Source organism: Pseudobdellovibrionaceae bacterium (assembly GCA_023954155.1).
Lineage (GTDB): Bacteria > Bdellovibrionota > Bdellovibrionia > Bdellovibrionales > UBA1609 > JAMLIO01.
Map to the genome: position 1 here is coordinate 115,343 of JAMLIO010000002.1, position 114,094 is coordinate 229,436.

At 40.9% G+C, this 114,094-nt stretch carries 115 protein-coding genes and 2 tRNA genes (1 of these 117 only partly in view); 65 read left to right on the forward strand and 52 right to left on the reverse strand.

The features are described from left to right. The first annotated feature begins 56 nt into the window (after nt 1-56). A complete protein-coding gene (locus M9899_03320) occupies nt 57-1,475 on the forward strand; it encodes a sodium:alanine symporter family protein (protein ID MCO5113186.1) in 1,419 nt (472 codons plus the stop codon). 134 nt (nt 1,476-1,609) lie between these two features. Here the strand turns inward: M9899_03320 and lysS are convergent, their stop codons facing one another. Together lysS and M9899_03330 are read right to left on the reverse strand one after the other, a co-directional pair. Beyond that, nucleotides 1,610-3,088, reverse strand: coding sequence for a lysine--tRNA ligase (gene lysS / locus M9899_03325; protein MCO5113187.1), 1,479 nt, complete (start codon nt 3,086-3,088; stop codon nt 1,610-1,612). A 155-nt stretch (nt 3,089-3,243) separates the two neighbouring features. Further along, complete coding sequence (locus tag M9899_03330) at nt 3,244-4,167, reverse strand: class I fructose-bisphosphate aldolase (GenBank protein MCO5113188.1); 924 nt, start codon at nt 4,165-4,167, stop codon at nt 3,244-3,246. A gap of 42 nt (nt 4,168-4,209) precedes the next feature. On the opposite strand from M9899_03330, the gene M9899_03335 reads away from it, so the two are divergent. Continuing rightward, nucleotides 4,210-5,451: an MFS transporter gene (locus M9899_03335; protein MCO5113189.1), complete on the forward strand. Its 1,242-nt coding sequence runs from the start codon at nt 4,210-4,212 to the stop codon at nt 5,449-5,451. Here M9899_03335 and M9899_03340 read toward each other — a convergent pair. Next, nucleotides 5,441-6,856, reverse strand: a complete 1,416-nt coding sequence (locus M9899_03340) for a hypothetical protein (protein ID MCO5113190.1) — start codon at nt 6,854-6,856, stop codon at nt 5,441-5,443. The two genes, M9899_03335 and M9899_03340, sit on opposite strands and share 11 nt — an antisense overlap. A gap of 152 nt (nt 6,857-7,008) precedes the next feature. Here M9899_03340 and M9899_03345 point away from each other — a divergent pair, with 152 nt between their 5' ends. From M9899_03345 to M9899_03390, 10 genes are all read left to right on the forward strand, one after another. Then, complete coding sequence (locus M9899_03345) at nt 7,009-7,500, forward strand: CarD family transcriptional regulator (protein ID MCO5113191.1); 492 nt, start codon at nt 7,009-7,011, stop codon at nt 7,498-7,500. Further along, nucleotides 7,466-8,977: a glutamate--tRNA ligase gene (gene gltX / locus M9899_03350; protein MCO5113192.1), complete on the forward strand. Its 1,512-nt coding sequence runs from the start codon at nt 7,466-7,468 to the stop codon at nt 8,975-8,977. The genes M9899_03345 and gltX overlap by 35 nt, the downstream gene beginning before the upstream one ends. Before the next feature lie 43 nt (nt 8,978-9,020). Then, entirely contained in the window at nt 9,021-11,045 is a 2,025-nt protein-coding gene (uvrB, locus tag M9899_03355; GenBank protein ID MCO5113193.1) for an excinuclease ABC subunit UvrB, read from the forward strand. Nucleotides 11,046-11,058: 13 nt separating this feature from the next. Beyond that, on the forward strand, nt 11,059-12,921 hold the full coding sequence (uvrC, locus tag M9899_03360; GenBank protein ID MCO5113194.1) for an excinuclease ABC subunit UvrC: 1,863 nt from the start codon (nt 11,059-11,061) through the stop codon (nt 12,919-12,921). Between the two features lie 53 nt (nt 12,922-12,974). After that, entirely contained in the window at nt 12,975-13,412 is a 438-nt protein-coding gene (locus M9899_03365) for a hypothetical protein (protein ID MCO5113195.1), read from the forward strand. Nucleotides 13,413-13,503: 91 nt separating this feature from the next. Next, the gene (locus tag M9899_03370; GenBank protein ID MCO5113196.1) at nt 13,504-13,845 is read left to right on the forward strand and encodes a hypothetical protein; all 342 of its coding nucleotides are present in this window, start codon (nt 13,504-13,506) and stop codon (nt 13,843-13,845) included. 16 nt (nt 13,846-13,861) lie between these two features. Then, the gene (locus M9899_03375) at nt 13,862-14,179 is read left to right on the forward strand and encodes a hypothetical protein (GenBank protein ID MCO5113197.1); all 318 of its coding nucleotides are present in this window, start codon (nt 13,862-13,864) and stop codon (nt 14,177-14,179) included. 289 nt (nt 14,180-14,468) lie between these two features. Continuing rightward, a complete protein-coding gene (locus M9899_03380; GenBank protein ID MCO5113198.1) occupies nt 14,469-15,041 on the forward strand; it encodes a hypothetical protein in 573 nt (190 codons plus the stop codon). 27 nt (nt 15,042-15,068) lie between these two features. Further along, complete coding sequence (locus M9899_03385; protein ID MCO5113199.1) at nt 15,069-15,977, forward strand: hypothetical protein; 909 nt, start codon at nt 15,069-15,071, stop codon at nt 15,975-15,977. Between the two features lie 55 nt (nt 15,978-16,032). Then, nucleotides 16,033-16,557: a hypothetical protein gene (locus tag M9899_03390; GenBank protein ID MCO5113200.1), complete on the forward strand. Its 525-nt coding sequence runs from the start codon at nt 16,033-16,035 to the stop codon at nt 16,555-16,557. A gap of 155 nt (nt 16,558-16,712) precedes the next feature. Here M9899_03390 and M9899_03395 read toward each other — a convergent pair whose 3' ends face one another. Continuing rightward, nucleotides 16,713-18,185: a hypothetical protein gene (locus M9899_03395; GenBank protein ID MCO5113201.1), complete on the reverse strand. Its 1,473-nt coding sequence runs from the start codon at nt 18,183-18,185 to the stop codon at nt 16,713-16,715. Nucleotides 18,186-18,735: 550 nt separating this feature from the next. Here M9899_03395 and M9899_03400 point away from each other — a divergent pair. Both M9899_03400 and M9899_03405 read left to right on the forward strand, forming a co-directional pair. Further along, entirely contained in the window at nt 18,736-19,548 is an 813-nt protein-coding gene (locus M9899_03400) for a hypothetical protein (GenBank protein ID MCO5113202.1), read from the forward strand. Nucleotides 19,549-19,675: 127 nt separating this feature from the next. Next, the gene (locus M9899_03405; protein MCO5113203.1) at nt 19,676-20,566 is read left to right on the forward strand and encodes a tyrosine-type recombinase/integrase; all 891 of its coding nucleotides are present in this window, start codon (nt 19,676-19,678) and stop codon (nt 20,564-20,566) included. A gap of 27 nt (nt 20,567-20,593) precedes the next feature. On the opposite strand, the gene M9899_03410 is transcribed toward M9899_03405, so the two are convergent. Further along, entirely contained in the window at nt 20,594-20,863 is a 270-nt protein-coding gene (locus M9899_03410; protein MCO5113204.1) for a helix-turn-helix domain-containing protein, read from the reverse strand. A 224-nt stretch (nt 20,864-21,087) separates the two neighbouring features. Between M9899_03410 and M9899_03415 the strand changes: the two genes are divergently transcribed. Together M9899_03415 and M9899_03420 are read left to right on the forward strand one after the other, a co-directional pair. Continuing rightward, complete coding sequence (locus M9899_03415; GenBank protein MCO5113205.1) at nt 21,088-22,527, forward strand: ATP-binding protein; 1,440 nt, start codon at nt 21,088-21,090, stop codon at nt 22,525-22,527. A 69-nt stretch (nt 22,528-22,596) separates the two neighbouring features. Beyond that, nucleotides 22,597-22,670: transfer RNA gene (locus M9899_03420), tRNA-Cys, on the forward strand. A gap of 151 nt (nt 22,671-22,821) precedes the next feature. Here M9899_03420 and M9899_03425 read toward each other — a convergent pair. The 5 genes from M9899_03425 to M9899_03445 form a co-directional block, all read right to left on the reverse strand. Continuing rightward, a complete protein-coding gene (locus tag M9899_03425) occupies nt 22,822-25,974 on the reverse strand; it encodes a CusA/CzcA family heavy metal efflux RND transporter (GenBank protein MCO5113206.1) in 3,153 nt (1,050 codons plus the stop codon). A 14-nt stretch (nt 25,975-25,988) separates the two neighbouring features. Continuing rightward, nucleotides 25,989-26,579: a hypothetical protein gene (locus M9899_03430; GenBank protein ID MCO5113207.1), complete on the reverse strand. Its 591-nt coding sequence runs from the start codon at nt 26,577-26,579 to the stop codon at nt 25,989-25,991. After that, a complete protein-coding gene (locus M9899_03435; protein MCO5113208.1) occupies nt 26,576-27,865 on the reverse strand; it encodes a TolC family protein in 1,290 nt (429 codons plus the stop codon). Before M9899_03435 ends, M9899_03430 begins: the two co-directional genes overlap by 4 nt. 83 nt (nt 27,866-27,948) lie before the next feature. Then, complete coding sequence (locus M9899_03440; protein MCO5113209.1) at nt 27,949-28,290, reverse strand: hypothetical protein; 342 nt, start codon at nt 28,288-28,290, stop codon at nt 27,949-27,951. Between the two features lie 113 nt (nt 28,291-28,403). After that, nucleotides 28,404-28,892 (reverse strand): NYN domain-containing protein, encoded by a 489-nt coding sequence (locus tag M9899_03445; protein MCO5113210.1) that lies wholly within the window; start codon nt 28,890-28,892, stop codon nt 28,404-28,406. Nucleotides 28,893-29,132: 240 nt separating this feature from the next. Between M9899_03445 and M9899_03450 the strand changes: the two genes are divergently transcribed. The 5 genes from M9899_03450 to M9899_03470 all read left to right on the forward strand — a co-directional run bounded on the left by M9899_03450 (nt 29,133) and on the right by M9899_03470 (nt 32,779). After that, entirely contained in the window at nt 29,133-29,438 is a 306-nt protein-coding gene (locus tag M9899_03450) for an RNA-binding protein (protein ID MCO5113211.1), read from the forward strand. Nucleotides 29,439-29,582: 144 nt separating this feature from the next. Continuing rightward, complete coding sequence (locus M9899_03455; GenBank protein ID MCO5113212.1) at nt 29,583-29,753, forward strand: hypothetical protein; 171 nt, start codon at nt 29,583-29,585, stop codon at nt 29,751-29,753. A 151-nt stretch (nt 29,754-29,904) separates the two neighbouring features. Beyond that, nucleotides 29,905-31,335, forward strand: a complete 1,431-nt coding sequence (gene nirK / locus M9899_03460) for a copper-containing nitrite reductase (protein MCO5113213.1) — start codon at nt 29,905-29,907, stop codon at nt 31,333-31,335. Between the two features lie 107 nt (nt 31,336-31,442). Then, complete coding sequence (locus M9899_03465) at nt 31,443-32,114, forward strand: formylglycine-generating enzyme family protein (protein MCO5113214.1); 672 nt, start codon at nt 31,443-31,445, stop codon at nt 32,112-32,114. Beyond that, a complete protein-coding gene (locus M9899_03470; protein MCO5113215.1) occupies nt 32,111-32,779 on the forward strand; it encodes an SCO family protein in 669 nt (222 codons plus the stop codon). The genes M9899_03465 and M9899_03470 overlap by 4 nt, the downstream gene beginning before the upstream one ends. A gap of 128 nt (nt 32,780-32,907) precedes the next feature. Here M9899_03470 and M9899_03475 read toward each other — a convergent pair whose 3' ends face one another. Continuing rightward, the gene (locus tag M9899_03475; protein MCO5113216.1) at nt 32,908-33,615 is read right to left on the reverse strand and encodes a Crp/Fnr family transcriptional regulator; all 708 of its coding nucleotides are present in this window, start codon (nt 33,613-33,615) and stop codon (nt 32,908-32,910) included. 178 nt (nt 33,616-33,793) lie between these two features. On the opposite strand from M9899_03475, the gene M9899_03480 reads away from it, so the two are divergent. Continuing rightward, nucleotides 33,794-34,891: an alginate export family protein gene (locus M9899_03480; GenBank protein MCO5113217.1), complete on the forward strand. Its 1,098-nt coding sequence runs from the start codon at nt 33,794-33,796 to the stop codon at nt 34,889-34,891. A 132-nt stretch (nt 34,892-35,023) separates the two neighbouring features. Here the strand turns inward: M9899_03480 and M9899_03485 are convergent, their stop codons facing one another. Next, nucleotides 35,024-36,121: a hypothetical protein gene (locus M9899_03485; protein ID MCO5113218.1), complete on the reverse strand. Its 1,098-nt coding sequence runs from the start codon at nt 36,119-36,121 to the stop codon at nt 35,024-35,026. 475 nt (nt 36,122-36,596) lie between these two features. Between M9899_03485 and M9899_03490 the strand changes: the two genes are divergently transcribed. Beyond that, entirely contained in the window at nt 36,597-37,148 is a 552-nt protein-coding gene (locus M9899_03490; protein MCO5113219.1) for a hypothetical protein, read from the forward strand. Between the two features lie 25 nt (nt 37,149-37,173). On the opposite strand, the gene M9899_03495 is transcribed toward M9899_03490, so the two are convergent. Next, on the reverse strand, nt 37,174-37,677 hold the full coding sequence (locus tag M9899_03495; GenBank protein ID MCO5113220.1) for a hypothetical protein: 504 nt from the start codon (nt 37,675-37,677) through the stop codon (nt 37,174-37,176). A gap of 12 nt (nt 37,678-37,689) precedes the next feature. After that, complete coding sequence (locus M9899_03500; protein MCO5113221.1) at nt 37,690-38,361, reverse strand: hypothetical protein; 672 nt, start codon at nt 38,359-38,361, stop codon at nt 37,690-37,692. A 437-nt stretch (nt 38,362-38,798) separates the two neighbouring features. Between M9899_03500 and M9899_03505 the strand changes: the two genes are divergently transcribed. Together M9899_03505 and M9899_03510 are read left to right on the forward strand one after the other, a co-directional pair. Then, nucleotides 38,799-39,743 (forward strand): hypothetical protein, encoded by a 945-nt coding sequence (locus tag M9899_03505; GenBank protein MCO5113222.1) that lies wholly within the window; start codon nt 38,799-38,801, stop codon nt 39,741-39,743. A 132-nt stretch (nt 39,744-39,875) separates the two neighbouring features. Next, nucleotides 39,876-40,577: an amidohydrolase family protein gene (locus M9899_03510; protein MCO5113223.1), complete on the forward strand. Its 702-nt coding sequence runs from the start codon at nt 39,876-39,878 to the stop codon at nt 40,575-40,577. A gap of 22 nt (nt 40,578-40,599) precedes the next feature. Here the strand turns inward: M9899_03510 and M9899_03515 are convergent, their stop codons facing one another. Then, complete coding sequence (locus tag M9899_03515) at nt 40,600-41,439, reverse strand: type 1 glutamine amidotransferase domain-containing protein (GenBank protein ID MCO5113224.1); 840 nt, start codon at nt 41,437-41,439, stop codon at nt 40,600-40,602. A gap of 231 nt (nt 41,440-41,670) precedes the next feature. On the opposite strand from M9899_03515, the gene M9899_03520 reads away from it, so the two are divergent. After that, nucleotides 41,671-42,015 carry a hypothetical protein gene (locus tag M9899_03520; protein MCO5113225.1) on the forward strand — a complete coding sequence of 115 codons (345 nt, stop codon included), beginning with the start codon at nt 41,671-41,673 and terminating at the stop codon, nt 42,013-42,015. 215 nt (nt 42,016-42,230) lie between these two features. Here M9899_03520 and M9899_03525 read toward each other — a convergent pair whose 3' ends face one another. Further along, nucleotides 42,231-42,680, reverse strand: coding sequence for a ferritin-like domain-containing protein (locus tag M9899_03525; protein ID MCO5113226.1), 450 nt, complete (start codon nt 42,678-42,680; stop codon nt 42,231-42,233). A gap of 382 nt (nt 42,681-43,062) precedes the next feature. Between M9899_03525 and M9899_03530 the strand changes: the two genes are divergently transcribed. After that, complete coding sequence (locus M9899_03530) at nt 43,063-44,157, forward strand: phospholipase A (GenBank protein ID MCO5113227.1); 1,095 nt, start codon at nt 43,063-43,065, stop codon at nt 44,155-44,157. A 135-nt stretch (nt 44,158-44,292) separates the two neighbouring features. Here the strand turns inward: M9899_03530 and M9899_03535 are convergent, their stop codons facing one another. From M9899_03535 to M9899_03545, 3 genes are read right to left on the reverse strand one after another with little or no spacing between them, the layout of a single operon-like run. Further along, the gene (locus tag M9899_03535) at nt 44,293-45,219 is read right to left on the reverse strand and encodes a hypothetical protein (protein MCO5113228.1); all 927 of its coding nucleotides are present in this window, start codon (nt 45,217-45,219) and stop codon (nt 44,293-44,295) included. Continuing rightward, nucleotides 45,207-45,869: a hypothetical protein gene (locus M9899_03540; protein ID MCO5113229.1), complete on the reverse strand. Its 663-nt coding sequence runs from the start codon at nt 45,867-45,869 to the stop codon at nt 45,207-45,209. Before M9899_03540 ends, M9899_03535 begins: the two co-directional genes overlap by 13 nt. Then, nucleotides 45,845-47,794 (reverse strand): hypothetical protein, encoded by a 1,950-nt coding sequence (locus M9899_03545; protein ID MCO5113230.1) that lies wholly within the window; start codon nt 47,792-47,794, stop codon nt 45,845-45,847. Before M9899_03545 ends, M9899_03540 begins: the two co-directional genes overlap by 25 nt. 159 nt (nt 47,795-47,953) lie before the next feature. Between M9899_03545 and M9899_03550 the strand changes: the two genes are divergently transcribed. Genes M9899_03550 through M9899_03565 form a run of 4 tightly spaced genes read left to right on the forward strand, consistent with a single transcriptional unit; the run spans nt 47,954 to nt 51,647 of the window. Further along, nucleotides 47,954-49,195, forward strand: a complete 1,242-nt coding sequence (locus M9899_03550; protein ID MCO5113231.1) for an ankyrin repeat domain-containing protein — start codon at nt 47,954-47,956, stop codon at nt 49,193-49,195. Beyond that, complete coding sequence (locus M9899_03555) at nt 49,185-49,847, forward strand: hypothetical protein (GenBank protein MCO5113232.1); 663 nt, start codon at nt 49,185-49,187, stop codon at nt 49,845-49,847. The genes M9899_03550 and M9899_03555 overlap by 11 nt, the downstream gene beginning before the upstream one ends. Nucleotides 49,848-49,863: 16 nt before the next feature. After that, nucleotides 49,864-50,868, forward strand: coding sequence for a hypothetical protein (locus M9899_03560; GenBank protein MCO5113233.1), 1,005 nt, complete (start codon nt 49,864-49,866; stop codon nt 50,866-50,868). Continuing rightward, on the forward strand, nt 50,856-51,647 hold the full coding sequence (locus tag M9899_03565) for a hypothetical protein (protein MCO5113234.1): 792 nt from the start codon (nt 50,856-50,858) through the stop codon (nt 51,645-51,647). The genes M9899_03560 and M9899_03565 overlap by 13 nt, the downstream gene beginning before the upstream one ends. Here the strand turns inward: M9899_03565 and M9899_03570 are convergent. From M9899_03570 to M9899_03585, 4 genes are all read right to left on the reverse strand, one after another. Next, the gene (locus M9899_03570) at nt 51,636-52,040 is read right to left on the reverse strand and encodes a biopolymer transporter ExbD (GenBank protein MCO5113235.1); all 405 of its coding nucleotides are present in this window, start codon (nt 52,038-52,040) and stop codon (nt 51,636-51,638) included. The two genes, M9899_03565 and M9899_03570, sit on opposite strands and share 12 nt — an antisense overlap. Nucleotides 52,041-52,055: 15 nt before the next feature. Further along, entirely contained in the window at nt 52,056-52,664 is a 609-nt protein-coding gene (locus M9899_03575) for a MotA/TolQ/ExbB proton channel family protein (protein MCO5113236.1), read from the reverse strand. 44 nt (nt 52,665-52,708) lie between these two features. Further along, on the reverse strand, nt 52,709-52,870 hold the full coding sequence (gene rpmG, locus M9899_03580; protein ID MCO5113237.1) for a 50S ribosomal protein L33: 162 nt from the start codon (nt 52,868-52,870) through the stop codon (nt 52,709-52,711). A 241-nt stretch (nt 52,871-53,111) separates the two neighbouring features. After that, on the reverse strand, nt 53,112-53,843 hold the full coding sequence (locus M9899_03585) for a pyridoxine 5'-phosphate synthase (protein ID MCO5113238.1): 732 nt from the start codon (nt 53,841-53,843) through the stop codon (nt 53,112-53,114). A 126-nt stretch (nt 53,844-53,969) separates the two neighbouring features. Here M9899_03585 and M9899_03590 point away from each other — a divergent pair, with 126 nt between their 5' ends. Next, nucleotides 53,970-54,713 (forward strand): response regulator transcription factor, encoded by a 744-nt coding sequence (locus tag M9899_03590; GenBank protein ID MCO5113239.1) that lies wholly within the window; start codon nt 53,970-53,972, stop codon nt 54,711-54,713. After that, nucleotides 54,703-56,127: an ATP-binding protein gene (locus M9899_03595; protein ID MCO5113240.1), complete on the forward strand. Its 1,425-nt coding sequence runs from the start codon at nt 54,703-54,705 to the stop codon at nt 56,125-56,127. Before M9899_03590 ends, M9899_03595 begins: the two co-directional genes overlap by 11 nt. Here the strand turns inward: M9899_03595 and M9899_03600 are convergent. Beyond that, entirely contained in the window at nt 56,104-57,090 is a 987-nt protein-coding gene (locus M9899_03600) for a DHH family phosphoesterase (protein MCO5113241.1), read from the reverse strand. The genes M9899_03595 and M9899_03600 overlap by 24 nt on opposite strands. A 45-nt stretch (nt 57,091-57,135) precedes the next feature. Beyond that, nucleotides 57,136-58,473: a magnesium transporter gene (mgtE, locus tag M9899_03605; GenBank protein MCO5113242.1), complete on the reverse strand. Its 1,338-nt coding sequence runs from the start codon at nt 58,471-58,473 to the stop codon at nt 57,136-57,138. A 103-nt stretch (nt 58,474-58,576) separates the two neighbouring features. Here mgtE and greA point away from each other — a divergent pair, with 103 nt between their 5' ends. After that, nucleotides 58,577-59,056 carry a transcription elongation factor GreA gene (greA, locus tag M9899_03610; protein ID MCO5113243.1) on the forward strand — a complete coding sequence of 160 codons (480 nt, stop codon included), beginning with the start codon at nt 58,577-58,579 and terminating at the stop codon, nt 59,054-59,056. 21 nt (nt 59,057-59,077) lie between these two features. Further along, on the forward strand, nt 59,078-61,120 hold the full coding sequence (locus tag M9899_03615; protein ID MCO5113244.1) for a hypothetical protein: 2,043 nt from the start codon (nt 59,078-59,080) through the stop codon (nt 61,118-61,120). A 26-nt stretch (nt 61,121-61,146) separates the two neighbouring features. Here M9899_03615 and sohB read toward each other — a convergent pair whose 3' ends face one another. Beyond that, a complete protein-coding gene (gene sohB, locus M9899_03620; protein MCO5113245.1) occupies nt 61,147-62,163 on the reverse strand; it encodes a protease SohB in 1,017 nt (338 codons plus the stop codon). Between the two features lie 86 nt (nt 62,164-62,249). Between sohB and M9899_03625 the strand changes: the two genes are divergently transcribed. Continuing rightward, a complete protein-coding gene (locus M9899_03625; protein ID MCO5113246.1) occupies nt 62,250-62,765 on the forward strand; it encodes a hypothetical protein in 516 nt (171 codons plus the stop codon). Here M9899_03625 and M9899_03630 read toward each other — a convergent pair. Beyond that, nucleotides 62,716-63,441: a hypothetical protein gene (locus M9899_03630; GenBank protein MCO5113247.1), complete on the reverse strand. Its 726-nt coding sequence runs from the start codon at nt 63,439-63,441 to the stop codon at nt 62,716-62,718. The genes M9899_03625 and M9899_03630 overlap by 50 nt on opposite strands. 29 nt (nt 63,442-63,470) lie before the next feature. Here M9899_03630 and M9899_03635 point away from each other — a divergent pair, with 29 nt between their 5' ends. The 3 genes from M9899_03635 (at nt 63,471) to M9899_03645 (ending at nt 67,589) form a co-directional block, all read left to right on the forward strand. Beyond that, a complete protein-coding gene (locus tag M9899_03635; protein ID MCO5113248.1) occupies nt 63,471-64,688 on the forward strand; it encodes an MFS transporter in 1,218 nt (405 codons plus the stop codon). Between the two features lie 90 nt (nt 64,689-64,778). After that, nucleotides 64,779-66,080: an insulinase family protein gene (locus M9899_03640; GenBank protein MCO5113249.1), complete on the forward strand. Its 1,302-nt coding sequence runs from the start codon at nt 64,779-64,781 to the stop codon at nt 66,078-66,080. A 30-nt stretch (nt 66,081-66,110) separates the two neighbouring features. Continuing rightward, nucleotides 66,111-67,589 carry an insulinase family protein gene (locus M9899_03645; GenBank protein MCO5113250.1) on the forward strand — a complete coding sequence of 493 codons (1,479 nt, stop codon included), beginning with the start codon at nt 66,111-66,113 and terminating at the stop codon, nt 67,587-67,589. 94 nt (nt 67,590-67,683) lie between these two features. Here the strand turns inward: M9899_03645 and M9899_03650 are convergent, their stop codons facing one another. Both M9899_03650 and M9899_03655 read right to left on the reverse strand, forming a co-directional pair. Continuing rightward, nucleotides 67,684-68,442 carry a hypothetical protein gene (locus M9899_03650; GenBank protein ID MCO5113251.1) on the reverse strand — a complete coding sequence of 253 codons (759 nt, stop codon included), beginning with the start codon at nt 68,440-68,442 and terminating at the stop codon, nt 67,684-67,686. A 67-nt stretch (nt 68,443-68,509) separates the two neighbouring features. Then, a complete protein-coding gene (locus M9899_03655) occupies nt 68,510-70,309 on the reverse strand; it encodes a S8 family serine peptidase (GenBank protein ID MCO5113252.1) in 1,800 nt (599 codons plus the stop codon). Between the two features lie 175 nt (nt 70,310-70,484). On the opposite strand from M9899_03655, the gene M9899_03660 reads away from it, so the two are divergent. Next, the gene (locus tag M9899_03660; GenBank protein MCO5113253.1) at nt 70,485-71,387 is read left to right on the forward strand and encodes a LysR family transcriptional regulator; all 903 of its coding nucleotides are present in this window, start codon (nt 70,485-70,487) and stop codon (nt 71,385-71,387) included. Between the two features lie 176 nt (nt 71,388-71,563). Here M9899_03660 and M9899_03665 read toward each other — a convergent pair whose 3' ends face one another. From M9899_03665 to nrdR, 4 genes are read right to left on the reverse strand one after another with little or no spacing between them, the layout of a single operon-like run. After that, the gene (locus M9899_03665; protein MCO5113254.1) at nt 71,564-72,406 is read right to left on the reverse strand and encodes a kinase/pyrophosphorylase; all 843 of its coding nucleotides are present in this window, start codon (nt 72,404-72,406) and stop codon (nt 71,564-71,566) included. Beyond that, complete coding sequence (locus tag M9899_03670) at nt 72,403-72,882, reverse strand: hypothetical protein (GenBank protein MCO5113255.1); 480 nt, start codon at nt 72,880-72,882, stop codon at nt 72,403-72,405. Before M9899_03670 ends, M9899_03665 begins: the two co-directional genes overlap by 4 nt. After that, entirely contained in the window at nt 72,866-73,270 is a 405-nt protein-coding gene (gene nusB / locus M9899_03675) for a transcription antitermination factor NusB (protein ID MCO5113256.1), read from the reverse strand. Before nusB ends, M9899_03670 begins: the two co-directional genes overlap by 17 nt. Continuing rightward, complete coding sequence (gene nrdR / locus M9899_03680) at nt 73,270-73,725, reverse strand: transcriptional regulator NrdR (protein ID MCO5113257.1); 456 nt, start codon at nt 73,723-73,725, stop codon at nt 73,270-73,272. Before nrdR ends, nusB begins: the two co-directional genes overlap by 1 nt. A 121-nt stretch (nt 73,726-73,846) precedes the next feature. Here nrdR and M9899_03685 point away from each other — a divergent pair, with 121 nt between their 5' ends. From M9899_03685 to M9899_03705, 5 genes are all read left to right on the forward strand, one after another. Then, the gene (locus M9899_03685) at nt 73,847-74,548 is read left to right on the forward strand and encodes a hypothetical protein (GenBank protein MCO5113258.1); all 702 of its coding nucleotides are present in this window, start codon (nt 73,847-73,849) and stop codon (nt 74,546-74,548) included. Nucleotides 74,549-74,607: 59 nt separating this feature from the next. Next, the gene (locus tag M9899_03690) at nt 74,608-76,059 is read left to right on the forward strand and encodes an RsmB/NOP family class I SAM-dependent RNA methyltransferase (protein MCO5113259.1); all 1,452 of its coding nucleotides are present in this window, start codon (nt 74,608-74,610) and stop codon (nt 76,057-76,059) included. Between the two features lie 192 nt (nt 76,060-76,251). Beyond that, nucleotides 76,252-77,571 (forward strand): dihydroorotase, encoded by a 1,320-nt coding sequence (locus tag M9899_03695; protein MCO5113260.1) that lies wholly within the window; start codon nt 76,252-76,254, stop codon nt 77,569-77,571. 41 nt (nt 77,572-77,612) lie between these two features. Then, nucleotides 77,613-78,248, forward strand: coding sequence for a hypothetical protein (locus tag M9899_03700; GenBank protein ID MCO5113261.1), 636 nt, complete (start codon nt 77,613-77,615; stop codon nt 78,246-78,248). After that, nucleotides 78,245-79,102 carry a hypothetical protein gene (locus tag M9899_03705; protein ID MCO5113262.1) on the forward strand — a complete coding sequence of 286 codons (858 nt, stop codon included), beginning with the start codon at nt 78,245-78,247 and terminating at the stop codon, nt 79,100-79,102. Before M9899_03700 ends, M9899_03705 begins: the two co-directional genes overlap by 4 nt. Before the next feature lie 138 nt (nt 79,103-79,240). Here the strand turns inward: M9899_03705 and M9899_03710 are convergent, their stop codons facing one another. The 4 genes from M9899_03710 to M9899_03725 form a co-directional block, all read right to left on the reverse strand. Continuing rightward, entirely contained in the window at nt 79,241-79,726 is a 486-nt protein-coding gene (locus M9899_03710) for a hypothetical protein (protein ID MCO5113263.1), read from the reverse strand. Next, entirely contained in the window at nt 79,710-80,873 is a 1,164-nt protein-coding gene (locus M9899_03715; protein ID MCO5113264.1) for a hypothetical protein, read from the reverse strand. Before M9899_03715 ends, M9899_03710 begins: the two co-directional genes overlap by 17 nt. Before the next feature lie 155 nt (nt 80,874-81,028). Continuing rightward, on the reverse strand, nt 81,029-81,814 hold the full coding sequence (locus tag M9899_03720; GenBank protein ID MCO5113265.1) for a hypothetical protein: 786 nt from the start codon (nt 81,812-81,814) through the stop codon (nt 81,029-81,031). A 172-nt stretch (nt 81,815-81,986) separates the two neighbouring features. Then, the gene (locus tag M9899_03725) at nt 81,987-82,817 is read right to left on the reverse strand and encodes a YihY/virulence factor BrkB family protein (GenBank protein ID MCO5113266.1); all 831 of its coding nucleotides are present in this window, start codon (nt 82,815-82,817) and stop codon (nt 81,987-81,989) included. 95 nt (nt 82,818-82,912) lie between these two features. On the opposite strand from M9899_03725, the gene M9899_03730 reads away from it, so the two are divergent. Both M9899_03730 and M9899_03735 read left to right on the forward strand, forming a co-directional pair. Then, nucleotides 82,913-83,920 (forward strand): hypothetical protein, encoded by a 1,008-nt coding sequence (locus M9899_03730; GenBank protein ID MCO5113267.1) that lies wholly within the window; start codon nt 82,913-82,915, stop codon nt 83,918-83,920. A gap of 147 nt (nt 83,921-84,067) precedes the next feature. Next, nucleotides 84,068-84,709, forward strand: a complete 642-nt coding sequence (locus M9899_03735; GenBank protein ID MCO5113268.1) for a phosphatase PAP2 family protein — start codon at nt 84,068-84,070, stop codon at nt 84,707-84,709. Here M9899_03735 and M9899_03740 read toward each other — a convergent pair. The 3 genes from M9899_03740 to M9899_03750 form a co-directional block, all read right to left on the reverse strand. Beyond that, nucleotides 84,706-85,101 carry an Rrf2 family transcriptional regulator gene (locus M9899_03740; GenBank protein MCO5113269.1) on the reverse strand — a complete coding sequence of 132 codons (396 nt, stop codon included), beginning with the start codon at nt 85,099-85,101 and terminating at the stop codon, nt 84,706-84,708. The genes M9899_03735 and M9899_03740 overlap by 4 nt on opposite strands. A gap of 75 nt (nt 85,102-85,176) precedes the next feature. After that, the gene (locus tag M9899_03745; GenBank protein MCO5113270.1) at nt 85,177-86,304 is read right to left on the reverse strand and encodes an NnrS family protein; all 1,128 of its coding nucleotides are present in this window, start codon (nt 86,302-86,304) and stop codon (nt 85,177-85,179) included. Next, nucleotides 86,301-88,457 carry a cation transporter gene (locus M9899_03750; GenBank protein MCO5113271.1) on the reverse strand — a complete coding sequence of 719 codons (2,157 nt, stop codon included), beginning with the start codon at nt 88,455-88,457 and terminating at the stop codon, nt 86,301-86,303. Before M9899_03750 ends, M9899_03745 begins: the two co-directional genes overlap by 4 nt. A gap of 138 nt (nt 88,458-88,595) precedes the next feature. Here M9899_03750 and M9899_03755 point away from each other — a divergent pair, with 138 nt between their 5' ends. From M9899_03755 to M9899_03770, 4 genes are all read left to right on the forward strand, one after another. Continuing rightward, a complete protein-coding gene (locus M9899_03755; protein ID MCO5113272.1) occupies nt 88,596-90,134 on the forward strand; it encodes a cbb3-type cytochrome c oxidase subunit I in 1,539 nt (512 codons plus the stop codon). Then, entirely contained in the window at nt 90,131-90,718 is a 588-nt protein-coding gene (locus M9899_03760; GenBank protein MCO5113273.1) for a cbb3-type cytochrome c oxidase subunit II, read from the forward strand. Before M9899_03755 ends, M9899_03760 begins: the two co-directional genes overlap by 4 nt. 6 nt (nt 90,719-90,724) lie before the next feature. Beyond that, complete coding sequence (locus M9899_03765; GenBank protein MCO5113274.1) at nt 90,725-91,378, forward strand: cytochrome c; 654 nt, start codon at nt 90,725-90,727, stop codon at nt 91,376-91,378. 79 nt (nt 91,379-91,457) lie between these two features. Further along, entirely contained in the window at nt 91,458-92,054 is a 597-nt protein-coding gene (locus M9899_03770; protein MCO5113275.1) for a uracil-DNA glycosylase family protein, read from the forward strand. A gap of 7 nt (nt 92,055-92,061) precedes the next feature. Here the strand turns inward: M9899_03770 and M9899_03775 are convergent, their stop codons facing one another. Next, on the reverse strand, nt 92,062-92,229 hold the full coding sequence (locus tag M9899_03775; protein ID MCO5113276.1) for a hypothetical protein: 168 nt from the start codon (nt 92,227-92,229) through the stop codon (nt 92,062-92,064). 7 nt (nt 92,230-92,236) lie between these two features. Beyond that, complete coding sequence (locus tag M9899_03780; GenBank protein ID MCO5113277.1) at nt 92,237-92,893, reverse strand: hypothetical protein; 657 nt, start codon at nt 92,891-92,893, stop codon at nt 92,237-92,239. Between the two features lie 345 nt (nt 92,894-93,238). Here M9899_03780 and M9899_03785 point away from each other — a divergent pair. After that, a tRNA-Met gene (locus M9899_03785) sits at nt 93,239-93,315 on the forward strand. A gap of 316 nt (nt 93,316-93,631) precedes the next feature. Here the strand turns inward: M9899_03785 and M9899_03790 are convergent. The 6 genes from M9899_03790 to M9899_03815 form a co-directional block, all read right to left on the reverse strand. Next, complete coding sequence (locus M9899_03790) at nt 93,632-94,249, reverse strand: M23 family metallopeptidase (GenBank protein MCO5113278.1); 618 nt, start codon at nt 94,247-94,249, stop codon at nt 93,632-93,634. 25 nt (nt 94,250-94,274) lie between these two features. Further along, the gene (locus tag M9899_03795) at nt 94,275-94,478 is read right to left on the reverse strand and encodes a hypothetical protein (protein MCO5113279.1); all 204 of its coding nucleotides are present in this window, start codon (nt 94,476-94,478) and stop codon (nt 94,275-94,277) included. 71 nt (nt 94,479-94,549) lie between these two features. Next, entirely contained in the window at nt 94,550-95,017 is a 468-nt protein-coding gene (locus M9899_03800; protein ID MCO5113280.1) for a porin family protein, read from the reverse strand. Between the two features lie 168 nt (nt 95,018-95,185). Next, nucleotides 95,186-95,677 (reverse strand): hypothetical protein, encoded by a 492-nt coding sequence (locus M9899_03805; protein ID MCO5113281.1) that lies wholly within the window; start codon nt 95,675-95,677, stop codon nt 95,186-95,188. Between the two features lie 877 nt (nt 95,678-96,554). Then, entirely contained in the window at nt 96,555-97,208 is a 654-nt protein-coding gene (locus tag M9899_03810) for a hypothetical protein (protein MCO5113282.1), read from the reverse strand. A 20-nt stretch (nt 97,209-97,228) separates the two neighbouring features. Continuing rightward, nucleotides 97,229-97,618: a hypothetical protein gene (locus M9899_03815; protein ID MCO5113283.1), complete on the reverse strand. Its 390-nt coding sequence runs from the start codon at nt 97,616-97,618 to the stop codon at nt 97,229-97,231. Between the two features lie 567 nt (nt 97,619-98,185). Between M9899_03815 and M9899_03820 the strand changes: the two genes are divergently transcribed. Then, nucleotides 98,186-98,485, forward strand: a complete 300-nt coding sequence (locus M9899_03820; GenBank protein MCO5113284.1) for a helix-turn-helix domain-containing protein — start codon at nt 98,186-98,188, stop codon at nt 98,483-98,485. Between the two features lie 31 nt (nt 98,486-98,516). Further along, complete coding sequence (locus tag M9899_03825) at nt 98,517-99,425, forward strand: reverse transcriptase family protein (GenBank protein ID MCO5113285.1); 909 nt, start codon at nt 98,517-98,519, stop codon at nt 99,423-99,425. Nucleotides 99,426-99,473: 48 nt separating this feature from the next. On the opposite strand, the gene M9899_03830 is transcribed toward M9899_03825, so the two are convergent. The 3 genes from M9899_03830 to M9899_03840 form a co-directional block, all read right to left on the reverse strand. Then, nucleotides 99,474-100,070, reverse strand: a complete 597-nt coding sequence (locus tag M9899_03830; protein ID MCO5113286.1) for a DUF4145 domain-containing protein — start codon at nt 100,068-100,070, stop codon at nt 99,474-99,476. Nucleotides 100,071-100,501: 431 nt separating this feature from the next. Further along, nucleotides 100,502-101,077 (reverse strand): ATP-binding protein, encoded by a 576-nt coding sequence (locus tag M9899_03835; protein ID MCO5113287.1) that lies wholly within the window; start codon nt 101,075-101,077, stop codon nt 100,502-100,504. Nucleotides 101,078-101,282: 205 nt separating this feature from the next. Continuing rightward, a complete protein-coding gene (locus M9899_03840) occupies nt 101,283-101,954 on the reverse strand; it encodes a PilZ domain-containing protein (GenBank protein MCO5113288.1) in 672 nt (223 codons plus the stop codon). A 193-nt stretch (nt 101,955-102,147) separates the two neighbouring features. On the opposite strand from M9899_03840, the gene M9899_03845 reads away from it, so the two are divergent. The 4 genes from M9899_03845 (at nt 102,148) to M9899_03860 (ending at nt 106,264) form a co-directional block, all read left to right on the forward strand. After that, the gene (locus M9899_03845; protein MCO5113289.1) at nt 102,148-103,941 is read left to right on the forward strand and encodes a hypothetical protein; all 1,794 of its coding nucleotides are present in this window, start codon (nt 102,148-102,150) and stop codon (nt 103,939-103,941) included. A gap of 191 nt (nt 103,942-104,132) precedes the next feature. Continuing rightward, the gene (locus M9899_03850; GenBank protein MCO5113290.1) at nt 104,133-104,945 is read left to right on the forward strand and encodes a hypothetical protein; all 813 of its coding nucleotides are present in this window, start codon (nt 104,133-104,135) and stop codon (nt 104,943-104,945) included. A 110-nt stretch (nt 104,946-105,055) separates the two neighbouring features. Next, nucleotides 105,056-105,802, forward strand: a complete 747-nt coding sequence (locus tag M9899_03855) for a ParA family protein (GenBank protein ID MCO5113291.1) — start codon at nt 105,056-105,058, stop codon at nt 105,800-105,802. Between the two features lie 9 nt (nt 105,803-105,811). Then, nucleotides 105,812-106,264 (forward strand): hypothetical protein, encoded by a 453-nt coding sequence (locus M9899_03860; GenBank protein MCO5113292.1) that lies wholly within the window; start codon nt 105,812-105,814, stop codon nt 106,262-106,264. A gap of 333 nt (nt 106,265-106,597) precedes the next feature. Here the strand turns inward: M9899_03860 and M9899_03865 are convergent, their stop codons facing one another. Continuing rightward, nucleotides 106,598-107,764, reverse strand: coding sequence for an outer membrane protein transport protein (locus M9899_03865; GenBank protein ID MCO5113293.1), 1,167 nt, complete (start codon nt 107,762-107,764; stop codon nt 106,598-106,600). Between the two features lie 459 nt (nt 107,765-108,223). On the opposite strand from M9899_03865, the gene M9899_03870 reads away from it, so the two are divergent. The 7 genes from M9899_03870 to M9899_03900 form a co-directional block, all read left to right on the forward strand. Continuing rightward, nucleotides 108,224-108,838 carry a hypothetical protein gene (locus tag M9899_03870; GenBank protein MCO5113294.1) on the forward strand — a complete coding sequence of 205 codons (615 nt, stop codon included), beginning with the start codon at nt 108,224-108,226 and terminating at the stop codon, nt 108,836-108,838. 351 nt (nt 108,839-109,189) lie between these two features. Next, entirely contained in the window at nt 109,190-109,600 is a 411-nt protein-coding gene (locus M9899_03875) for a hypothetical protein (protein ID MCO5113295.1), read from the forward strand. A gap of 134 nt (nt 109,601-109,734) precedes the next feature. Further along, complete coding sequence (locus M9899_03880; GenBank protein ID MCO5113296.1) at nt 109,735-110,130, forward strand: hypothetical protein; 396 nt, start codon at nt 109,735-109,737, stop codon at nt 110,128-110,130. Between the two features lie 26 nt (nt 110,131-110,156). Beyond that, nucleotides 110,157-111,434, forward strand: a complete 1,278-nt coding sequence (locus M9899_03885; GenBank protein ID MCO5113297.1) for a S41 family peptidase — start codon at nt 110,157-110,159, stop codon at nt 111,432-111,434. Between the two features lie 48 nt (nt 111,435-111,482). Continuing rightward, nucleotides 111,483-112,073, forward strand: coding sequence for a hypothetical protein (locus M9899_03890; protein ID MCO5113298.1), 591 nt, complete (start codon nt 111,483-111,485; stop codon nt 112,071-112,073). A gap of 93 nt (nt 112,074-112,166) precedes the next feature. Then, entirely contained in the window at nt 112,167-113,939 is a 1,773-nt protein-coding gene (locus M9899_03895; GenBank protein ID MCO5113299.1) for an RDD family protein, read from the forward strand. Then, nucleotides 113,940-114,094, forward strand: the 5' end (the start) of a protein-coding gene (locus tag M9899_03900; GenBank protein ID MCO5113300.1) for a rhomboid family intramembrane serine protease. Its footprint extends 844 nt past the window's final position; the window shows 155 of its 999 coding nt (coding positions 1-155); its start codon is at nt 113,940-113,942; its stop codon lies off the right edge, out of view.

Below are 114,094 nucleotides of genomic sequence, written 5' to 3' on the forward strand. Positions count from 1 at the left end.
TGGAGTATGCTGCGCCCTTAAAAGACTAAAATTTTAAAACAAAAGGGGAAGGCTGCATGTCGGATTCAGAGCAGGCCGTAGGGGCTCTAGATGTTTTTGTTACCAATCTTAATGCAACAATAGAATGGTTGGTGGGGTATGTTTGGAGCACGCCCACGATTTTAACTCTTCTTGGAGTTGGAGCGTTGTATACTATTGGTCTTGGCTTCATTCAGATTCGTGGTGCCAAACATGCTATCAAAATTTTAAGAGGAAAATACTCTACACCTGAAGCGGAAGGACAGATTTCCCACTTTGAAGCTCTCACTACAGCGCTGTCATCCACTGTGGGCTTAGGCAATATTGCGGGGGTGGCAGTGGCCATTTCTTATGGTGGGCCAGGAGCTACGTTTTGGATGCTTTTAGCTGGAATGCTAGGGATGGCCACCAAATATGCTGAGGCCACCTTAGCACTTAAATACAGAATTATTGATGAAACAGGTGTCGCGCGTGGCGGTCCCATGTATTACATCACTAATGGTTTGGGACCAAAGTGGAAACCTATGGCTATCTTTTTTGCTGTGGCCACGGCCATTGGAACATTTGGTGGTCCTAATATGTTTCAAAGTAACCAAGTGGCGTCGATTCTTAACGAAAGTTTTTCCATCAATATTCATCTTACAGGAATCGTCCTAGCGGTCATGACAGGTGCTGTGATCTTAGGGGGTATCCAACGTATTGGTAAAGTCACATCTAAACTTGTTCCATTTATGGTTGTGATCTACTTGGGTGGAGCCTTTTTAGTGATTCTTTTAAATCTTAAGGAAATCCCTGGGGTACTGATGATGGTGCTTGACCATGCTTTTAATGGTACGGCTGCGGTAGGGGCCTTCCAAGGGGTTGTGGTTAAAGAGGTGATCATTGCTGGGATGAGAAGAGCAGTGTTTTCTAATGAAGCGGGAATGGGAACTTCGGCTATGGCCCACTCTGCGGCTGCAACTAAAGAACCTATTCGTGAAGGAACGGTGGCTTTGTTAGAGCCCTTTGTAGATACGATGATCTGTTTTTGTTCGACCGCTATGGTGATCTTGATCTCTGGAGTATGGAAAGATGGCGGCAATGGAGTGGTTCTTACGGCCAAAGCCTTTGATGCCGCAGTTCCTATTCCTGGATTTGGTCAATACTTGGTTCCGCTTGTTGTTTTGTTATTTGGTTATTCCACACTTTTAAGTTGGTCTTATTATGGTGAGGTGGCTTTAAATTACCTCATAGGTAATAAAAGTATATTTTACTACCGCGTTTTATTTTGTATCTGCATTTACATCGGAGCCATCTGGAGTTTGGATCCCATCATTGCCTTTTCAGACTTGTTATTTGGTCTGATGGTGATTCCAAATTTGATTGCCTTATTGCTTCTGTTTAAAGATGTGAAAAAAGACACCATCTCCTACTACGATCGCCTAGCGGCGGGCGAGTTTGAGAAGGTGAAATCTTAAGTCAAAGTGCAAGAACTGTAAATAAACTCTAAGATTTGAGTGCATAGAAGAAAAACTCTGGTTTTACAAATTAAAATCTTGCAAAACGGGCTCTATAAGAGCCCCGTATAAATCTGTAAGGTAATAGTTCGATTTTATCCTCTAGGTTTCATCGTAGGGAAAAACAGAATATCGCGGATAGAATGTTGGTTGGTTAAAAGCATCACGATACGCTCAATACCAATCCCTACACCACCAGTGGGGGGCATGCCCACATCAATGGCATTTAAGAAGTCTTCATCCATAGGCTGAGCCTCTTCGTCCACTACACGTTGAGCCTCTTGCTCTTTTAAGCGGGCTCTTTGATCTTCGGGATCGTTAAGCTCTGTATACGAATTCCCAATTTCCATCCCTGCGCAAATAGGTTCAAATCTTTCCACCAACCCAGGTTTTGAGCGGTGGGATTTAGTCAATGGAGATATCTCAACAGGGAAATCCGTAATAAATGTAGGCTGAACAATTTTAGGTTCCACGGTGTGGTCAAAAAGTTCCATGATCAGATGTCCTTTAGAAGGAACATCTTTAGCGTCAAACTTAGGATCATACTTTTTGATCTCAGCAATAATGTCTTCTGCAGGAGCGCTTTCTACATCAAAGTCGCCATATTTTTTAATGGCATCATAAACGCTAATTCTTTCCCACGGAGGAGTAAAATCTAACTCTTTATCTTGATATACGACTTTTGTGCTGCCTGTGACTTCTTTAGCCACAAAAGCAATGACCTCTTCAAATTGCTTCATTTGATCAATGTAATCTGTGTAAGCTTCGTAATATTCAAGCATGGTGAACTCAGGGTTATGGGATCTATCAATGCCTTCGTTTCTAAAGTTCTTACCAATCTCATAGACCTTTTCAAATCCACCCACGATGAGTCGTTTTAAATACAGCTCTGGGCTGATCTTTAAGAACAGCTTCATGTCTAAAGCTCTATGGTGAGTAGAGAAAGGATAAGCTGCGGCCCCTCCGTAGATGGGCTGCAATACGGGGGTCTCTACTTCTAAAAATCCTTTGTTATCCAGATAAGTTCTAAAGGCGCGGATGATCTTTGAGCGGGCCTCAAACACGTTGCGCGTTTCGGGACTCATAATTAAATCTAAGTATCTTTGTCTGTATTTGATCTCTACATCGGCTACACCATGATATTTTTCTGGTAGTGGTTCTAAGGTTTTACATAAAATTTGTAGGTCTTTAACGTGTAAAGACATTTCGCCTTTACGGGTTTTAAACATATAGCCTTCCACACCAATGATGTCGCCAATGTCCATCAGTTTAAAACTCTTTTGAGCAGTCTCACTTAGCTCAGAAACTTGCACATAGGATTGAAAACTTCCTGTTTGATCTTGCAGGTTAAAAAAAGCGGCTTTTCCCATTGGACGTTTGGTCATCAAGCGCCCTGCAAGCTTGGCCGTGAGTTCTTCTTTTACATCGCCTGGCTCAAACTCCGCATCCTTACTTTTAAGGTCCGCAGCATTATGAGTCTTTTTGTAGTTATGCGGAAAGGGATCAATCCCTAAACTGCGAAGTTCCTGAAGTTTTCTTGTTTTTTCGAGACGAAGTGGATTTTCTTTGCTCACTTTTTCTTCCTTATGTTGGGTTCTTGTGATGACTCCAGCGAGCCATATTTTTAATTTAGTTACCTTTTCTTTTTTCTGATCACAATAAAAAGGGGTCAAAACACGGTTCTGACCCCAGTTCAAAAATTGAAAAATATAATGCTTGGACTTAGGGTCTAATTTTTACCAGCATAAGTATCCATAATCTTATGCAGAAGTTCAATAGCTTCAGCCTTAGGACGTTGGAAAGCGTTACGCCCCATAATGCTCCCAAAACCACCACCTTGGGCGATTTCAGAAATCTCTTTCATCACTTCGTCTGTCCCCTTAGCGTCTCCACCACTAAAGATCACAATGCGTTTGCCGTTAAAAGAGGACTTAATGACGAGCTTAATACGGTCAGCAAGAGAGGAGATCTTAATTCCGTCACGCTCAATAGCGGTCTTATTTTCTTTTTGTTCAATATAAGCTGAAGGCGGTTTAACTTTGATGATGTGGGCTCCAAGTTGGGCCGCAATGTGTGCCGAGTAAGAGATCACATCAATGGCAGTTTCGCCCTCTTTAGACAGCTGCTCCCCGCGAGCATAAGACCAGATCACAACGACAAGGCCTGCATCACGAGCCATACGAGAGGCCTCAGCGATCACTTCATACATTTCATGGCGGTTTGCACTTCCTGGGTAAATGGTAAAACCAATGCCCACACAACCCAGTTGCAAAGCCTCTTGAATGTAAGAGGTCACGGCAGAAATAGGTCCACCTTTGTCGGTGTATAAAACGTCTGAATTGTTGATCTTTAAGATCAAAGGGATTTCGCCTGCAAAACGTGCGGCCCCCGCTTTTAAGAATCCGTAAGGAGCGGCATAGGCATTACAGCCTGATTCAATAGCAAGCTCAAAGTGGAAAAAAGGATCATAACCATCGGGGTTTTTTGAGAAAGAACGGATGGGTCCATGTTCAAAACCTTGGTCCACGGGAAGGATCACCATCTTTCCTGTACCTGCTAGGCGACCATGGTTCATGATGCGAGCTAAATTTGTAAGCACTCCAGCGTTTTCGGTTTCATACCAACTTAAAATTTCTCGAACTCTTGGTGTCATCGGATCTCCCTTTGTTTTTACTCTCATGATACATTCTTGAATGTGAGTCAATTTTTAATCAGCAGACTAAAACCCTTTTGGTACAGAAACTTCAGGCTGTTTTACTTTGCCCACATTTTATCCCTTATTGGTCGCTGGTCTCATGATTTAGCTAGAGCTTGGATCATTTATGAACTGACGGCAAGTGCTGGGGCAATGGGCAATGTACTCTTAGCGGGAGCCATTCCTGTGCTGCTGTTTATGTTTTATGGCGGAGCCCTAGTTGATCGTGCTGATGTCAGAAAAGTCATGATGATCACCCAAAGTATCATGTGTGGTTTAGCCATCATCTTTGCGTTTTGGGTGGAGTTTGGACAGATTCAGCTCTGGCACTTTATTATTTACGCGATCATTGAAGGCACTGTAGCGGCTTTTGATGGCCCTACCTTTCAGGCTCTTGTGGTGAGACTGGTTCCCAGGGAGGATTACCAGCAGGCCCTGGCCCTAAATTCCACAATCTTTCATACGGGACGTGTGCTTGGCCCTTTTATTGCGGGCTCTTTGATGATGATTTATGGCCCAAGTCTGATCTTCTTCTTAGATGCGTGCACTTATATGGTTTTAGTTTTTACTCTATGGCAATTGGACTGGAGCCCCACGGCTAAAAAAGTATCCGAGGTGGCCAAAAGCTCTACCGAGCAGATCAAAGAGGGGCTGGTTTATTTTTTCAAAAGCCCTGTGCTTTTGTATCCCATCCTGCAACTGATCTTAGCCATCTGTTTTATATTCCCACTTTTACTTACGGTTTTGCGCACCTATATCCCGATTAAGTTTGGTCTTGATGCGGGAACCTATGGATGGGTGTTTAGCTTTCCAGCTTTAGGTTCGCTTTTTGGGGCTTTAACTTTTGCGATCTGGAAACCCAAAAATCCATTGACCTCCTTGTGGGTGGGGATCCCTGCTATGGTGTTCTTTTTATTTCTCATTCCAAGGGCTAACACCCCTTTTGAGGCGAGTATGCTGATGGCAGGACAGGGATTTGCCTCTTATCTAGTGATGGCCGCACTGACTGTGTATCTGCATCTTGAAGTTTTAGATGAATACAGGGGGCGACTGAGTGCCCTTATTGGGATACTGTTTATGAGCATTGCTCCTCTTATGAGCTTTCCTATTGGGCATTTGTCGGATGTGCTGGGATATGAATTCACGATCGAGAGCTGTGCGATTTTATTTTTTATTGGCTCTCTGACCCTTAGGATTTTTCATAAAACATCACCAAGGGTCGAAAAGGACACTATTCACTGATCACAAAATTAAATTTACCAGAGATGCTGCCTTTGTCGGTTTGCAGTTCAGAAGTTTGAATTTCAAAATTACTTTTGCGAACCACTTGAAACCACTCTTTGCAGGCTTGTAACTGGGACACGTCAGACTGGTCTTTAGTTTTTAAAGTCAGAATCACAATGTCGTTATTACTGCTGATCTGGGCAATAGGGCGACAGACTACGGGTGTGTCAGTACCTAGAATAGCGACATCAAGTTCTTTAATGGGGCTTGAATGTTTTTTGTTGTGCAGTGGACTTCGGCTATCAATCTTGGCTGTGATCTTTAATATCGGAAATCGCTGTTCGTTTTGGGGATTTGGAATTTCTGTATACATAGCACCTGTAGAGGTAAAGTAAATCAAATTGAAAGATTCGGGTCGGGTCTCTTCAGACACATCTGACACTTCTTCGGGGCTTTTAGGTGTCGCATCGCTCGGAGCTGTGGTGTTGGGTGTTTCTGCTTTTGCTGTTTCAGGTGTATCCACTTTAGCCGTTTCAGCGGGAGTGGTGACAGAACTGTCTGCGGGTTGAGACGGTCTTGGGTCTTCTGTTACGGTGCCTGCTGGACGAGTGACTTCCTCTTTAGTGGTTCCTAAGTCCGCAGGACGAGGACGTGGGATGGGCACTCGATCTAGTGGAACATCGGCCACAGCATCGGAAACGATAGTCTCAGGTTGATCTTTTTTCGGTGTTGTAATGGGAACACTGGCCGCCTCACTAGGTCTTTTCACAGGGGGGCGATCTTTACCACCCGTTTCAGGTCTTTGCTGATCAGGACGCACTAAAGTCGATCCTGTTTGCCCTCCGTAGTTGGGGTGATTAGGACCATAGATATTAGAGTCATTCAAAGTAGGATCGTAGGCGAGCACTCCATCTAGGTACACTTTGCCGTTTCGAATTTCTAATTTTTCTCCAGGCTTTCTGCACACTCCATGTTCGCAAATCAGTCCGTCATCAAGCTCAGTTTCTGCTGTTTCATAGGCCACGCGCATCGGCTCGTCATGCAGATCAGGTCTTTCTAAAACCACAGGGCCGTTAGGGGTAAGAATATAAGGCTCGTTATTGGCGTTATAAAAAACTCCAGGACTGGGCGAGTAGGGTTGGTTTCCAGTTTGCAAAAGGTCACCTCTATGACAATTTTTGTCTTCAAATTGCCGTAAAATTTGAGGGGCCGCGCAAGGGTGAAGTTGGGCTTGGTAGCTTAACGCCTGACACATTTCTGCCAAGGTGCTAAAGCGTCCTTTGAACACCGAAGGAGTGCAGTTGCTAACGGTAAAATTATAGCGGTAACTATTAGATTTTGAAGAGGATTTTGCGGAGTCAGAACCACAGGCACTTAAGGCTAACAGGCCGCTTAATCCAAGCGATAAAATTTTATATCTCACGCCACACTCCTTTTATTTTGGTGTGCTTTTTAGGAAGCTTTCAATGCAGCCTATTCAGCAAGGAGCAGGCCAACTTCAGCTGTTATTGTATTTTTTTCACATTGATAATATGTGTCAAAAATGCTAATTTAACCCACTGTCAAGGAGGCGACATGATCTCATTTAAGGTTGGCGACAATGCTGTTTACCCAGGACACGGAGTGGGCGAGGTAACGGCTATTGAAGAAAAAGAGATTTTTGGCACCAAACAGAAGTTCTATTCAGTGAAAATTAAAGAAAGTGGAATGAAAGTGATGGTTCCCGAGAAGAACATTTCTTCTGTGGGTTTAAGACCTGTAATCTCTCGCGAGCAAGCTGATGAAGTCATGGGCATTTTAAGACAGAGATCTACAAAAGTAGACAATCAAACTTGGAACCGTCGTTACCGCGAATACATGGAAAAGATCAAAACGGGTTCTGTTTATGAAATTGCTGAAGTTTTAAGAGACCTTTTTACTTTAAAAGTAGAAAAAGACCTAAGTTTTGGTGAAAAGAACCTTTTAGACACCGCTCGTGGTCTACTTTGGAAAGAATTATGTTTGGCCGTTGATGAAGAAGCTTTGAAATCTGATGAAGTCACTGCTATCTTCGGTCATGATGAGTAAGACAAATAATACCAATACCCCAAATTCCGTACGCGTTCGCTTTGCTCCCAGTCCTACAGGCTATTTGCATGTAGGTGGAGCCAGAACTGCGCTTTATAACTATCTTTTTGCTAAAAAAAACCAAGGCACTTATATCCTTCGGGTGGAAGACACTGATGAAGAGAGAAGCTCTGATGAGTATCTTAAATCCATGCTTGCTGACCTTCAGTGGTTGGGGCTGCCATGGGATGAGGGGCCAGATTTAGACTTACAAGATCACGGTGATTTTGGTCCTTATAAGCAAAGTCAAAGAAAAGACATTTACAACGAATGTACCAATAAACTTCTTGAAAGTGGAAAAGCCTATTACTGCTTTCTGACCGATGAAGAGCTTGAAGCTCAAAGAGAAGTGGCCATTCAAAAAGGTGTGCCCTTTAGACCTGAGTCTCCCTATAGGGACTGGAGTCTGGATCAGGCCAAAGAAAAACTAAAAGCACAACCCGCATCTGTGCGTTTTAAAAACGACTACACACAAGATTTTAAATTTCAGGATCTGGTACGTGGCGAGGTGACCTTTCCCTCTGACATGATTGGCGACTTTGTTTTGGTGCGATCCAGTGGAATGCCCGTGTATAACTTTGTGTGCACTGTGGACGATGCCTTGATGAAGGTGTCCCATGTCTTTCGCGCCGAAGAGCACTTAAGTAATACTTTAAAGCAGATGATGATTTATGATGTATTTAACTGGCCTTTGCCCAAGTTTGGACACTTGTCCATCATGCTTGGTGGTGATCGTCAAAAATTAAGTAAGCGTCACGGGGCGACCAGTGTCACTCAGTTTAAAGAGCAGGGGTATTTGCCTGAGGCTTTAGTGAACTTTATTGCCCTTGTGGGGTGGAGTTCTCCGAGTGGTAAAGAGATCATGTCTATTGACGAAATGATTTCAGAATTTACAGCAGATCGCTTTAACCCTGCAGCGGCTGTATTTGATAACGACAAATTAAAATGGATGAATGCCCAATACCTTAGAAATTTACCCGCACTTGAGTTGTGGAAACGCCTTGAGCCTTTCTTTGATCAAGAGGGTTTAAAGTTCACAGGGGATGACACTTGGAAGACCAAAGTCATTGAGGCTTTCAAATCGGCTATGGAAACCTTAGCTGATGGGGCGACGGTGTTAAAGCCTTTAAGCGAAACTCCTTTGGTGATCGAAGATCAAGCCAAAGAAGTTTTGACGTGGGAAAAGACCAAAGGCGTGATTGGAATTTTAGAATCAGAGGTGAAGGCCAGTGCCGAAACGTATTTAAGCAATGAAGTCTTAGATAAAGTGATGGAGCGCTGTAAGGCGGAATTAGATGCCAAGGGCAAATTTTTATTTATGCCTCTTAGGGTCGCTCTGATTGGTAAAGCTCATGGTACTGAGATCAAGGACTTATTCCCACTTCTCAGAAAAGAAGTGCTTTTAAGTCGCATTTCAGAAGTCCTTAAAGCTCTTTAACAAACAGTTTCCTCGCTCATCCTCCCTATGGTAAGCTGTAGGGATGAAAAAGAAGGCCCAGTTCAAGCTGCACTCTAAGTTTACGCCTGCGGGGGACCAGCCCCAAGCGATCCAGCAGATCACTGAAAATTTTAATAATCATCTCAATCATCAAACTCTTCTAGGTGTGACAGGGTCAGGTAAGACCTACACCATGGCCAATATCATTCAAAATTTAAACGTCCCTACTTTGATCCTAGCACCAAATAAAACGTTAGCGGCGCAACTGTATGTGGAGTTCAAAGAGTTTTTTCCTGAAAATGCCGTGGAGTACTTTGTCAGCTACTATGACTATTATCAACCTGAAGCTTATCTCCCTGCTACAGACACCTTTATTGAAAAAGACTCTTCGATCAATGAACAGATTGATCGCATGCGACACTCTGCCACGCGTTCTTTGTTTGAACGCCGAGATGTGGTGATTGTCAGCAGTGTATCTTGCATTTACGGTTTGGGTTCGCCTGAGCAGTATGGAAATCTGATGATTGACCTTAAGGCCAACTCTAAACTTAAGCGCGACACTCTTTTACGTTCTTTGGTGGGCATTCAGTATGTGCGCAGTGATGTGGATTTTCATCGAGGAACCTTTCGGGTGCGAGGGGACATTGTGGAGATTCACCCCACCTACGAAGAAGACCTTGTTATTCGTGTCGAATTTTTTGGGGATTATATTGAAAGAATCTCTTGGTTAGACCCAGTGAGAGGCACGGTGGTCAGAGACGTGGAAGAGGTGTCTATTTTTCCAGGCAGCCATCACGTCACTTCCCAGGAAAATATCAAGGCTGCTATTGGGGGCATTCAAGACGAACTTCGTGATCGCATTCAACACTTCAAGACCAATATGCAGTATCTTGAAGCGGAAAGAATTGAGAAAAGAACCTATCATGACATTGAGATTTTAGAAGAGATGGGATTTTGCCCTGGAATTGAAAACTACTCCAGGTTTTTAACGGGACGTCCTCCAGGAATGGCCCCTCCCACTCTGCTTGAATATTTCCCCGCTGACTTTTTAACCATCATAGATGAGAGCCATGTCACGGTTCCTCAAATTGGGGGAATGTATAGAGGCGATCGTGCCAGAAAGATGACCCTAGTAGAGCATGGTTTTAGGTTGCCTTCAGCTTTAGACAATAGACCCCTTAATTTTGATGAGTTTGAAAAGTTCACGCGTAAAACTTTATATGTCTCTGCAACTCCTAAAGAATTTGAAATTGAAAGAAGTCAGGGACTTATTGTAGAGCAGATCATTCGCCCTACAGGTCTTTTAGACCCAGAGGTGTTTGTAAAACCTGCAAAACATCAGCTGGACGATCTGTTAGTAGAGATACAAATGCGTACAAAACAAAAAGAACGAGTGTTAGTGACAACACTTACGAAAAAAAGCGCAGAAGATTTAACGGACTTTTTAACTAAAAAGAACATGAAGGTTAAATATTTACATAGTGATGTACACACCATAGAACGCACAGAAATCATCAGAGATTTACGTTTAGGGGTTTTTGATGTGTTAGTGGGGATTAACCTCTTAAGAGAGGGATTGGATATACCTGAGGTGAGCTTAGTCGCTATACTTGATGCCGATAAAGAAGGTTTTTTAAGATCAGAACGTTCTTTGATCCAAACTATTGGTCGTGCCGCAAGAAATGCTCAAGGTAAAGTGATACTTTACGCCGATGGAGTCACAGATTCTATGGCACGTGCGATGAAAGAGACCTCAAGGCGGCGTCAAATTCAAGAAGAGTATAATAAAGGACATGGCATTACACCTCAGACCGTATTTAAAAAGGTCAATGCAGGCATGTTAGAACTTTATGATCCAAGACTTAAAGATGATGAGGGCTTGCGTGAAGTTTCACAAAAAGCCAAAGAGTACGAAAAATCCCCAAGTCTTATTTCTAAAGATATTTTAGCTTTAAAAAATAAGATGAAATCCCTATCACAAGATCTAGAGTTTGAAGAGGCAGCTAAAGTAAGAGATGAGATCAAAAGATTGCAGATTCTTGAGTTAGAAATTCGTGGTGAGGAGTAAGCGGGGTGGTATCATGAGTGATACTTCTTCTTTAGAAGAGTTAAAAGCCTTTGCGGCCACGCTTCCCCAAGACCCAGGGGTTTATCTGATGAAGAACCTAGCGGGGGTTGTGATTTATGTAGGGAAAGCAAAGAATTTAAAGAATCGTGTCCGTTCTTATTTTCAAAACTCTAAAGATCAGTCTATCAAAGTCAAACATCTAGTCAGCCACATTGTCAAAGTGGACTTTATTGTCACACAAACTGAAGTGGAGGCGTTTTTGCTTGAAGCCTCTTTGATTAAAAAATATCGGCCCAGATACAATATTCGTTTAAAAGATGACAAAGCTTATCCTTATATTAAATGCACCATCCAAGAAGAGTTCCCTCGCCTGTATCTGGTCAGACATGTTAAGCAAGACGGAGCTTATTATTACGGACCCTATGCCAGTTCTTTTGCTGTCAAAAAGACCATGCAGTTTTTAAATCAAACTTTTAAGATTCGAGATTGCAGTAATGGATTCATGCAAACACGCAAACGCCCTTGTTTGACTTACGATATGGGACGTTGTGAAGCGCCCTGTGTGGGATATGTGACTTCAGAGACTTATAAACAGAGCATTGTTAAAGCCATTGAGTTTTTAGAAGGCGATAATCAAAAGATTCTTCAAAACTTAAATTCCGAGATGCTCAAATATGCCGAAGAAGAAAGTTTTGAAGTGGCGGCTAAAATCCGAGACCAGATCAAATCCATTGACGCTATTTTAGAAAAACAAGTTGTAGTGACTGAGGACGGGATAGACACTGATCTTGTGGCGTACTTTAGTAATGAGCACGGTGCCTTAGTTGAAATTGTATCCGTTCGTAAGGGGAGAGTGATAGGAAGTCGCCCTTACTTTTTTAATAAAAATAATTTGGGTGCAGACTATGAAGACCAACGCCATTGGTTGATTTCGTTTTTAAACCACTATTACGATGATAACTTTATTCCTGATCGGGTCCTTTTGCCGATGTCTGTGGGGCTTGAGTTAGAAAAGTTACTTGTCGATGTTTTAAAAAGTAGAACACATAAAAATATTAGCATTAGTGCTACTGCTGTAAAACAGGAAAAGTCCTTAAAGGAATTAGCCGAAAAGAATGCCAAGTTGCATTTTGCTCAGTTTGCAGAAAAGGCGGCCAAAAAAGATGAGGGTTTAAAACTCATTCAAGAGAAATTAAAGCTCCCAGAACTTCCGCGAAGAATTGAATGCTATGACATTTCTAACTTCCAGGGTGGCAGCAGTGTGGCAAGCCAAGTGGTATTTTACGATGGAGTTCCAAGTAAGGAAGATTACCGCAAGTACAAAATTAAAACCGTTCAAGGACCGAATGATTTTGAAAGCATGAAAGAGGTGCTTAAGCGTAGATTTTCACACAGCGAATATGCTGATCCGCAAATGATTTTGGTGGATGGTGGTAAGGGGCAGCTTAAACTTGCAATAGAAGCTCTGAAAGAAGTAGGTAGAGATGATATTCCTGTGCGAAGTTTAGCTAAAGCCCGCACGGAATCAGACTTTGAAAGTAAAGAAGTCAAAGGTACTGAAGAGAGATTTTTTATACCCAATAGACAAAACCCAGTTATTTTTAGAAGCAACACAGAGGCTTTTCGTATCTTAGTGCAAATGCGTGATGAAGCACATAGGTTTGCTATAGAATTTCATCGCAAGTTGCGAGATCAAGAAAGTCTATCCAGTGTACTGGACCAAATTACGGGTCTTGGTCCTAAAAAGCGAGCCTTATTAGATAAATATTTTCCTGATATGACTCAGCTTATGGCGGCAAGTCTTTCCCAACTTGAAAGAGTTCCTGGGATTCCTAAAGCCTTGGCGAAAAGAATCTATGAAGCTTTACATCCGTAAAAATTATAAAACTTGAGTTGCCATGCTCATAGTAAAGTGTCTTAATGAAGTATATGAAAAAGATATTTATAGGTTTTATAACGCTATTGCTATTGCCTGGATGTGCGGCTCTTTATCATGTACAGATTTCTGACATTGAAACTACAGATCGTGGGCGCATCATTGACATTAAACTCAGTGAAACAGGAGTGGACATTAAAGGGGCTGGTCACACAGCCACTGCTGTGGCAAGAAACAAGCATATCAAACGTGGGAATCAAGATGCGGCAAATGCTACTGCAGCTATAGATATGCTGCTAGCTTTGATCAACTTTGGACCAAGTACAGGATTTCCCGTCTTTACGGATCGCTATGCAGATCAAGTTTTAGATGAAATTGTAGGGCGTTGTCCTAGTGGCAAGATCACAGGACTGACATCTATACGTGAAGCCAGAGATTATACTTATATCTCTGGAGAGATTGTAAACATAAGAGGTTACTGCATAGACTGATGTTTGAAGTGCAGAGAGCTAGAGTCATTGTGATAAAGACACGTGACATTGAGTGAGTGAAAAGGGATTTAATTTTTAAATAGAGGGCTCCATGAGAGGTTTAAATACAATGAATACAGGAATTTTAGGTTTCAAAAAAGTAGTGATGATTTTAAGTCTGATTGCGTTTTCAGGCTGTGCCTCGTTAAGAAGCGTGTCTATGACCAGCTTTCCAGAAAACCGAAGCAAACCCGTAGAGGCTAAGGTGAGCAAATTTGTTTTTCTTGCGCTGAACTTTAATAACGACTTTGTTTCTGATCTTGTTCCTCAATTGCAACAACAGTGTCCTAAAGGTAAAGTGACAGGGATCACTTCTAAATATGAAACGCGTTGGTATCTAATTGGATACTCCATGATTGTAACCAGCCAAGGGTTTTGTTTAAAAAAATCTTAATTGAAGTAGGTAGGAAATGAAAAGAACAGCAGCGGTTTTATTTTTAGTATCAGGACTACTTGGATTAAGTGGGTGCTCCCACAGTGTACATCAAAGTCATATGGGGGACTTTCTGCCTGGTAAGCAAAAGGGGGCGCGATATTTTACTGTAGAGGCGCAAAAAAAGGTGATCCTAGGATTTAACTTCAACACGGATTACGTAGAAGAGGCCAGACAAAAACTTTTAGCGGCCTGCTCAAAACAGATCACAGGGGTCAACACTCAACATATTACAAGCCACAGTTTTGCCTCTTACACAGAAAAGATCCGCATTAAAGCACTGTGCTTAGATTAAAGTCTTAAAAAATTTGCATTCAAAGTCTACGCCTAGGCAATAATCAATCAATTTGGCCACAAAAAATTCTCGTCTTCAAAAAATAGTATTCAAAGTCTATGCTTTGGTTCAAAGCCTAAAAACCGTTTTGTGGTTTTTAGGCCAAGTAAATACTCAAAAATCTCCTTATATATCAAATAGTTATAAAATATCCTAAAACCTCGAAACCTTTTGGGTTTTACATGGTTATGTCATTGTAACGGCGATAGCAGTTTAATAACAAAAAAATACGCCAATATAAGGAGCAAACATGAACACCTCATTTCGTAAGCAGTTTAAAAAAATAACAGCCTATATTTTAGTAGTAGGCGGCACTTTTTTAAGTGCGCAAGCCTCGCATGCTTTAACAGAAAAATTAGAAGTCAATTTGTTTACATGCCCCATTTCTAGTTCTCAACGTCATGAGCAAGTCGTCATTAAGGATGTCACTGTCAATGAAAGTAACGGCACTTATCATTATTTTGTCTTTGATGTGGAGGCAGGCAACAGAAATGGTGCTGTCAATGGTGAAGGTCAGCATTTAAAATACATTCAAACTCTTCTCACCACACAAAATGCGGAAAGAGACACCTTTTACCGTTCTTACGGTGACAACTTTTATTTTGAAATGGATTTTAGAGGCCATAACAGGGACTCACGAGTAAAGCTGTTTTTAGACAAAACCCATAACGGAAAATATATTTTATCTTTAAATGGAAGTGGTCCCTTATTTTATGAATTCCAAAGCGACTACCAAGACGTACTGTTAGAATCTGAATTTTATACCGCTCACTCGCGTGTGGAATGTTTTATTCACCCTAATATTGACCAATACATCAGGTAATACACCCGTAAATAAAGGAGAAAGAGTATGAAAACCTCATATATGCAATGGATCTTGATATCTGGACTGTTGGTTTTTGCAAACGTGGCCTGTGTGACCACAACTCCCATCGGTGATGTCGTTGTGGACGGGTCAGTCAGTGTAGAGCCGCAAGTGGTGTATCGCAGCAGTTCGCGGGTGACCATTGGTATTGGTCCAAGTTATACCCTTGATGATGCTTTTTATTTAGCAAATGACCATTGCCGAGGTTACGGTTATTACGCCGTGCCTTCTTCATCAAGATGGGATTACACTTACGATAGTTACAGAAACTTAGTGTATTACTGCCGTCGTCGCCCCGTGGTCATTACACATCCTGTAGTTGTGCATCCTTCACGTCCTCGTTATCATCACCCAGCACCCCAACCTCCTGTGCCTCATGATAATGGATGGTGGTCAAGAAACCGTCCTTCGCCGCCACCAGTAGTGGGAACACCTCCGCCAGCTCATAGACCCATCCCAGCTCCTCCAGCGCGTCGCTATGAACGGGATACACGTTCGACCACACCTCAATCCCCATGGTCTTACAACCCTCGTAAAAATGAAAAACGTAGTACTATTCCCACGCCTCCTCCTGTTGTGACGACGCCCACACCTCCGCCTGCGCCTCCTGCAACACGCTATGAGCGAGACACGCGTTCAACCACCACGCCATCTCCATGGTCTTACAATTCAAGAAAGAATGACGAGCCCACTCGTAACACTTATACTCCGCCATCTACCAGCTCAAGTTCTTCTAGTAGTGGTGGATTCTGGGGTAAAAACTCTCCATCATCGAAGTCGTCTTCTTCAAGTTCGGACTCTTCGTATTCATCAGGTAGAGGGGCGTCAAGCTCAAGCCCATCTTCGAGTGCGTCGTCAAGTTCACCAGGTTGGTGGGGCAAAAACAAAAAGTAATGGCCAGCAAGTTAAAGATTTGCTAAAAAGGGACTTGGAAGAGGTCCCTTTTTTTATGAGTGACAAACAAGTGCAAAACTCATTTTTACCCCGATTTATTGTGTCTGAGTTTAAAGACAGATCGGAGGTTGCAAATAAGGCAGCAACAGATAAAGCGGCCACGGATGAAGGGACCCAAGTTCTTCTTACCTCTGAGATGCTTCACTCTTTTAAAGATAATTTAATGTCAGCACCTCAAGTTGAATTGGGTGTGATCTGCTTTGAGAACGTTTCTGAAGAACCAGCTCTTGCAGAGATGCTAGATAAGTTAGTGATGGCAGTCAAACAGAACGATTATCAGATGTACCAATTTCCCAAAGAAGTTCAAAATAAAATCTCAGTAGACATGTTAGAGACCGCACTGTCTGAAGTAGAGTCTTTGCCACATAATAAAATTTTAATCTTTGATTCCAAATCACAGAAAACCCAAAATAAAGACCTTGGAAACTGTAAACTGATCACCACTTATGGACTGACAGATCTAAGCCAAAGTGTGCAGTATAAAAAAGACCTTTGGACCTTTTTGCAAAAGCATTTTTAAAAAAATCTTTCTTACACACAAGCATAGTCATTGTCTCATCTGCAATAGGACTTGGAACTTTACTATATTCTGATTGGCGACTTTGGGCCAACGAATGAACGAGAAGTAAGCAAGCCTAAGCGAGTTTGTTTGAAAGGCTTATGGGATCGTCTGTATTATTGTGCTCGACAGCTTTCCACACACTTTTCACCTGTGAGTGCCACTTTAAAAGTACTCATACACTCAGAAGTCTTTTTGTGTCTGACGACTGACACCTCTGAGACATTAGGCTCAGAAATGCTTTTGAAGCGAGATTCACACAGAAACTTGGCATACTTTTCCATTCCTGTTTTCATAGTGGGACTGGTGGGAAGGTAATAACTGGCTGTCATCATGTTTATCCCAATGGCATTATTTGTAGGACTGCTTTGAGCCAATTCAAAATCAAAATTGGCGGAAGTGATTTTGCTGCACTCACTTAAAGATTTGGCTTTGCGGATTCCTAGAGGGTCTTGCCCCGTTTTTGTAACTATAAAGATATGTCCTGAAGAGGCGACGACGTCACCGACAGCTAGATCTTCAGTTTTAGCTACAGCGATTTTTCTAAAGCAGGTTGTTCCACCACTACTAGGATTTTTAAATCTTGCCGAATTGTAACTAAGAACATCACGGGCTTTAAGATTTACACTAGGGTTGAGTTTTAAGCCTGCTGTAGCTAGTGCTGTGAAAATAAATCCCGAACAGTCAGTACCTAGAGCCGCAGATCCAGTCCCATGATTTTTAAAGAAGTTAAGTTCAGCATTGGCAGCCGCCGCCGAATAAGGTTTCCCGCCGTAATCATAAATCAGAGGGGAGTTGTAAGTAGAAAAGCAACTGGAGTCAGGTGTTCTTTGACTTAAATAGGGGTGAGTTCTTTGTACAGAGCTTAAACTAGAAATCACACGCACATTTCCGCCCCCAGAAGAGTGGCGTCCTGTAACTTTGATTCCCTCTAAAGAGCTTTTTGAATTTTGAATTGTGGGTACATTTAAAGCCTCACAATTTTGGTAAGCGGTGGCAAAGGTCTTATAGGTGCCAAAGATTTCTGGAGGATATTTATTTTGCAGTTGTTCAAATAAGGACCCTGCAATGGGCTCTTCGTCTGGTGTGCTGTCGTCTTGATCATTGGGAGTATCGTTACTGCAATTTTGTTGTAAGTTTTTTGATAACACTTGCAGTTCATTTAAGTGACTGCGAAAGGTGTCCTGAATGCTCTTTGTGGTTTTTGTCATTTGATCGCGAGTTTCAATGTGTGATAAAAGTTTTTTGATCTCTTCAATGTTTTCAGCGCCCAGTTTTTTTGGGAATTCAACAACAAGAGCTGTGTAAAACTCTTCAAATTTTACGATGATCTTTTGAATGTCTTCCTTGTGCTCTTCGTAGTTGTCTAGGGTGGTAAAGTCTTTTTGAAGTTGCTTCATCACCGCACTGACTTCGGGAAGCTTTTGATTTTCTTCTAAAGAGAGGTGAAGGATGTCAAACATCTGGGATTCAAACTGCTCACAACTCATTTGGTTGGCTGCAATGCTGCTGAGTTGTTGAGTGTGCATGTCGTTCTGACAGGCTGCCAAAAAAAGTAAAAAAGTAGAATATCCGATGAGCTTTTTCATATATATCCCATCGTGTAAGCCCGACTAACGCCTGAGCTTAAAAAATCTGTAATGCCCACAGTCTGGACTATAGTTGAGGGTATAAAGGACTATAGGTTTGAATCTCAAGGTTTTTTGACCAACTCCTAAACAAATCACAACAGCAGTTTAGACTCATATTACGTCTCAAACTGATACAACTGTCGTCATCATGTTTTTCACAATACATACTCTCCTCTGTACTTCCATCCTTCCTCTTTCTTTTGGAGACGGCGCGGGGTTGGCCGTTTGGTTTTATATGTTCGAAATGCGAGTTCGGCTTGGCGTAGTTTTGCGAACGCAAAGCTATGCCAAACGTTATGTCTGAGCATTTTGAACATATAAAACCAAACGGCCAACCCCGCGCCTGTTGGTCTTTTTAAGGAGTGTCTACAAATTGGACGGTTTTTTGAGGCTGTCTAAAAAAATATGATAGATTTACATCTGTAAATTCAAGGGTTTAAGACTTTGTGCTTTTGGTATGCTCTTCGCATAGATAAAGACAAATAAATTGTAACTCGATGGGGGAGTTATGCTTAAATCGATCAAATTTTATCTGAGCCTAGTGATGCTACTAAGTGTGGCCTATGTCTCTGTAGGTTGCGGTGGCTTTTCAGCAAGCAATTCTGAGAGCCCACTGGGATCGTATTTACCAGGAGATCTTGATCTGCCACCTACAGGTGAAGACCCAGATGATATGGAGTATGAGGGTGATGGTGTATATCTGACCAACTTACACCCTGACATTTCAAGTTTATATGCCAAAGCCTACTTTCATGCTGACATTGGTGAACTTGCAGGAAGCCCTGGAACAAGTTCGGCTCGTCAAGGTGGAAGTGTGGTCTTAACTTTTGAAGACAGTTCTGGAAATACATCCAAACGTTATTTTTCAACAGGTGGAAGCACGCTTTCAAGTATGGAAAAGAACTATTGGACTAAGAAGACTAACGGAGACGTCATGTGGAGAGGAATCTTCCAAGGTCAACGTGGTGCTTTTGTGGTGATCATTGATGGTGTATTTATGTATGGTGACGGAGCGGGACCTTTAGATACTATGTCGGGTTCGGTTTGGTTTAGACCATGGCAAGTTTTAGAAAATAGAGTTTTACCAACACATGAGTGTGTGCTCAATGCGTATGGTTTATGGGATTGTAAAAACCAAACAGCACCGATTCGTCAATGTTGGTACATCTCAAAAGGCCCTTATGATTGCCGCTTTAACATTTCTGGTGATGCTTCAACAGTCACTCGTGGGTCAGGTAATGAAAAGAACGACACCAACTGGGTGAAGTTAGGTCGATTCTCAAACCTTAATAAATCCAAAGTCTTTCACGAGACCTACTAAGATATTTAAAAAACTAGAAACATAAAGTTTCTTAAGAGCTGTCATGGATGAACCGAGACAGCTCATTTTTTTTGGAGTCTTTAATGAAGGGCCAGATATGTAGTTTCTATTTGCATCCTTAAAATTCATGTTACATAATATTTCTATGCTTGCATTTTGGTCTGAATTTTTTGAAGAGTTGGAGTTTGTAAGAGGGCGATCGAAAAATACGATTCAATCTTACCGTAGGGATTTAGAACTTTACGAGTCTTTTTTAAAAAAGCATAAAGACATTCATTACTTTTATGCTTTTATGAAGGGTCAAGGCCTCAGTGATAGATCACAAGCTAGAGTGATCAGCAGTTTAAGAACCTATTTTAAGTTTTGTGAGTCTAAGGGTAAGGACTCCCCAGAACTTCGTTCCTTAAAGTTACCTAAAGTCAAAAAGACCATACCCAAAACTATCACGCCAGCACAGTTTGAGATGCTCTTTCAAGCGGCTGCCGTCCCACAAGAGACACTTAAGACTGAACGTAATCAATTGGTCTTACTTTTACTTTTTGGCCTAGGCTGTAGGGTGACAGAGTTAATTCAGATCGAACTTAATGATGTGGATTTACAAGAAGGTTATGTCAAAATTTTAGGTAAGGGAAATAAGGAGCGGCTTGTCCCTTTAACAGAGAGTTTACTTACCAAAGTGAAAGTCTATCTTGAGGAAGCAAGACCAAGTTTGGTTAAAAACAAAACCGTGAAGACTCTTTTGGTGAATGAAAGAGGGAAGGCCTTATCTCGCATAGACATTTGGAGATGGTTGGCGGCATGGTCTCAACGTGCAGGCTTTAAAGAAGTGATACATCCCCATCAATTGCGCCATGCCTGTGCTACAACCCTGTTGGAGCAAGGAGCAGACCTTAGAAGTATTCAAATTTTGTTGGGACACACTTCTATCCAGACCACTCAAGTGTACACTCAGGTCACTACCAGGAAGCTAAATAAAGAAGTGGATGCTAAGCATCCACTTTCTCACTATAAAGACTAGCGTTAGGTTCTCTTTTTATTGCGCTTACTATGCGCGAATAGATTTACGGATTTCTGCTTCTGATTGATCTAACAAAATAGTCAACAGCTTAGCTTTTGGAATCTTAGTAAGCTTAATGATTTTGCCTACATGATCCATTCTTGGGCTGCACAGACCGCGCTCCCAGTTGCTGATGAGTTGCTTGTTTACTCCAAGTGCATTCGCAAGTTCGCTTTGGCTTAAGCCTGCTTTGATGCGATGGTCTTGGAAGAAGCGTCCGATTTTTCTTGAGTATGGTAATGCTATTTTTGTTTTCATACGTATCAAGGTAACGTCGTAAAAAATAAATGTCACGTAAATTTGTATAAAAAATCTTACTTGAGAATGAAATCACAAAATATGAAGAAATTTAGATAAAATGTTGTCAAAGATAAAACAATTAGAGACGCGCTTTATTTACTGAGATCAAAAATCGGACCGTTCTCCGCGAGAGGATAGATTTACGATAACATAATAAGCATAAAGTTTGCTTTCCAGTGTTCATGAAAATTTTTGCGTTAAATACTTCTGCATACGGTGACTCTTGGGTCGAAATTGAAATCAATCTCATTCCTGGTCTTCCGCGTTTTTCCATTATAGGACTGCCTGACACGGCTTTGAAGGAGGGTGTACTGCGAATCAAGTCGGCTCTTTTGGCGCATGGTTTTGAGTGGCCAAAAAATAAAGAAGTGATCATCAATCTTAAACCTATCAATAGTAAAAAGTGGAATCAGAATATTGAACTCGCAATTTTAATTTGTTTTTTGCATGTGACACAGCAAATTAAACTCAAGTCCAGCTTTAATGATGATGATTCTCTATTAGTGTTGGGCGATCTGAATTTAATGGGACAAACCACTTTGTCTAAAGATATTTGTGCACGCACGTTCACAAATTGGAAAGGTAAAATTCTAACTGGTTGCGTTCTGGAACCAGTGTTGTTCGATCACTATGTGATTGAACATATCGGGCAATTAAAAAATGCAGCTTTGTCTTTTCATAAAAAAGCATCCTTGCAAGAGATCATCAGACGCCCTCCATCCGATCGTTTTTTATGGACGCAAGAAGAAGCTAGGCTCATCAGTCTTTTGGCTTTGGGATCTTTTTCGGCTTTGCTTGCAGGAGTAAAAGGTGCTGGCAAAACAACTCTTGTTAAGGAAGTGTGGCGACTTTTACCTGCGCCGAACGAACATGAGTTTGAAGAGATCGGGATGCAGTCCAAGCAGTGCCCTGAGTGGCGCCCTTTGGTTTTTCCTCATCACACCATGCCTAGGGTGTCGTTGATTGGCGGAGGTGTTCCTCTCAAGATGGGTGAAGTGGGGCGCGCGCATGGGGGCATTATGGTGTTAGATGAATTTCTGGAGTTTAAAAAAGAAAGCATAGAGGTTTTACGTGAGGCCATGCAATCAGAAGAGGTGGAAGTTTCTAGGTTAGGGCAGACCCATAAATTTAAGACAAGGTTTCAAGCTTTGGCGACAACTAATCTTTGTCCTTGTGGGAAGTGGTCAGGACAAGAAGGGCATTTTGTAAATTGCTCTAGAAGCCTTATGACTTGTAAGTCCTATATCAATCGGATGATTGGCCCCGTGATGGATCGGTTTCATATTTTATGGTTAAAGCCGTATCGGATTAAAGGAGATGCTCAAACAATATGCAGCGATGATATTTTAAGAGGGCTCGAAGAGGCTAGAGCGTGGAGGGCTAAGAGACCTTGGGGAGATCGGGCGTGCAATAAACTTTTGGTTTCTGAGGTTCAGGGTATGTTGACCAAAAGGTGGTTAAAAGACGTTTACGTTTTTGAGGGCCAATCGGAGCGACGCCAACAGGCGTTTTGGCAGGTGGCCAGAGCTTTAGCCGATTTGGATATGGTGGAGCGTATCGGGGAAAAGCACATACGTGAGGCTTACAAATGGACCTGTTTGGACTTTGGAACCTTGCTGTAATTTACCTTGATACAAGGCGGGGGACCTGATAGTTTCATGAGACCATTCGGTGCAAAAAAAGTTCCTAAGGGTGGCGTAGCCAAGTGGTTAGGCAGCGGCCTGCAAAGCCGTCTACGCCGGTTCGAGTCCGGCCGCCACCTCCAAAAATTCCTCGTTAAAATAAATAATCGGTACAATACCAATAGGACGATCCCAGAGTTCATCTGGGGGTCTTCGATGAAGGAGAGATAAAAATTGACCATCCTTCAGTGGATTCTATGGGGAAATAAATGTTTGGCTTTAGAATTATGTCTTTCATACATTGATCTTCTTATCATTAGGCTGATACTTTAAGATCAGCCTTTCGAGCGTTAAATACAACGTAGGGAGAATCAGAAGTGTTAAAATCATCGAGGACAATATCCCTCCAATGATCACGGTGGCCAGTGGTTTTTGTACTTCAGCTCCCATTCCTGTGGCCAGCATCATGGGCAGAAACCCAAACACATCCACAAGAGAGGTCATCAGTACTGGTCTTAAACGAAGGCTTGCTCCAGTAAGGACTAACTGCTGACCTTTAATTCCTCGTGTTCTAAGTTCATTAAAATAATTTACAAGCACAACACCATTAAGGATAGCAATTCCTGACAGAGCCATAAAACCCACTCCTGCAGAAACGCTGAAGGGGATCCCTGCAATCATAAGGGCCAGCACTCCCCCTATTAAGGCAAAAGGAACGCATAAAAATATCAAAACAGTTTCAACGATATTTTTGAATGCCGCATACACCATAAGTAAAACTAAAAGCAGTGTAATGGGTCCTAGTATGGAAAGTCGAACTTTCGCTTCGGTTAAGTTTTTAAAGTTTCCGCCCCATTCCATGTAATAACCTGCTGGGAGTTCTAATTGAGTATGGATTTGATTTTTGGCATCAGCCACAAAAGATTCAGTGTCTCGTCCTCGTGGATTGATCAGAACAGCTATGCGTCTTTTGGTTTGTTCACGGCTAAAGGAGCTATAGGTCTCTATAAACTCAATATGGGCAAGATCTTGTAGTGGGACGGTGGTAGCACCTGCAATTCCAACGGGTAAATGTTTGATCTGTTCAATACTGTTTCTGACCTCATCAGAGGTTCTTATCACAATAGGGAATCTTCTAAGACCCTCATAAAAAGTTCCCACCTCTTGGCCACCAAGAGCAAAGTGAATGGTCTCTAAGACTTTTTGCGATGAGACACCCATAAGTTTTAATTTTTCTTGGTCGGGTTTTATATCTAAAATAGAAACCATACCTTTGGCTTCTAATTCCACATCACCTGCTCCAGGTACATCGTGAATGATGGACATGGCCTGTTCTGCAAGTTCGGTGATAGTAGCTTGATCTTCTCCAAAAATTTTAAGAGACACATCGGCGCGCGTTCCTTCCATCAGCTCATTAAATCGCAATTGAATAGGTTGACTGGCTAAAATGCGTTGCCCAGGTGTGGTCTCTTCAAGTCTTTGAATAATGGCGCTGACGAGTTCATCTTTAGTTCTTCGCTTGCCATTGATTTTTGGCCATTCTTTTCGAGGCTTAAGCATGAGAAACGTATCAGAAATATTGGGTCCCATGGGGTCGGTGGCTATCTCTGCCGAGCCTATACGTGAAAATACGTCTTTGATTTCTGTAAACTCTGTGATGATGTTTTGCGAAACTTCTTCGAGAGACACAGAGTGTGAGAGTCCCACGCTTACGGGTCTTATAAATTGTAAAGCAATAGACCCTTCGTTAAGCTGAGGCAAAAATTCTCCACCTAAACGTGTAAATAAAATTCCTCCAATCAAAACAGCGCCGACTCCTAGAGACAATATAACTTTTCTGGTGTTTAATCCCCAGTGAAGTAGTGGGATATAAAGGCTGTGTAGTGTTCTCATGATCCATGGTTCTTGATCTTTTACATTTCCTTTTAAGATCAAGCTTGCCAACGCTGGTACAAAAGTAAAAGACAGAATTAAAGCACCTAAGATTGCAAAGATAAATGTCGCGGCCATGGGAATAAACATTTTGCCCTCAATACCAACAAAAGCAAAAACAGGAAGGAAGGCGACAATGACCACAAGCTCACCAAACCCCGCAGAGGTTCGGATTTCAACAGCAGCTTCATGAATGGTGCTTTGTAGTTCGGCATTAGTGAGTGTGCGTTTGAGCCTCTGTGTTTTGTCATGAACATGTCTGACACAGTTATCAAGCACAATAACAGCGCCATCTACAATGATGCCAAAATCTAAAGCACCTAGGCTGACTAAATTTCCAGAAATATTAAACTTCCGCATAAGGATAAAAGTAATAAGCAAAGATATAGGTATAACTATAGCAGTGATCAGGGCGGCTCGTAGATTTCCAATCAACAAGAAGAGCACTAAGATCACTAGAATGGCTCCATAAAGTAAATTGTGTTCTACAGTACTTAGAGTAGCATTTACCAGTTCAGATCTATCATAAACAGTTTTAATAATATAATCTTTGGGAAGCGAAGAGCGAATCTCTTCTATGGCTGCATCAATCTTTAAAGATACGGCCCTTGAGTTTTCACCTAAGAGCATAAGCACGGTACCCAGAACCACCTCTTCGCCGTTATGGAGTGCTGCGCCTAATCTCAGTTCATGTCCCATTTCCACTGTGGCGATATCTGCAATAGTGATGGGCTTTGCATTTTCGAGCATCTTAATAGGAACGTTTCTTATGTCTTCCAAGTTTTGAAATAATCCAGAGCCTTGCACCAAGAACTGATCGGCAGTCTGTTCGACATATCCGCCACCTGCATTTTTATTCACTGAACGAATGGCTTGATCAATATCGCTAAAATGAATTCCGAAGTCCGCCATTTTGCTGGGATGGGGTTGAATCAAATACTGTCTTTCGTGCCCGCCAATAGTGTTGACTTCGGCTACTCCTTGGACAGCTAAAAGTCTTGGTTTGATATACCAATCTTGTAAAGTGCGAATTTCAGAAAGTTGTTTCTGTCGACCTTCTCCCGTAATGGGTTCTTTGGCTTCAATGACGTAGTGATAGACTTCTCCAAGACCAGAGGTGACAGGTCCAAGTTGAGGTGTCACTCCTTCAGGGAGATCTTTGGTTACACCCTGTAGCCGTTCTGTGACTAGCTGCCGAGCATGGTAGATGTCCGTGTTATCCTCAAAAGAAACAGTGACCTGAGACACCCCGAAACGTGTGATAGATCTGATTTGGTCAACACCTGGGATTCCATTTAAAACAAGCTCAATCGGTATGGTTACCGCCCTTTCTATCTCTTCAGGGCTGAGAGCTTGTACTGGAGTGTTGATTTGGACTTGTACATTTGTAATATCAGGAACTGCATCAATGGGTAGATTTAAAAAAGCCATCCCACCTGCTATGGAAATAAGAGTTGTGGCTAAGATCACCAGCCATCTGTAGTGAATAGAATATTTTATTAAATTTGAGATCATAAATATGTTCCTCGTTAATGGGCGTGAGAGTCTGTCGTATTGCTGTTTAAGTCGGCATCCGTCATACGTAAGAAGGAGGCACCAGACATGGCCACTTCATCGTTAGGTTGCAAGTCTGTGGTATGAATAGAAACATGAGTGTCATTGATGTGTTGTGTGTTTACCCAAACCAAAGAGATCCAATCGTCATGCTTTCGGTACACTCCTACACGATGTTTGATATAAACTAGAGCCTGTTTAGAAATCACCCAAGGTCCTTTTTGATTTAAACGGGTAAAGTTCACCTTCATGTTTTGCATAGCTTTAGAAGAAAGTTTAAAACCGAGGTGCTCATCAAAATCTTCAACAGCTTTACCGCGCCCGAATCTATCAGAGGAAGAAGTCTCTTTATCCTGATCCTCGTGGTCATGTTGATGCTCGTGCTCGTGCCCCTGATCCTGATCCTGATCCTGTGCATTTATGTTACTGTGTTTGTGGGGGGATGTAGTTTTTGCTGTATCTTGGCTGGCATGAGTCGTCTTAAGGGCATGGGACTCATCGTGGGCCCAAGTTTGGGTTTGTATGAATACGCTAAGAAATAAAGTGAATTTTAAAATGTATATCATAAGGTCTCCAAAAATATACGACCGTCGTAGTGATAGATGAGCCAAAGGGCTTCAAGTGCTTTCAATTCGCGTTGGTTACGACTTTGTGTCAACTCTGCTCTTTGGCGATGAAATTCAATAAGTAATGGACCAGATACAAGTCCTCTTTGTGCAAGGGACTCGTTCTTTTTAAAGTCTTTTTCGACGGTAGACATATCAGGAACATCCTTAAGTATGGAAACGGCTCTTCTATAAACTTTAAGTTGTTCTGTGCGCTCATGGCTTTCAACACTTTGAAGTAAACTCATATCTTTTTCGTTTTTGCTTATACCTGCTTGAGCAAAAGTTCGTGCTGGTGCATTTTGATTTAATAAGGGTAAATCCATCATCACCTTTAATCCCCAAAGAGACTGTGTTCCTCCATTAGTATTGGACTGTGCGTTCCACATGGGACCAACTTTTAAGCGCGGCCAAGTGTCTGATTGGGCTTGAGCCCATAAGGCGTTAAATTCGGCTTCTTCCGCGAGTGTTTTTAATTGGGCTGGTGACAGCCGTTTTTGAGAAGGTGTTTCAGAAATAGTGGGCCAAGTTAAAGGAGGTCGTGGTAGCACCTCTTTAAGCTCATCTAAAGAATGCCCTGTAGACACGTGGAAGTAATGTTCTAAAGCGCGTTCTTCGTCAAAAAGAATGGCGCTTTTTATTTTGGCATCCATAAGTGCCATGCGATATACCGACTGTGTGACCTGCTGTTCGGGGCTCAGTTGGGGTAAGGATTTTTGTTGTTGAATCAGTGTCTCTAAAGTTTTGATTGTAGTTTTAAAAATTCGCCTTTCTTGTTCAAGTTGTCTTAATCTATGTAGATGAAGTACAGTTTGGCGAATCACATCAGCCTGCAATTCTTTAAGATCAGAGTCCATAACTGCATTTTTAGCTTTTGCAGCTTGAACCCTTGCTTTTCTTTTTCCACCCCACTCAATAGATTGCACAATAGCAATCATAGAGTCTGAAGTGTTTTTAGCCCCTTTAGTGAATTCTACTTCCAACTCTGGATTGGGAAGCTGTCGGGCTGTATCAACGGAGAAGGCTTGGTATTCCAGTTCATGTTTTTTTCTTAACACATCGGGGTGATTTTCTTTCGCGCATTCCACGACTTCTTGCGTTTTTTTAGGTAGGGCACATTCAAAATGCAGACCATGTTCGTGGTGAATCTCTACTGCATAAACCCAGTGAGAGCGGAAAACAAAAAAACCAGAAATCCAAAATGAAATTTTTAAAACTTTATAGCCAAAATAAAGTGCGTTCCTCATAGTCATTCCTTAAGAGAGCAACGTAAAAACCTAACGTTACGTTATTAAATGTAAGTTCAATATAATTTTAGGAATTTAGAGTTTTAGACTTTGGGAGGACGTTTGAGTCTCTTGGGATGAGGCGTATTCAAAGAAAAAAAATAGGGGATGGGTTCTTTGGTATGGATATGGTCACGGTTTAAGACATTGTTGATCAAAGGCAAAGAAAAAGTATGTGCAAAGTGACAGTGCAGACAGGAGTCTGTATGGGGAGACTGCTGGGTATTCGGAGTGCTTTCTGAAGAGCAACAGTCTGTGTCTGCCTCAGGAGCTTGTTCCCACGTAAGTATGGAAGTTTGGGTTATACCAGTCGGGCTGACCTCTTCGGCAATACAAGGGTCAAAACTAAAGTTGATAAAAAGTAGGGCCAACAAAAATAATTTCATATAGACTCGGGTAAAATAAGCAGCCCTCATTCTAGAAGATCAAACAGTAGGATGTAAGAGAATTGTCGTGATTGACGCAACTGGCTTAAAACCTATCATTGAGGTCGAACATCTCAAGGGCGCTTCTTGTTCATATACACAAAGCAGTCGTCTTTAGTGATGGGGTGAAAGTAGTCGCATTCATCAATCAAAATTTGCGCTGTAGTTTCTTTCACTGCACAGATTTCAACTCTTACACCCTCAGCCTTAAGATGCCTTACTGTTTCAATATAATCCGAGTCTCCAGACATGATGACAATGGTGTCTACTTTGCTGGCGAGCTGTGTGGCTTTGATAGACAGAGGGATATCTGCGGATTTATGACAAGGTCTTACAGAACCATAAAAGTTTTCATGGAGTCGTTCGGCTAATTTTGATGAAATGTTTTTCCCTTCGCGAAAGTAGATCAAACGATTGAGCCCTCGATCTTCAATCAAGCGAGGAATAAGAGTGTCAAAGTTTAGCATAGCTGATTTCTTTTTATAAATTTCGTGGAGACTGCGTTCGATGTTGTTACCATCAACCAAAATAGCCACGTTTTGTGAAATTTTAATTTTATCCATATTTTTAACACTCATCTATGAGGGCAAATAAAGCAAGGGTTTAGTCAAACCTCGAAGTAAAACCTTCAGCCCATATCGAAGGTGAGGGACTTGATCATATTTTAAGCTTTTTATGTAAATAGCAGTATCTTTCGTGGGATAAGTGTGGTTATTTGCAGGTCTAACTATTGTCATTTTCGTAATTCATTAGATGTCCTACTGTCTTCTGTAAATGGCCCCAATAACCTACAGGAGGCACAAATGGGTAAAAAAATATATATCGGTAACCTTTCTTATAGCGTAGATAATCAAGCTTTGGCGGAGCTATTTGCTCAGTTCGGAGATGTGGAGTCTTCGCATATTGTTATGGACCGTGATTCTGGTCGCAGTAAGGGTTTTGGCTTTGTAGAAATGTCTACAGATGACGAAGCTTCAACAGCTATTGAAAAGTTAAATAACTATGACTTTTCTGGTCGTAACCTGAATGTGAGCGAAGCTAAACCCATGGCTCCACGTGAAAATCGTGGCGGTGGTCGAGGTAACTTCGGCAGTCGTTCGCGCTACTAGATAGCAACATCTGGTTTAAGTTTTAAAAAACTTAAAAATATAAAATTTAAAGAGCCTGATCGAAAGCGGTCGGGCTTTTTTTATTTTGATTTGAGTCTGAATTTGACACGTTCATTGAGATGATGTGCTTTGTTGCGGGAGGTGATGGGCCAAGACCATGTGGAGAAGTGTATTGCGGCTCAAGGTGTGAGATGGCGATCTGTGATGAACTTTGTTGCGGCTCAAGATGTGAGACTGCTGCAATATGTGATGAGTTTTGTTGCGGGTGCTGATGATGAGACAGAGTTTTGTGGTGAACTTTGTTGCAGTCGATGAGAGTGAGATGGTGACTTTTTGTGACTTAATTTATTCACGGCCGCATATAATAAGTGACCTATGGTGTGTATGATTTAAATCATATTATTGGGTATTTATATAAGGTAAAGTGTAGGGGAACAAATGAATTGATCATCCATAGGAGGTAGTAGTGGTACGGTATTTAGTTGTAATGGCGTCTATTGTGTTTATATCGGGGTGTTTTGGAAGCAAAAAGTTTGACCCCGCAAAATCTGTCATCAAAGGCGAGGAAGAAGCCGTCTTGACGTCTCCTCCTAACGTACCACCACCTATTACCAGAAAGCACAACACCAAACTGGTTGTGAAACTGGATGTGATTGAACAAAAAATGAATATCTCTGAGGGTGTGGAATACACCTTCTGGACTTTTGGCGGAACTGTTCCTGGAAGCTTCATTCGTGTTAAAGAAGGGGACTTGATCGAATTTCACTTAAGAAACCACCCGACTTCAAAAATGCCTCACAACATTGACTTGCATGCTGTGACTGGGCCTGGAGGGGGCGCGAGTGCGTCTTTCACTCTACCTGGTCAGGAGACGGTCTTTTCTTTCAAAGCCATTAACCAAGGGCTTTATGTGTATCACTGTGCGACTGCTCCAGTGGGAATGCACATTGCAAACGGAATGTATGGTTTGATCTTGGTGGAACCTAAGGACGGTCTACCCAAAGTGGATCGTGAATACTATGTGATGCAAGGGGATTTTTACACCAAGGGTAAGTACGGAACTCAAGGGTATCAGCCGTTTGATATGGAAAAAGCTGTGGATGAACATCCTACTTACGTTGTTTTTAACGGAGCCACTAACGCTTTAACTGGAGATAATGCTTTAAAGGCCAACGTAGGTGAAACTGTCAGATTGTTTGTGGGTAACGGTGGTCCTAACCTGATCTCTTCTTTCCACGTGATTGGGGAAATCTTTGATAACGTCCACAGAGAAGGTGGAACCTTGGTGGATCACAATATTCAGACTACTATGGTCCCTGCAGGTGGAGCTTCAATCGTAGATTTCAAAGTGGATGTACCAGGAAGCTTAGTACTGGTGGATCACTCGATCTTTAGAGCTTTTAACAAAGGAGCTTTAGGTTTAATTAAAGTTGAAGGTGATGAGAACAAAGACATTTTCACAGGTCAAACTGAAGTGAAAGTCTATATGCCTGAAGGTGGAGCAATCCAAAAGATCAACGAAAAAGAACAAGTGACAAAGGCCGTGACACTTGCTGATCAAATGAATTTAGGAAAGAACGTCTACACACAAAACTGTGCGGCCTGTCACCAAGCAGATGGTTCAGGAATCAAAGGTGCCTTTCCTCCACTGGCTAAATCAGATTGGTTAAACCAAGATGTGAAGCGTTCTATCAGTGCAGTTAAAAATGGTTTGAGTGGTGAAATCAGAGTGAATGGGGATGTGTACAACGGTGTGATGCCCTCCCTTGGATTATCCAGTGAGGACATTGCTAACGTCTTAACTTATGTTTACAACTCATGGGGTAATAATAAGAAAGTGGTGAGTCCTAAAGATGTGGACGCTGTTCCTTCTAAACCTATGAGTTTGGATCACTAATGCTAAGAGCCTGTGTCCTAGGATTGATACTTTTATCATATATACCGTCTTATGGAAAAAAACCTGAGACGGTACGAATCCCTGGGGGAGAATTGCGGGCGGTCTGGATGGCTCCGATGGCTACAGGTAAAGACAAAGCCAAGGTTGCCGTTCCTACTTTTGCAGTTTCAAGTTTTGAAATGATGACTCGTCCTGTGACTCGGCAAGAGTATCAGAACTTTATAAACAAAAATAAGGAATGGTCCAAAGGGCAAGTGTCTCAACTTTTTGCTGATGAAATGTATATGAACGGCTGGTCCACTAAAGATTCACCTAAAATGCCAGCCACCTTTGTATCGTGGTTTGCGGCTAAGGCTTTTTGTGAATCTTTGTCTATGCGCCTGCCTACGGTCAATGAGTGGGAGTATGTAGCCGCAGCATCCGAAACATCTAAGGATGCCAATAGAGACTCTGCTTTTTTGGCTAGAATCTTAGAGTGGTATGGTGAGCCTCGCACTCATAAAATTAAAAATGCAGGCAGTATTTATAAAAACATTTATGGTGTCTGGGACATGCACGGGCTGATCTGGGAATGGGTGGATGACTTCAACTCTAGTTTTGTAACTGGTGAAAGCCGTGAAGACAGCTCTATGGATAAAAATATGTTTTGTGGTGCGGGTGCGGTCTCTTCTGGAGATAAAGAAAACTACGCGGCCTTTATGCGCTTTGCTTTTCGTTCAGGGTTAAAAGGCAATTCCACAATTTGGAATCTGGGTTTTCGATGTGTGAGGGATATATGAAATCGATTTTATTGAGCATGTTATTTCTATTTTCAAGTATTACTTTTATAAGTGACTCCTGTTTGTTGTTTTCAAATAGTATTTTTGCAAAGGTCTCTTTGTCTTCAGGTAGTCCAGCAAATCGCTCTTTATTTTTATTTGCAAACAGGGCTTACGCCAATGTCTCTTTATTTGAGTTGAGTACGGTTTGGAAAAATCAAAATAATGAAGATGTAGTTCTAAGTGATCTTAAGGGTAGCCCTACGCTCATCACTATGATGTACACCAGTTGTGTGCACACCTGTCCTATGATTGTGTCTAAGTTAGAAGAGATCAATAAGCAGTTAAAAAAGGCCAAACTTCCTCCTGTAAAGGTCGTTATGGCGTCCTTTGATGAAAAGGCCGACACTCCAGAGGCGCTGAAGGCCTATATGAAAAAACGCAAGCTTTCCGAAAAGGATTGGACACTGTTGTCGCCCAGTTCAACCAGTACGGCCAGAGAGTTGTCAGTGCTTTTGGGGATCAGTTTTAAAAAGTTAGATGACAAAGATTTTTCCCATTCTAATATTATCACTTTATTGGATAAAGACGGTGTGGCTATTGCTAAGATTGAAAGTCTTGCGGCAGATACAAAGGTGTTTGTTGAAGCTTTAAAAAAACAAATTCAACCTAAGAAAAAGAAATAAACTTAAGTTCAATAATAAGTGGCCCAAGCCAAAGTAAACTTAAAACCTAAGAAATAAAATGATTTCTCGGGGGGGCAAGTATAGGGTCACGGAGTTTAAGAAACAGTGCGTGGAGTGTAAGCTACAGCCTATTGTTCCGCTTTCATGATCTCAATGATTTTTGCGGTGTTGGCAATAGTAATGGTCTGTTCATTCGTGGAAATATAACCTTTTTTGGACCATTCACTCATGATTCTGATGATAGACTCCACAGATGATCCCACTGAATCTGCAATCTCTTTACGAGTCAGAGGAATAGGAATCTGGATGTTGTCATGAATCGCAGTCTGCTTGTCGATAAGGTTAATAAGCAAAGATGCAATTTTAGATGAAAGAGGGGCTTTAGTTAAAGCTCTTTGGCTTTGTATGGTTGTCATTCTTTCGGTAAGTAGCCTTTGAACATGTAAAATCAAATCAATGTTTTGTGTCCAGTGCTTTAAATAGGTTTTTTGTGGAATTCGTAACGCCCGCGACGGACCGATAGCCGTGGAAGTGAGAGGATAAATAGGAGAATCTTTAGACATCATAAAAGCTGCCATAAGGTCACCAGGAGGGCAGAAGTGTAAAATGATGATCTCCCCTGAGGGTGAAGATTTACTGAGCTTATAGGCTCCGCTGAGGACAATATAAAAGTACTCGGCTTTAGTGTCCGCAGCAAACAGTGTGTCTCGGTGGCTGGAAAGAATAACGTCAGACAAAGAGCATAAATCTTCTAAAGTCTTTTGATCTATATTTTTAAATAGGGGAAAAGCCTTAAGCTCTTGAATGATGCCAGTGTTTATGGGTGTGCTTTTCATCAAGTGATCCTAACAATATCTTTAAATTTTTACAATTTTTAACGGGAAGTATGATGGGGATCATAAACTTGTATTTAGAAAATTCGTTATAATAATAGACATTATGAGAACTCTTTTCATTTCCGCTCTTCTTTTAGTTTGTCACATATCCTACGCATACGAATTTACAGTGAATCCGATGGCTCGCGTAAGGTATGAGTCTTTTAATAGCTATGATTTAGAAGGTGCGCATCGTGCCTTCATCGGTTCAAGGTTTTGGTTGCTGGGAACGGTCAAGCATGAAGGATATGCTTTTGTATTTCAACCACAGTTTGCAAGAACATGGGGACAAGAGGTTGATGGTCTGACCGCAAGCGGTGGGGTTGTCGACCCCGAAGCGCATGTCCACCAAGCATATATGCTAGCTCCTCTGTACTCTCATTTTAATATTAAACTTGGGCGCCAAGAGTTGGCCTATGGGGATGAACTGATTTTAGGAGCCGTAGGGTGGAGCAATATTGGTCGAAGTTTTGATGCCTTAAAAGTGGAGTTTGAAATTTCAAACCTTCAGTTAGATATGTTTGTCAGTAAACTTGTAGATCGAAATGCAGTGGGCCCTTCTGTGGGTGATACGGATCTTTATGGTATGTATTTTAAAATGCAAAACCCATTCGAGATTTTAAAAGAGACCGACCTCTATGTTTTTGGTTTGAATGATAAGAGCCTTTCGCCAAGACAAGATATTTTAACTGCTGGTGCGCGATTTACAGGAAAGCTGCACAGCTTTGATCACCGCTTGGAAACCATATACCAAAAGATCGCTAGCTCCAATGAAGGACAAGTTGATGCTGAGGTGGGCTTTACCCATGAGCTTTTGGGCCGCCTAGCTTTGAATTACTTTATGGCCACAGAACACTACAACCAGATGTTTCCTACGGCCCACAAATGGCTAGGGATCGGAGACATGGTAGCTAGAAGAAATATCCAAGGGTATCAAGTTAAATTTCAAAAAAATTGGAATGCAAAATTTAAAACTGAACTGACTTACCACAATATGTTTCGATACTCTACTTCAGAGACGGCCTATCGTATGAATGGAACCACTGCTTTAGGAGACACAGGTTTATCTAGCAAAAATATTGCACAAGAGTATGATCTGATCTTTAATTATGTCTACGATAAAAATCTAAGTTACCAGATTGGTGGAGCTGTGTTCGTACCAGAAAACTATTTAAAAGAAAGCGGAAAGGACAAAACCTACACCTTTGGTTATCTACAAGTGATGCTCAAGCTTTAGTAAAAGCGTGAGAGTGGGGACTTAAGGTTTGGCTCTCACGTTTCATAAATCTTATTATTGTTTTACGTCATACAGCTTCAGGCCATAGGACTTAGTTTGGTGGACTTAAGTATTTCGTTTGGATTTCAAAATTTACTTGGTGAATTTTTTAAGCTCTTTGATTCGTGCTCTTTCAAATTCAGGAACGTGCATCCCTGAGCTTCCAGAATAACCTAAGATGATCTTGTCTTCATACTTTTTAAAGCATTCACTGGCCAACTCTGTTTTAGGATGCGTTCTTACACATAAAGCATAATAATTCTCTGGAACCATAAAGATAGAGATTTCAGGGAAGTGGGCATAAATGTCGCCAAGAGCGGCATAGGCTGAGGCTCTTTCTTCATTGGTTTTTAAATCCTTTAATTTTTCGTGAAGAAGATTTTTAATTTTTAAAGAGGTGTAGAGTGATTTTTCAAAAGTCATAAAGTCGCTTTGATAAGACTGTAGCTCTGTCAAAGCCTCTTGAACACTTTTGATCTCTTGGGGCTTACTGACGTTGGATCTTAGATTTTTAAGATCATTTAACGTGCCCTTATTGGTGGCTTTATCTTGGATATTTTTTAAATCCACCAAAATTTTATCTTTGTCGTAATCCGCAAGCAGCGCAGAGTTGATGTAGTGGACTAAGGCGCGGTGGGTCTGAAAGTAATCGCTGGGAGTAGCAGATGTAAGTAAAATCGTCTTAAAGATTTCAGCAGAGGCTTGATAGTCTCGCATAGCTAGTGCTAAGTGCCCTTTTTCTGTTTCTGGAATTTTATTGTCTTTAAAAAGATCAAAAAGATGGGTGGACTTGCCTCCTTTAGAATGGCAAGCAGCACACTGACCAATAGCGTGTCGAGTATAAAAGACACTCTGTTTGGGATCAAGGGGCATCAACTTTTCTGCCATATCCAGACTGTGTTTAAACTGATCGTATTCAGCTTTAATGGCAGGGTCTTTTTTAGAGAAAAAATTGATCACAGAAAACTTTAAACCATGAGAGACATTATTAAGATCTTGGATCGCAGAACTTAAAGTGGCACGCTCCTGTTCTGTGAACGTACTTTTATTCAAATCTACAGAGTAAATTTTAGCAACAGGCCCAACGAACCCCAGCATCTTTCGTGTCCATTCTTCAGACTGGGCTAGTGCAGTCAGGGTGATCAAAAGGGCAGGTAAAACATAAATCAAGGAACGTAAAAGTGCTTTCATGTGGTGCGATCTCCTTAAAGGCATTTGCCACGCTGTTTGATGAACGGGTGGACTCTTCACAAGACGTCGAGCTTGAATGTAGCGCTTGAGATCATGTCAAGAGTCACACCTAGGCCTGTTTAAGCATGTGGGAAAACTCAACATTTGAGTATGATAAATGTCATAAAAAGAGGAGTCTCATAATTTTTGACTCTTCCAAAGAAGAAACACCAGTATGATGGTCTTGTGTCCTGAGGTTCTACGTCTCAAAATATTTGATTCTTTCAAAGAAAAAAACGCAATACAGACTTAGTTCTGCCTTGATATGTGGATAAGAATTTATGTCATAAAAAGTAAGAGGACTGGATTTTTGGATGTCAAAAAACTGTACAGAAAAGTGGGGAGAGCCCAAGATGGTCGCATGCCTGGCTGTTAAATACGTCCTTATCGTGCATAACTTTTGCAATCTTAGCTTCTGCTTATGAGGGAGTGTGAAATGCACAAAAAGATTTTGTTATGTTTAATGACATTATGTTGTTATGTCACTTCTGCCAGTGCAGGCACATATTTTGATCAAAGACAGCACAATTCGTTTTTCTTTTTTGGCAACTGGGGTGGACATGTCACAAGCGAGTGCTTCTTGTATAATGACCTTCCCCAAGACGAAGCTATAATTCCAGAGCAAACAGGGTATTGTTATTTTGATATTCAACGCGCAAAACAGCCTCGACATTTAGTGCAAGTTCGATATGAAGATTTAAAGGTGATTCATCCTAAGTTAGTGACAGAGATTGAGGCCTATGTACAGGACCTTATCGAAAATCATCCACCTAATGTTTTTCAGAAGATATTTGCATTTAAAGATCATGATTATGAACTCTTAGAAAATTTTGCAGGACGCTTTAAGTATGAGTCCTTGCCTTACCAGGTCTTACTTCGAAGAGATTTCCAAACCTACGAAAAGACCCCTCAGTTTTTTAACAAAGGGATCGTTGAAGAACTTTTAAAAATCTTTGAAAGTAATTTAGAGCCTTACCGTATCAACTAGTTGCTCGTAGATAATTCCTTAAGACCTATTTTTTCTTAGCTTTGGTCTTCTTGCCTTTGTCTTTGGATACATTGTTGACCTTGCGATCTTTAGAGTGCTTATAGCACTTTGCCCAAAGTTCTTTATATGTGTCAGCATTTGTTTTTTTAGTCACACTAAGTTCAATAAGATCTTTAGTTTTTCTCAGTTCTGCCTCTTCAGCATCAGAAGATTCCTGGCAAAGAGGGAGTTCAGAGATATCTGGTCGGAAGACTCTTAAGAACACAGAAGATGCTCCTGCTACCCATGTTGTTAAAAAATATTCAGTGTCATCAAAAGTGTACTTTTTAATTTCTGCTAAAGCATAAGGTTCCACACTGGGTTTAAAGACCACAGTTTCTCCAGTGCTGGATTTAAACTGCACAGAAGAGAGGGTATAAGTAAGGTGCTGTGTGCCTTCGACTGGAACTTCTTGTGTAAGTTCTTTGGCTTCCCAAGCGTAAGCGATTTGACTGATTAGAAGAATGGATATTGCAATAATATTTTTCATATGCGTCTACCTTTATTTTACCTTATTCAAACATGATTCTGTTAAGCCATTTTTGTCAACACAGTTCTTACAAGCCATAATTTTATCAGCGTAGGTCTTGTTGATAGCCGCAGAGGCTCCTCTGTATCTTTGTAATATTGTGTGCAGATTTGTGCTTCCCGATTCGGCTCGCTTAAGATGAAATGTAGAAACAATTAAATTAAGCTGTTCTACAATAGACTTAGCTGACCTTTTTCTATAATTGTCAGCGGTAAGGTCTTTATTGAAGCCTGGCATTAAAGGCTGAAACCAACGCTTTTTTAAGAGTTCTTTAAGAGTCGTATTTGTAACCTGACCAAGACCACTTGCAGTGGATCTTGAATCAGTTGTGCGACGATTAGGAATGTATTCGGACTCTTTGTTGATCAAACAGACAATAACGTTAGATTTGATATAAGAGTAATCGCTACCTTTGTGTTTAATGATGTCATCAAGCACCCCTTTGGCATATTCAGCTTTTTTTGTAAGACTTAGAGCATTCCATTTGGGATCGGCGTAGGATATGGCTGTGTTTCTGTTTGTTGCAAACTCAGCCTTTGTAGGAACGTACTTTTCTACAAAGCTTGGGCTTGATTTAAAACTCTGTTGACGGCCTTGGCCCTGCCCCTGACCTGTTTCTCCATAAGACAGGCTTGGCTGAAGCATCAAAAATAATAAACTGAGAATATATAAGTGTTTAATAAGACCCCCTTAGACTTCAGAGACAAAACATCACTCTTCTCTTAAGTTCTCAATTCGGTATATTTGGGTCTAGATTTAAGTGTAAAGTTACATTTTAAGACAGAATTTATGGGGGCCCAAGGATTCAAATCAAATATAAAGTCTTTAAGAATGGACCTGCTATAAAAGCCATAAAATGAATCTGAGGGCTCATATAGTCATATTCAAAACTGTGCAAATGTGTCTAGTAGCGTACGTCGACCTAGCCGCTATGGGCTATTTCGTCACACTCTAAGCCATGAAAATTTGCACATTATTAAACATTGAGCGGTGCTGTAAGTGTGTATTTCTAGTTGCTTTGTGGGAAGTCCAAAAGTATGTGGTAAGGGTTATTCATAACATAAAATAAAGGAGAATAAAGCATGAGAAAGGTTTTGATGGCCTTGGCCACAACACTATTTGTGACATGGGGAGCACAAGCTCAAACTGTAAATATTAACACTCTAAATACGATCGTAAAGGGGATTCTTGATCCAATCGTAGCTCAGGATACTTTTTTTGAAGACTTGAGTTTGGTTTTTGACCCAAGCACAGATTTAGATAATAACTATGTTGGTGTCGAGATATCGGCAGCATCTAGAAGCTTAGCTTGGACACAATCTTTAACGTCATTGAATGTAGGGATCACTTTTGACATGCAAGAAGTGGCTCGTGGTGAGAGCTTAGCTAGAGGGAACTTAACTTTATCCCTAAACACAGATATATATAGTTTTTCACAATATGTAGCAGCTACATTGCAATCTATAAATCCATGTCCTGCAGCTTATGATATGTATGCAGATGTGTACAATATGGATTTTCTATTATGTGACAATCTACTTCAGACTTTTGTAGCTGGAGACTTCCAAGAGCTTAAGTCTAATTTTGCAAATGTCCTTTTAAATGTCGAAACACAACTAAATGCTCTTCGTGCAACACTTCAAGCAGAGATCGGAACACAAACAGATTCAGACATCCTTGATAATTTACGCATGAGCTTACAAAACGTGGATGATTATTTACAAAGCGTAGGTGCACTTTCTGTAGTTGAAACTGCGGATGAAGTTGTGTTCACAGTAGACGAACAAGCTTTAAACCCTTCAGGCAGTAAAGACCAATGGAGTCTTAGCCTTATGCTTTCTGAAACATCTCTTTTAGTGTCTTTGGGTTATGATCACTACCATCCTACAGGTAGCTATGATTCCTATGTTCAAATGGTTAAAAATGAGTTAGTTCTTTTAGAGCAAAATGATCCTGACACAGTAAATTATATCAGCAGTGCAGCTCAAAGTTATTTAGACTTTGCTAAGATGTTCTTAACTTTCTAAGCAGTTTGAGTTTAGAATAAAAATTGAAGCCTAGATTTCTCCGAATCCATCACACTAAAGTGTTTGTCGGGGCTGATCTAGGCTGATTTTTTTAATTGAGTGTATAACACTCTTGCTGCTTAAGAGGGTCTGATGCAAAAGTTCTTAGGAATATTATGTCTTGTGGGACTGATATGTCTATTGGGTTATAATAAATTGGGTTTTTTATCCCATCCAACCTCCACGATCCAAGAGCCACAACCCAAGTCTGATGTGGTGATCATCAAAAACGTAAGGATATTTCCAAGTTCTGATGGTGAAGTGCTCGAAGATGTCTTTTTGGTGTTTGAAAAGAATAAGATTCTAAAAATTACTAAAAGCCTTACTGAAGTTGCAGATTTTGAAAATGCCCTAGTGGTAGATGGTGAAGATAAAACGATCATTCCTCAATTTTTAACCGACACGATCCCCCAAGATGTTCTGCAAAAGTCTTTAGAAAGATTAAACGAAATTTCTAGTGATGAAATTATGAGTCTTATGGCGGCGAGGGCCGAAGCTTTGAATGAAGAAGATAAAGTGATCACCATCAGTGACGAGTTGATCTATTTGGTCAATCATGGTGTGACTCCCAAAGAGGCTTTGCGAATTGCCACTATAGAAGTGGCAAAATCTATGGAGCAAGAGCCCAAAGGCTTTTTATCAGAAGGGAATGAGGCGAACTTTATTGTGTTTAGTGGTAATCCACTTATAAATATCAATAGAATTCACTTCATTTATGAAATATGGGAAGAGGGGAAACTCATCCTTCACGATGAGGCGCAAAAAAGCAGCGCCCCAACCATGCAAGATCTATAAGCTCTACCCCTTCAATGAAAAATTATTTTTTGTCTTTTTGGGCTTCCGCTGCCGCTTTGGCTGCGGCCTCTTCTTCAGCCTTTAGGGTTTTGTAAGCCTCGACTAATTTTTTTGCAAGACTATGTCCTGACTGAGGATTTTGTCCTGTGATTAAACGTCCTGAAACCACGACATGATCTTCCCACGGAAGAGCGGAATCAAATTCTGCATCTTTTAAGCGGAGTTGTGTCTCAAGCATATTAGGTACAACCATGTGAAGATCGACCTCGTACTCTTCGGCGTCTGTGAACGCAGTGAGTTTTTTGCCTGCCACAAGATAGGAGCCATCAGTGAGTTTGGTGTTCACAAGAGCCGCAGGACCATGACAAATGGCAGAAACAATGCCGCCTCCCTCGTAAATATCACGAGTGAGGATTTGAATATCTGGAGAATCAGGAAAGTCCCACATGGTTCCATGTCCACCAGCGAAATGAATGATCTTATAGTCGCTGGCTTTAGTGTCTCTTACTTTTTTGGTCTCTTTTATGGCCTGCATGAGAGACGCATCATCTAAAAATTTTTTATTTAATGGATCTTCAGGCTTGTTACTGGTCGGGTCCATGGGGGCTTCGCCACCTTTGGGGGAGGCAAAATCAATTTCAAAACCTGCTTCTTTTAATGGATAGTAGATGTGAGACACTTCTGATAAGTACCAACCCGTGGGTTTTCCTGTGTCACCAAGTTGCCCATGATTAGTCACTACGATGAGAGCTTTGGGGGCTGGTGGTGGAACTGCTTTTTTCTTAAAGCATCCTGTTTGTGTCAAAATCAAAGCCAAGGTTAAACCGATGGTATACAGAGTTTTGAATAAGTGATTTGGCATAAACATCCCTCCTTGATATGTTATTTGCAACGTATAATTCTATTATAGGTTGTATCTTCAAGACCTAAAGTCTTTAGATTTTTGCTTTATACAGTACATTATTCTACTGATGATCTAAGTGAATGCAAAGTGAAAAAAGCCAGACGAAATCTTGGCTTTTGTTTGGGGTTGTGCCAAAAGAGAGTCTCTAGAAATAAAATTCCTAAATATAAAATCCTTGGGGGAGGAGATATGAATTTTTTAATTAAATCTATAATCGCAACAGGTCTAGTATGTAGCGCCAAAGTCAGTTTTGCAGCTCCGAATGATCACTGTGCACCCTATGCTCATGATTCAGAGGTGATCAGTGTTATTGAGATTCTGGCACCCATGTTATCCTACGAGTACCATGAGCTGTGTGAATCAGAACGAGTGATGGCGATTTACCCTACACGAGTCAACGTGTACAACCAAGAGAAAGACGAATACCAAGAGCACATCTCGATCACACTTCATTACAACGAGTACTCTTGCGAGTATCGGTACAATATGGTGGAACTGCGTTGGGGTAAAAAGCAGTGCTATAACACTTGGTAGGAAAGTTTAACTGACAAAAATTAAAGAAGCGCCGTCATTAGCAAAAAAAAACATGCTATAAACTTGGTGGTTTAAGTGCGTTATGTTTGGCTGTGTAAGGGTAGAGGCGGGCATTTCGTCTTTGAATGATTGCTGTGGGCCTTAAAAAAAGAGCACCAAATCATTTGGTGCTCTAGGATTGTGTGAAATCAAAGATGTATTGGGGGTCTAAAAACTTATTCAGGTTTGCGCATCATTTTGCGGACTTCGTCAGCGTGCTCTACTTCTTCTTGTACAAAGCCTCTGGCTAACTCTTCCAAAGCGATATCGCCAAGGTCAGCTGCCAAAGTGGAAAGCTCTTTATACATTCTAATAGCATCAGTTTCGAACTTCAGGCTCTCTTCAAGTAACTGTAAAACGGAATGCAAGTTAGACTCTTCCACTTTTCCAGAGACAATCGGCGGGTGACCGCCTAATGAAGTGAGTTTTTCGCCAATGATGGTGGCATGGTTAAGAGCCTCTAAGGCATTGTCTCTGAACCACTTCTGGATAGGAATACGGTTATAACCCATGATCATAAATGAGTAGTGCAGGTAACGATTGATGCCTGCGGCTTCAAGTTGATAAATTTCACCTAATAACTTTAAAACTTTGTCGTTTTGGTAGGTCTTTTCGTTGACGCTCATGGGGCCTCCTAGGCTTTGCGTTATCATTTAGCTATCAATTACATTATCAATTAACTTGCAAATAGACTGATGTGCAAGTCTGGAACTGTAAAAAGAAATACAAAAAAGTACTTTGGGTATTTTTAAATCCTATAAAATCAAGCAAATTCAATAGGTTATATTGTTCTTGCGGATTTATAAAGAGCCATTTCATTAAAAGAGAATGATTGTCGATCCTCCGCAGGTGTCCAGCAAGTTATCCATGCGTATGAAGGAGTTATCAAAAATGAAACATAATACTTCAGGAGTGAAGCCCGACCAAAACATAGGAACAGGAATCAGAGGAAGACAGAATGTAAAGTATAAAGCAGGGTAAAAGATAGGGAGAGTGAAAAGTTAAAAGATGAGGCTATTTCAACCATTAAGTATCTCGTTGCTTCTATATATATGTGTGATGGGATTCAGCATTACAACTTCGACGGCACAAGCTTCTGATGCCAGCCCCGTTGTAACTTCTAAAGAGGCCCCCTTAGCGACGCAAGCCTTAGATGCAGACTCTGGGACGCGCTTAAGTTCTTCTGCTTCAAACCCCAATGATGGAAATTCAGAAGCAGATGTAGAGCCAACGCCTGTGAACAAGTTGCCGTTTCATTCAGAAGTAAAATCTCAAGAAGGACTTTCGCAGGAGTTAGAGACTCCAATTTCAAAAGAGCCAAAGGCCGACACACAAACGTTGCCAGGGTCCATTGATCCTCTTGCGGCTACCTTATCTGAACAAGAAGAGATGCAGATGCTTGAAGAGCCTTTTCGTATGCAAGAGTATCGGCCGAATTATATCATCAGTGGAAAGCCTGATACTAAGGTGCAGTTTAGTTTTTTGTTTCGGATGCTAAAGAGCTACAGTCTGTATCTGGGATTCACACAAACGATGTTTTGGGAACTGGGAAAGCAAGACTCTAACCCTTTTTCTGATATCAATTTTAATCCAGAACTGTTTTATAAATTTAAGTTTAAAGAAGCATGGTTAAAACAGGTCGACTTGGGTTATGCTCACATGTCCAATGGGCTTCCAGGTGTAGAATCTAGAGCCATGGATGAAGTGTTTGTGTTGCTCAGTAGTGGTGGAAAAACTAAAATTGGTATTGCCAATGTAGAGCTAAGATTAAGATACATTCTGCCTGGCTCGATCTCTGATAATAAAGATCTTAGGGATTATTATGGACCAGCTGTTTTGAGGTTTAATTTGACCCGTTTAGGTCGAAGGCTTTTTTATTCTGAACAACTTTATATCGACTACTATAATGGGGGCAAATGGTCTGAGGACTTTTCCAAAAACTCAGTACGTGTCAGTTTTCGTTTCAAACTTTTTGAATCCGCAAGTGCGCCTAAGTTTTTCATTCAATACTTTAATGGTTATGGCGAAAACTTAAGAAACTATAACTTAAAAGATGAATCTTTTAGAGTAGGATTATCAATTGGTGGGGGATACCCCCTATAGTTAAAAATATTGGCCTTATAAAGGATGATTTAGATTTTCTTATAGTTGTTGAGATTAAAGATAATTTAAAAATCCTTGGTGTTAAAAATTTTGAACTTTATTTTGATCTTCAGTGTGTGGTCGGCAAAAATAAATTTAGAAGCTGTCCACTTTTGAAAGCTTTAAAATCGACATCAATTCATTTTCAAGATTGGATAAAGAGTTACTGACCTCATCAGAATTTTTAAAACTATTTCGCAGTTCACTTAAAACAGTATTTAAGAATTCTTTTTCATACATCATCTCTTCATTATTTTTGACATTCAGATCAATAAAACGAATTAAGAACTCTTGAACTTGTCGCTCAATAGAGTTGGTGGTTTGCCATGAAGAGACAAAATCTCTAGCTCCATATTTTACGTTGTCTTGGCGTGAAAAAATAATATTAAAGTTAATCTCCAAGGCTTCGCTCTGGACGCTATTTTGATTTAAAAGATAACTGCTTGTGGACCTGACATGCTCAATGGTGCTTAAGATCAGTCGGTACAGCTTGGGTACTACAAAAGTAGTGTGATGAGTGGGGGCAAAACTAGTCATGATCTTTTGGTATTCAGTGCTAGCCTCTTTGGCAAAGGCGTCTTTCACATAAGCCAGCTGCTCAGCTCTTGGGGTAAAGCCCATCAGAATATAACTTTCTTGCTGCGCACTTATAATAAACCGAGGGCCAAGTTCTTGCCATTTGGAAAAGTTGGCACTGCTAAAAATGGGGTTAAAGTCAGTGATAGATTTAGGAGCAAAAGCCATGATGGGAGCTTGATGAGGATTAAAGACTTCGTTACCAAAAGAGTACAATCGAAAGAAGTCTTTGGGAGAAATATATTCTGATCTATAAGAGTCAATTTGAACAATATCGGCACTTCGTAGTCCTGGAGTTGTTCTTGTTGATGACGAAGACAGATACATGCGACAGAGCCCCTTATTTCCTCTTTTTTTAGGAAAGCTGATGATCTCTGCGGCTGTTACTGGTTTATAAAATATCAAAAGTGAAAGTAATAGTAAGGCGCCCCCTCTTAAGCCCTGCATTTTCTAAACTCCTTCGTAGAAAAGTATCTGCGCACTTGTTTTTCAAAAGCATAAAGATAAAGTTTAATATCCCCAGTTAAAGCTTCATCTCTGGACACTTTTAACAAAGTAGTCATCTTTGAAAAGTCAAAATGCTTATTATTTTTGGTTTCAAGAAAAACGATAAAGTGGGCTGTGGCAAAGTATACTGGGAGTTCCATTTTACTTTTCCATGCCTTTTGCTCTTGCGGAGTGAGTTTTTTAAAATCGTGGATCTTTCCCTCAAGTTCTGTAATAAAAATAGACCACTGCCCCAGGATGTCTTTAAAAGTCGGGTGGTCTTCCTTAAAGTTTCTTTCCGTTTTAAGTTCTTCAAGATCGTGTCGTAGGTGTCGAGCTTCGGGCTTATTTAATAGTTTTGTTTCTAAAGCCAGATCAATGATTCTTTCAACTGCGGGGATCACCTCTGTGCTTTCCACATTTTTGGCAAAACCACTGACAGGTTTTTTTGTTTCTTTTTGAGAGTCTTTTAAGAATTCTGTAGTATCGTTTAGGGGTGTGGAAGTGCGACTCTCTGATAAGTACTGACGGCACATGTTTGCGTATGTGACAGAAGACAGAGTGACAGTAAGACACATCCCTAGGACTACATAGAGTAGATGGATTCGCATATCACCCCTCCATTTGATCCTGGTACAGACAAGTGATCTAAAAACTCAGGTACAGGTCTGTGTAAAAAGTCTTCCCAAAATTTATCTTGTAAGACTTTAAATCCATAATCCAACTGTGTGGCCCCTTTACCAAAAACGCTTCCGATTCTTCTGATAAATTCAGGAAACAGATGAGGGGCTCGTGCTTTTTCTAGCCAGAATCTTTCTTCGTTGAGGACTCGATTTTGTTCCAGCAAATAATCGGCGGCTTTTTTTATGTCTTCAGTACTATGAATTTCACTGAACTGAGAAAATCCAGAATAGGCTTCTAAAACTTTCAGAGCATAATCTCTAATATTGTACTTCATTGTGGGATCAGCGTTACGTTTGTCAAAAGCACTAAAGCGTACGAAATCCACAAATATATTTGTAAAATAAGTCATGCGACCAGCACGCCACTGTAGCCTAGAGATCTCTCTAAAAGATCTTTCAGACTTAGGCATATCAGCAATAGAGCGTTCGATGATCACATCTACAATTTTAGGCAATGTACTTCCAAAGAAGGCTTCTAAAAAAGTAGCCTGTAAGTATCTTTGGGTCATGTTCCCACTCTTATCACCAATTTTATCTAAGGTATTAAAAATATGGGCTACAAGTTCTTTCGCTCTCTCGCTTTCAATCTGATCCAATTGGTACTTAGTAATGGAGTCAATATTGATCTCTTTAAGGGAACTGACAAAGTCTCTTTCAAGTGCACGATGTTCTTTTTCTGCCTCAGTGATGACATGGGGTTCGAAGATTTCATTTTTCAGTTCAAAAAACCAAAAATTAGTTCCTTTAAAAAGTTCAGACGTACTAGGCGCAAAAGAATGTAGGGTTCTTGGGTTGTTACGTTTTTTTAATAACAAGAACCTTTTATATCTGTAACCATCAAAGACTTTCTTTTTAATGGAAAGAGTGGTGTGAAGGCCCTCAAGTTCAGCTTTCAGAAGTTGCTCTTGCTGGCGTTTGCTGAGGTTATCAGGATTGCTTTTAAGGTTTTCAATTCTTGCACGACGTTTTTCTAAATCCACCTCAAGTTTTTGCAGAAAGGCTTCAGCGCGGTGGCGTCCAGTAATGCGGTAGGTGAGTTTTCGTTCGCTGTTTTCTTCTTTGAAGTCTTTTAAAAGCTCAGGGTCAATCCTAAACTCTGGGACTTCTACTTCCATGCGTTTTAAGGCTCTACGAATGTAGTAGGAAGTTACACTTAGTCTTACTAAATTAGAGACAGCATTTCTATTAAAGTACTTGGCATAAAGTAAGGACCTAGCAGTGGTTAAAGCGGCTCCCGAATAGTAGGCGATCACAAAGGTGATGGCCTCACATAGAAAATGGGCTCCAGGCATTCTAAACACATAAAGCATAGCCTCTTCGACAAGCTCGCCTGCGACCTTGGCGATACCAGAAGCGGTACCGTACTTAGCCCCTAGTCCAATAAACTCACCTGCATAACGATAGGCTACGGCATCTTTGATGGCTAGGGCTTTCAACGTCAGCCAGCCTTTAGCGATCAGATTTTGGGCTTCAGCACGGATGGATTCAATACTGGGCATCACACATTCTGCACAAGCCTGTTTGATCTCTTGGATATAAAGGCGCGAGAGTTCATCGGCCAAATCCCAAAAGGCGTTGTCTATGTAAACTTTACTGCCACCAACATTAAAGAAAGGCAGAGGAGAGATTTTAACGTTGGCACGTAGAGTTTGTGTTTCTGTGGAGCTTTCAATATTCAGATGACCAATTTTTTCGAGAATACTCGCATAGTGTTCAATGCTCACACCATCATTACTGACTTCACTATGAGCCCAAGCGTTTTTGTGAGGTAAAACGGGGATAAGGAGTAAAGAAAATAACAGTATAAAAGTTACACGGTTAAATATGATTTTTAAATCTCTATACGGTTTCATTCGGAGACTTATAATGCTGTTGTTGTAGAACTCAAAGATTTTTCTTTTTGATTATCAAGTCGCTTTCATCGCAATTTGAAACAAGCATAATTCTCGATTTTCCCTCTAAAGTATTTTATGTACTGATCCCAGTCTAACAAAGCCAATTAGGAAGAGACCATGAAAAAACTGTTTTCTATTTATTTTATGATGTTGACCCTGTCAGTGTTCAACTTTGCGTGTTCAGATTCAGACTCAGCATATTTAGAGAACTCAGAAGAGTATCATCAGTATAACGAAGAAGAAAAGGCCTTGTATGCTCCTACTTTGTTGTTCAAAGCCGTGTATTTGAATGACAAAAAACTTTTTGAAGAGCAAGAGCCCAATGCCTACATTGATTTTAGGAAGAAAAATATTGATGGTGATACAGCACTGGCCGTGGCCATTAAAAAACAACGTTTAGATTTTGTATTAAAACTTATTTCTATTGCCACCTTTGATGATTTAAAAGTTCCAAATAAAGACAACAGAAGTTTTGTGTCTCTTTTAGCAGAATATGACTACAAAGAGGCCTTTGATATTGTGGGCGATAAATATTTAAAGCAAGCGGGACCATTACAGTCCGTATGGGCTAATTTTCCTGATATAGATTTCGCTGATGATTCAGGAAAAATTTCTGCTCATTATGTTCGTAGTGCAAGTTTTTTAGATCAACTTGAAACATATTGGTTTTATGGTGTTGCAGATATTCAACATCCTTGGAACTCTTTTTATTTTTCTTATGATGACCATGGCGACACTTTTTTGATGAAAGCAGCAGAGTACAACAAGGTAGAGGTCTTAGCTTGGTTCTTGAATAAATACTGTGGAGGCTGGGGAACTGAAGAGAACGACTGGTGGGGTATCTTTGGATGGGCCATTAGAAATGGAACCTTCCTAGCTCGTAAAGGTGTGGAGTACGCCCAAGACTTTGACTATTTGTGGTTTGAAAGATCTTATATCAATATTTCCAATCATGATGGCAACACTTCTTTGCATCTGGCAGCACAAAATGGAAATGCCAGAGCCGTTGAGCTGATCATGCAATGTGAGCAACGTGATCCTGCGATGATCAACAATGATGGGCAATATCCGATCACATTCATGTTAAGTAAAATTGATCCCGAACTTACTTATGTAGATCAGAACTACAAAGATATTTTTGATATGCTCTTAGATCAGGTGGACCCTCTATGGTCAGCAGTTCCCATGAACTCTTTTTCTGGTCTTGTAAACGGTAAAGACAACTTTAACCTGTCTGCGGTTCACTATGCGGCTCGAATCAGAGACCCTTATTTTTATAATGCACTTAGAAAATATGTTCAGCCTAATTCAGACGAAGATGGAATCTTGGCAAAGGATAGACAAAGACATGCGCAATAGCCAAATAGGAGCCTTTCTTTTATGTCTTTGTCTACAAGCTTGCGGTGATGTGCAAAAACAGCGCACACCTGAGCAATTGACACTCGTAGATCGTTCGAGTCGTTCTGCACAAGTTTATGACAAAGACTTTAGTGGTATCAGTTTGCAGGCCAACACACGCCTAAAAGCCAGCTCTTTGCTTTTAAATTATAAAGATCCACTGACTTTTAATGTGAAAGCTCAATTTTTATCTGAAGAGTCAAAGCTAGCTGTGAATGCCTACACAACAAGCCTTACGACAAATGATGGAACACGTATGGTGTTCTCTCCGAATGCTCAAAATGGCATAGAAGTGCATTTGTACACCAGAGACTATCCACTTTATCACTTTTGCACCATTGAGTACGCTGTTTCCAAAAATGGAATTATAGATTTAAGTGTTCAACTGTCTTATCAGGACAATCGAGGACCGATCATTGCCATCTGGAATATGTATTATGATGGCAAAAATAAACGCAAAAAGAACTATTCCTTCTTAAGTGCTAAAAGTGCAGATTGTAATTCTGATGGACAAATCTTTATCGAACACTTTGGCAGTGGGCGTTTGTGGGGATTTGAAATTCAACAGACTCGAATTCAACAGGTCATGAGGTCAGAATCTTATGATTTATAATTTCATAAAGCTGTTTATGACTTTGTGTTTATCCTCACAAGCTACAGAGGGAGTTTCTGGCGAAAGCACGTATTCACTTAAAAAGTATGTGTCTTTAGATACAGAGCTTTCTTTAGAATACAGAAGTGATCGTTTACGAACCATGCAGAACACAGAGACCACCAATATCAGAAATCTTTCTCTTATGGTCAGTCTGTTTGAAGAGCAAAGCTCAGGATTTGTATTTGAAATTTTGGGCGAAGAAGATCAAGTGGGCAATTTGAACGTGAATATTGGTGAACTTTATTATCACACGAAGTTGTCTTTGTTTAGGCAAGAGGACTCTCAGTTTCAAGTGGGGATTTTGAAACTGGGTTATGGGATATTAAACGAACTAGATGGACTATTTTCTGTGATGCCCTCTTACTATAGTTATTTGTATGACCTACCTAGAGGGCTAGACACAGGTGTGCAGTTTTCTACTCAAGTGATTATTCCCGAGGTCACAGTCAGTGCCAGTGTCTTTGCAGGTAAAAACTTAAGACAAACAGACAGTAAGAATAGAGACATAGATGTTTTGCCCCATCATTTAAAATTGCAATGGACGCCGACAAAAACTAATGCCTTGGGACTGAATTACTTTTCTAGAAAGTATGAAGCCCAACCTTTGGTGCGCGGAATAGGTTTAGAGTACCAACATGTGAACTTATTAAATATCGGAAAAGTGAACTTGGATGTGGATCTAGAGCTATGGTCTATTGTTGCTAGTATTAACTCCATCCAAAATACAGGGATTGCGGCCCTGATTGCCCCTAAACTCAGCTATAAAAAAATCTTTTTCCAACCGTATATCTCTGTAGAGCGATGGGGACAAGACGGTACGGAAGATTCTCAAGAAGTGTTTTTTACAGGGAAACTGGGTTACGACTTTAACAAGCACTTCCAGTTTGTGTTAGAACAGACTCAGATCAAAAATTCTACGATTGATATGGACAAAGAAAATTCACTACAAGCAAGGGTGGTTTCAAGGTGGAGCTTTTAAAGGGTGCAGTACTAGTACTGGGGATCGTATTTGGGGGACATCATATCGCGAGGGCTTCTGGGACTTGTGTTCCACATCTGTCTGAAAAGACCAGTGACAAGTTGATTCTTGCCATTGAACAGCTCAATCCTGAAATTTTATCGGGAAATAAAAACCCAGAACAATTGTATATAGATTTAAAAACTGAAGAAGCAGGTTGGGTAAGGCAGACGGGGTATATAGACTACAACAGCCATAAGTTATCTGAGGCTCAAAAACAAAGAATCTTAGCCAATTATAAAATCAAAGATAACAGATTAGAAACAGATTATGATTTTGCTCTTTTTTATATGAATCAAGTGCGCTTGCTTTATGTTCGAGTTTCAAATTTTATCTACAGTAGGATTTTAAGTGCTTCACTTGGAAGTGTAGTCACTCCTAGAAACAATGAATACGCGAAACATATCATCAACAGTCTTTTTGGCCATGAACTTACGTCAGTAGAAATGACTACAGAACGCTTTAAAGAAACCATGAAGAGTGCGCCATGGCTGATGTTCCCTTGGTCAGAGGCCATTGCGATTTTTACGGCGTGGGAGGCTCAACCTGTTAAAGGCCCCAGAGAACTTGATCAATTTTCTTATCAGATCAAAGAACAGTATGAAGGTAAAATTGCTCCAGAACATTTGGAGTTGATATTCCAAAGCCTGCGAGCCAGAGATGCCACTAAAGCCATCTGTTGCAAATCAGGAATTGGCTGCCAAAACTGTCCTCTTAATCGTCGGTTTCTACTGCCTTGAAGTTTCAATAGTGACGTTGCTAAAGCCGTATTTTTTAACAAGGTCTAACACTTTGATGGTTTGACTTAAAGGGGTGTCTCTATCGCCTTTGATCACTAAAGCGGGTGGATGGGCTTCTAGAGAGACAAACTCCAGTTCGCGATCCAATTCTTTTAGACTGAGTTGGCGGTTGTGCAGATGGATCTTGTTGTCGTTAGTCAGTTCAATGGTGATCAGCTCAGGTTCATATAAAGGTTTTGCGGCTTGAGATATGGGAAGACTTAAGTTGAGCCCCTCTCTTTTGGCTACGTTTAAAAGCATAAACATAAACACAAAGATCAGCACAAAAATACAATCTAAAATAGGGATAAGGTTGATGGAGGGGGAAGTGAGCTGTTCTTCTGGAAACTTCATGGCTATATCCTTCAGTTAAGAGATCAAACTCTCAAGTGCTGAGAGGTCTCGTTCCAGTTTGGATTTCAGCTTTTCATAAGCACTGATATAATGATTGTAAAATAATAAAAAGGTGATGGAGAGTACAAGCCCCACAGCTGTGGTGATCAGAGCTTGCGACAGTCCTGCCATCATCAGCTGGCTATCAGGGACGGCGGCATCAGGTTGACTGCTAAGGCTTCCAATAGAAAGGATGATGCCTACCACCGTTCCTAAGATTCCTAAAAGAGGGCTGACAGTGATGAGGGTTTCAAGCAGTCGAAAGTTCTTTTTGGACTGATCCAAAAGCTGTTGTCCTAGAGATTGTAAAATCTGGGTGTGAATTCGCCCTTTACTAGCAAGGCAATGTCTTAAACACTTCAGGGACGGGTCATCCGAGCTAGAGTACACCTCTTTGGCTAAATCGTGCTGCTTGTGGGTCAGGTAGGTGTAAACCAGCTCTACATCTTGGGTGGAGTAGGTGCTTTTAAGCTTTTTCCAGTAGGCAGATCGCTCTATGATGACAAAAACCCCGATGACAAACACCAAGGTCAGTGGCCACATGAGAATACCACCAGCGATAAAAAATCCTAAAACCTCTTTCATAGCGAAAAAGGATAGTGGAAAATACAGGGGGTGGCTATAGGAAATTACTTAATTTCTTTATGGATAGTGTGTCTTTTAAGAGCTGGATTGTATTTCTTTTTTTCCAGTCTTTCAGGGTGAGTCTGAGTGTTCTTTTTAGTGGTATAGCGAGAAGGGGATTTGCCTTCTTTTCGGGCTTCTGTGCACTCTAATGTGATAATACGGATTTTGCCTTTTTTCTTTGCCATTATCTCACTCCTAAAGTGTAGATTTGTATTGTAACGCAACGGGCTTGTCAACAGGGTTTTCGCTAAGGGAAGGAGAGAGTGGAGTGCTGCTTTTTTGTGCTGTACTCCAAAGATATGGCGTTTGAGAGGCCCACGGGCAAAGCGTTGTCTTTTATGCCTCTATCCCATCATATTGCCAAGATGTCAGCTGTTGTGAGTGGAGGGTTAAGGGGTGAGTTCTTTACGCTCTTAAAATGTAGAGGTAGTTTTTGATGGTGGTCTCAAGTCCATCATAAAGAGCCTCGCTGATCAGCGCGTGCCCTATGGACACCTCGCTGACGTGGGGGAAGTTCTCGCAAAAACAGGCTAGGTTTCTTTGGCTTAAGTCATGCCCTGCATTGAGGTCTAAGCCAGCGTCTAAAGCATCGTTGTAAAGTCTTTTATAGCGCTCTAGAGCTGCATTTATGGTTTTATGGTCAGCCGTTTCAAAGGCTTTGGCAAAGTCTTCGGTGTACATTTCTACGCGAGCGATTCCCACACTCTTAAGGAATTTGAGGTCTTCTAAAGAACAGGTTTCGGGCTCGACAAATACAGAGGCGCGGAAGTTTCTAAGTTGATCGGCGGTCTGTTCTAATAGGGCTTTGTTTGAGTTTACAATCCAACCTGCATTTGACGTTAAAACTTCTGGAGGGTCAGGGACCAAGGTCACCTGCTGGGGCTCTACCTTGAGAATCAGTTCTAGAAAGTCTTTGGAGGGGTAGCCTTCAATATTAAATTCTGTGTGCACAACAGGGCGTAAATCAAAAACATCCTTACGGGTGATATGGCGTTCGTCAGGGCGAGGATGAACAGTGATCCCATGGGCGCCAAATTTTTGAATGCTTTTGGCGGCATCTACCACATTAGGGACGTCCCCACCGCGTGCGTTTCGAAGTGTTGCGATTTTATTGATGTTTACACTGAGCTTTGTCATGACTGTGCTCTAACGAAAGGGCGAGTTTGCGTCAAGTTCTTGTCAAAAACGGAAAAGTTTTTATTTAGAACTTGGGTCTTGGTCGTTTATTGAATATATTCCTAGTAGGTTTCCAAGGAGCGTAATGTGAATTCTCGATTGCTTTTTGTAGAAGATGAAGAAAATTTAGCGAAATTAGTTTCCTTACAACTTAGGGTTTATGGTTTTGATGTCGACTTGGCTTTTGATGGCGAAGAGGCCAGACACAAAATCTCTTCGGAACGCTATCGATTGATTTTGCTAGACAGAATGTTCCCAGAGGGGTCAGGCCTTTCACTTCTTAAAGAGATCAAAGACAATACGGACACGCCCATTATTTTTGTAACGGCATTAAGTGCACCAGAGCACATCATTGAAGGTTTAGAAGCAGGTGCTGATGATTACGTGACAAAGCCTTTTGATGAACGTGTACTGGTTTCAAGAATTAGAGCCGTGCTCAGACGTTATGATCAGAAGCACATCCACCTAGCAGGGGCTGCGGGTATGGGAACGGTTGAGCCCTCTGCGAGCAGCAGTGGTGGTGCTACTGCGACATGGGTGAGTGTGGGACCTATTTCTGTAAACTCTCAAGCTTTTGAAGCGAGATTGTACGAACAGAAACTTCCTTTAACACGTTCGGAATTTTTACTTTTAGAAGCCTTGATCATGCAAAAGGGATGTGTTTTGACGCGTCAACAGCTGATCAAAACTGTACAGGGTGACGGAGTGAATGTCACTGGTCGTACGGTGGACACCCATATTTTTGGTTTAAGAAAAAAACTAGAAGACGCTGCGGATTTAATAGAGACTATTCGTGGTGTAGGGTATAGAATGCACTTTGATGAAGTTTAAGTTTCCGCAACGACTTTTTTTACGCGCTCTTATTGTGCAGATCATTGTGTTTACCGTAGGGTACATCGCCTTTAGATTATTTTTACCTGAAGGAGCCCTAACTCAAAGTAGTAAGATCTATAGCTATGTGTTTTTCGCCTTTATTTCTGTCATCAATCTGATCATCATTTTGGCCTATGTCTTGCGTCCCTTAATGCAGATCGTTCATCATCTTACACAAATGGTAGAGGATCAGGTCTTTAACGAGTTGTACCTGTCGCAACTGTCTGCCTACGATAAAACCCCTGGTGAGTGGCAAGAACTAGAAAAAGTGATCAAACGTTTGGTTAAGATCATTCGTAAAAACTTTAAAGCTTTATCTCGAGAAAAAATTGAATTGCAAGCTGTGATGAATTCTGTTGAGGAACCGATCTTTGCTATCGACCAAAATGAACGCGTGGTTTTTTATAACCCTGCCTTCGGAATGGTCTTTGGTTTAGAGTCAGGTTCTTTAGAAGAACTTTATGCCCATCAAGTAGTGGCTGATGCTAATCTTTTACAGGTTTTAAGAAACAGTCTTAAAAAGGGAATTGCTGAAGAGCAATTTGTAAACATTTTGGTGGGCGGACAGGTGCATGTGTACATCGTGTCTGTGGCTCCGTTAAAACGTGAGACCGACATGTCCACCTATGGTGTAGTGGCAGTACTGCGAGACCGTACCCATCAGATGGAGATCAATAAAAAACGCCTAGACTTTGTGGCCAATGCCTCGCATGAATTAAGAACTCCTATTGCTATGATTTCAAGTTCGGTGAGTCTGATAGAAAGAAGCGTGTCTGATCCTCAGATATTTTCGGAAGTTCTATCAACCCTTAAAGAAAACACCTCTAGGTTGGTGGGTTTAACAGACAGTCTTCTAGATCTCTCCACCTTAGAAAACTCTGAGCAGATTGATATTGAACTGATCAACTGCAAAGAGTTCACTCATACGGCATTTCGACTCAACCAGTTTGCAAACCAAAATATTGAGGTTCTGGCTGATGAAGACCTTTATGTGTACGCAGACCGTAAGCGACTTTTGCAGGTGATCACAAACTTAGTGACTAATGCCTTAAGATATTCTCCGAGTGGTGGAAAGATCTCTGTCATTTGGGAGAAAGACTCTAAAGGGATTATTCTCAGAGTAAGAGATCAGGGTCCTGGGATACCTCAAGACTTACAACGACGTATTTTTGAGCGATTTTATCGCGTGGATCAATCTCGAAGTCGTAAAGTTGGCGGGTTTGGTATTGGTCTTGCCATCGTCAACCACATTATGAAACTGCACAAAGGGGAAGTGTTTGTGAGCCCTGAATATAAAGCAGGTGCAGAGTTCACATGTGTTTTTCCTCTAGAAATTCAAGAGCAAGTTTTAAGTAGTGGCTTGGAGCAATAGGCCTGCTTCTTGGTTAAGCTGGGACTTTAAATCCTTTAAATCTGTAGTGACCGTGGCTCCAGACGCGTGAGCGTGTCCACCACCGTTGAACTTTTCTGCAATGCCAAGCACTTTGATGTCGCCTTTGGATCGAAAACTGATTCTGTATGTGCCTTGTCGTTCTTCGCGAATCAAAATGGCAAGAACACATTGTCCCACACTCATAATCTGATCTAAAATATCATGGGTCTCTTCAATGCCAGCTTGGTGCTCTTGCATCTCTTGGGCAGAGATATAACAAATGGCGGATCTGTTGTTATTGCCAAATTCAATACGGCTTAAAATATGGCCCATAAATCGAAGCTTCTCAATAGTGCCATTGGCAAAAAGCATCTGATGAATATAGGTGCTATCAATATTAAAACTTAAAAGCTTAGAGGCAATTTCGTAAGAGCGTTTGGAGCTTCTGATAAATTTAAAAACATGGGTGTCAAAAGCAATGCTTGTGTAAAGAGCAAAGGCAATGTCATCGTCTAATTCTAAATTTAACATTTCAATCAACTTAAAGGCGATCTCACCTGTAGATGCACTGTTGACATCAATGATTGAACCCTCTGTGGGTTGAGGTCCTGACTGTAGGATTTGATGATGGTCTAAAAATATAAAAGGGCAGGTGTGGGCAAAGGCTTTATAAAGGGGTTCAACTAGTCGCTGGTCATTGGTGTCAAAGGCTAACACCAGATCAGGCTTCATTTTGGCAACCTCTTCAGAGAAGACTTTCACCACATGGTCCTTATTTATAAAATGATAGCGCGGATGTACGGGTTCATAGTGAACCACGTGCACGTCTTTGCCTGCTTTTTTTAAGGCATAGTACATGGCCAGTTCTGAGCCAAACCCATCTGCATCGCAGTTTTTATGTGTAGTGAGTAAAATACATTTAGATTTAAGAATCTTTTCCGCAAGAGCTTTATACGTATCCATTAGTATAAGAGTGTACCTTTAAGGTCTTTTGGTAAAGACCTCGACCTAAGAAATATACGAAAGGCCAAAAGTGGCGATGGTCAAAAAGATCAAATAGCCGCCGATATCTGTACCCATCGTGACAAGCACACCGCTTCCCACCGCAGGGTCTTTACCCAAAGACTTAAGGATAATAGGAACCAAAGAGCCCATAGTGGCTGCAATGATGGAGTTGAGAAACATGGAGAGCCACAGTATGAGTCCAATAGTAAGGTCTTGCTTCCATCCATAAACCACTAAACAGGCTACGGCTCCTGTACAAAAGCCCAGTGTGACACCCACGGTGATCTCTTTGATCAGAGCCTTTTTATAGGTTGTAAAATGAAACTCTCCGATGGCTAATCCTCGAGTGACCACGGTTAAAGTTTGTATGGCCGTATTGCCCCCTGTAGCTGCGCAGATGTTCATCAGACTGGCAAGGATTAACACTTCTGAGATGGTGCTTTCAAATTGATGGATCACTAAACTGGCAAACCAAGCTAAAAACATATTTAAGACAAGCCAAGGGATACGATTTAAAAAAGAGAGATACGCCTTCATGGTCACAGAGTCCATCTGTTGCAGACCTGCTTGAGCGTAGATGTCGGCTGTGGCCTGCTCTTGGATTTCGTCTACCACATCATCAATAGTGATAAGGCCCACCATGCGGTGGTTTTCATTGAGCACGGGAATGGCCACTAGGTCATGCTGCTGAACCATATTGATCGCCACTTCGATGTCATCATGGGTACGACACGCAATCACATCGCGATTGATGATGTCATCTAAAGCCGATTGAGGTTCTGCCATGGCCAATTGCCTTAACGACGCCACACCAATGAGTTTGAGAGTGCTAGTGACACAATAGATGTAATAAATGTAGTCGGTATTTTTGGCATGTTTGCGGATATAATCCAAACTTTCTTCGGCCGTAAGTTCTATGGGAATAGAAAAAAAATCCGTCTGCATCTGTCGACCGCAAGAATCCCTAGGGTATTCTAAATAACGTCGTAATTTTTGATGTTGAGGAAGCTGAGGTAAAAGCTCTTCGAGGCGGTCTTCTGTCAAATAGCCTAAGAAAAATACCGAGTCATCAATGTCCGCCTTGCCAATCAGCTTTGTCCAGTCGGTGACTTCCAGAAGATCAATGATCTCAACAAGACGGGCTTCAGGAAGCTCCAGAAAGGCATCGACAATCTGCGTTAATTCCATGATCTCGTCTTTACGATTGAGGAAGTCGGCTTTGCTTAAGTTATTGATCCATCTGGATAAATCCATATGCCTAAGAGCTGAGAGCTGTTTGCTGCTGATCAGACTTGGGTTTTTATTCAGCTGGGTTTGACCTTTTTTCCAGAAAGCAAACATGAAGACGTCCCATCTCGTAAATTAAGATTGAAAATTAAGCTAAACATACTATATATTAGTCGCTTTAAGTTTAACAGCAATTTTCCATTTAAGGGAGGCTTAAGTGAGTAGTGATAAACAGCCCATGACAGTAAGAGGGCGTGATCTGCTTAATAAAGAGCTAAAAAATCTACTTCAGGTTGAAAGACCCAAGGCCATTAAAGCTATTGAAGAGGCTCGAGGCCACGGCGACTTGAGTGAAAATGCTGACTATGATGCGGCCAAGGAACGTCAAGGTTTTATTGAATCCCGTATTAGTGAAATTCAAGCCAAATTGGCAAGTGCTGAAGTGATCAATCCTGCTGAAGTTCGTTCAGATAAAGTGGTCTTTGGGGCCACAGTGACTATTGTAGATTTAGACACAGATAAAGAATCCACATATCAGCTTGTGGGTATTGATGAAGCCGACATTAAACAAGGTCTGCTCTCTGTATTTTCACCTTTAGGACGTGCTTTAATTGGCAAAAGAGGTGGGGACACTGTTGAAGTGCAATCTCCTCGTGGTGATAAAGAATACGAGATCGTAGACTTTGAATTTAAGTAAGAAGTATGTTCTTATAAACCTATGAAACAGCCCGAACGCTCTAAGCGACTTTTCCAACTGTTTATCGTTACGTTTTTTATAGTCATGGCGGTCAGCGGTGGTACGCAGTTGTTTCTGTCACCCCAAAGAGTTGCGGGTTGGATTAAGACGGGGATTCCTGATTACGAACATTTGGATATAGAATTTAAAAAGGCTCAAGTGAGCTTTTCAGGAAGTTTTTTTCCTTTATTTGGGATCAAAGCTAAAGGAGTGATGATCAGATATCATGGTTGCTCAAATAGCTTCCAAATGAATGCTCCCTATATTTTGGTTCCCTTCTCTTTGATTGAAGCTTTTAGAGGTAAACTTCGTTTTGGCTATTTAAAAATAGGCGACGTGGATTTGCAGGTTCTTAAGAAAGACAATATTTGTATCGAACAAGAGCAGCAGTCTGCAAGTGAACCCGTAGAACCTACTCATAATGTCACGCAAGCCTTAGAGGGAAAAGATTACGATCAACTCTTTACAGCGCTCTTAAAACCCTTCCGTGGAGTAAAGGGATTAAAGATTCAAAAAGTAAATGTTTATGAACCAGTGACGGCACTTTGGGATGACCCCAAGGTGGCGTTGAGTGAAGCCAAAGAAAAAGTAAAACAGTTAGAAGCCGATAAAGAGACGGAAGCTTCGGAACTGCTTGCAGCCCAAGAAGATCTTGCGCAAATTCAAAATGCAAAACATGCCGAAGTGCAAAGGCTCAGGCTTACGTATGATAAGAGCAATGAGTCCATTCTACTTTTAGGGGGTATTAAAATCCTCTTACCAAGATTTGAAACCCTTAAACGACTTCCAGTTTATTGGATCAACTTAGAGTTTAACAAAGCCAAGGGTCTTAAGATGAATGCTAAGGCCCGCTATAACGAAGGTCGTTTTTCTTTGAACTCTGATTATCAAAAAGATTTGGATGATTTGAAGTTACATTGGAAGGCCAGCGATTTTCCGTTTTCATTTTTAGTGAAAACTTTTGATACCAAACAAACTCTGTCACAGCTTAACACTCATCTTTTATGGTTAAATGGTGAAGGTGCGCTGCTAGCTAGCTATCACAAAAAACTGAGTTTAAATGTCCTAGCCCGCGTGCTACGTTTGCGCGGAGAAATGGTGGATGCTATTGCTGGGGATGTTGAGATTGCTGTTTATCCTAAGCTTGACGTGCAAAAGCCCTTTGAGTGGCGAATTGAAAAATTAGACCTCGAACAGGCATCAGACTTTTTGGATCATAAAGGTTTGAGAGGTGTTTTACGACGTGCAGGACATATTCGTGGGTCGGGTATTGTCAATGGATTCCAAGATATTGTTTTTGAAGGCAGTGTTGAGGGGCTTGAGTTTTTCTTTTCCAGTTCTGGCCAAAGAGCATTCCAAAAAGTGGAAAAAGCGGAAATGAGTTTAGAGTACTACAAAGACAAATTCAGAATTGATCTGGAACGAATCACCTTTGGAGAGGGTGAAGTTGAAGGACAAATTGGTTTTGAACTTAAGCCTATTAAAAGCGACGAGTATCAGTGGAAGTTTCAGGCCAATGGCCAAAGCTTAAAGTTCAACAATCAAGTGTACGCGCTCTTTATGCTTGAGCCGTTTTCTTTTGATAAGTTTGACATTACAGTGCAAGGACAGGAAAAGTACGCCAATCATATTCTGGTGAATGCAAAGATTGAAGAGTGCAAAACCTTATGGGGTGAGTTTGAAGGGATGAACCTACAGATCAAAGCCCAAGACCATAAAAAAATGTTTTTGCAAATGCAGTCTAAAAAGTTTGAAGTCAATTCAAAGTATGTGCAGACTGCGGACTTGATCCCTAATCATCTTGAGAATGCCGTTGTGAAAATGGATCTTTTGTTAGATCAAGATTTAGGAAGCTTAGAGTTTATCGCACAAGCTCCAAAGGTGGGGCCACTGAAATTGACGGCAAAAGAGATACCGTACAAAACAAAATCTTTGTCTTTTAATGGCCACCTCACAAGAGCAGGAAAGTCTTATGAGGTTCATGGGGACTTAGAGGGCGGATACAAATTTAAACTTGCTGAATAAAGAATACCCTTTGGCTTTTATAGATTTTAAAAGCCCTTCCACATCAAAAGTTGTTCTAGCTTTTCATTTACAATTTTACTGACAGGCTCAGAGATCATGTCCACCAATGATTTTTTCTTGCGGGTGCGGATTTCAAAGATGTCGAAGTCTTTATGTTTTGAAAAAACAAAATCTTCGCTGGTGCTGATTCCGTCGGCTAACTTTAGGTCTACGCATTGATTTCCAAACCAATATTCACCTGTAGCCACTTGATCAATATCCACTTGCGGGCGGTTTTGTGTCACAAAGTTTTTAAAAAGCTGATGGATGTCCTCGAGTTGATCTACAAACTTGGCTCGTCCTTTGTCAGTATTTTCTCCAAATACAGTCAGAGTTCTTTTGTAATTTCCTGCTGTGAGCACTTCATAATCAATGTCATTTTTTTTCAGGAGCTTATGAAAGTTAGGAAGTTGAGCGACAACGCCAATAGAACCTAAAATAGCAAAAGGGGCCGTAAGAATTTCATCAGCCACACAGGCCATCATATAGCCTCCGCTGGCAGCCACTTTATCGACACACACAGTAAGTTTCAGCCCTGCATTTTTAATTCTTAAAAGCTCAGAGGCAGCTAGACCATATCCGCTCACCATACCGCCAGGGCTTTCAAGTTTAAGCATGACTTGGTCTTGTGGGCGTGCGGCCTGAAGTAGGTAAGTGATTTCAGATTTTAAATCTTCGGTTTGGGAGGCCTTAATGTCACCCTCAAAGCTTAAAACAAATAAACGTTTTTTTTCTTCAGAAGTGGCCTGTTTTTTATTTTTCTTCTTTTGTTTTTTGACTTCTTTTTTAAGAGCCTTGGCCTGTTTGGGGTCGGCAAACTTAACTTGCAGTTCTTTTTCGCGCTCTTTAAGTTTTTTAGATGTGTTGGTCATTTGCAAAGTGCTTTTGTCTCCAGCCTTAGCCTTAAGTGAAGCACTGAGGATGTAAGATAGGGCAATAATGAATGCAAAAAGGATGACAGCTGTTTTTAAGAAAAAAACTCCAAATTCAATGACATGTTCCATGAGTATCTCCTAGTCCTTTTACAGATATCTGCTTTTCTAGGCCCAATTGTCTATGTTAAACTCGAAGTGACACGGAGGGCTGATCTATGTGCTTTTTAACTAGAGTATGTTTTGTGATGGGCCTAGGTCTGTTGGTGGGGCTAAGTACGGCATTTTCTGCTGTGACTCCTGAGAAGACCACAAAGGCCAAATACGATGATTTTTATTCACGACAAAAAAAACTAAAGCAATTCGATAAGGACAGAACCAGCAACACTGATGCCTTTAAACAAAAGCGTCAAAATGCAGATAAAAAATACGAAGAGGCCCGCCAGCAGTATGTGAAAAAGAGAAAGTCTGATCGTGCAGAAGAAAAAGAACGTAAGGCTGAGCAGTGGATGCAAGACCAACAAAAGCGACATGAAGCTCAAAGAGAAAAAGCGCGCGCCAACTATTTAGCAGGTAAAAAGCAAAAATTGAAATATGCTATTCCAGAAAAAGAGGAGTTTGATCTTCATCCTCCACCGCTACAGAAAAAAGAAGTAAAAGAAGAGCCACGTCGACCAAGAGCTTCTAGGTTTGAGGGGCGAGATCTTCGAGGGTCAGGCCGCTTAAGATTTTAATCTGTCTGAAAAAATCCCAGAGAATGAATCCCAGAAAAAACATTAAAGGTAAGCTGATCACCAGCATCCCCATCCAGTTCATTTGGGCAATCTGAGTGTTGAGCACATCTTTTTGCTGTTCCAATGTCTGTGTTGTATCTAAAGGTTGGAAGATATAAAGTCCTAAAAAATAGTTCAGCACACTGCTGATAAAAAATGAAATGGAAAGCAAGTAGGTGGAGCGATTGAGTTGCTTTTCAAATTGCGTCTGGTGCCCTTGCTCTTCAATTTTTTGTTTTAAGAGATCAGAGTTTAAAACCCCAGATTTCAGAATTAAAAAAGACATAAATGGTTTTTTCATACGAATAGAGGCCAAAACCCCAAGTCCTAAGATCAAGGGCACAGCGGCCTCTTTGATCGCAAACCAGTGACCTTGAAGGGTTGCCAGCGCAAATCCCCCAGTGACCAGTGTATTGATGAAACCAATGATGGACAGAAGGTTTTTGTTGTCTCGACGAATGTAATCTAGAAGCCCATAGAATAGGGGAAAGCAGAGAGCCACAATAAGGGAAAGAGTGGCCGCTCCGTCAAAACCACCGAGTAGTTTCCCCCCTTTTTGCAAAATGAGAACAGGGATGATGAGATTGAATGCTAAACTGAGGAATACGTTTTCCTGTTGTGGTTTTTTGCTAGCCATTGTTTGTCCTTCCATAGTAAGAATTTGGCATGAACACAGTTGATATCCCATCCCCAAAGCAAAGCGTCACAGTCTCTTCGGCCATTTTTTGGGGTCCAGTTTTATTGGCCTTCTTCAGTCTGATCACATTAGGGTGGCTCGACAATGCTAGAGGTCCACTTTATCCCCAAATTCTAGAGGGATTAAGCTTAAGTCATGTGCAAGGGGGAGCTTTTTTTGCTGTGGCTTCCTTTATGGCAGTGATTGCTAATTTTTTAGTGCCCACATTGCTGAAATACTTTTCTTCGGTGAGCACTTTACTTATTGGACTGGTGTGCACGATGATCTTTGTGGTGGGACTGTCATTTTCCACGTGCTTTGAAATTTTAATAGGCGCAGCTGTCTTTTTTGGTTTAGCTTTGGGGATCATTATGGTCACCATCAATATTGTGATTGAAGAGTTTGTGCCTAAGTCCAAGCAAAGGTCATTCTTATCTGTGATGCACTCTTTGTATGGACTGGCGGCCTTTCTATCGCCTCTGCTGATTGGGTATATCCTTGCATGGCCCATCAAGTGGTCCAATGCCTTTTTGCCCATACTCTTTGTAAGTGTTCCGTTATTTATCTTTGGTGTGTGGCAGTGTTTACGAGTGAAAAAAGGTCAGGTGCCCTCTGCTGGAGTGGTGTCAGAAGTGGGTCTAAGTGCAGATTTGATGGTGACTCACAAAAAAGAGGTGTTGATCTTTTGGAGTTTATTTCTTGCATGTTATGTGTCTAGTGAACTCTACTTTTCCACACGATTGACTATTCTATATCAGGAAGGGTTGGGACAGAATTTGGAGCTATCCAGAAAGTTTCTGTCTTTTTTCTTTTTAGGGCTTTTTGTTGGTCGAGTGATCAATAGTGTTTTGCCTGTCAAAGTCAGTGGGAAAAGCATTATCATGCTGTCGCTTCTTACGTCTTTGATCTGGTTGATATTTTGTATTGTATTTGAACCCACATGGATATGGTTTATGGGATTTCTAATGGCTCCTGTTTACCCCGTGACTGTCTCTGAAATTGCTAAACAGGCAGGACATGAATTTAAAAAGATTTCAGCGATGGCCATTGCTGTCAGTTCTTTTGTGGTGGTGATCATGCACATGCTTGCGGGGGTGATCGCAGATGAGTGGGGTTTAAAAAACTCCATGTATATTCCTGTCTGTTTTTTGATCTTAGGTTTGGGGCTTGTTGTCACAAACTGGCCTCGATTAGATTTCTCTAAGTGATGCGCTGCAAGTTATTGGTCAGCCCATTTCGCACTATGATGTATATGCAAAAATACAGTTTTTTAGCAAAAAACAACATTGAGGTGAAAGATGAGGATGTTTATAGCTGTAGCATTTCTGGTGTTTGGAATGGCTCAGGCGTCAGCCCAGGAACTGAAGTTAAACGTAGAAAAGTATAAACTCAAAAATGGAATGACGGTCTTACTTCATAAAGACAATCGTGTGCCTATGGTGACGGTCAACCAATGGTATCATGTAGGGTCTTACGATGAAGAACCTCACCGTACAGGCTTAGCCCATTTCTTTGAGCACTTGATGTTTAAAGGAACAAAAAAATATGCTTCAGGATCTTTTGATGCGATGTTGACAGAGCTGGGGGCTTCTAACAACGCCTTCACCTCTTCAGATTATACGGGCTACTACGAGATGCTTCCTGCTGCGGGACTTGAAAAGGTGTTAGAGCTAGAGGCCGATCGTATGGTGAATCTGACCCTAGACATGGATGAAATCCAAAAAGAAAGAGAAGTGGTCAAAGAAGAACGCCGTATGCGTGTGGATAACTCTCCCTCGGGTTTAGCTTTTGAAACATTGATGGGTATGACCTTTGAGGGGCATCCTTATGGTTGGTCTGTGATTGGTTCTATGGATCACTTAAACGCCACCTCTATGGATGACTTTAAGGCTTTTTATAAAAAATATTATGCCCCTAATAATTCAGTCTTAGTGATTGTGGGGGATTTTAATGTCGAGCAGGTGAAAAATTGGATTGATAAATACTATGCTGCTATTCCTGCTTCTGAAATTCAAAAAAAACAACCACCAGCGTTTAAACCTCAAACCGCAAGAAGATATAAACGCATCGAGAAGTTTGATACTCGTATGCAAGGAATCTTTTTTAGAGTGCCTGGCATTGGTCAAAAGGATGCCTATGTTTTAGATATTCTGGCTGAGGCTTTGGGTGGTGGTGAAGACAGTCGTTTGCATAAATCTTTAGTAGATCAAATGCGACTAGCTTCTAACGTGAGTGCGTGGAACTATTCTCTCAATCACAGTGGGGTGCTGGGGCTTAACATCAATATGATTGGCAAAAGTCGCTTTGATCTTGTTGAGAGTGAAATTTTACGTGAGCTTGAAAGAATCAAACAAAAAGGTCTGTCAGAGACAGAGCTAAAGCGAACTAAAGATCGCATCATGCTTGACTTCACCACGGCACTGGCGACTGGAAGTGGTAAAGGGCGAGTTCTTGCGGCCACAGAGTTGATCCGTGGAGACTATAAAGAGTTCTTTAATGATTTAAAGGTTTATGAGTCTGTGACAAATGATGAAATCAAACAAGCGGCAAAGAAGTACCTCTCCAGAAATCAAGCCAATGTATTGAGCTTAGGAAAGTAATTCTTGGACATGGAATTTTAGGAAGTGAATATGAAACAATTTAATAATGAGAAAAATAATACGAGTGATCAAATGCAAAAGACAGGATCGTGGATAACATCTTTATGTTCTTTCGTTCTAGGAATTTTACTGATAGCGGGTCTGGGTGGATGTTCTTCAACCTCCTCTACTGCGACCACAAAATTTCATTTTCCCCAGTTTGAAACTGTGGTTTTAGAAAATGGTGTGACTCTCTATTTTGTTAAAGATTCTAGCTTACCCTACATGAGCTTACAGGCTTTGTTTGATGTAGGTTCATCCTTAGACCCTGCGGGCAAAGAGGGCTCAGCAGTACTTATGTTTGAAATGTTAAAAGAAGGTTCAAAAAACCGTCCTGGCTCTAAACTTAAAGAGGCCTACTCTAACTTAGGAACCTCGTTGTCTGTCAGTGTAGAGCGTGATTTTGCGTCCTTAAGAACCAAAGCTTTATCCAAATACAGTGATCAGGCGACCAGTCTATTTGTTGAGACCATCACCTCACCTGAATTTGGTAAAAAAGAATTTGAAAGACGCAGAAACTCCCAAGTGGCTGAACTGGAACGCTTCATGGAAAGTCCTCAGGTTTTTGTCAGCATGTTATTTTACTTTAATCTTTTTGGAAAAGATCATGCTTATGGAATGCCTGTTCCAGGAACCTTATCTGCGGTCAAAGGTATGAATGTCGCCGATATCGAAAACTTCTATAAAAGCTACATGAATCCTTCACGTATGCACATTGCCATATCTGGGCTTTACTCTGAATCTTCTAAGCAGATTTTAATGCAGAAGTTAGGAGCCTTAAAGGCCCATGAGGGTTCGAACTTAAAGGCCAAGACCTTTGCGCAAGTGAAAGAGGTGCCTACAAAGATCATCTTTGTGGATAAACCTAATATGGCTCAAGCAGAAGTGCGTATTGGTTACCAGAGTATGAAGCGTAACAATCCTGAATTTGTTAAATTTCAGGTTGCAAATGGAGTTGTTGCGGGAGGTGATTTTTCATCTCGCTTGATGCAAGAGGCGCGTGTGAAGCGTGGACTTGTGTATGGCATTCACGGTTCCCCACAAGGTTTAAAAGAAGAGGGCCCAATTATATTTGCGGCTTCTACTCGTCATGAAAAGATCTCAGAACTTTTACAAGTGGTCTTACAACAGGTTGAAAGCGCTCGTTTAGATGGCGTCACAGCTAAAGAGTTAAAAGATCAAAAAGCGACCATCTTAGGACAGCTTCCTAGAAGTTTTGAAACCACAGAGTCCTACATTGCCAGAGTCATGCAGTATAAACTTTATGGTTTTGATGAAGACTATTTAAATACTTATGTCAAAGATGTGGCGTCAGTTTCAGTCAAAGATGCAAGTGCTATATTGGCTAAATACTACAGAAACACAAATTTACAAATCACAATCCTAGGTTCAAAAGCCAGTTTGACTCCAGACTTTGAAGAGCTGGGCATTCCTATTGAATACAAAAACTACAAGTCTTTGGGGCTTTAGAAATAAAAAAAACTCAGATGCCTGTTTGGGTCACCTGAGTGGGGAAACATTTTAGAAGTAGAGGCCAATTTAGACATCTAAATTGGCTTTTTTATTAACCACGTTTTTTAAATTTATCTTTTTGTAGCATATAGAAACCCGCACCACCTGCGGCCACAAGAAGAAGCCCGATGAGGATGCGTGTTGCGGTTTGGTTGTCACCACCAGATTCTGCATACATGTTTTCATCACCCAATTCGCTTTCGTCTAAAGTGGCGCCTATGGGTAGTGCATACAGATCGTCTTCTCTTTTGCGTAGGGCTCCACCTGATCCTGCTAAGATGTCATCAGAGGCTACGATTCTTAAAGACTGAATGGCTTTCATAAAGTCTTGGGCATATTTGGCGTAATGATCCTTGTGGGCACTAAAGGTCACAAGAACTGCAATCTGTCCTTTTACTGTAGCAAGATAGCGAGTGTAGTACTCTTGCACCTCACTGCCTAAATGAATCCCATCCATCCAGTCTTGCATAGAAATTTTACGAGGCCGTACTTGTTTGATTTGTGATTTGTACTTTTGACCTTTGGCATTTACGAGGTTGCGCTCTGTTTTTAAGTGTCCCTCATACAAAGTTAAAGAGTCACTTGGCCCTTTTTCTTTAGCCGTTAGGATGATGATCGCTTCACGCTTTTCGTTATTTTTCTTTACAAATTTATTGATACAAACCCATTCAGTACCTTCAAGCTCACAGTCCCAATTTGCAGGAAGCTCAAACTGTACGTAAGAGTTTTTAAATAATTTAGCATGTACACTTGGGGCGACAAATAGAAGTCCAAAGATGCAAAGACCAGTAAGTATGATGTGTGTTCTCATGTTGTTCTCCATAATGTGATTTTACACATTATGGAGAAGATTCAAAACGCTTATCAAGGGAACAGGTCTAAGGTTGGCTTGCTAGATTTGTAGATGTTGGAGTAGGTACTGGAGCTAGATCAAGGGCTGAGTTTGCGGTTAAGACTTTTCCAGATAAAATTTTACCTTCAAGAGCACTGGCCTTATGTCCTGCTTGTTTAAGGATTTGGCTGACTTCAGGCGCGGTCAAAGAAGAATTATAAGAAAACACAAGAGCGGCAATTCCCACAGCAATGGGTGTGGACATGGAAGTTCCTTGCGAAGGAAAGAATAAAAGTCCATCGGGGTTAGGGATGTAAGTGGAATACAGCATTCCATCGTAGGGTCTGCGATTTGCAAAATCAAAATCTTCTCCACCATAAGTGGCGATGTGTACGCTCTTAGAGCCGAAATTAGAGTAGTAAGACAGGCGATCAAACTCATTGACGGCGGCCACACTGAGAAGATTAGGAGAAGTGAGCCCTGAAGGCATGTGCAGAATTCTATCTGTGTCGATGCCTAAGCCCGAGTTAGGATCGCCATTTCCAGCAGCAGCGACAAGAAGCACATCTGCGTGTTCAGCAAGTTTTAAGATTCGATTTTCAATGGCAGCTGGTGGACGGTAGCTCCCAAAGGACATGTTGATGACCTTGGCTCCCATTTCAATGGCGTAAGTTAAACCTTGTAGTGTCGTTCCTAGGTCTGACATGGCCTCGGCATTAGATACTTTTACGGGTAAAATTTTAGCATCAGGGGCTACACCCAAAAGTTTTCCTGCAGCAAGACCAGCGATATGGCTTCCGTGTCCATTGTCATCAAAAGGGTAGGGGTCATTGTTGACGAAATCCCAACCATGGATGTCCCCGCGATAGCCATTGCCATCTTGATCTGAATTATAATCGGTTTCTTTAGTATTGATAAAGATATTGTCTACAAGGTGGGGGTGGTTATAGTTCACACCACTGTCAACCACAGCGATTAAAACACCTTGGCCCGTAGATTTTTTATGAGCTTGTCCAAGTTCTAGCTTGTGTAAAAACTTTTGCACTGAAACACGGGCATCCATAGCTACTACAGAAGGCTTAAACTCTTCATTTCCTGTAACTAAAAGTTTAGCGGTTTCAACATGGCACACACTTTTGATGTCTTGAGCAACAACAAGGATGCGGTAAACACCCATGGTGTCCAAAGTTAATCTTAAAGTTTGATCCGCATAGATGTCTTTGGCATGAGAGCCTAGTGGAGATTCAATAACAAAGGACAGTTTTAAGTCTCCACCCGTGAAGGCATGAGGTTGGCTTTGAGACGCATCTAAGATCACAGTCTCGCCGATCTCCAGAGGGGCTCGTCGCTTTAAATTGTCTGAAACAGGTAGAATTTTGATGACAGGTTTTAGGCCGTTGCTTTTGCAAGTTTGAAAGTTAATCTCTTCGCCGATCACTTTTAAGCCGTGGTATTGAGTGTTATCAATTAAGTCTTGAGCCGCAGAGAAATTTTGGGCCGCAAAAAGCCCCGTCAATGTGTCAGCATCACTGGTGCTTTGTTTTTTGATATAAAATTCATTCTTTTGAATCAGAGCGGAAGGAAAATGTTTAGCAAGCTCTTCGTGGCTGTCTTCGGAAAGGACTTCATAAAATCCATGCTGTTCGGAAAGAATGCGTATTTGTGCAGCAGGCTTTGCTGATAAATACTTTTCTTTTTCGCTAGGTTCTGCTCCTAAAATAAGCTGACCTAACTCACTTTCGCTTTGTGGTGCGCCATATCTGACTTGATCTGCACCGCCACAAGCGATAAGAAGGTGAGTCATTGATACTAGAAAAATTCCTTTAGTGACGAAAAAAGACTTCATGTCTTATACCCCCATCTGTTCCCACAATTATTCTGGCCTAAGGTCCTGAATAAAGTCATCTAAAGAAAAATTTACACTGCTGATAAGTTATGCTTATACTTTGTTGCCATCCTGCACTAATATAAGGATTTGAGGATGATGCGTATTACAAAAACGCATAATGGAGGCTAAAATCATGAATATTCAGCAATTAGCAACGTTTTGTACGGTCGTCAGCGAAGGAAGTATGACTGCTGCGGCTGAAAAACTGTTTTTGACTCAGCCCGCAGTGAGCCAACAGATCCGAAACTTAGAGGATGAAGTCAATTGTGAGCTTTTGGTTAGGGGTGTGCGTAGCGTTAAACCGACCCTGCAAGGGCAGCTTTTATATGATTACGCTAAGCGCATTTTGCATCTGACAGAGCAAGCCGAAGTGGCTTTGCAGGCCATGTCCAACGAACTTTCAGGTGAAATCCGCATTGGGACCTTAAACTCTTTGGGACTTTACCTTATCAGCCCTGTCATTGGTCTGTTTATGAAGCACAATACAAAACTTAAGATCAAATTGATTTATGGCTCGATCCATAACCTAGTGAAAGACTTAGATGAGGATCAGTTAGATGTTCTTATTTTGCCAGAGCCTACTTTTGAAGTTTCAGATAAATTTAAAAGCTTAGGTAAAAAGTTTTTAATGACAGATGAAATGTGGCTGGTAGGTTCAGGTCGTGACTCGTCTTTACCACAAAGAGTGGCTTTAAAAGATTACGTTGCCAATCAAGTGATCTATTTCACCGACAAGTACGTCGGATTCCAAGCCCAACTTGATGAACATCTCAAAGCTCAAGGTTTAAAATTAAACCCCATTTTTGAATCCGATAACGTAGGTACATTAAAACGAGTGATCGAAACTGGCCTAGGCTGGGGCTTCTTACCCGCTCACAGCATTAAAAAACAAGTACGCACAGGCCGCCTAAGTAAAATCATGGTGGAAGACGTCCGCTTTAGCACATCTGTAAACATGTATTATAAAAACACAAAAGAAGTGAACGATATTGTTGAGGTGCTTTTCCGCGCCGTCCGCCAACAAGCCCTAAACTAAAACACCAACTGAGCCTCTTGCGCTTGGTCTTTGGGTTGTATTTTTTTATATATGGTCGAAATGCGAGTTCGGCTTGGCGTGCTTTTGCGAACGCAAAGGCATGCCAAACGTCACTGTCTGAGCATTTTGAGTATATATAAAAAAATACAACCCAAAGACCAAGCGCAAGAGGCGGCTTAGAATAGAGGATCCATGCTTTTGCCGAGACGGGCGGCGACGATGCGGGCGACTTCTGCGGCTGTTTCTTCTAAGGCGCGGTCGGTGACGTTGACGATCGGCCAGCGTCTGTTTTTTTTGAAGATGTCGTTGGCGTAATCTAATTCTTTTTGGATATGATCTAGATTTGCGTATTCGCCGCCTGGGTCTTGGCCGAAGTTTTCTAGGCGTTTGCGGCGGATCAGGTGAAGTTTGTCTTCGTTAATGGTGAGGCCCACAATCTTTCGTTGATCGACTTCAAAGAGTTCATCTGGCAGTGATGTTCCTAAAACCAGAGGGATATTTGCAACCTTCCAGCCTTTATGACTTAAAAATATAGAAAGTGGAGTTTTGCTGGTGCGGCTGATACCCACCAAAATGATATCGGCTTTGTCTAGTTGAGATAAAGTTTTGCCATCATCATGCCTTACAGTAAACTCAATGGCTTCGATGCGTTTAAAATACTTATCATCAACAGTACGTAAAAGTCCTGCTTGCAAATGTTCGCGTTTTTGCAGATCAAAAAATAAGTCCAATTGCTCTAAGACAGGGCCTAAGAGGTCTACACTGGGTACATTCAAGGATTGAGATAAATTTTGGATGAGTTCTCGCATGCTTTTGCTCACAAGCGTGTAAACCACAAAACCGTTTTCTTCCTTCACCTCTTCCATCGTGCGTTCGATTTGAGAGGGGCTTCTGACGTTTTTGACACGAATGATCTTAATGTCTGAGTTATGGTACTGCACAAGAGCGGCCTGTAACATACTCATGGCCGTTTCACCTGTTCCGTCAGAAAGCACATAGATTTTTTTATTTTGTATCATAGAGGATCGGGCTCGCAGGTGACGACTTCAAGTTGGAAGTTTTCAAATCGACTTTGTTCAGCCATAAGACCTTTTAAAAAATCTTCGATCTGATTCGACCCCCAAAATATACGAATAGTATTTAAATTTAACTCTGTGGCCTTTTTATGAAGTTCAACCAACCAGTTTTGTAATCCCACATCGACATTCAGAGCTAATATTCCTTTATTGGGGAAAATATTTTGCGTGTACACCAGAACATTGTTTTCAGGTAAAGTCTTCTGATCCGAAAATGGCATCTGTTCGTCTTTGATGACTTTTTTTAAAGTGTCAGAGAATGTGGGTTGTTTCTTGTAAACCCAAAGTGTCATTTGGGAAGAGGTGTACCAGTTGAGTTTTTTAAACCAAGTGCTATGGGGACTAAAAGGAACGGCCCATAGATCTGCTCCTGGTACAAATGTAGAAGCTAGTTGTGAAATCTCATTCAGTTGCCCCATGTTCCTTCCCCCATTGATCAAGCACCCCATTGATGAAGCCTACGGAGTCTTTAGAGCTGTACACTTTTGCCACCTCTAGGTTCTCGTTTATGGCCACTTTAAAAGGCGTTAGATTTAGTTTAATCTCTGCGATGGCAATTCTCAACAGAAGAAGATCCACTAGTGCAAGACGTTCAAGTTTCCAGTTATTGGCAAGGGACGCAATTTGTTGATCAAGATCCTCGCGGTGAGCATGAACATAAGAGGTGACCGCCTGAATGAACTCCCAATTGACGGGTTCGTCTTTAATGAAGTACTCGCGAAAGTGCTTTAAGCTTTCATCAAGGGGATTTTGGGTGAACTCTTGTTGAAACAAAATTTTAAGCGTGTTTTCACGCGTGGCACGCATTAGACCCACTTTGGATCTCCACCTAAGGTTTCTACGAATTCGTTCACTTCACGGAAGGTCATATACACGCTAGCAAAACGCACGTAAGCCACTTCGTCGATCTTTTTAAGTTCAGTCATCACGTAACGACCGACCAAATCGGCGGCGACTTCTTTTTCTCCACGTTGAAGAATTTTATGACTGATCTTTTCAACAATAGTTTCAAGTTGGGATTGAGCAATAGGACGCTTTTGACAAGCGGCTTGTAAGCCCGCCAAAAGTTTAGTTTTTGAAAAGGCTTCGCGCCGTCCATCTTTTTTGACAATCATGGGATAGTTCAGTTCCACAACTTCGTGAGTGGTGACTCTGGATTTGCACTTTTGGCATTCGCGCCGTCTCTTAATGCTATTGCCAGATTTGCTTAATCTTGTTTCGAGAACTCTTGTATCTTGGTGACCGCAGTAGGGGCAATTCATCTTTCCTGACTCTCCTTAGGTATGGAAAGGTAAAAAGATATTGGCCTGACGTCAAGGTGACGCTAAGTGCCTTTGGACATAAAATAAAAATATGCAACACCGATGCTGCAGAACACTTTTAATGACATCTGTTTTTCTGTTGACTTCTGTAGCAGCGGCCAACGACCCGCATTTTGCAGAAGCACAAAAGTTTTTTTATGAAAGTAAGCAGCTGCAACAAAAAGGCGTTAAGGCGGCACCACCTGCCACAAAATATAACATTCCTCCGTCTGCACAAGCTCGATATGCAACTCCAACAAGAGAAGTGGCTCAGCATGAGGCCGCTCCATCACAGATTACCGCTACGGTAGCCCCACAGCCTCCGCGTAGAACTGCTATCTATTTAAGCTTTATCAATGAAAAGTACGGCGGCACAGATGGAAGCCCCAGTTTAAGAACTAGCCTTGGTTTAGCCATTCCCATTGTGAATGCTAGTGGGGGGCGAACCAAAGGGGAGTTTGTGCTTTTAAGTGATATTCGAGGGGCCAGTGACTGGGGGCGGGTGCGCTTTTACCACCGTGAATCTATAAACATCATTCGTTGGAACTTCACACAACTTGAAGCCTTTGTTGGGGCAGGTTTGGGATATGGCTATGGAGACATGGTAGGGCCCAGTCAAAAGCTTTTTGCCCCTTGGATGGCGGGGGTGTTCTTTAACCAAATTCATAAAGAGCAACCTGTGTTTTATCGGTTTGAAATAGGTCTTACGGGGGACCTCTCTTTTGGCCAAAATGCACATAGTTCTGGCTTTTTTGGAAACATTAGCTTAGGTTACAAACTTTAAAAATCTGTGAAAATGAAACCCACAAAAGTGTTTTCGTAAAGTGTTCAAAAGAAGTCAAAATGTCTAAAAAAGTAAAGTCCTCATCACCCAATTCCTCACGCTCCTCGCGATATTCAGGCTCGAAGTCCGCAAGCTCTTCACGTTCTACTAAGTATTCGAGTTCTAAACCCTCAAACCCTGCGCGTTCCTCTGAACGTTCGGGTTCTAAGTTTGCAAGCACTTCACGATATGCGGAGTCTAAACCTTCAGGTCCTTCTCGAGACTTCGGTTCTAAATCCTCAGCGCGTCCTTCGGGGGCAACTAAAACTACTAATGTGGGGTCTGCTAAAAAGTTTCATCGGCCTTTATTAAAAGAGCTGATTCCTAGTTTGGTACTGGTCTTTGAAGAGAAGAAGCCTGCTTCAAAAGTTTTAGATAATGTTTTTCGTCATAATTTAAGATGGGGCAGTCGCGATCGTAAAGTGTTTGCGGAAGTGTTTTATGAGATCATTCGCAAGCGTTATGCTTTAAGTTACGAGGCCCAAGAAAACATCAATGCGTCTTCAGATATTTTGGCCCACTATTATTTGAAAAAAAATGACTACCATGTTCTAGAAGCTCCTGACTTACGAGGACTGGGGCGTGGGGATGTGAAAAGAGCGCCTCTGTGGATTCGTTACTCGTATTCAGAACGTTTTCACGAAGTGTGTCAGAGCCAGATGACGACTCAACTCAAAGAGTACTATCAGGCCTCAGAAGAGGTGGCTCCTGTGTTTTTACGTGCTAACACACACCTTACAAGTGTGCAGGAGTTAAAGCGGACTTTAGAAGAAGAGGGCATTGCCACAGATAAGGTGCCTGCCTCGACGTCGGCATTAAGGCTGCGAGAAAGACAAAATATATTTAAAAGCCCAGCGTTTAAAAAAGGACTTTTTGAAGTGCAAGATGGGGGCTCGCAGCTGATTGCGCCTTTTTTACAAGCAGAACCAGGGCAGCGAGTGATAGATGCGTGCGCGGGATCAGGTGGTAAGACACTGCACTTAGCCACCTTACTGGGGAACACAGGGAAGGTGTTAGCCTTAGACATTTATGAGTGGAAGCTTGGGGAACTTAAAAAACGCGCCAAAAGAAATTCACTGCAAAATATTGAAACACGACTCATTGAGGGGCAAAAGACCATCAAACGTTTAGCAGATTCGGCAGATCGTTTGCTTTTAGATGTGCCGTGCACGGGCTCGGGTGTCTTTAGACGTAATCCTGATTCAAAATACCGATGGGAAGCCGAAGACTTTGAGCGGATTTATAATTTGCAAAAAGAAATTTTAAACTCCTATTCTAAAATGTTAAAAGTGGGCGGCAAGATGGTTTATTCTACGTGCAGTGTTTTTCATTCTGAAAACCAAAAGCAAGTGGAGGCATTTTTAGCTGAAAATCCTGGTTGGGAACTGGAAGAGACTCGCAGTATTTTTGTGGGTGAGAATGACTTCGATGGCTTTTTTATGGCCAGATTGAAACGAGTGGCCGCTCACTAGAACAGAGAGACTGCTCACTAGAATCCAGTATGGCTTAGGTTTCAGAGATCAATGCAACAGCAATTTACAAAAGCAAAAACCCATACGGGTTTTTTAATTGCTGTGCCTTGAGTTTAGAGATAGGGGCAGGGTGACACAGCCAGTGACAAGCTCAAAGCAGAGGCGTAAAGTGAGACCCAATAGGAGCCTTATATGAGTTATGATTTGGTTTTGGAAAATGCCGAAGTGTTTTATCAAGGAAAGCTACAAAAGCTTAATATGGGCATTGAGTCGGGGAAGATCAAGACTCTGACTGAAGATGCACTTACGGGAAAAACAAAACTGAATCTGCAAGGCAAATGGATTTTACCAGGCTTAATTGACAGTCAAGTTCACTTTCGTGAACCAGGTGCCACACATAAAGAAGACTTGCAAACTGGAACGCTGTCTGCATTAGCGGGTGGAATCACAGCGGTACTTGAGATGCCTAATACCAATCCTTTGACGGTAACTAAAGAAACTTTACAAGAAAAGGTAAATCTTGCCAGTCAAAAAGCATGGGTAGATTTTGGGTTTTTTGTGGGTGCTACTCATAACAACATCGACGAGTTACCTCAACTTGAAAAGCTTGAGGGGTGCTGTGGGGTGAAGATCTTTATGGGCAGTTCTACAGGCTCATTGTTGATGGATGACGATGCCGATCTGGAAAAGGTATTTGCAACGGCTAAGGGCCCTATTGCGGTTCATTGCGAAGATGAAAAAAGACTTTTGGAAAGAAAACCCATTGCCGAGGTTGCGGGTAATCCCTTAGCGCACCCTGATTGGCGAGATGAAGAGTCTGCGTTTATTGCGACAGAAAAAGTCGTGAGATTATCAAAAAAATATAATCACCCTGTGCATGTGCTGCATATTTCTTCCAAAAAAGAAATTCTATTTTTGGCAGAAAATAAAGACGCCAATATCACCGTGGAGTGTACGCCTCAATTTCTGACTTTTGCGGCTCCTGAATGTTATGAAAAGTTAGGAACCTTAGCGCAAATGAATCCTCCTGTAAGAGGGGCAGAGCATCGAGAAGCCTTGATTGAGGGCCTAGTGAATGGAACTGTGGATGTGATGGGGTCTGATCATGCTCCTCATACGCGCGAGGAAAAAGCCAAGCCCTACCCTCAAAGCCCTTCGGGGATGACGGGCGTGCAAACCATTGCCACGGTCATGTTTGGATTTGTGAAGAAAGGGCTAATCACTCTGGAAAGATACGTGGACCTTTTATCGACCAAACCTGCACAGATTTATAAACTTCATCAAAGAGGGAGTATCGAGTTAGGGTGGGAAGCCAACCTTACCGTGATAGACCCCAATGCTGAGATCGAATTTAAACACGAACAGATGCACTCCAAATGTGGTTGGACACCTTTTGATGGGATGACCTTTACGGGTACACCAACTGAGGTGATTTTAAGAGGGGAACTGGTCATGGAAAATGGCCAGGTTTTAGGCGGCTCTCGGGGTAAAATGCTGCATTATGACCGATAAACTCTTGTGAAACGGTCCATCTGGCGTCACACTATAAGGGTATGAACTTCTGGAATTTACTGCTTGAAAACAACGCCTATCTACTTATTTTTAGTGCCACGGGTTTTATCCTGTCGCTGATCTGGTACATCGTATCTGAACGACGCAGAAGAGACCATGTCGAGTCTAAACAGGCCCTCACCGATGAGGCCTCCTTCTTCAGTCAATTTGAAGATTTAGAAAATCCAGCGCTGAAAATCCCTGAGTTTCATAACCCCATTCGCTCGTCGCTTCCTCATAGTGTCAGAACGAAAAAGACAGAAGAACGTATTCAAGATGAAGAGCCCACTCAGGAACCAGAACGCACTCAGGAATCAGAACACACTCATGATGAAGCTTCTGACAAGGCTCACGATGAGCGAGTGCGAGATGCCATTCTGCGAGCAGAAGCTTTAAAGTTTAAACCTAATGAAATTCCACACGTTGAAGAAGAGGCGGAAGAGGATGTGGACTATCCAGAGCCGTCGCAAGAGTCTCAAGCGGTAGATGCCAAACCCGCTGTTATTTCAGAGGAGCAAAAGATCAATGCCGCAAGCTCTGAGATGGACCCTCATTATGATGAAGACGAACAAAAAGTAAAAGAGTTACTTGAACAAATTAAGAAAGACATGCGTGAGCAGGGAGAGCAAACATCATGACATCATTTAATATTTTGTTGGCATTGTTAGTCACAATGGTCAGCCCGTTAAGTGCGTGGGCCAGCGTCCAAAGTGTAGAAGAGAAGTATCAGGAATTAGTTTCTGATCCTGAAAGATTGAAGTCTATTGTTTCTGATAATATTGAAGCCGAAGAACTCCCTCTGGAAGCCTTAACTTATAAAGACTTATATCGTGATATCTCTATTCAACAAAAATGGAACATCCTTGCTGATTTAGCAACTAAATCTCCTGAGTTTGCAAAAGGCATTTATCTGTCCTGTATTGAATCTACAGATTGGTTGTTAAGAGTCGGGGGCCTTAAGTTTTTAGCGACTATGGATGCGCAGCTTGCTATTGAACGTGCACAGAAACTTCTTGAGTCAGACAATGCCTTACTGGTTCGTTCTGCAGCAATGGATGTGCTTTTAGAATTAGGTGGTGTCACCAGAGTGAAAGACACCCTATGGGCCGCTTTAACTGATAAAAAGAACTTTCATCGTGGAAACAGTTTATGGATTCGTCAAAATATCGCTAATGCACTTCTGGCGTTTACAGATATGACAGACAACTCTCAGTGGGCCAACTTCCTTGAAGACAAAGATGTCATCGTACAAACTGCAGCGATCAATGCTCTTGAAAAAAATCATCAAACGCGCTTAGGAAGTCAGACGGACTCTTTAGATGTACGCTCTGCTTTGTGGAAGACCAAGTTGGCAGAAAGCACACGGATTAACCCCATTGCCACTCCAGGCTCGTTGCATTCTGAATTGCCACAAAAACCTACGTCGATTCATTCCCACAAGATTGAACCTCAGTTGACTCCTGACCCTATTGATGAGCCCAGCAGCATGTAACCCTAGGACCACTCACTAGATAGTGAGTGGCATCTTATTTGATATTTTTTTAAAATTTCTTGTAATCATAAGACTACGATTTATAGGGCTAGATTCGTATAAAATGTGGCAGGATCAAAATCTTTTGTGTCCAACAGATCATTTGATTTTGATTCGGCGTAAAACGGTGTCCAGCTCAAGTTGGCGTTGGGTTTTGTAAAATAGTCTTATCTCTTCCCACCCTGATGAGGAGAGCTGTTTCATCGAGCCGACAAAGTCCACTTGGGCTTCGGCCTTCTTTTCGATGTGAACTTGAGTCGTGCGTGGTCCAATTCTAAAGACTTCAATCACCAGAATCTGCCTGTAATTGGAAGGTAAAGGCTCTTCAAAGGGAGCCCGCCACACCTCTCCTGGGCCTAGTTTTTGAGTTTTGATCACCCCACTCTTCTTGTCATTATAATCTAAGGGGTAAGTTCCCATGACGTTCTGTAAGGCGTCCCAAACTCTGTTGTAAGACGCATTATAGAGTTGTGTTTTTCTATTGGTCAGACCAGAGGCTTCAGGGATAGATGTTTGTGAAAAAGCTGGTGTAAAACACCAGCTTGATAGATATAAAGCGATAAGAATTTTAAATTTCAATGGCATTTTTAGTTACAAGTTCCGTAGTTTCAAAAAGAGTTTCATGATCATTAGGAATATCATTGGACGAAGAGGCGTGCAATGAAACTTCGATACGATACTTTTTGCCAGACTGTCTTAAGGTTTCCAGTGCGACTAAGTCTAATTGTCCTGACCATGGGCCAAGTTGGTATGAAGTGTAAATCACTTCGTTGGTGGTGGCATCAAAGACCTGCGCACTTGCTCCAATCGCATTTAATCCTGTAGGGATTTGAGGTGCGGTGTAATTGATGTGTCCCCCTGCGTAGTTCAATTGATCCACAAAACCTAATAGAGGATGAGCATTGGTGTTTGCGCTAAATTGTAAAGACATTTTATAGCGCAAAAGCCCTTTGGTATCGGACTCGGCAAAAGTAGAGTGAAAAAGGCCTGTGAATAAAGCAGAGCGCCCTCTTTCTACTTTGATCTGCGCGCTTCTACTGGGATTGATCACTTTGATGTCTGTAGGATAAAACTTATTTCCTGCAGTAGCTTGTAAAAGAGAGACAGCCACAAAATTAAAATCTCTAGGAACAGAAGTAGGTGCAGCAATGGTGTCTGTTTCGCTCAGGCGGTTTTGACCTACGGCAAGATCTTGAAAGATCACTTGGGGACTGTCTACAGTGGTGCCCACATATTCTGTATAAGAAAGAATATTAAACAAACCAGCAAGTTGTAATAGGGAGGTGCCATTTCTAAAACCATCAATCACATCAGAGAAGGGAAATTGACCATGGAGGATGATCAAAGAGGTGTCCTGTCCAGGCTCAAAGTACAAGCGGTAGTGAGGTTTGTTTAAACGGATAGAAAAAATATATCTCTCTCTTTGATCTGGAAGAGCCACGTTACTGGGTAAATCTAAGTTGTAGCCAAAAACAGAAAGGCGATCTGTCGATGTGCTCATCAGGTCATCAAGTTCAATTTGAAAAAGATCCTGTTTGTTGAAGTTTTTAAGAATAAGACCAAAATCGGCACGACCGTCCTCGCGTAGATTACCATAACCGTTTGTGGAACCTTTAATTTCTACTTGTGCGGATTTTAAATTAGCTTTTGGAGTGTGAACAGAGTTTTCTTTAAAACACCCTGTAAACCAAAATGCAGTGACCACTAATGCTAACGTACTTGTTATTTTCAACTCATCCTCCTTGGTCGAGTTTAATTTTTTGCGTTCCCTTTAAGTTTACGGGGTAAAAAATAAAAAAACCAAGCAAAATGCTTGGTTTCAACGCTATAGGGCGGTAAGAAACCCGCCCCCAGCCTTAAAAGACAGAATTTTTAATAGATTTCTAACTACTGTCTTAAAATTTTAGACTTTCCATCGCCTTGGACAAAGACAGAAATGCCTTGTCTAAATTTACTAAGTGGAGAAGACGCCAACCACTTTACATCCACTTGCATTCCTGCAACGGGTTGGTCGACAGTGCCTAGGTTGACTAAAGAAGGAATGTCTACGCTGGCATCCAAACTGAATCCCCAGCCCACATACACGTTACGTGGATGGACTTGCACGTTAGTGAGGTAAAGACCTTTTCCTTGAATGTCGCCTCCGTAAGTGAACACCACATCAAAATCAAAACGGATCACTTCTACACCAAAATAGTTTTTAAAAGACTGGCTGTAACTTCTGACCGCAGGCACTTGCCAGTTAGACAGTTCATCCCAACAGCGCACACCTCTAGGAAGCGCGTTGGCAGAGTTGTCCATGCTCAGATTCATCACGGGTTGACCAGAAACAATGATCTCCCAAATCTTTTTACCAATGTTAATAATGCCATCTACAACCTTACCTGTTTCGTCTACGATTTCGGCTGCAACTTTGACTTCTTCTTTTACAGGGTCTAAGACTGCTTTACCTGTATCAAAGATTAAGTTAGAGCCCGCAAGATCATCCTGACAAGCCATGTGCATATTGCTTTGAGCGTAATTGTTTAAAGTTTTCTCATCGACTGGAACTTCCATCAATTCGGCTTTCTCGATAGAATAAAATTTTTCAGAATAATTGCTGAATTGATCAAGACTATTAGCCCCTGCTTGCAGGCTAAAAGCCGCTACTACTAAGAAAAGTAATGCTTTCATAAAATCTCCCCTTTGCTTTAGAAAACCACTTTAGGCAGTAAAATTGTCATCAAAGGATGTATTGAATGCAAGAGTTGATTCTTCTTTAAGCACAAATATTGCGGCGCAAGACCAAAGTCTGGTTCAAATCCTAACAAAGCTTACTTTTTAAGCCCACAAAGGAAAGTAGAGCTTATTGCTTGGATAAGGTTTGCCTTATAGCGACGTTAATTTCAGCACCTAGGATGAGTAAAAATCCGATCAAATAGAACCAAAAAAGCATCACAATCACGGCGGCAAGGCTTCCGTAAATATCACTATAGTGAGCCATCTTTTTAACGTAAAGTCCAAAGAGATGAGTGAGGGCCATCGTAGAGACCGTAGTAAAGAGCGCCCCAGGGACTAGGTGTTTGAGCTTTTCTTTTACGCTGAGCCTATACAAGCTTAAGCAAGAGGTGAAGATCAACACAAACAAAGAGAAAAGAGTCAGGGACGAAAATAAACCACTGTCTGCAAGAGGAATATTGTTAAATGTTTCAAGTTTATGGATTGTTTTTCCAAAAACCAAAATCAACAAAGACACAAGTCCCGTAAAACAGATGATCATGATCAACACCACAGATGAAAGCCTATTGGCAATCGCACCTCGACGTCGATGGGATTTATGAACTTGATCAATCTGTCTTACTGCTGCTGTGATCCCGTTACTGACCGTCCAAACGGCGGTCACAGCTGCGATAGACAGGGCGTGCAGCTTCATGCCATTTTCGCCTTTAAATTCACGCAGGGCTCGCAGTAAAACCGTTTGCACATCATCGGGCACGTGTTGTAACAAAAGCAGAAGCTGCTGTTCAAGGTCCTGTAAGGAGAAAAAAGAGAGCAGGATCAGGCTCAGCATCAGAGCGGGCAGGGTGGCCAAAAGAAAATAAAAGGACAGGGCTGCGGCGCCGTCAAAAATAGAACTGGATTTGAGTTGTCTCATTAGCTGCTTTAAAACCAATAAAAAACTTAAGCGTTTAGTCATAGAGTAAGTTGTCGTCCTTTTTTATATTTTAATGTTATATAAGTTCTGCCTAAGAAGGTATTGTTTTTTGATCGCAGCACAGTAAAGGAATGTTTATGGAAAAACTAAAGAGTGTCGGGATTTTGCTTGTCGTACTTTTGGCCTCCCAAAACTCGTGGGCGTGGGGCAAAAGAGGACATCAGATCAGCGGAGAGGTGGCAGCTTTAGTGGCGTCTGAAGTGACTATCAATAATTACTCTGCGCGTTTTTTAGTGGAACACAGTTATGATTTTGGTTTTTACAACAATGTACCTGACCTCGTTTGGAAGAATCCTGCCACTTACAACCAAGAGGCCCATAATCATTTTATGGATATGGAAATTTTTGAAAGAAAGCTAAAGCCCCATAAAGTGGATTTGAAGACAGCTTTTAAAATGACCCGTAAAGAGTTTGAAAAAAAATACCCCGAGATTGAAACCAAAGAAGGGAGAGCATTTTGGAGAGTGAGAGAGTTTGTAACTCACCTTGAAACCGTCACGCAAAAACTCCGAGAATCTTCTGTTCAGATTAAGCAAAAACAACGTAAAGGCGAAAACGTGGAGGACTTAATTAAAAGCCATCGTAAGTTACAGGAGCGATGGTTGGTGTACGCGGGTGTAGTGGGGCATTACGTATCGGATATGGCTCAGCCTTTACATGCCACTGAAAATTATGATGGACAACTTACAGGACAAAAGGGCATTCATCATATTTATGAAACAGACTATGTGAATGAGTTGTATCCACAGATTATGGTGGATGTGCTTAAGCGGGCAAAAAAGCAGTGGTCACAGTTCACTCAAGAACATCAAAACCTTCCGCTGTTAGATTTATTGATCAAAGAGGTGGAGCAGTCGGGTAAAGACTTAAAAACAGTTTTAGATTTAGATAAAAAATTAGGACGCAAAGCAAGCAAGAAGAATGCTCAGAAGTTTAAATCTATTTTAGAAAAGAATTTAGTTCTTGGAAGTTTGACTCTAGCAGAAATCTATCGTCGCAATTTAGGCTGGGAATTTTACGGAGAAAAATTCTATTTTATAGATACTAAGCCAAAATTTATCACGCCTACACATCAAGAGAGATAAATTTTACCAACCCGCAATCCGCGCCGAGCTTGACATCGCCATGGGACAGCCCCAAGAGTGTGACTTGGGGCCTCTCCTCCATGCCCTCTGCGTCATGGTGTTTACCGCAGACCTTCGGTAATGCTAACAAGCCTAAAAGGGGGCTCTATGAGACTTTTTTGCTATCTCATTATTGGTCTTTATTCCTTAAATGTATTTGCGGATTATAATCTGCGAAAGCCTGATACGTATCATGTACTTCCTCCACCTGTAAGTGACTCGGCAGAAGAGCAGCAAGAGTATAAACTTTTACGTGAACGACAAAAAAATCGAACTCAGTCGGAGTGTTATTTTGCAGGACAGGCTGCTTTTGCCACCTTTGAAGTCTTTTGGGAAATTGTATTTGCAGAATATGTTCAAGAGTTTTATCAGACTGCCCCTGTTTTTACTGAGCAAGACATCCAAGATTTTAAAGATCACATCAAAGGTGTTATGAGATACACCGATCGGGTGACTCGGCATTTTAAAAATAAATATAAAAGAGTTCGTCCTTATGACAAAGACAAGAGTTTACAACCCTGCACCTTTATACCTGGGGGCCAAACCTCTTATCCGAGTTCGCATGCGTCTAAGGTCTTTGCATCTGCCTGTGTACTGTCTTCTATGTATCCTGAGCACAAAGACATCCTTATGAGTTACGCTGAATTTATGGCGGACCTTAGGGTTCTGGGCGGTGTCCACCATTCTTCTGACATTGAAACAGGAAAAGATATCGGTCTACAAGTTTGTGCCGAGGTCCTCAAATATTAGAGAGTAATATCGTTAAGGGTCTTTTCTGCAAGAGAATTTAAAAAGCTATCCAAGGCTTTTTTAAGGCTTTGTTTCAGTAAACAGTTTTTCACAAAAGAACAGTCACATCTATTGGATTTAAAACATCCAGCTAAGTGAAAGCTTTCTTCGGTTTCAAGTAAAATTTCTTTAAGTGTTCGGCTTCCAGTATCTTCGTTGATCACAAGGCCGCCTGTGCGACCTCTAGTGGTGGTGATATAGCCGAGTTTGGCCAGTTGATTTGACACTTTGATCAGGTTGTTTTTAGAGACATCAAGCTTTTCAGAAAGCTCATTTAAAGTGGCAGGCTGTTTTTTTTGATTGAGGTACATCAGCACTCGAAATGAATAATCAGTATGATCTGTCAGACGCATAAACTTAAAATCTCCTTAATTAAATCATAACCCCAATTTTAAAACATTAGCCCAGGATTAAGATTGAGGGGGCGGCTAGCATGATGGTGTTCTCATCGGACCAGGTTTAAAAATCTTTCGTATATAATCCACGCTCCAAATGATAACTGCTAGAGCCCAAAATGTGGCAGCCGAATGCATCATGCTCTTTCTCCACATGGGGTCGTAAGTGAATCCATAAAAGATTCTTGCTATTAGCGCAAGAATTAAAAGCCCTACCATCCACCATAGCACCTTAGACCTTAGCTCTAGATCAGTGGGGTAAGCTCCATGGGCTAAGGTGACTCTTGTGGCCACGGCAAAAGTGATCATGGTAAAGCAGCCAATAAATAGAATATGCATCCATGTGACAAACAAAAGTGGTTTGAGCCAAAGCAGAAGAAAACACAAGGGAATGCTTAAAGCCACTACGCGGACTCCATACTTCAGAGCAGAAGGGCGTGAAGAAGGACGAAATATCTTCCAAACATCAATAACGTAATACAATGTGAGAAGAAAGAGAGGTAAATACGCCCATGACAGTCCTCTCCCAGCTAAAAATAAAAATACAGCAATAAGAACTCCACAAGTGTGAAAGCCTAAACGTTTGATGTCTGAAGCCGAGCCTTCAAAGATAGAGGGCAGTCCTGAGAGGAAAGAAAAGAATCGAGTTCCAATGCCTAAGACTAAAAGTAGTACGGGCCCCATGTGATACAGATGTAAGCCCATATAGTTTTGTCCCTTGATGTAACAGGCGGCTCCTAGAAGTGTTAAAATCATGGCTAAAATAATATGAGAGAAAAACACGGGAATAGACTTTTGGGATTTAAGCACTCGTCTTCCAGCATAGGTGAGTAAAAATAAGATCAGCAAAATGTGAGTGACATAATAGTATTGAGGTGTTGTCATCCACGAAAAGACAATCAAACTGACAATGAGCAAAAACGCACAGAGATATTCCGCCAAATGCGCTGAGGGCGTGCCTGTCATTCTAGGCACGGCGGTCATTAAAAACCCCACAATAAAACTCCATATAAATCCACCCATAACCAGTTTAGAGTGGATAATGAGTACAGGAGCACTGAGCCATCCTAAGTCCTGTATAAACCATACCGAGATAGCCACAATGGCGCATAAAGTTCCAATGGGAAAAAAGATTTGATAGGGTGCTAAATGGTGTCTCATGATTGATCCTCCTCAAAAAATTGTAGTCGAAAAACACTTAAAAGCATCAATGAAAAACTAAATGACATAGATATGACAGCCCCCAAGGGCGAAAAGACGCCGTATAATGCTAAAGAGATTGTCACCACATTATACGCAAGAGCGGCAAGTCCTGTTTGAATCAAAACTTTCTTGTATTTACGAGCGTACTTTAAAAGAGCTAGAACTTGATTTAAATGTGGACGAGTAAAATAGATATCTACAGGAACCAACCCCGTAATGCGATGACCTAATCTTAAACTCACATCAGCATGAGCCAATGCTATCGTATCGTTGAGGCCGTCACCCAAAAAAGCACTGCGTGGTTTTATTAAAGCACTTTTGTCTTCTGGCGAGAGATTTCCTTTGTATTGAATGCGAGGATCAATGGAGGTATATCTGGCTTGGGCCTCAGGTGCGGAGTCCCCAGAAAGAATCTGTAACTCAAGCTGAGGAAAAAGTGTCAGAAGGTTTTTTAAGAAGTCTTTGGTGGTGGCATTGAAACTTTTTTGCAATAAAATATAACCCACAATCTGATTATTTACTGCCACATAAGTTTCATGAGGCCAAAGAGAAGGGTGCGCATTGACATTCTGGGTACGTAAAAAACTGGGACGACCTAAAAAGATATGATCGCCTTGGGGGGACCTAGCTTTAATACCCTGTCCTGGAATTTCTTTAAGGTCTTCTAGAGGCAGAGGAACAATAGCATCAAGTTCTTTTAGTTCCCTTAAAATGATATGTCTGGATTTAATAGAGAGTTCCTTTAAATATGGGAGAATAAAGTCGTTACTTTCAAAGGCCACAAATTGGGATTCCACATTTTCTAGGGTTCCAGTTTTATCAAAATAAAATCTTTGAATAGAACATAAATCTAAAAGGGCACCAGAACGTGAAAGTAAAATACCTTTGTTAAAAAGCGCAAAGTGAGCCCACCTCTTTGCTAGAGGTAAAATGCTTGCAAAAAGACAGGGGCAAAAGATCAAGATGCCTACAAAAAAAGACTCAATGATCTGTGTCAGAGAGGCACCTCGATAAATATATGAGCCTGCAATCAATAAAGCTCCAGAAAAGGCCAGAAGCACTAAGCGTTGTTCTAATTTCATAAAAAAGCTTTGCAACTCTGTTTTATAACTTTCAGAAAGAAGAGCCTTTTCCGCCCAGGCATCAATCCTTCTTTGGCCTTGAGAAGAGGTGACGCGAATGAGCATCTCAGAGTTTGCAATGGCTCCTGCAAGCACGGTATCACCCATTTTTAAATTTATAGGAACATCTTCACCGCTCAGTAAGTGGTTGTTGATCTGTGCTGTTGAGCTTTCGAGTTGACCGTCTAAGGGCAGTGTTTGGTTCTCTTTAATATGAATCAAATCTCCTGATCGCACTTGATGGGTATTTGCCAGAGTCCATTTTTTTTGTTTGAAAACTAAAACTTGATCCAGTTCGGGTTGAATTTGAAATAGAATTTTAGATGTGGATTTATGAGCTAAAACGTTCTCAAGTTTTTTGGTTAAAAGTAAAACAGCTAAAATCATAGAACTTGAATCTGCATAAGAAGTAGACGCATGATTGACCAGTGAATATAGGGTCACACAAGTGGCGGCAACAGCTCCTATAAAAATAAAAAAGTCTAAAGTAAGCCATCGGCTGTGGATTAGGGCTCTAAGGCCAGATTGGGCATAAGGCCAAGCTCCTAACGCCACGGCAGGCAGTCCTAAGGCTGCTGAGGCTAAACTGAGGCCATAAATTTCGGATTCTGAAAGCCCACCCAGATAACTGGTCAGTCCTAACATAGAAGACCACATGGCCAAAAACCAAACCACACCGACTTGCACCCAAGTGATCTTTTGCGCTGCCTCATTTTTTAAATTCTCATGGAAATGTTGCAGCCAATTTTGTGTTTGCTTTTTAATTCCAAAACCGATGTGTGAGACCTTTTCTTGAATCAGAGTATCTAAGGAGGTGGGGGCATGGAGGTCAGGCCGAGTCTTCACCAATAAAAGTTTTGTGGAATAATTCACTTGAGCAGAGCGGACACCATCCAGACGAGTGACAGATTTACTTATGCTTTTGGCACAAGTTGAACACCACATCCCAGAAATAAAATAGATCAGCTCATTTTCGACTTTAACAGCCACTGCAAAAATTCCTACATTGGGTTGATTGACAGGTCTTATTTAATGTTGCATATAATATACAACAATTCAATAAAAAACTGGGATCTGCAAAATTTATCAAAAGTTCCTATTTTGTATGACCACTTCTGGGCGGTATTTATGGATGTGACGTTAATTTTTCTTATTCTTACCTTTACCATTTCAGTATTAGGAATGCTGGCCTTCGTGGTGTCTCTCATTCAAAAGCAAGTTCTTGTCCCACCCTCGGCAGCACGTTCTATTTTTATAGATCAAAAAGTGGGACGAGTTGAGCTAGACCAAAGAACATCATTAAGTGAGCAGTGGAAATTCCTGGATCAGTCAGCAAAGATCCCCATTTTATTTTTTCTTGTCACCTCGGTGATATGGCTGGTGATAGGGTCTATTTTTGGACTTTTGGTTTCATTTAAATTCCATGCTCCAGATTTTTTAGGTACACAAGCTTTACTGACTTTTGGGAAATTAAGACCTCTGCATCTTAATATCATCACTTATGGTTGGTTAAGTCCTGCGGCTTTAGGTGTAGCTATGTGGCTTGTACCGCGCCTAACAAAGGTGCCTTTGCAAAATATTAAAACGCTTTTTGCTGCAGGTCTGATTTGGAATCTCGGCGTCATTTTGGGGTGCGTAGGTATTCTATATGGAGTGAGTGATGGGTTGGAATGGTTAGAGTTTTGGTGGCCCATAGATATTCTTCTGGCTGTTGCTGGGGCCATGATTGCCATTCCTCTTTTTAGAACAGTTTATTTAAGTACTGAAAAGCATCTGTATGTCACCATGTGGTACACCATTTGTGCGTTGATTTGGTTTCCCGTACTTTTTGTGATCGCTAACTCTCATTTTTTACATTCAGGGGTTGAGCAGGCAATCACCAATTGGTGGTTTGCTCATAACGTACTTGGGCTTTGGGTGACACCACTTGGATTGGGAATTATTTATTATTTACTTCCTAAAATTACGGGACATCCTATTTTTTCTTATCAGCTTTCGTTATTTGGCTTTTGGGGTTTGGCTCTTTTTTATTCTCAAGTGGGAATGCACCATCTTTTGGGTGGTCCCATCCCAACATGGGTGGCCAATCTGTCAGTAGTCATGAGTGTGGGTATGGCCATACCTGTTGTGACTGTAGCCATCAATCACCATGTGTCTACATATAGACACTTTCATGTTTTAAAGGACTCTGTGGTTTTAAGGTTTATTGTGTTCGGAGCCATGTCTTATACTGTGAGTTCCTTGCAGGGATCGCTTCATTCTTTAAGAACATTTAATTACATCACTCACTTCACGCATTGGACAGTGTCTCATGCACATCTTGGTCTGTATGGTTTTACCACCATGGTGCTTTTTGGTGGTATTTACTTTGCGCTCCCTCGTCTTGTGGGACGTGATTTTAAAAATCCACAGTTGCTCAATTGGCATTTTTGGATTGCTGCGATAGGTATTTTAGTTTACGCCATTGCATTGGGGATTGGTGGCTGGCTTCAAGGTGTGGAATTAAGAAATGTGCATGGAACTTTTGAACACTCTGTGCGTTTAACTATGCCGTATCTGGTTTTACGAAGCGGGGGTGGAACGCTCATGCTCATCTCGCATATCTTAATGCTTTATAACGTCTTAAGTCTTCTATTTTCTAAAGACAAAAAGGAGCCTTTATCATGAATAAAGCCTATATTTTTGTGTTTGGCGGTACGAGTACCATCACTCTTTCTATTTTTTTATTTGTACTACTTCCTCGTTTGCAATTGATCCCCATTGATCGAGAGGCAATCAGTGCTCAGGCTCCTTATAGTGCTGATGAACTTATGGGACGACAAGTTTATGTGGCACAAGGATGTGTGTACTGTCATACTCAGCAAGTCAGAGACCCTATAGCAGGAGCAGATAAACACTTTGGCTGGGGACGTGCGAGCATAGCATCAGATTATATTTATGATAAACCGCATCTGTTAGGAACAATGCGAACGGGGCCAGACCTGTCTAATATAGGTTCTCGACAACCCAGTTATGATTGGCAGCATCTGCATTTGTACAATCCACGCATTTTAGTCCAGTGGAGCATTATGCCAGGCTTTCCTTTTCTTTATAAAGTGTTGAAGTCCCCCAATCGTCCACAAATGAAGGCCATCGCGGTTCCTGGTGAAGAGGGGACGTGGATTCTTCCTACACCTGAGGCGGAAAATTTAGTGGAGTATTTAATGAGTCTAAAAAGAGATCGCGACCCTTTTAAGGCCAGTGAGGAATAAAAAGTGATGTTTAAGCAAGATCGTTTAGAAAATGAGAAGAAAGACCCTCTTGAGGCTTCTTCATTGAAATTCATCAATATCCCTATAATGTTGATTTCACTACTTGTCGGGTTTGGAATCACTTACATTGCTTTAAAGACTCCCAATACATCTATGTTAGAAGGTGACAGCCGTACCGTTTCACCTTTAGCCAAGGAAGTGCCTATGAGCACACAAGAGAATGATGGAAACACAGAGGGTGTGGCTCCTCCACTGAGTCGAGAGTTAGATCTTGCGGAGTTGATGAAACGAGGCCAGCAAATTTACACCACCACCTGTCAGGCATGTCATCAAGCCAGCGGTGAAGGACTACCTGGAGTTTTTCCCCCTTTAAATGGAGCGGAGTGGGTCGGAGGTTCGGGTAAATGGGCTGTGGCCATTGCGCTAAATGGTGTCCAAGGGGAGATCACTGTCAAAGGACAAAAGTTTCAAAGTATGATGCCAGGGTTTAGAAATCAATTCAGTGCGGAGGACATTGCCTCTGTGGTGACTTACATAAGAAGGTCCTTTGGCAATGACTTTGAACCTGTCACTGTAGAATTTGTGGAGTCATTTAAAAAAGACTTAAAAAAAGACATCTGGAACGGAGAAGCTGAGTTAAAAGCCCAAAATTGGGAGTAAGATCATTTTTTCTGTGGTGCAAAACCAAAGATAAAAAAGCAAGGTTTATAAAAAATCAATAAGGTGTACACTTAGTTCTATGGACCCTTTGTTAAAAAAAATTAAAAAGTGCACTTTGTGCAAAGCCCATTTACCCTTTGCTCCTCGTCCGATCTTAAACTTTTCTAAAACTTCTAAGATCATGATTATTGGACAAGCTCCTGGAATTAGGGCTCATGACACACAAACCCCTTGGAATGATCCTAGCGGCGACCGATTAAGATTATGGTTAGGAATAGACAAAGATCAATTTTATGATGCCAGCCTTGTGGCCATCGTGCCCATGGGGTTTTGTTATCCTGGTAAAGCCAAAACGGGGGATAAGCCCCCAAGACCAGAATGCGCCCCCAAATGGATGCCAGAGGTCCTAGAGCATTTAACAGAAGTAAAATATAAGTTTTTAATAGGACAGTACGCAGTCAAATATTTTTTAGGTGATAAAAAACCATTTAAGCTGACCGACATCATTAAAGAATGGTCTCAAGGTAAGGACGGTCTGTTTATTTTACCTCATCCTTCGCCAAGAAATAATATTTGGCTCAAACAAAATCCTTGGTTTGAAAAAAAAGTTTTACCTGTGATTAAAAAAAATGTCACAAATCTTTTTGCAAAGGGCCGCAGTCGCTCGACTTTATGACTTTAATCTATGGGCTGCTCACAAAATGTGATGAAGGAAGGGCGGGCCAGATTTCAATTTTGCTCCACGCGGTTCCATAGGATTCAAGAGCTTCAACACTTAAAATCACTTTGGCAAGATCGGGATTGTACTTCGCCCAAAATCCATAACCACTTGTTAAAATACTTCGAGACATAGACCAGTCATAAGGGGCATATCCAAAGCCCAAGCGTCCCTTCGTTAAAGATCCATCGCAGCAGGTGGTCTTCGAGGTTAAGAGTCCAGAAGGTGTTGATCAAAGCCTCTACTTTGGGGTCTTTAAGTTGTTTGGTATGAGCAAAGTACCATATTAGCTTTACAATGGGATATAAAAACTGTGCGCTAACTAAAGTGGATTCTATCCCGACAGAAAACTCACTCCCAGCTTGCGGAGCATCCAGCCACATTCGATAGGGACGATCTAAGGTTTTTTCTGCTTGGTAAGCGGTGGTGAATCCTGATTCATTAAAGTCTATGGGGTAGTAAAACAAGTATTTATTTGTTGTGGTCAAGTGCTGTTCTGATAAGCTATAAATATTTACTAAGTCCATGAGCCATTTTTGATTTTGAGTTTCTAAGGCATAAATCAAAAAAGGACCAGTCGAAAGTTGAACATTATACAGAGGATATAAAGATTGAGGGTTGATGTTTTGCATATAGTTGGCAAAACTCTCTTGTTTCTGTTGCCACTCTTGATCTATAGAGTTTTGTTTTAATCCAGAAGACGATAGCTCCACCGTGAAAGGGTTGCCGCAATTTTGAAACAGTAACATTGTGGCTAAAGAGGCTATGATGATCACAAAAGTAGATCGGGTTCTCATTATTCAATTCTATTCATTTTACAATCTATAGCAATATCGGGTCTCGTTCTTAAGCCCTACTCAAAGGTGTGTGTGTCAGGTTTATACATAACCAAGAGAGCTTTATGGGAAATAAAGTCTTAGCACAGTAACAGGGGGAGCGTTGAACTTGGTATTGTATAGAACAACGTAACGTCGTCGTGTGGGGGGGGGGGATTGAGGGGTCTGGATTTGCTAGAGGCTGATCAGAGCCATTTTACCCAGTGCCGAGCCCATTTTTTTGTCATTTTCGCTTAAAAACTCATCGTTTTAAAGGCTTGTCGTTGACTTCAAAACCGAACAACTTTAACACTATAACTTCCAAATGGCGGGGTAGCTCAGCTGGTTAGAGCAGCGGAATCATAATCCGCGTGTCGGGGGTTCAAGTCCCTCCCTCGCTACCATTCTTCGGCAATCGCAAAAAGTGAAATTAAATATTAACTAACCAAACTAAATAGTTGAAATTACTAAAGGGGCTTGGGTCCCTTGGATGGAATATTTCAAAATCTTTCGGTGGATTTCGTGAGTTTGCTTCTTTTTTGCTTCTCGGATGCTTCTTGTGAGTATAGGAAAAACAAACGCCCTTTTTAAGTCCAGGTCAAAACATAAGCGTTAATTATCAGAAGGTTTTCCTAGGTCCTTTGGCTAGTTTTTCGGCTTTTTTGCCAGAAGAGGGCTGTTAAAAAGTAAGATATTTTTTAATTTTTTTCATTTAAGTATTTACGGTTGTACGGTAGGCACTAAACACGCAGACTCAAAATATCTAGGATCCCCAACGGTATAACCAGCGTTATTTAAGTGGCGGGCCATATCGATGGAGTCATTAAAAGCGGTGTTACCAAAGTCCTCGGGACATTCGGCTAAATCAGTACTATCATTGTTAATTTGTAATTCTATGCGGCCTTGCCCACCGCCATAATCGCCAACGGTGCCCAGTATGGTGCCGGGTACGACCGTGTCACCCACATTCACGGCCACATTATCTACATGGTCATAAATTAATAAATACACCGAATTTTTTTTAGGTCTTACAAAAATTTCATAATCATTTTGCCCAGGACCGCCGCCATTAAATTCCACACGCGTGACGACTCCATTTGATGCTGAAAAAACTTGGGCAGTGGTACCTGAAACTATAATTTCATAGGCCGGGCTAAGTTGAGTTGACATAAGCTCATACCCAAAAGCTAAAAATTCTTCAGTTAGGTCTGTGTCAACAAAGGGGGCCAAAAGTTCAGGAGGAGAGTGATCTTTAGTGGTTTTGTCTTTTTTGTTATTACAACCGGCTACGGCTAAACATAAAAAAAGACTTTTTATTAAAGAAACTTTTAAATTCATTTGATCCCCCCAAATGACAAAAAAATTAATGTTTACTGCCAGCGCCGCCAGCGTCCTGCATTTTTTTTAGTACAATTGCAATAGTGTTCGGATCTAGCCCCGCTTTTTTCATAAGGACTTTGGCTTTAGAAAAATCATCCGAGTCGATTGCATCAAAAAACTCATCTAACATGTCAACTTCAGCCATCTTTTCTAAAACCAAGGTTCCCTCAAAGTGCTGATCAATCATGTTAAATGTATCCAATTCTTAAAAATAATTTAAAAAAGGGCAGAGGTAGAGACTGCCCTTTTAAAAGTATATTAGAACTTATACTTTAAACCAACATTAAAGTTGGTGTAGTTTTCGCCTGAAACTAAATCAAGCGGACTTGGATCATAACTTAATCCTGAATTATCTAGATTTAGGTTATAATCAAGAACTCCAGTGACGTAGAGGTTAGGAATAATTTTAACTTCAGCACCAAGACCAATTAAGGCCAAAATACTAGTTGATGAATCCGTGTCGCCCCAATACGAGTCCCTTACAGATCTATAGGAGTAATTTAAACCGCCACGAAGAAGTAAACGCACAGGTCCTGCCGGTAAAACTTTATAATTTAAAATAACAGCTAAATCATTTTGGTCAAATTTTGCATCGTAGCCATAACCACCGTAGTAACCATAATTATAAGTGTCTTCAAACTCAGTAAAAATATATTGAAGTTCAATGTTTAATCTAGGGTTTAAATCATAACCAAATGCAAAACCAAAAGAAAAAGTCGAATTAATATCAGAAATTGTAGTGTACGTGCCGAGTATAGGAAAAACAAACGCCCTTTTTAAGTCCAGGTCAAAACATAAGCGTTAATTATCAGAAGGTTTTGCTAGGTCCTTTGGCTGGTTTTTAAACTTTTTGCCAGAATATGGCTGTTAAGATCGCTTTTAAAACGCTATAACCTATAAAGCCGAAACAGTAGACTCTCTTAAATAAGTTTCTCTAAACCAAGTTTGAATTTCCACGGCTTGCAATTCTAGGTAATCACCGCCGTCTGCTAAAGAAGCATTGCTATACATCACTTGAACATAATGAACCAGCTCGTGAACCAATGAATCTTCAATATAGCGGTTGGTTTTTTTATAATAGGTGGGATCATCTAAAAGATAGATTTCATTAAGGGTCACAATATAGGCATTGAGTACAAAATCAGGTCGCATGCCCCACTGGGGCTCAACAGCATCTTGAAATTGTCGAAGTGGAATTTGGCTTTCAAAAAAAACATCAGGTAAAGGCTTTTGAGGATCAAATTGCTTTCCCATTTTATCCAGTACAACTTCTAGCACAAAAATTAAGTCATACCTTAATGTTTTGGCCTGGGCCATTGAAGTGCTAAATAAAAACACACTCCCTAATAAAGCCATCATAGAAAATCTAACTAAATATTTACCCACGGTCCGCCTCCCTTACCAATGAGAAAACAAAACTTATTAACCATAGCCAAATTGGTCAATTTAGGTTTTTTTATGGAATGTATAAGGCAGTGGCTTCTTTACCGCTGGAACGCCTTGAGCCCGTTCCAGCGCCTTAAAATCGAGAATTAAGGAAAGGCGAGGAAAAATTGATTGAAAAAATTGCCTTAATTTAAAAGCCCAAGGCAGTAGTTAACAAAGGTTTCATCTATACTTCGACACCTTCAACCACAAGAACTCTAGCCCGTCGCGAGCTTAAAAAAAAACTGGCGGGCGCAATGTGAGATGGGTTTAGAACGTGGCTTGCTTAAAAAGTATATCCTTAACCCTTGTGTTTTTTAATGCGGTGTCATTTTGAGATATTAATTCCGCCACTTTTGAAACGGCGGAATTATGGCGGAATAATGGCGTTACTATGATATTTGTAATTTAAATTTATATGAATTTTCTAAAAAGCTTGGAAATTGTGAATCAGTAGGTGATACGGCTTATATCCTTTTATTTAAAAATGGTAAATTAGTTGTAAGGATACCTGCGGATTCTATGGTTCATCGAAAGGGACAAGAAGACTCCACTTCAGAAAAAAAAAGGCGCCGTCATCTTGTTTGAAACAGATGGGCATGGTCGTATGTTCAAAGACGCCATAGACAACAAAGACTAATTCTTAAAGCAAATAAGCCAGTTCTTTTTTTAAATCCATTATTTTATTCCACGTCGATTGCGAGTTCGGCTTGGCGCAATTTTGCGAACGCAAAATTGTGACAAACGTATGTCTGAGCAATCGATGTGGAATAAAATAATGGATTTAAAAAAAGAACTGGCGGGCCCAATGGGACGAGTTTAGAACTGATTTGTGTAGTTAGATTGGTATAATGTCTTTTGGCAAACAGGCTTCATCGATCTTATCCAATAGAAGCATATCTGACTTAAAATTCTCAAACGTTCTCCATCCTAGGATATTTATTACTGCAAAGCCTAGATTTTGTGATTTAAACATTCCGAATTGTGCAAGCCCATGCTCTCGGCATAGATTTTTAAAGCAATTTACGGCTTCAGGTCTTAATTTGCCTTCCTCCCAGTGTAGAGACTGATTTCTGCCATGCCATATAATTGATTTAAGGGTTTGTGATCCAATTTGTCTGCCATCAGGACAGTTTTGTGAATCTCCATGAGTAATACTGATTCCCTGCTTGGCGATTTGAAGAAGATTTCCTGCTAAAACATTTACAGCAAACATTCGAGCTCTAATGCGGCGTTTTAATAAATCTAATTTATCATTTCTATCAAAAAGTATTTTTAACTCTTCTGAGTTGTTCCACCAGGAGTATAAGATGAATGGATTGTTCTTTTGATGAGCAACTGCTTGCTTTTTTTCATATTCTGATGTGGTCTTTTGAAAAAGCTCGCCAAGTTCTTTATTCATTTTTTTGTATTCTGAATGTTCATGCCATATGGCATGCAGAATCTTGGTAGCTGCAAATTCAACTTCATTTAAATAAAATTCTATTGTCACAAAAAAATCTCACTGCTCAATTAATCTTTACTTTTGAGTAAATAGTCATAAGGCCATTCATTGGGTTCGTATTGATTCATTGTTTCAACAAAATCAAGTAAAGTTCCATGGGATCGAGTTTTATCTTCTGTTTCAATAAACTCTTCATAGGCTTGCAGTATAAGATTTATTTTATCGGGAAATAGCTCTCTCATTCTTGCCCCTGCGCGTTGAAGTGCGCCAGGTGAGTCGACTTGTTTTAATAAATTTTTGCATCTTAATTTTATTTCTTTGTTATTTTCGTTAGTCATTCGATCATTATCATTTTTTACGAGCTTTAAGTAAAAGTAAGTTGTTACTAACACAAGAAGTACTTGAGTTATAAATAATAAATATTGAGAAACTAAGTAGTTCTTTTCAAAACATGTCATTGGGGGCCTTTGAGTTTTTTACGTTAATTCTAAAACTATTATATTGGTCTCATTGTGTCAAATTGAGAAAAATATTCGCCTATCGGTGAAAAAACTTGTGTTTTATATATATCCGAAGTTTAATGGTCCTGTGTTTAGGGATTTGCTGAGGATACCCTTCAGTTTTTTCCAGATGTTTTAAATAACATTGTGAATTATTTGTTTAAAACAAGTAATTTCTTGTTGGGCCACCATCGTTTCTAGTGACACTAGAGACAACAGTAGACCCGATGAGGGCGAAGCGTAGGAGTACGCTTCGCGAATGATGGAAGTGAGTTAGGTTTTTAGTAAACACCTATGTTGTGGAGGGAGAACTGCAATTATGCAGTTCTATAACATAGGAGCCAGTAATGGATGAAAAATCTAACTTAAACACTATTAAAAATGTCAGACGTAAACCGCCATCAAGGCCGTCTTTAAAGAGATTAATATTCAAGCTTATAATAAAGCTTATTTTTCTTTTCGTAGATTGGTTTTTGGTTGGTGAGGATGACTAAGCTCACTCCATCACATTTTTTAGGAAGGTCAATGTTAAGTGATGCATTAAAGTATTTAAGAAAATTTAACGGTGTTTCATTAACACAGCTTTCAAATGAATTGAAAATATCTGTAAGCTACTTGTCTGAAATCGAGAATGGTAAAAAAAAACCTAACTTGGATATTATAGAAAAATATGCTGAGCGTTTTAAAGTCCGTAAGTCAGCAATCTTGTTTTTCGCAGAAGAGATAAATGAACAAACATATGGGAATCAATTTTTTAAGAAAAATATTATTAAATTTATGAAAATTATGGATGCTTTCAATGATACAGATGACGAAACCTTGTAAGCTTTATAGGTTGAAAAATAAAAGACTTTTGGTGAACGTTATTTTAGCCAAAGCAAATATTTCGTTTGCAGAGTTATCTCATATTGTAAAAAACCCTAATTCTTATTATAAGGAAAGCCTAAAAGTAACTAAAAAAAAAGATAAAGCAGGTAATTTTAAAACAAGAAAGACTGAAGTGCCATGTCCGAAGTTAAAATTAATTCATAAAATTTTAAAAAATGAACTTAATAATATCAAAATGCCTGATTATGTAATGGCAACAAAGGGACGAGGGCACGTGCTAAATGCTCAACAACATATAGGTTCAAAGTTTTTGTTGAATATGGATATAGCAAATTTTTATCCATCGTCTAGATCTGATTATGTATTTAGATTTTTTTGTGATCAATTAGAAATGCCAGCAGATATTGCTAAATTTGTGACGGGACTGGTTGTTTATAATCAGCACATCCCAACTGGGAGTCCAATAAGTACAGTTTTAACATATTTGATGCATAAAGATCTATTTGATGAGATTTTTAATTTATCTTATAAAAATAATATCAAATTTTCTTTATACATCGACGACATGTCATTTTCATCTAACTTACCAATTCCGCTCTGGTTTAGAGCCAATGTAAACAAAATAATAAAAAAACATAATTTAAAAATCAAAAAATCTAAGACTAAGGCTTTTGGGAGCAACAGAGTTAAATCTGTAACTGGTGTTGAAATTGCCTTAGATAATACATTAAAGGCTCCTTATAAGTTGACTGCTAAGTTGTTTGGCGAGGAATTTATAAAAATTAAAAAAAATGGAGTTCAAGTATTAAGTGATAAGGAGTTAATGGTTTTAATGGGATATTTGTGCTCTGTTAGGTCTATAGAACATGATGCATATCCAACGTTATATAATACTTTAATAAGTGAACAACGTAGAAGGCAAAAGAAAGTAAGTTAACAGACGTTGTGTGGCTATTTTTTAAATAATTTACTATGTTGAATAAGGCTAGTCTGTTAATTCATAGTTAAAAACTAATAAATACTTTGTAAGTTTAAGAATGGTATTTGCATTATCTTCTGTATAAATTTTTATAGTATGATTTGCTTCATTCCCCATTATTCTGATTTTCTCTACTGAGGGTCTTCCTTTAGGTGGTATTAAGCCACTTTCATTTAAAAAGTCTATATATTGTGTAAAGGCGAGCCCTTCTTTTGCACCATTTTCAACGCTTAAATTCATTAAAATTTTTCTACATAACATGACAACAGAAGTAAATGATGAAACAGAAAAAGAAGCTAAAGCTTCTTTGTACAAATTTGCTACTAATTCAGGAACGTTATCGGGGAGAGTGTATTCGCTGAAAAGTGGAAATTGAGACCCGTAGCTAAACAAAGTTGGAGCGCGGCAGTTCGGACAAATCTGGATAATATTACTGCTATTAGCATCTCCAAAGCTTTTATTTGAGTGTATTTGTTTAGTGCAAAATGGACACAAATAATTACGTGCGTAATCAATTCGTTTCCATTCATAAACATTATATGTATTAATACCAAAATTTTGAGGATCTTTTTTCACCTGCGCTCCAGGTTTAATTCTAGCCATTACTTAAAGTTTCCTTTGAGTAAAAATAAAAGGTTATTTAATTCCTTGGTATAATTAACTACATGCATCTAATTAATAGCGATAATTTGTAGTTTTTATTCGTAATCAACAAGTTTTTTTATTGACACATCAAGTACCTCAGCAATTCTAGCTAAGGTATAAATTTCTGGACTAGTTAGTCCATTCTCAATTTTACTCATGGTACCCCGAGAAAATCCTCCTTCTAAATATATACGATCTTGGCTATTGACCTGCCCCCGAAGTATGAACCAAATACTAAGAGACTATCTGTATAGCAAGATTTGACCTTCCCCCGATAGATCGATCCTTTTTCCTCGTGGCATCTTCTTTCTCCCATTTTTTCAGCCCTAGTTTATCATACTTTTTGGCTCAACTTTTGGGGAGCAGGTCAGTTTTTTATAGAGGACTTTTTAAGGGTTTTGATGACCACTTGATAAGTTACGAATAAGATCTAAGGTTTTTTGGCGTTTAACGTCCCAGTCAGGGTGATAGGGAATGAATATATAATTAGGGTGGGGGCTCCATATGGATTTAAGTTTTTGCTCCATTGCGAGGCTTGTTTGAATGTCCTCTGTGCGTACAGGACTATTTTGATAGTCCTCTTGGTGGGCCACCCCTAGCTGAATGACAAGATCATAGCGTTTATAAACGTGTTGGGGATGGATTTGCATGATGTCCATAAAGCTTGAAGCCTCTTCGGGCCAATAACATAGGCCATCCAAAAGCCCGCGATCAAAAAATAAATATTTGGCATCATGACAGGTGTCTAAGGCGATATTTTCAAGAGCCTTTTGCAAATGAAATATAGCATATTGGCGGTTCTTTAAACCTTCAGGCCAATCTTGTCTGGGGAATCCCCCTCTAAAGAGCATCTCGGCAGCCTCCTGGCATACATGGGCCTCGACGGATAAGAAATTTTTTAACTCTTTAGTGAGGCTAGTTTTACCAGAGGAGGGCCCTCCTGTGAGTACAATTTTTAAAGTCATAGCTTTATGTATTGAATTCTGTGTCGTTAGGCAAATAAAAAAGGCCTTATAAAAGGCCATTAGGTTTGAGTTTAAGATTTTTTATTGAAAGCTCGCTTTCATTCCGCAACGCAAGGATGGTGGACCTGTAGGTCCCCCATAGTCCCAAGTCCTCATTGCCGCAAGCATTCAGATAGCGGAGTGGAGGGATGATGGGGAGGGAAGATTAGGCCACGCTAAACGATGGGCCGTAATCTAGCCCTTTGATTCTTAAGCCAAAGACTTCGCGTACGGCATGCTCTGAGGTTCCTTGTAAGATGCACATGCGAATCAGGTTGTGAATGATTTCGCGCTGTTCAGTGCTTAAGTTTTCAAAGTTGATGCCAAAGTAATCAAACTTATTGTCAGACTTATCTAATTTACGAACAATGATTCCGTTTAAGTTAATGGCAGGAATCTTCTGTTCGTCATTCTTATAAACGTGCATGCGCAGTTTAGAGTTTTGTTTCAAGCCAGATTTTAGAGTTTTAATCATAAGTCCTGTTGTGCTCATATCCATAGATTGGGCTTTAAACATACGACCATCACAGATCAAAGCAATCTCGGCACTTAAAGGCACACGGATAGACTTTCTGAGTGGAATATCGCTATCAAGGTTGATGTTGTTTTCGTCCAAAAACTTTCTTACAGCTAAAGGCTGAAACAGATCATCCGTACTGATCAGCACCCACTCTCCATGTCCTAAATAAGTGACTTCTTCTGTATCCAGAAGGTCTTTATTTGCTAACATAATACAGAGTTCGGCGTAAGAATAAGGGCCAGTCTCTTTGTCTTGAACCTTGGTGTACCATTTTTTTACGAACGGGTCTTTAAGTTCTTTTTCGTCAATTTTAAACATTATGCTCTCCTTACATGGGTGCGCTATGAGTGTTTATCGGAATAGGGTCTAGAAATATTTAAGAAAAATCATAAACCAAAAGAAGTGTTTCAAAATAAGGCGGGCCTTTGGGCAGGGGTCTAGTTTTTGATTCAAATTAGCAAGCTTTAATAAAAATTCCCCGATAACAAATTCAGTTATGGTTTTAAATGGTATGAAAAAAATCTTACAGAAGTCCTTTGTGAAAAAAGTGGTGCTTGTTGCCAGTAGTGCTAATTTGATTTTAGCTCCAGCAATGTCTTCAGCAATGGAGATCGTTTTTGACAAGACCTACAATATTTCCAGAAAAGCCAATATGACCACTCTAAACTGGAAGACGGTGTCTTTTGAAAAGCTGAGTGGCAACAGAGTGAAATACAAATTAGTTGCTGAACATCCAAATGCAAAAAGTTTAGAATACTTGCAGAATGTGGATGCTGTCGTATCTGAAGACATTAAATCCAGACTTGTTAGAAAATTTGATATTGTGACATCTAATATTGAATTTAAAAACGGAGAGGCTCACTTTGAGCTAGAACTGCCCTATGACTTCGAAACCAGATATCTGCCAGTCAAGTTGGTTAAAGATAATGGTTATGAGGACTATGTGGTGAGATTTAGATTTGGAGACTACAGATTTTTAGTCGCCAATAAACTGATCAACAATGCCGTTAAGAAAGATATTTCTAATATTGCCTCGAAAGATCCCAATGATTTGTATCAAGTTCGACGACAAGCAAAGCGACGTGTGATCATCAGAAAACAAGAGTCAACGGTTCCTGTGATCTCTGTGGATGAGATTTATGCAGCTTCTAAGTCTGCAACGAGCGGCAGTGTTGCTAGTGAGACTGCAGGACAGCGTACACAGGCCTCCGAAACCCCTGCGGTTAAAGAAGAGCAATCCTTATTTTCACAGTTTGAAAATTTAGCCAACCAATACGGTACGGATACTGTGGATGTGAAAAAGGCCATTGCTAGAGAAGAGGCCGCTGAGGCAAATTCTATAGACCACGAGTCATCTAGCCTTGCAGAGGTTTTACCAGAGAAGACTGTCTCTGCATCAGAAGTGGATCGACTTATTGGTATTGAGAGTATGACTTTTGAGGATCATGCGGCGAACAACGAAGAAGATGAAGTGCTTGAGTTTAATGCAGACGCTATGGATGCCACTGAGACGGTGACTGAAGTGACAAGTGCGCAACCTGAAGCCACCGAGCAGACTCCAGAATGGATCACGCCCGCAGAAAAGCCACAACTTGTTGAACAAAAAATCGACGAAATTCAAGAAGAAGAACCTTCTTACGAAGATTATGAAGGCAGCTTATTTTCCAAATTTGAAAGTGCGGCTAATAAATATAATGAAAGACTAGATCAGATTCAAAAAACCAATGAAGAAGAGATCAAAATGAGTCAAGAGGCCGCAGAGCGTAAGGAACGCGAAGAAGAGATGGTCTCAGCCCCTGCGGATCTTGCTGATCAGTTACAAGAAAAACTAGCCGAACAAAATGCAGAAGTGGTTGAAGAAAAACCGTCTCAAAATGAGTTCTTAGTTTATGAAGAAGCTGAAGCTTTAGATGAAGAGGACTTTATCACCCATACTCCAACGACAAGCACAGAGGTCGCTAGTATAAGTCCCACTGTTATTGAGGATGAATACACTAAGGTACCAGATGACGGTTCGATTCCTTGGTTAGAAACTGGAACTACAACTGATGCTGTATTAAATAAAAATACCGATTCACAAAGAGACCTGTCTTCAACGACACCGTCTGTATATGATGTGGCTCCGCAAGAGTGGGTTTTTAAATTCAGTAAAGGCTTTGTATTCAAAAGCACTTTATCTAAAAATTCTGAAGACGAATCCAGAGAGCCTAGTTCTAAAAAAGACGAAGGGTCTTTTGAAGACTATGAATCAGGCGTGAGCTTTGAAGATGAAGAGCTGGGTTTAGATTTTAAAAAAAAAGATTAGAGACTGAATTTCTAGTTGCCAGCCAAGACCTAAGACCTGTTTGGAAGTACTTAGCGCAAGCTCATATCGCATCTGGGGCTGAAGCTGCAGTTGAGTTTGAAGCTGAAGTATCTTCCCAAGAAGCGACCATTCAAACTCATCAAGATGCTCCCCCTCAAGAGAACCCAGAAACTAGTGCGTCTGAAGCTGTTGTGACAGAAGAGCCGCCCTCAAATTTGACAGAGCAGTCAGTCGAAGCTCCACCTAAAGACGATAATCCTACACCCAAAGCCTTAGTGGTGCCCATGGGGAGTGCAAGGCCAAATCTCTTTAAGTTCACGACTCAACAAGAAACCGATTTTTCTTTTAAACTCAGAGCGTTTGCGGGTCTAACGGCTTCTATGAGCACATATCAAGAGTCTTTACCTTTTGAGTACACCTCTTTAAAACTTCCTGCTTGGAGTGTGGAAGCACAGATGCGAGTGCAGAATTTTTTATTAGAAGGGGACTTTAAAAGTCTGCCAGGAAAAGTTCACAGTGATTCAGGACATCTTAATTTTTATGGTTGGCGCTACAGGCATTTGTGGGGAAGTGTCAGTTTGGGATGGCTGTTTGAAGACACTCATCATATTTATTTAAAAAGTATGGTGCATTATGCTCCCATACTGTTTCCGACTCTTGTGGGGCCCTTTCATACAGAAGCTGCGTTGGAAAAAGTCTTACTGTTTGGCGTGGGTGTGGGGTATAAAGCTGACTTTTCGTTTTATGACTGGCCTTTCACTCTGCAACTAGACCTTTTCAATGTGATGACCAACGATCCTGCTTATGACTTAAAATATGGACTTGCGTGGAATGTGAGGCTTACCCGTTACCATGAATGGAGAAATATCAGATTGGGTGTTTCCTACGATCAGGTGGGGCAGGCATTGAGCTTTACCGAGCTTCATACGGGGCAATATTATCCCGTCAAATCCTTTATAAGACTTCACCAAATTCTTTTGCACGTCGAATTCCCTTTGCTGTAGTGCCGCATATTCTAAATCCACTTGGGCTAAAACTTTGACCTTAAGCACAGACTTAGACAGAATATATGTGTAAGCAAAGTAATCTTTGTCGATCATCATAGGAGTTCAACTTGCCTGTTGTATCAATTATCAATCAAAAAGGTGGAGTTGCGAAGACAACTACTGCCGTCAACGTCGCACATGAATGGTCTAATATGGGAAAGAGGGTTTTGCTCATTGACTTGGACCCTCAAGCCTCTGCCACAAAGTCGATCTTTGGGGATACGGAATTTGAATACACTTCGTTTAATGCGATTACACACACAGCTTCTGCCAAGCAGATCATTCAAAGGTCAGAAAGCTTTGGCATTGATGTGATGCCTGGAGAGATTTTACTCAGTGGTGTGGACATCAAACTTGCCGCACAGTTTGGACGCGAGAAGTATTTGCGCCGCAGTCTGATGCCAGTAAAGTCCAACTACGACGCCATTATTATTGATTGTTCACCCACTTTGGGACTTTTAACGGTCAATGCCTTAATGGCCTCTGATGAGATCATCATTCCGATCTGCCCAGAGTACTTTTCTCTTAAGGGCATTGAGTTGATTTTAGACACCTTACGCAATATCCGTGCAGGCTTAGGCCATAACGTGAAGATCAAGGGCATTATCATCACCAGATTTAAAAATCGTAAGGTGATTGGTTCTGTGATTGATCGAGTGGGTGAGCTGTATGGGCTTAAAGTTTTTGAAGATTATATTCCAGATAACATTGCAGTAGAGGAAGCTCATCATTTGCACTTGCCAGTGAAAAAACATTCACCAGATTCTAAAGCGGCACAAGCCTATGCGGATCTGGCTAAGGAACTTTGGGATTAGGGCTACCGAATGACACAAAAAGATAATCCTCTTTTTCAAGATTCTACCATCTCTACAGGGACTAACATTCGTACACAGTTTGAACTGGGTAAGGTTTTTCTTTATGAAGGCGAATCGGTTTGTCTTTTACTAAAGGATGGCAAAGAGCAAAGAGTTCTGGGCATGAGATGTATTGATGCCAAGACAGGAACTTACACCTGTTCCCATTGGCTTAAACACCGTCAAGAGATCACTTATCAGTTTGCTATTAAAAACAAAGAAGGCGTAGTCTTTCAAAGTCCTATTCAAAAGGGGCTTGCGATGTACACTTTACTTGAAGTGTGGGAACCCTGCTTAGATGAGGATCAGGTCGTCATGGCTGATCTTTGCGAAACTCTAATTGAAGATGTGCAAGAAGAAGTGGAAGCCAGTGGGGAGCCTGAGGATGTCATCGGGAACTTGATTGACAAGTGGGGCCTCTAGGCGATTCGCCTTCTTTTGGAAGTCTCTAAATTTCGTTATATATATTCAAAATGCTCAGACATGACGTTTGGCACATCTTTGCGTTCGCAAAGTTGCGCCAAGCCGAACTCGCATTTTGATTATATATAATGAATTTAGAGACTCCCAAAAGAAGGCTCAGCTGTGGGTTTGGGATTGGGGTGGTGCGATGGTTTTGTGGGTGTTGCGGCAGAGTGGTTGTGATTATGTGAGCCAGTAGTTGTATGGGTAATGAAAATAAAAAAGCTAACTCTTGGGAGTTAGCTTTTTTTATTGGACTTAATTTTTATAAGTCTTTTGTTTGTGTTTGTGGATTTAGAAACGGGCGCTTACGCCTACTCTTACTGCAGTGGCCATGTTGCCTTTGTATTCGCCTTCAAGTGGAGCTAAGTGAGTGGGTGGAGCGGCAGGTAAGTCTACAGTAGGTGCACTGGCGTAAAATAATTGTGTTAAGGCACCGTTAATGGTCATGGATTCCGAAAGTGCATAACTTGCACCTAAACCAAGAGTGACACGATCAGAGTCTACGCTTCTAGGTGTTCTATATTTGTCTGGTGGCGCTCCTGTTTCATAAGAAAGTCCTCCACGGAAAGTCCATTGGTCGCTGAAGTAATAGTCTGCTCCAAAAGCCACAAAGAATGTATCATCCCATTTAGTTTCCACTGGTGCTGGAGAAGCCGCAGGTGTTGTTGTGTTTTCCACAGCAAGTTGATCAAAAACAGACCAGCTACTCCAAGAAACCGATCCATGTAGATCTAACTTTTCTTGTAGTAAGTAAGAAGCCCCTACAGTGATGACGTCTGGCGTAGAAAGTTCTAGCTCAACGTTGTTACCATCAAGTCCAATAGGGTTGGGGTCCATTGAAAGTTTACCTTCAATAGTGTGTTTGATTCGGCTTTTGTAGTTAAAACCAATTCTTAAGGCATCACTAGCTTTGTACAGTGCGGAGAGTGTGAAGCCAAAACCTAAGTGATCTCCATCCATACCTGTGAGGGCTGTAGGAGCAGGGGGAGCGGCAAGAACTGTAGCTTGTGAGAGCTCACCTTTGATAAATTGAATTTGTGGTCCCACAGAAAGAGCTAATTGTTCACTCACTTCATACACAAATGAAGGAGATAGGTTGTATGTAGCCAAGTAAGTTTTAAGTGCGTGAGTTTCACCAGCCCAGCCGCGATCATACTCAGTATTTGTCGCCCATGGAACTGTGAAGCTTACAACTACACCCATTTTGTCTGCGAACTTTTGTCCATAATAAAGGCTGGGAATGAAAGATGCAGAAGCAAAACCATCAGTGTCAGCACCACCACCTGTATTTTCAAAGTCACCCATAGGAAATAGTCCCATAAGTTCCACGCTGCCGTGGATGCCGTCTTCTAAGAACATCAGTTGTGAGGGGTTGTTGTAAAAACCACTTGCCGTTTTAGAGCCCGTAACATCAGATGCGAAAGCTGTCCCCATTGTTTCAGCACTTTGATATCGCATTTGATATCCTGCTCGCCATGGTCACCATGGGTGTTAATAGTGTGAGTAAAAACAATTTCATAATTCCCCCTTAAATTAGGTTTTTGTTAAATTGCGCGATTTAGTAGAGCTATTGTCCTTACAGACCTAGGCCTTTGTCTTTGAACGGTGCGTGAGAAAAACGCCCAAAATAAGGGCAAAGTTAATCTAATTGTTTAAGGCCAAACTTTGCTGCGGTGAGAGACAAGATGAGGGGGATCAATAGGAGGGGCTTTACTCCGATGTTTTTCTGTTTCCTCTTTCCTTTTCATGACAGACCTCCAGCAAGCGGGACGCGCTTTGCCCGAAGGGCAAATGCTGGCGAGCCCAGGATGGGCGTGTCTGCCATGAAAAGGAAAGAGGAAACAGAAAAATATCTAAGTAAAGCCCCGTCACTTATAGAGACTTGAAGTTTTTAAAAAATTGAAGGAAGGTGGAGGGATGAAAAATCTTTTGCTTCTAGTTATATGCGCAGTGCTACTGAACTCCTGTCAGTGGGTGGAAGACACAAAGATGCGGGCTCAGTTATGGCTCTCTCAAATCCAGTACGACGCTCTTAAAGCGGAGGATTCAGCTTTTGCTGAGGTGCTTAAAGAGGGTAAAGGACAGGTGATTGCAGGCTCTGAAGTCACGATTAAGGCGCAAGAGACGACCTTGATGTTTGAGCCTCAAGAAGTTCTGGCTTTGCCAGGGCAGAAGATCAAAATCAAAGTGGTGAACAACTTAAAAGACCCCCTTAATTTTCTGCTGCTTCATCAAGGTGATGATCCCGTTGTGGTATCGCAACTGGCTTTACAGATGAGTGATGAGAATCAGAACTGGATGCTCCCACAAGACTACTACATCGCAGCAATGGGCCCTGTTTTACCTAGAAAAAGCGATAAGATCACAGTGCAAATGCCCGATGCCGAAGGTGTTTATTATTTCGTTTCCACTTACCCCAGCTCACCCGCAGTCCTCAGGGGCAAGTTCATTGTCGTAAAAAAGAAGATCTCAGAAGAGGCCAAAGATAATTCTCTGGCTGCTGAATCCATAGCCAGTGAACAGACATTATAAAAGTGTTAGCACCATATTTAAAACTTTATAGACACAATATATTTCTCGACATCAAACTCCTAAAGCGCAAATTCAAACATGAAGCCTTCTGCAGGGAGCTTCCTATTTATTCCATACATAGATTTAAAGTGCGATCTCGGCTTGGCATTATTTTGCGAACGCAAAATCATGCCAAACGTCACTGAGCATTTTAAGTCTATGTATGGAATAAATAGGAAGCTCCCTGCAGAAGGCGATTAAAAATCGTGCCAAGATTTTGGGGCTAAAATATGTAACTTTTGCTAATGAAAGTGGGCACCTTGAAAAAAAGTCTCACCTGGGCTATAAATTGTCACTTCGGAGGAAAATAGTATGGAGACTATGGACAACATGGAGATCATGGAAGAGGAAACGTCGTCTGATCTTGACCTAGACCAAATTGACAATATTTTGGCCCTAGAAGAGTCCCAATACCCTAAATTCACTTTAGCCAAAAATAAAGCTCGGTTTTTAAGAATGGTGAACTGGTATAAAGCCAAAGAAGAGTGGATTGATGTGGCCCCTATCAGTGGTGTGACTAAGCATTTCAAACAGCAATCCAAAGAATTAGAAAGCATTCGTGCCAATAAACTGGATTATGAAATGGAGTTAGAGACTGGAACTTTAACCCCCAGTCAGAGATCCTATAAAAAAGACGAACTTAAAATGTGCAAAGTGCAAGAGAAGATGGCCGTGCATTTGATCACAAAACTACAGAAGAAGATCAAGTCTGGACGTAGGTAAAGCTACATTTCAGTTTAAAAACCTTAAAATTAAGATGAAAGCCAATTTAAGCTCTAAATTGGCTTTTTTTAATTTTTTACTAAATTCTCAGATTGAACCGCCGATAAGCATGTAAATACAAGGGGGTATTTCTAATGGCGCGTTCTATGGTGATAGTGGTTTCTGATGATCACGAGATTGTACAGAAAGCGAGAAACTTCGCTTACACTATGGGTTTAACCCTAGAAATTTATTCTGTATCGCAGTGGGAAGAAAAACAGAGCTCTCAAGGGGCATCAGTGCAAAGCTTGATTTCTGGATCAAATCAGAACCCTAGTAATGTCATTCAATTCCCTCAAGCCAGTTTAAATAAAAAAGTGAAAACTATTGATGAACTTGAAAGTGTGGCAATTGAAAATGCAATCCATGAGTACAAGGGCAATCTGACTGAAGCCGCTCGTGCTTTAGGAATTGGCCGAGCTACTTTATATAGAAAAGTAAAGCAGTATAAGATTGATCCGTCCTTAGCACGCCGTAAAAAAGTGGCTTAATCCTTTCCGCTGGGTAGCGGTGGTCCATGCTAGAACGCGATCAAAATTTACAGCATGTTATTGTAAAGCAAAAAAACCTGTTACTGGTTTTTTTGCTTTTTTTATTGGTGTGCCTGATTTGTGGTGGATTATTTTATTATCGCACACAGCAGTTCAAAAAAGCCAATCGGGTCATTTGCCAACTGATGACAGACAATTACATTGATAAACTTTCGGATGATGTTTTAGAGGAATGCTTAGAGTTCACCACAAAAGGATTTTACACAAAGCAATCACAGTTTTTAAAAGATATCAATTTATGGCTTTCTAGTTTTAATATTTCCCACTTGTATTTATATAACAATGCAGAAAATAAAAAAATGTGGGAAGGCATTGGGCAAGAAAGTGGGATTTTGGCTAAACATATTTTTGGCCACTGGACAGTGACAGAAGTGCACAACCCTCAGGTGGATATTCAAGTGGGGGATTACATTCTTAAAATCAACAAAGAAAAGATTCGAGATGCCCAACATATTTTGGTCAGCGAAGGGGACTTTTTGATTCAACGAGAGGGTGAAAAAAAAGTAGTTCCTGTTAAAATCAGACAGATTCATTACAACGAAAACATGGTGGTCAAAGAGGTCAATAAAGATTGGACCTATCTTAAGATTCCTACTTTCAAATCAGATTATTTTGATTATAAAAATCTAGAAGAAAAATTGACTCCTGCCCAAGGAAAATCAGTGATCTTAGATTTAAGAGGCAATTTGGGTGGGAACTATGTTTCGATTCTTCGAGTCTTATCCCGCTTTTTGTGTGAGTCTAAGCGTGTAGGAAAAATCTATCACCAAAGAACTCCTGCAACCTCAGAGCAAGAGTTAGAGGATGACCTTGATGACTCGGCCCAAATCTTAAGAGTCACACAACATAATCCCATTTACTTAAAAACCTTTCCTGTAAAGGCGTGCAAGCCTGTGAAACGAGTCATTATGTTGATCAATGAAAAGTCAGCTTCAGTGACTGAACTTTTAGTTAAACTGATTCAAAAAAATATTAAAAACGTGAAAAGCTATGGGACCACAACAGCAGGTCACATGCTACTTGCCATTTGGTATCCCATCGAAGACTTAGGACAGGACATTATGATGTCGGTTCCTTACGCGTGGTCCACCGACCTCGAGCAAGATGTCTTAGAGGGAACAGGTGTGGCTCCTACAGAAAGCCTTCAGTCAGAGCAGTTGCTGAAGTATCAAGGTTCGCATGATCCTCTATTAGATTATATTTTAGATGAGATAAAATCTAATTTAAAGGCCAAACAGCTATAAAGGATCAGTTCAAAAAAACCGTTAAAGGTCTAGTAAAGGGGTGGATTTGTGGCTAAGGTTATTCGATTTCCTGAAAAAGGTGATAAGATCAATGCTGTGAAAACGGCGAACCAGAAAGCTCTTTTATTTCTCTCTTTGGCTTCAGTACTGCTTTTTGCGGTGATCTTAAATCTGTCTTATCAATCTAAATTAAGCAAAGAGCGTGATGTCGCCAACATCGGTGATGTGGAAAATCGTGTGATGGGCCAAGGTGTCTCAAATTTAAACGGTTGGGTTTTAACGCATCTGAATTCCTCTAACCAAAGAAATGAGATCGTATTTTCGGAAAAACCTTCTGCGGAAGAACAACTGGTGTTTGCGTCTTTAATTGGAAGATACAGTATCACTAAGAAAAAAGAATTCATCACAGAGCTTCACCTCAAAGACGGAGCAGAGCCTGTGCCTTTAAGTCATTTACCCAAACTTTTGAATCAGTACCGACAAGCTAATGGAGTAGAAAACATTGAATTTCGTTTGGTTAAACAAGACCACAATGAACACACTTATGAGATGTACTCTGCGGATAAAAAAATTGGTGATGTTCATCTTAAAATTTCCAAAAACAATGAACTGCTTTCTTTAAGTTCTAACTGGAACTAGAAGAAGGTCTAAAACCCTGTAAAATCAAGCTCCCAAGCCTATTTTAAGGCGCATTTTGCTTATCACATAAACCCCTTTTACCGATAAAATATTGTGGTTATTGGACATGACTTTCCAAAGGCGAAAGAGCTTAAAAACACTGAAAGTAAAGAGGCATCCCCTCAAGGTGCATTTCTTGCGCCTGCTCTAGATCGGGTGGCTGCGGCTATTGTGGATCTTATGGTGCTCTTACCCATCATGAAGGTGTTTAGCAGTAAGCTGATCATCACTTTAAAAATCACCTATTCATTTCAGATGTACATTGGATTTTTGTCGGCCTTGTTTGTGTTAGCTTGGACCGCTTTTGTTCTCTATATCTGTTACCAAGCCACAAGCATCATTATCTTTAAAAGAACTTTAGGGCAGTACTTCTTTGGTATTGAGCTTAAGGAGCACAACACTTTAAAGCGTCCAGACGCTTACATTTTGATCTTAAGATCTCTTTTAAGTTTTGGCGCTTTATGTTTTGCCATTCCTTTGTTTGCCATTTTGACGGACGAGAAGGGCAGAACCTTTTACGACAAAATCACAGACACCATCATGATCAGCACCAAACCTAGAGGGGAGACGCTTCGTACTACAATGACCTTCCATAGGGTTTTGGGATCATTTTTAATGTTTAATTTTTTATTGATTATTGGTGCGGTGAGTTTTTTTCTAAGCAGCAATTTTTATAAATTTAAAACAGACTTGTCCTCTTCAGAGAAATTATGTGAAGAGGTCACAAACACTTATGATAAGTGGTGGGACTCTGGAGTTTACGAAAGTCGATTAGAGGTTGCCCTTGCCTTATTCTCTGCATTTCGCGTAGGGACTCCATGTTTAGACCAAGAGGCTAACTTTGAAATAGGATTAAATAATAAAAATCCACTGGCTTATTTAGCAAAAGGTTTTGTGGCGTCTCAAACTAATGATGCTCTGGCCTTAGAGTATTTTAATAAAGTTTGCCAAGTGTCTCCTGACAGTAAGCCTTGTGAGTTAGTCCTTTGGATCAATAAATGGCCTAATCGTTATGAGGGAGAAAAGAACTTCCACATGAGTGAAAACCCCTTCTATTTGCAAATCTGGTCTTTAAAAAGAGACCTTGCAAAAGGGAATATGGGCAAGTTCAGTAATGACCTAGAAGAGTTTGAAGTGCAGAGTGGAGTTGAGAATTTTTTTGCTGAAATGCAGATGAAGTCTGCGGGGTATCTGAACCGTCCCGAAGAATACGCCAGTGTGCTTAAGGTGCTAAAAGGGAATAACCCTTCAAGCTCTACTTTTAATGAACGCATCTGCTCTTCTTTATTGGCGCAAGGGTGTATGGCTCTGCAAAGCCAGAACTGTAAAAGTCTTAATATCCCCAAAAGCACAAACTCCCATATCAAAAACACGTATTACTCTTGTATTGGTGAAAAACATAATATCTACACTTCAGATATTACTTTAAAAAAGTTTTATGAAGGTTTTGCGGATGATGCACTTGTGGATTTGGATGTGGTTAAGAGCATTCTGAAAAATAACTCGCATTCGGCTGATGTGCGGCTTGCCGCTTTGAACAAAGGCTTTATGCAAATCAATAGCCTAGATTATTTAAAAGAGATGCTTACAGATTGGCAGAACATGAATTACAGGGACTATGTGTGGCGCATGTGGGGAGAGGCTCTACTAAGTAAACTCTCTGAGCATGATGATAAAACTCATAGCTTTATGGTGTTTAAATCTCTGAACAAAGAATATAACGAGTCTATGGGACTTAGAGACATCAAGGCGCGTGATTTAACAAAAGTACGTGGTCTTGATACATCAAGGTTTCCTGCTAAAACTGGTGGAACCAAAGGGGAATAAATGATTTTAGTTCCCTTTCCTAAACATAAAAAAATTAAAAAGTGCTATGTGACATGTTTGTTGATTGCCTTGATTGCGGTCGTGCAACTTTTGGTCAAAGAGTACGAAGTTGCGGACGTGTCGTTGATGGTTCCTGTGTCTGAAAGTGAAATGTT

What these genes read in the sequence shown, in the direction of transcription:
- M9899_03635 (MCO5113248.1), top strand. Translation starts at nt 63,471, where the DNA reads ATGAACACAGTTGATATCCCATCCCCAAAGCAAAGCGTCACAGTCTCT.
- M9899_03490 (MCO5113219.1), top strand. Translation starts at nt 36,597, where the DNA reads ATGCACAAAAAGATTTTGTTATGTTTAATGACATTATGTTGTTATGTC.
- M9899_03585 (MCO5113238.1), bottom strand. Translation starts at nt 53,843, where the DNA reads ATGACAAAGCTCAGTGTAAACATCAATAAAATCGCAACACTTCGAAAC.
- M9899_03830 (MCO5113286.1), bottom strand. Translation starts at nt 100,070, where the DNA reads ATGGCTAGAATTAAACCTGGAGCGCAGGTGAAAAAAGATCCTCAAAAT.
- M9899_03400 (MCO5113202.1), top strand. Translation starts at nt 18,736, where the DNA reads ATGCTTAAATCGATCAAATTTTATCTGAGCCTAGTGATGCTACTAAGT.
- uvrB (MCO5113193.1), top strand. Translation starts at nt 9,021, where the DNA reads ATGAAAAAGAAGGCCCAGTTCAAGCTGCACTCTAAGTTTACGCCTGCG.
- M9899_03525 (MCO5113226.1), bottom strand. Translation starts at nt 42,680, where the DNA reads ATGAGCGTCAACGAAAAGACCTACCAAAACGACAAAGTTTTAAAGTTA.
- M9899_03425 (MCO5113206.1), bottom strand. Translation starts at nt 25,974, where the DNA reads ATGATCTCAAATTTAATAAAATATTCTATTCACTACAGATGGCTGGTG.
- M9899_03375 (MCO5113197.1), top strand. Translation starts at nt 13,862, where the DNA reads ATGAAAAGAACAGCAGCGGTTTTATTTTTAGTATCAGGACTACTTGGA.
- M9899_03415 (MCO5113205.1), top strand. Translation starts at nt 21,088, where the DNA reads ATGAAAATTTTTGCGTTAAATACTTCTGCATACGGTGACTCTTGGGTC.
- sohB (MCO5113245.1), bottom strand. Translation starts at nt 62,163, where the DNA reads ATGGAACATGTCATTGAATTTGGAGTTTTTTTCTTAAAAACAGCTGTC.
- M9899_03790 (MCO5113278.1), bottom strand. Translation starts at nt 94,249, where the DNA reads ATGAATTTAAAAGTTTCTTTAATAAAAAGTCTTTTTTTATGTTTAGCC.
- M9899_03875 (MCO5113295.1), top strand. Translation starts at nt 109,190, where the DNA reads ATGGAGACTATGGACAACATGGAGATCATGGAAGAGGAAACGTCGTCT.
- M9899_03870 (MCO5113294.1), top strand. Translation starts at nt 108,224, where the DNA reads ATGAAAAATCTTTTGCTTCTAGTTATATGCGCAGTGCTACTGAACTCC.
- M9899_03440 (MCO5113209.1), bottom strand. Translation starts at nt 28,290, where the DNA reads ATGAAATTATTTTTGTTGGCCCTACTTTTTATCAACTTTAGTTTTGAC.
- M9899_03625 (MCO5113246.1), top strand. Translation starts at nt 62,250, where the DNA reads ATGTGCTTTTTAACTAGAGTATGTTTTGTGATGGGCCTAGGTCTGTTG.
- M9899_03705 (MCO5113262.1), top strand. Translation starts at nt 78,245, where the DNA reads ATGACATCATTTAATATTTTGTTGGCATTGTTAGTCACAATGGTCAGC.
- M9899_03670 (MCO5113255.1), bottom strand. Translation starts at nt 72,882, where the DNA reads ATGGGGCAACTGAATGAGATTTCACAACTAGCTTCTACATTTGTACCA.
- M9899_03640 (MCO5113249.1), top strand. Translation starts at nt 64,779, where the DNA reads ATGAGGATGTTTATAGCTGTAGCATTTCTGGTGTTTGGAATGGCTCAG.
- M9899_03535 (MCO5113228.1), bottom strand. Translation starts at nt 45,219, where the DNA reads ATGCAGGGCTTAAGAGGGGGCGCCTTACTATTACTTTCACTTTTGATA.
- M9899_03835 (MCO5113287.1), bottom strand. Translation starts at nt 101,077, where the DNA reads ATGACTTTAAAAATTGTACTCACAGGAGGGCCCTCCTCTGGTAAAACT.
- M9899_03755 (MCO5113272.1), top strand. Translation starts at nt 88,596, where the DNA reads ATGGATGTGACGTTAATTTTTCTTATTCTTACCTTTACCATTTCAGTA.
- M9899_03745 (MCO5113270.1), bottom strand. Translation starts at nt 86,304, where the DNA reads ATGAGACACCATTTAGCACCCTATCAAATCTTTTTTCCCATTGGAACT.
- M9899_03880 (MCO5113296.1), top strand. Translation starts at nt 109,735, where the DNA reads ATGGCGCGTTCTATGGTGATAGTGGTTTCTGATGATCACGAGATTGTA.
- M9899_03740 (MCO5113269.1), bottom strand. Translation starts at nt 85,101, where the DNA reads ATGCGTCTGACAGATCATACTGATTATTCATTTCGAGTGCTGATGTAC.
- M9899_03570 (MCO5113235.1), bottom strand. Translation starts at nt 52,040, where the DNA reads ATGAAGTTTCCAGAAGAACAGCTCACTTCCCCCTCCATCAACCTTATC.
- M9899_03475 (MCO5113216.1), bottom strand. Translation starts at nt 33,615, where the DNA reads ATGAAAAGCACACCCATAAACACTGGCATCATTCAAGAGCTTAAGGCT.
- M9899_03320 (MCO5113186.1), top strand. Translation starts at nt 57, where the DNA reads ATGTCGGATTCAGAGCAGGCCGTAGGGGCTCTAGATGTTTTTGTTACC.
- M9899_03730 (MCO5113267.1), top strand. Translation starts at nt 82,913, where the DNA reads ATGGAAAAACTAAAGAGTGTCGGGATTTTGCTTGTCGTACTTTTGGCC.
- M9899_03410 (MCO5113204.1), bottom strand. Translation starts at nt 20,863, where the DNA reads ATGAAAACAAAAATAGCATTACCATACTCAAGAAAAATCGGACGCTTC.
- M9899_03725 (MCO5113266.1), bottom strand. Translation starts at nt 82,817, where the DNA reads ATGACTAAACGCTTAAGTTTTTTATTGGTTTTAAAGCAGCTAATGAGA.
- M9899_03820 (MCO5113284.1), top strand. Translation starts at nt 98,186, where the DNA reads ATGTTAAGTGATGCATTAAAGTATTTAAGAAAATTTAACGGTGTTTCA.
- M9899_03480 (MCO5113217.1), top strand. Translation starts at nt 33,794, where the DNA reads ATGGCTCGCGTAAGGTATGAGTCTTTTAATAGCTATGATTTAGAAGGT.
- M9899_03365 (MCO5113195.1), top strand. Translation starts at nt 12,975, where the DNA reads ATGAAAAAGATATTTATAGGTTTTATAACGCTATTGCTATTGCCTGGA.
- M9899_03455 (MCO5113212.1), top strand. Translation starts at nt 29,583, where the DNA reads ATGGGCCAAGACCATGTGGAGAAGTGTATTGCGGCTCAAGGTGTGAGA.
- M9899_03540 (MCO5113229.1), bottom strand. Translation starts at nt 45,869, where the DNA reads ATGCGAATCCATCTACTCTATGTAGTCCTAGGGATGTGTCTTACTGTC.
- M9899_03345 (MCO5113191.1), top strand. Translation starts at nt 7,009, where the DNA reads ATGATCTCATTTAAGGTTGGCGACAATGCTGTTTACCCAGGACACGGA.
- M9899_03860 (MCO5113292.1), top strand. Translation starts at nt 105,812, where the DNA reads ATGACACAAAAAGATAATCCTCTTTTTCAAGATTCTACCATCTCTACA.
- M9899_03840 (MCO5113288.1), bottom strand. Translation starts at nt 101,954, where the DNA reads ATGTTTAAAATTGACGAAAAAGAACTTAAAGACCCGTTCGTAAAAAAA.
- M9899_03650 (MCO5113251.1), bottom strand. Translation starts at nt 68,442, where the DNA reads ATGAGAACACACATCATACTTACTGGTCTTTGCATCTTTGGACTTCTA.
- M9899_03390 (MCO5113200.1), top strand. Translation starts at nt 16,033, where the DNA reads ATGAGTGACAAACAAGTGCAAAACTCATTTTTACCCCGATTTATTGTG.
- M9899_03770 (MCO5113275.1), top strand. Translation starts at nt 91,458, where the DNA reads ATGGACCCTTTGTTAAAAAAAATTAAAAAGTGCACTTTGTGCAAAGCC.
- M9899_03685 (MCO5113258.1), top strand. Translation starts at nt 73,847, where the DNA reads ATGACATCTGTTTTTCTGTTGACTTCTGTAGCAGCGGCCAACGACCCG.
- M9899_03445 (MCO5113210.1), bottom strand. Translation starts at nt 28,892, where the DNA reads ATGGATAAAATTAAAATTTCACAAAACGTGGCTATTTTGGTTGATGGT.
- nusB (MCO5113256.1), bottom strand. Translation starts at nt 73,270, where the DNA reads ATGCGTGCCACGCGTGAAAACACGCTTAAAATTTTGTTTCAACAAGAG.
- M9899_03700 (MCO5113261.1), top strand. Translation starts at nt 77,613, where the DNA reads ATGAACTTCTGGAATTTACTGCTTGAAAACAACGCCTATCTACTTATT.
- M9899_03520 (MCO5113225.1), top strand. Translation starts at nt 41,671, where the DNA reads ATGAATTTTTTAATTAAATCTATAATCGCAACAGGTCTAGTATGTAGC.
- M9899_03665 (MCO5113254.1), bottom strand. Translation starts at nt 72,406, where the DNA reads ATGATACAAAATAAAAAAATCTATGTGCTTTCTGACGGAACAGGTGAA.
- M9899_03495 (MCO5113220.1), bottom strand. Translation starts at nt 37,677, where the DNA reads ATGAAAAATATTATTGCAATATCCATTCTTCTAATCAGTCAAATCGCT.
- M9899_03430 (MCO5113207.1), bottom strand. Translation starts at nt 26,579, where the DNA reads ATGATATACATTTTAAAATTCACTTTATTTCTTAGCGTATTCATACAA.
- M9899_03815 (MCO5113283.1), bottom strand. Translation starts at nt 97,618, where the DNA reads ATGACATGTTTTGAAAAGAACTACTTAGTTTCTCAATATTTATTATTT.
- M9899_03600 (MCO5113241.1), bottom strand. Translation starts at nt 57,090, where the DNA reads ATGGATACGTATAAAGCTCTTGCGGAAAAGATTCTTAAATCTAAATGT.
- gltX (MCO5113192.1), top strand. Translation starts at nt 7,466, where the DNA reads ATGAAGTCACTGCTATCTTCGGTCATGATGAGTAAGACAAATAATACC.
- M9899_03470 (MCO5113215.1), top strand. Translation starts at nt 32,111, where the DNA reads ATGAAATCGATTTTATTGAGCATGTTATTTCTATTTTCAAGTATTACT.
- M9899_03395 (MCO5113201.1), bottom strand. Translation starts at nt 18,185, where the DNA reads ATGAAAAAGCTCATCGGATATTCTACTTTTTTACTTTTTTTGGCAGCC.
- M9899_03630 (MCO5113247.1), bottom strand. Translation starts at nt 63,441, where the DNA reads ATGGCTAGCAAAAAACCACAACAGGAAAACGTATTCCTCAGTTTAGCA.
- nrdR (MCO5113257.1), bottom strand. Translation starts at nt 73,725, where the DNA reads ATGAATTGCCCCTACTGCGGTCACCAAGATACAAGAGTTCTCGAAACA.
- M9899_03575 (MCO5113236.1), bottom strand. Translation starts at nt 52,664, where the DNA reads ATGAAAGAGGTTTTAGGATTTTTTATCGCTGGTGGTATTCTCATGTGG.
- M9899_03515 (MCO5113224.1), bottom strand. Translation starts at nt 41,439, where the DNA reads ATGCCAAATCACTTATTCAAAACTCTGTATACCATCGGTTTAACCTTG.
- M9899_03405 (MCO5113203.1), top strand. Translation starts at nt 19,676, where the DNA reads ATGTTACATAATATTTCTATGCTTGCATTTTGGTCTGAATTTTTTGAA.
- M9899_03865 (MCO5113293.1), bottom strand. Translation starts at nt 107,764, where the DNA reads ATGCGATATCAAAGTGCTGAAACAATGGGGACAGCTTTCGCATCTGAT.
- M9899_03530 (MCO5113227.1), top strand. Translation starts at nt 43,063, where the DNA reads ATGAGGCTATTTCAACCATTAAGTATCTCGTTGCTTCTATATATATGT.
- M9899_03500 (MCO5113221.1), bottom strand. Translation starts at nt 38,361, where the DNA reads ATGCTTCAGCCAAGCCTGTCTTATGGAGAAACAGGTCAGGGGCAGGGC.
- M9899_03380 (MCO5113198.1), top strand. Translation starts at nt 14,469, where the DNA reads ATGAACACCTCATTTCGTAAGCAGTTTAAAAAAATAACAGCCTATATT.
- M9899_03660 (MCO5113253.1), top strand. Translation starts at nt 70,485, where the DNA reads ATGAATATTCAGCAATTAGCAACGTTTTGTACGGTCGTCAGCGAAGGA.
- uvrC (MCO5113194.1), top strand. Translation starts at nt 11,059, where the DNA reads ATGAGTGATACTTCTTCTTTAGAAGAGTTAAAAGCCTTTGCGGCCACG.
- M9899_03550 (MCO5113231.1), top strand. Translation starts at nt 47,954, where the DNA reads ATGAAAAAACTGTTTTCTATTTATTTTATGATGTTGACCCTGTCAGTG.
- M9899_03595 (MCO5113240.1), top strand. Translation starts at nt 54,703, where the DNA reads ATGAAGTTTAAGTTTCCGCAACGACTTTTTTTACGCGCTCTTATTGTG.
- M9899_03645 (MCO5113250.1), top strand. Translation starts at nt 66,111, where the DNA reads ATGAAACAATTTAATAATGAGAAAAATAATACGAGTGATCAAATGCAA.
- M9899_03780 (MCO5113277.1), bottom strand. Translation starts at nt 92,893, where the DNA reads ATGAGAACCCGATCTACTTTTGTGATCATCATAGCCTCTTTAGCCACA.
- M9899_03795 (MCO5113279.1), bottom strand. Translation starts at nt 94,478, where the DNA reads ATGATTGATCAGCACTTTGAGGGAACCTTGGTTTTAGAAAAGATGGCT.
- M9899_03845 (MCO5113289.1), top strand. Translation starts at nt 102,148, where the DNA reads ATGAAAAAAATCTTACAGAAGTCCTTTGTGAAAAAAGTGGTGCTTGTT.
- M9899_03720 (MCO5113265.1), bottom strand. Translation starts at nt 81,814, where the DNA reads ATGAAAGCATTACTTTTCTTAGTAGTAGCGGCTTTTAGCCTGCAAGCA.
- mgtE (MCO5113242.1), bottom strand. Translation starts at nt 58,473, where the DNA reads ATGTTTGCTTTCTGGAAAAAAGGTCAAACCCAGCTGAATAAAAACCCA.
- M9899_03710 (MCO5113263.1), bottom strand. Translation starts at nt 79,726, where the DNA reads ATGCCATTGAAATTTAAAATTCTTATCGCTTTATATCTATCAAGCTGG.
- M9899_03510 (MCO5113223.1), top strand. Translation starts at nt 39,876, where the DNA reads ATGCAAAAGTTCTTAGGAATATTATGTCTTGTGGGACTGATATGTCTA.
- M9899_03330 (MCO5113188.1), bottom strand. Translation starts at nt 4,167, where the DNA reads ATGACACCAAGAGTTCGAGAAATTTTAAGTTGGTATGAAACCGAAAAC.
- M9899_03450 (MCO5113211.1), top strand. Translation starts at nt 29,133, where the DNA reads ATGGGTAAAAAAATATATATCGGTAACCTTTCTTATAGCGTAGATAAT.
- M9899_03765 (MCO5113274.1), top strand. Translation starts at nt 90,725, where the DNA reads ATGTTTAAGCAAGATCGTTTAGAAAATGAGAAGAAAGACCCTCTTGAG.
- M9899_03735 (MCO5113268.1), top strand. Translation starts at nt 84,068, where the DNA reads ATGAGACTTTTTTGCTATCTCATTATTGGTCTTTATTCCTTAAATGTA.
- M9899_03485 (MCO5113218.1), bottom strand. Translation starts at nt 36,121, where the DNA reads ATGAAAGCACTTTTACGTTCCTTGATTTATGTTTTACCTGCCCTTTTG.
- M9899_03775 (MCO5113276.1), bottom strand. Translation starts at nt 92,229, where the DNA reads ATGTCTCGAAGTATTTTAACAAGTGGTTATGGATTTTGGGCGAAGTAC.
- M9899_03465 (MCO5113214.1), top strand. Translation starts at nt 31,443, where the DNA reads ATGGCTCCGATGGCTACAGGTAAAGACAAAGCCAAGGTTGCCGTTCCT.
- M9899_03385 (MCO5113199.1), top strand. Translation starts at nt 15,069, where the DNA reads ATGAAAACCTCATATATGCAATGGATCTTGATATCTGGACTGTTGGTT.
- M9899_03370 (MCO5113196.1), top strand. Translation starts at nt 13,504, where the DNA reads ATGAGAGGTTTAAATACAATGAATACAGGAATTTTAGGTTTCAAAAAA.
- M9899_03695 (MCO5113260.1), top strand. Translation starts at nt 76,252, where the DNA reads ATGAGTTATGATTTGGTTTTGGAAAATGCCGAAGTGTTTTATCAAGGA.
- M9899_03690 (MCO5113259.1), top strand. Translation starts at nt 74,608, where the DNA reads ATGTCTAAAAAAGTAAAGTCCTCATCACCCAATTCCTCACGCTCCTCG.
- M9899_03435 (MCO5113208.1), bottom strand. Translation starts at nt 27,865, where the DNA reads ATGAGGAACGCACTTTATTTTGGCTATAAAGTTTTAAAAATTTCATTT.
- M9899_03615 (MCO5113244.1), top strand. Translation starts at nt 59,078, where the DNA reads ATGAAACAGCCCGAACGCTCTAAGCGACTTTTCCAACTGTTTATCGTT.
- M9899_03560 (MCO5113233.1), top strand. Translation starts at nt 49,864, where the DNA reads ATGACTTTGTGTTTATCCTCACAAGCTACAGAGGGAGTTTCTGGCGAA.
- M9899_03555 (MCO5113232.1), top strand. Translation starts at nt 49,185, where the DNA reads ATGCGCAATAGCCAAATAGGAGCCTTTCTTTTATGTCTTTGTCTACAA.
- M9899_03760 (MCO5113273.1), top strand. Translation starts at nt 90,131, where the DNA reads ATGAATAAAGCCTATATTTTTGTGTTTGGCGGTACGAGTACCATCACT.
- M9899_03655 (MCO5113252.1), bottom strand. Translation starts at nt 70,309, where the DNA reads ATGAAGTCTTTTTTCGTCACTAAAGGAATTTTTCTAGTATCAATGACT.
- M9899_03885 (MCO5113297.1), top strand. Translation starts at nt 110,157, where the DNA reads ATGCTAGAACGCGATCAAAATTTACAGCATGTTATTGTAAAGCAAAAA.
- M9899_03505 (MCO5113222.1), top strand. Translation starts at nt 38,799, where the DNA reads ATGAGAAAGGTTTTGATGGCCTTGGCCACAACACTATTTGTGACATGG.
- M9899_03545 (MCO5113230.1), bottom strand. Translation starts at nt 47,794, where the DNA reads ATGAAACCGTATAGAGATTTAAAAATCATATTTAACCGTGTAACTTTT.